Consider the following 114,564-nt stretch of genomic DNA (forward strand, 5'->3'; position numbering starts at 1 on the left):
TCGGTGACGAGCTGCTCAGCGCCGTTGACGAAACCTGGCAGAGCCTGAAAGACACCATCAGCCTGAGCGTACTGGCAAACCCTATCGAAGCCAGCAAAGGTGACGGCGAAATGGCCACCGGTGCGATGGGTGTGATGAGCCAGAAATTTGGCAGCCCTTCAGCGGCGTACAGCTATCTGATTTTCGTCCTGCTCTACATTCCGTGCATTTCGGTAATGGGGGCCATTGCCCGCGAATCCAGCCGCGGCTGGATGGGCTTCTCGGTCCTGTGGGGGCTGAACATCGCTTACTCGCTGGCAACCGTCTTCTACCAGGCGGCTAACTTCAGCCAGCATCCGCGCTATAGTCTGGTGTGCATTCTGGCGGTGGTGCTGTTCAACGTCGTGCTGATTGGCCTGTTGCGCCGCGCCCGTAGCCGCGTGAACGTCAACCTGCTGGCCACGAATAAAACCGCGGCGAACTGCTGTAACAGCCCTGCGGGCGACTGCCACTAAGAGGTGAGATGATGGCATCGATGATTCAGGTTCGGGATTTACTGGCTCTTCAGGGGCGAATGGAGGCCAGACAGTTGAGCCTTTCCCTGCATACGCCGCAGCCGATGATCGATGCTATGCTCGAACGAATGGAAGCGATGGGTAAAGCCGTGCGGATTCAGGAAGATGCGGAGGGTTGTTTAACAGGTAGCTGCAAAAGCTGTCCGGAAGGCAAAGCCTGCTTAAGGGAGTGGTGGGCGCTGCGCTAACACGATTTGCCGGGCAGCGTATGCCGCCCGGCAATACTGTTATTTATAGACTTCCGCCGTTGCATGAACGGTTTTCTCGCCTTTGTTCGCGCTGGTCACTACATAATACGTACCGCCCAGCTCATCAGCTTTTTTCGATAATTCTTTACGTGCATCCATTGGCGCAGTCGTTTTTGAGGTCGTAATCTCGCCAATTTTGGTCAGATTCATCTCTTTAACTTTGTCTTTTTCCAGCTCTTTCGCTGCAAATACGCCAAATGACAGAGACCCAATAACCAGTGATGTAACAATTCCCGTAACAAGTTTCATAACCATTACTCTCCATAGGTTTGTAGTTTTGATTATCGTAGGCTCAACTTCCGCAACGATATTTGAAGTATTGTTGCGGTATGAAACTTTTTCCAGGTGGATCAGTAAATAATCAGTTTAAACGCTGACTTAACGCCGTTAGCGCGTCGCAAAACGCCTCGGGATGCGAGACGAAAGGCGCATGTGCGGCTTTGGCAATGACCTTCGATTCGCTGTTCGGCCATAACGCATCCAGCATCGGCACCACTTTGCGCGGCACCAGGCCATCCAGATAACCGTAGATTCGCAGATGCGGCACTGAAAGCGCGGCCAGCGGTTCGCGCAGGTCGACGGTTTTCAAAATTTCCAGCCCACCGTTGAGCACCTCAACCTCCGGCATGGGGAGTGCCAGCACCGCATTTTTGAGCATTCGCGCATCCTGACGCGCCGTTTCGGTTCCCAGAGTTTGCAGCGCCAGAAAGCGCTCAACCGTCCGCTTGAAATCTTCGCTCAGCTGCTGCTGGAAACCGGCCAACACCTCCGGCTTGATACCCGGCCACTCATCCCGCGCCGCAAAGCAAGGCGATGATGCGACCGTCACCAGCGCCTGAACGCGCTCCGGGTGCGTCAGGGCTATCTGGCTCGCCACCAGCCCGCCCAGGCTCCAGCCGAGCCAGATCGCTTTTTGCGGCGCGCGTTCCAGAACATGCCGGGCCATCTCATCGAGGGGCATCGCGCCAAACCCGTGGCTGCGGCCAAATCCCGGCAGTTCCACCAGATGCAGCGTAAATTGCGAGGCCAGTTCCTCCTGAATGCAATGCCAGACTTCAGCGTTCAGCCCCCATCCGTGCAGCAGCACAAGATCAACATTTCCCGTGCCCGTGGTCTGCCACCAAAGATTGTTCATCGGTTAGGATTCTCTTTTTTAACAAGGAAGTTGCCCATGCTATCAGTGCCCGGCTTGTGCTGGCTATGCCGAATGCCGCTCAGGATGAGCCGCTGGGGGATCTGCTCCGTCTGCACGCGCGCCTTCGAGCGCCGACCTCCCTGCTGCCCCCAGTGCGGTTTATCCGCAACGCGCGTCGATATCCCCTGCGGGCGATGCCTGCAAAAACCGCCGCCGTGGGGCGATCTGGTGGCGGTCGATAATTACGTTCAGCCCCTGAGCAGCCTGATCCACCAGTTTAAGTTTTCTCGTCAGACACAGCTGGCGGGGCCGCTGGCGCGCCTGCTGATACTCGCCGTTTTGCAGGCCCGGCGCTCGCGGGGGTTACCTGCCGTGGATCTTCTTATCAGCGTGCCGTTGCACCGTCGACGCCACTGGCGTCGCGGCTACAATCAGAGCGACCTGTTGTGTCGCCCTATTGCCCGTTGGTTACGCTGTGATTGGCAACCGGACGCGATAAAACGCACACACGCAACGGCCGTTCAGCACCGGTTAAGCGCGCGGTTGCGCAAAAGAAATCTAAAAAATGCCTTTCGCCTTGATTTAGCGGTCAAGGGGCGCCATATCGCGATTGTGGATGATGTCGTCACAACCGGCAGCACCGTGGCGGAGCTTTCCCGACTGCTTTTGCAAAGCGGCGCAGCGACGGTTCAGGTATGGTGTTTGTGTCGTACCTTGTAGCCCTTTTCCGATGGGCGTATTATTATACCCAGGTAATTTAGTCAACTATTAGGCCAAAGCTATGATCCGTATTTCCGATTCTGCACAATCACACTTTGCCAAACTGCTGGCAAATCAGGAAGAAGGGACGCAGATCCGCGTGTTTGTGATTAATCCAGGCACTCCGAATGCAGAATGCGGTGTCTCTTATTGTCCTCCGGACGCTGTGGAAGCATCTGACACTGCCCTTAAATTTGAGCAGCTCACCGCCTATGTCGATGAGTTAAGCGCGCCATACCTTGATGACGCCGAGATCGATTTCGTCACCGATCAGCTGGGTTCTCAGCTGACGCTGAAAGCACCGAACGCCAAAATGCGTAAAGTGTCTGATGATGCGCCGCTGATGGAGCGCGTAGAGTATCTGCTGCAATCCCAGATCAACCCGCAGCTGGCGGGCCACGGCGGTAAAGTCACGCTGATGGAGATCACCGAAGACGGTCTGGCGATCCTGCAGTTCGGCGGCGGCTGTAACGGCTGTTCCATGGTCGACGTGACCCTGAAAGAAGGGATCGAGAAGCAGATGCTGAACGAGTTCCCGGAACTGAAAGGCGTGCGCGATCTCACCGAACACCAGCGCGGCGAGCACTCTTACTACTAAGTTCCCGTCTCTCTTTGCCCGGTGCCGCGCAGCGATCCGGGCCGTTAAATCAGATCCCAGGCCGGGTAAGGCGATTTCGCCCCCCGGCTTTTGTTTGCCCGTCGCTCCCCGCCCCATATGTTGACCTGCGTCTCATAATTCAAATTTTGCCTGCCTGGGTGATTCTCAATCTGCACATGTTACCCGTATCATTCGCGTGGGCACTAAGCATCCTCATAACAGCCGACTAAACTTATTAGTTTCGCAGGCAATCAGTATTAGTGCCGTTAATTCTCTGTTCCCGGTTGGGACAATCGGAAATTGTCGTTGAAACAATGACGTTACCCATAACAATTGAAAGGCCAGGTTAATCATGCCATTAGTTATTGTCGCTATCGGTGTTGTCTTATTACTGCTCTTGATGATCCGTTTCAAACTGAACGGCTTCATCGCTCTGGTTCTGGTGGCACTTGCAGTGGGTCTGATGCAAGGGATGCCGCTGGTGAAAGTCATTAGCTCAATTAAAGCAGGTGTGGGCGGAACGCTCGGTAGCCTGGCGCTGATCATGGGGTTCGGTGCCATGCTCGGTAAAATGCTGGCAGACTGCGGTGGTGCACAGCGCATCGCGACCACGCTGATTGCCAAATTTGGTAAACAACACATTCAGTGGGCGGTGGTGTTAACCGGTTTTACCGTCGGTTTCGCGCTGTTCTATGAAGTCGGCTTCGTACTGATGCTGCCGCTGGTCTTCACCATCGCAGCTGCCGCCAACATTCCGCTGCTGTTCGTCGGTGTGCCGATGGCGGCTGCCCTGTCCGTGACGCACGGCTTCCTGCCGCCGCACCCGGGTCCAACTGCTATCGCGACCATCTTCCACGCGGATATGGGTAAAACCCTGCTGTTCGGTACGATTCTGGCGATCCCAACCGTTATTCTGGCAGGCCCGGTGTTTGCACGCTGCCTGAAAGGTATCGACAAGCCAATTCCGGAAGGTCTGTATAGCGCAAAAACCTTCACCGAAGCGGAAATGCCAAGCTTTGGCGTCAGCGTCTGGACCTCTCTGGTGCCGGTTGTGCTGATGGCGATGCGCGCAGTTGCTGAAATGGTGCTGCCAAAAGGTCACGCGTTCCTCTCCGTCGCAGAGTTCCTCGGTGACCCGGTGATGGCGACGCTGATTGCGGTTCTGATTGCCCTCTTCACCTTCGGTCTGAACCGTGGTCGTAGCATGGATCAGATCAACGAGACGCTTGGCTCTTCCATCAAAATCATCGCCATGATGCTGCTGATTATCGGCGGTGGCGGTGCGTTCAAACAGGTTCTGGTCGACAGCGGCGTGGACAAATACATCGCCTCGATGATGCATGAAACTAACATTTCGCCAATCCTGATGGCCTGGTCGATTGCTGCGGTGCTGCGTATCGCGCTGGGTTCTGCAACCGTTGCGGCGATCACTGCCGGCGGTATTGTTGCGCCACTGATTGCCACCACGGGCGTTAGCCCTGAGCTGATGGTTATCGCGGTGGGTTCAGGTAGCGTCATCTTCTCCCACGTGAACGATCCAGGCTTCTGGCTGTTCAAGGAGTACTTCAACCTGACGATCGGCGAGACCATCAAGTCCTGGTCGATGCTGGAAACGATTATCTCAGTGTGCGGCCTGATTGGGTGTCTGCTGCTGGCGATGGTGGTTTAAGCACAAAAAAGCCGGGTGGTGGTTGCGCCTGACCCGGTCTAAAACGTTAAAAGCCCGGCAAACTAATGATGTTTGCCGGGCTTTTTTTATCACTTCTTCGCTTTTCTGCGCTTATCCAAATCCTTAATCAGCTTGTTCACACCGTCATCGGCAAACATCTTTTCAAGGGTGGTGGAGAGCTTGCGCCGCCAGTTTTTGTACTGATAGCTGGTGCCCGGAATGTTCACCGGCTCCGCCATTCCCAGCCAGTCCTCGGGTTGCAGGCCCAGCAGGGCGCTATTGCTGTCGGCTATGTAGCGCTGCATGCCGCGATTCAGGGTTGCCGTCATCGCCATCAGCGAGGCTTTATGCCCGGCGCGTTTTGGCAGGCAGCCGTGCTTGTGCAGCGCATCCAGCAGCCCCTGTTTGGCCAGTTCGCGGTCCTGATACAGCCCGCGCAGCACCACTTCGTCTGGATATAACCCTAACGTTTTGCCGAGCGTGAGATCACCGCTCTCCCAGTAGCCTCGCAGCGTAGGAAGATCATGCGTTGTCGCGACAGCCATTGATTGTTGAGGGTACGCTTGCGGCGAACGGAACGTCTTCTCATGGTCACTTTCGAAATAGAGTACTTTGTATGAATAAACGCCACTCTCGCGTAATTTACTGACGATTTCAACCGGCACGGTGCCGAGATCTTCGCCAATGACCATGCAGTTGTGACGCTGACTTTCCAGCGCGAGGATCGACAGCAGATCGTCCACCGGGTAATGCACATAAGCACCGTGATCCGCCGTTTCACCGTAAGGGATCCACCACAGGCGCAGCACGGACATCACGTGGTCGATACGCAGCGCGCCGCAGTTTTGCATATTGGCGCGCAGCAGATCGATAAACGGCTCGTACCCGCGCGCGACCATCACATGCGGGTCCATCGGCGGCAATCCCCAGTTCTGTCCCAGCGGGCCGAGGATATCCGGCGGGGCGCCGACGGAGGCTTTCAGGCAGTAAAGCTCGCGGTCGCACCAGGTTTCGGCTCCGCCTTCCGCCACGCCAACGGCCAGATCGCGATACAGACCAATCGGCATGTCGTAGCCCTGGCTCTCCTGCCAGCAGGCGGCAAACTGACTGTACGCCAGCCATTGCAGCCACAGGAAAAAGTCCACTTCATCGGCGTGTTGCTTGCAGAAGGCTTTCACCTCCGGCGAGTCCACCGACTGATAGGCTTCCGGCCACACCGGCCAGCCCCAGCGCATTTCGTCCTCTTTCACCTGATACGCATGCAGCGCGTCAAACGCCGCCTGCCAGTAGAGGCTTTCGCCTTCCTGGGCGACGAACTGACGGAACGCTTTCATCTGGTCGTCCGTGCGCTTTGCAAAGCCTTTCCAGGTCATACGCAGGGCAGCCATTTTCAGGGCCGTTACCGTCGCATAGTCGACCCAGTCGGCTTCCCGCACCTGTTTCAGCGTCTGCTGGGTGGTGGTGAGATTCCACCACGCCTGGGCCTCTTTGCTTTTCCTGAAATCCTCCAGCGCGTTGACGTCGATGTAAATCACATTCAGCCAACGGCGGGACGACGGGCTATACGGGCTGGCGCTTTCCGGGTTCGCCGGATAGAGGGCGTGGATTGGGTTGAGACCGATAAAGGCCCCGCCGCGCTTGCCCACCTCCGCCAGCATATTTTTCAGATCGCCGAAATCGCCGATCCCCCAGTTCTCATTCGAACGTAGCGTGTAAAGCTGCACGCAGGCGCCCCACAGCTTTTTCCCGTCGAGCAGCGCCTGCGGCTCGTAGCAGCGTTTCGGCGCGATGATCACCCGGCAGTGATAGCGCTTATCATCCTGCGTCAGCGTCAGGGTGTGGTAGCCGAGCGGCAGTTTTGCCGGAAGGGTGAGATTTTTCCCGCCCGTCGCATGGCCCTTATGCTGCTGGCCCTCTTCGGTGGTTAACAGCCAGCTGAATTCGCCGCGGCCTTCCACCAGCAACGCCATCTTCTTACCGGCTGTGAACATCTTCACCACCGGCACCGGCGCTACCGCCGCTTTCGCGGCGGGCGTTGTTTTGTGCATGGCGTCCAGCAAACGTCGTTTGGTTTCAGCGCCAATTGACTGTGGTTTGCCGTGAGCATTGATGTAACTGGGGCTGATCCCCGCCGCCAGGGCGGCATTATCCAGACGTTTGCTGTCCATCGCGCTTCCTTAGCGTTTTGCCTGCCAGATACGGGCCTGATAATCACGGATTGAACGGTCAGAGCTGAACATCCCGCAGCGCGCGGTATTCAGAATACATGCGCGCGTCCAGGCATCCTGATCGCGGTACAGCACATCCACCTGCTTCTGCGCTTCAACGTAGGCCGCGAAATCAGCCATTACCAGATACGGATCGCCGCCCTGTTTGCCGATGCTGTGCAGCATCTGGTCGAAGGCGTGTTTGTCACCGTCGCTGTATTTGCCGCTTTCCAGCTCCTTCAGCACCGCATCCAGTACCTTATCCTTCTTGCGCCATTTCACCGGATCGTAGCCTTTGGCTTTAAGGGCTTTCACCTCCTCGACCGTGTGACCGAAGATAAAGATATTTTCTTCACCTACCTGCTCGGCGATTTCGACGTTCGCGCCGTCCAGCGTGCCGACGGTTAAGGCACCGTTCAGGGCCAGCTTCATGTTACCGGTGCCGGACGCCTCTTTGCCCGCAGTCGAAATCTGCTCGGAGATATCCGCCGCCGGGATCAGCATTTCCGCTGCGGACACGCAGTAATCTGGCAGGAATACCACTTTCAACTTGTCGCCCACCAGCGGATCGTTGTTCACCGCTTCAGCCACTTTGTTAATGGCGAGGATAATGTTCTTCGCCAGGTAGTAGCCCGGCGCCGCTTTGGCACCGAAGAGGAACACGCGCGGCACACGGTTCGCGTTCGGGTTTTCGCGGATCTCTTTGTACAGCGCCAGAATGTGCAGCAGGTTCAGGTGCTGACGTTTGTACTCGTGCAGGCGTTTGATCTGGATATCAAAAATCGCGTTCGGGTTGATTTCAATCCCCGTGCGCACTTTCACGAACGCCGCGAGGCGCACTTTGTTCTCTTGTTTGATGGCCTGGTATTTCTGGCGGAACTTGGCATCGTCAGCCTGTTTTTCCAGGTTGATCAGCTGGTCAAGATCGTTGGCCCACTCTTTCTTCAGCGTTTTATCCAGCAGCGCGGCGAGAGCCGGGTTGCACTGTTTGATCCAGCGACGCGGCGTGATGCCGTTGGTGACGTTATGGAATTTGTTCGGCCAAAGCTGGTGATATTCCGGGAACAGATCTTTAACCACCAGATCCGAGTGCAGCGCTGCCACGCCGTTCACCGCAAAACCGCTGACCACGCACATGTTCGCCATGCGGACCTGTTTGTCGTGCACCACCGCCAGTTTCGCCCAGACCGCTTTATCGCCTGGCCAGGTTTTCGTCACCAGCACTTTGAACCGATCGTTGATCTGATTGATGATCTGCATATGGCGCGGCAGCAGTGCTTTCACCAGTTTCTCATCCCAGCACTCCAGCGCCTCTGGCATCAGGGTGTGGTTGGTGTAGGCGAAGGTTTTGCTGGTGATTGCCCAGGCCGCGTCCCAGCTCAGCTGGTGCTCATCCAGCAGCACGCGCAGCAGTTCTGGAATGGCGATGGTTGGGTGGGTATCGTTGAGCTGAATCACTTCGTAATCCGCCAGCTCTGACAGCTTACGCCCCGCCAGATGATGGCGACGCAGGATATCCGCCACGGAACAGGCGCACTGGAAATACTGTTGCATCAGGCGCAGCTTTTTGCCCGCCAGATGGTTGTCGTTCGGGTAGAGCACTTTAGTCAGTTTTTCGGCGTCGATACCCTGCTGCTCGGCACGCAGGAAATCGCCGTCGTTAAATTTGGTCAGGTTGAACGGATGGGCGTGCTTCGCCTGCCACAGACGTAGCGGCTGCGCCACGCCGTTGCGATACCCCAGCACCGGCAGATCCCAGGCTTCACCGGTGATCACAAAACCCGGCTCCCAGTGGCCCTGTTTAGACACTTTCCCGCCGATACCTACATGCACATCGAGCTGTGCGTTGTGGCGGAACCACGGATAGCTGCCGCGATGCCAGTCGTCCGGCGCTTCAATCTGATTCCCGTCGTTAAAGGACTGACGGAACAGGCCGTACTGGTAGTTCAGACCATACCCGATAGCGGATTGCCCCACGGTTGCCATGGAATCCAGGAAACAGGCCGCCAGACGCCCTAACCCGCCGTTACCTAAACCGGGGTCGGTCTCTTCTTCCAGCAGATCGGTCAGGTTAACGCTGTGCTCGCTGAGCACGTCGCTCACCTCCTGATACCAGCCGAGGTTCAGCAGGTTGTTGCCGGTCAGACGACCGATCAGGAACTCCATCGAGATGTAGTTCACATGACGCTGGTTTTTCACCGGCTTCGCCGCAGGCTGAGCACTGAGCAGTTCGGCCAGCGCACCGCTCACGGCCTGCCACCACTGATGAGACGTCATGTCTTCGGCTGCAGACAAACCAAATCGCTGCCACTGACGCGTCAGGGCAGCCTGAAATTGAGCTTTGTTGAAGGTAGGCTGAGACATAGGGAATCGGCATCCTGTAGAGAAAGAAAAGATAATGGCGCTAGTGTGCCAGGCTCATTCCGGCTCTTCCTCCTCCTGCCAGGGATTAGACAGGGAGGAGTAACGGGGATGAGCGCAAAAGTGTGATCAAGGCCACTCTGTGAGCATAGAACGAGTGTGCCAATACGGCGCGAGGATAAACGGGAAGAGTGTCAAAAAAATGAAATGCAGTTTCGGATGAAATTAATAACAGCAGAAATGATTGCTTACCAGGAATAATATTTCTTGCTTTTAGGCCTTTCTCAGAGGGTTATTTTCCAGGAATAACTATACCGGTTATTTATTAACTTCGTGATGAGAATCGCCTAATGAAACCAGTTTCAGGATAAGCGCACTAAATGCATACAAGCCAGCATCCATGCGGGATATAGGGCATCTAAGAAAGTTCCCGGTCAATGAGAAATAATTTTGTGACAGAGTGCAAATTAAGGGATAGAAAAGACGGACATAACTTGCAATAGTTCCTTTTCTGGCCGACCTTATATCTATTAATTACGAAGCGCAAAAAAAATCGATTTTCCTCGTTTCCCCACAGTGAAGTGAAAAACTTATGTTGATTCCGTCCAAATTAAGTCGCCCGGTTCGTCTTGACCATACTGTGGTCCGCGAACGTCTGCTGGCGAAACTTTCCGGCGCGAATAATTTCCGACTGGCGCTGGTTACGAGTCCTGCAGGTTATGGAAAAACAACGCTCATCTCACAGTGGGCCGCAGGCAAAAGCGATTTAGGCTGGTACTCCCTTGATGAGGGCGATAACCAGCAGGAGCGCTTTGCCAGCTACTTGATCGCCGCCATACAGCAGGCGACTAACGGGCATTGCGTCACCAGCGAAGTGATGGTGCAAAAACGCCAGTACGCCAGCCTCTCCTCCCTGTTCGCCCAGCTGTTCATTGAGCTGGCCGAATGGCATCGCCCGCTGTTCCTGGTGATTGACGATTACCACCTGATCACCAATCCGGTGATCCATGAATCCATGCGTTTCTTCCTGCGCCATCAGCCGGAGAACCTGACCCTGGTGGTACTGTCACGTAATCTGCCGCAGTTGGGAATTGCCAACCTGCGCGTGCGCGATCAGCTGCTCGAAGTGGGCAGCCAACAGCTGGCCTTTAACCATCAGGAAGCGAAACAGTTCTTTGACTGCCGCCTCAGCTCGCCGATTGAAGCCTCTGAAAGCAGCCGCCTGTGCGACGACGTAGCCGGCTGGGCAACCGCGTTGCAGCTTATTGCCCTCTCAGCGCGTCAGAATAACAGCCCGACGCATCAGTCTGCGCGCCGTCTGGCGGGCATTAATGCCAGCCACCTGTCCGATTATCTGGTCGACGAAGTGCTGAACAGCGTTGACCCGGCGACCCGCCAGTTCCTGCTGAAAAGCTCGCTGCTGCGCTCCATGAACGATGCGCTGATTGTGCGCGTCACTGGCGAAGACAACGGCCAGATGCGCCTCGAAGAGATTGAACGTCAGGGGCTGTTCCTGCAACGCATGGACGACTCCGGCGAATGGTTCAGCTTCCACCCGCTGTTTGGCAATTTCCTGCGCCAGCGCTGTCAGTGGGAAATGGCCACCGAATTACCCGACGTCCACCGCTCCGCGGCGGAGAGCTGGATGGCGCAAGGCTTCCCGAGCGAAGCGATCCACCACGCGCTTGCCGCCGGTGACGCCAACATGCTGCGCGATATCCTGCTCAACCACGCCTGGGGCCTGTTCAACCACAGCGAGCTGACCCTGCTCGAAGAGTCACTCCGCGCCCTGCCGTGGGAAAGCCTGCTGGAAAATCCGCGTCTTGTCCTGTTGCAGGCGTGGCTAATGCAGAGTCAGCACCGCTACAGCGAAGTGAATACCCTGCTGGCCCGCGCCGAACAAGAGATGAAAGGCGAGATGGACGGTACGCTGCACGGCGAATTTAACGCCCTGCGCGCGCAGGTGGCCATCAACGATGGTGACCAGGAAGAGGCCGAACGTCTGGCGATGATCGCCCTCGACGAGCTGCCGCTGGCGAACTATTACAGCCGCATTGTCGCCACCTCGGTCCACGGGGAAGTGCTGCACTGCAAAGGGGATCTCACCCGTTCTCTGTCGTTGATGCAGCAGACGGAGCAGATGTCCCGCCGCCATGACGTCTGGCATTACGCTCTGTGGAGCATGATCCAGCAGAGCGAAATCTTATTTGCTCAGGGGTTCTTGCAAGCCGCCTGGGAGACACAGGAAAAAGCGTTCCAGCTGATTCAGGATCAACATCTGGAACAGCTGCCGATGCACGAGTTCCTGCTGCGCATTCGCGCGCAGCTGCTGTGGGCCTGGGCGCGTCTCGATGAGGCCGAAGCCTCTGCCCGTCATGGTGTTGACGTCCTTTCCACCTTCCAGCCGCAGCAGCAGCTGCAATGTCTGGCGCTGCTGGTGCAGTGCTCGCTGGCGCGCGGCGATCTGGATAACGCCCGCAACCATCTGAACCGTCTGGAAAACCTGCTGGGCAATGGCCAGTACCATAGCGACTGGGTTTCCAACGCCGATAAAGTCCGGGTGATTTACTGGCAAATGATCGGCGATAAGAAATCAGCCGCCAACTGGCTGCGCCAGACGCCGAAACCGGAATTTGCCAATAACCACTTCCTGCAAAGCCAGTGGCGCAACATCGCCCGCGCGCAGATCCTGCTCGGTGAGTTTGAGCCTGCGGAAATTGTGCTCGAAGAGCTGAACGAAAACGCCCGCAGTCTGCGTCTGATGAGCGATCTGAACCGCAACCTGCTGCTGCTCAATCAGCTTTACTGGCAGGCAGGGCGGAAAAATGACGCACAGCGCGTCTTGCTGGAAGCACTACAGCTGGCGAACCGCACCGGGTTTATCAGCCACTTTGTGATTGAAGGCGAAACGATGGCGCAGCAACTGCGTCAGTTGATTCAACTCAACACCCTGCCGGAGCTGGATCAGCACCGCGCCCAGCGTATTCTGCGGGAGATTAACCAGCATCATCGCCACAAGTTCGCGCATTTTGATGAGAACTTTGTCGAACGTCTGCTGAACCACCCGGAAGTACCGGAGCTTATTCGCACCAGCCCGCTCACCCAGCGTGAATGGCAGGTTCTGGGGCTGATTTATTCGGGTTACAGCAACGAACAGATTGCGGGCGAGCTGGCGGTCGCGGCGACCACCATCAAAACGCATATTCGCAATTTGTATCAGAAACTCGGCGTGGCGCATCGTCAGGATGCGGTGCAACATGCGCAGCAATTGTTGAAAATGATGGGTTACGGCGTGTAATGCAATGCCCGGCGGCGGGACGTTTGCCGGGCCTGCGATTAAGTCAGTCGGGAAGCGCCGCCGCCCGGACCGGGATTAGCACAGCTCTAACTGAACGTTATTGTCCTTAATCACCTGCAACACCCCCGCTGGCGGCATTACGTCGGTGTACACAGCATTGACCATGCTGATGCTGCCCATATTTACCATCGCGTTACGACCAAATTTCGAGTGATCCACCACCAGCATTACGTGGCGCGAGTTGTCGATAATCGCCCGTTTAGTGCGCACTTCATGGTAATCAAACTCCAGCAGAGAACCATCGCTGTCGATGCCGCTGATCCCAAGGATGCCGAAATCGAGGCGGAACTGGGAGATAAAATCGAGCGTCGCTTCACCAATGATCCCGCCATCGCGGCTGCGCAGTTCGCCGCCCGCCAGGATGATGCGAAAATCTTCTTTCTGCATCAGGGTATTGGCGACGTTGAGGTTGTTGGTGACCACACGCAGATTTTCATGGTTGAGCAACGCATGGGCCACCGCTTCTGGCGTCGTTCCGATATCAATAAACAGCGTCGCGCCGTTGGGGATCTGGCTCGCGACTTTGGCGGCAATACGCTCTTTCTCTGCGGTTTGCGTCGCCTTACGGTCATGCCATGAGGTATTCACCGAGCTGGACGGCAGGGCCGCGCCGCCGTGATGGCGCAGAATACGGTTCTGATCGGCCAGGTCGTTTAAATCACGACGAATTGTTTGCGGGCTGACGGCGAATTGCTCCACCAGCTCTTCGGTGCTGACGTATCCCTGCTTTTTAACCAGTTCGATAATGGCGTCATGACGTTGCGTTTGTTTCATGAAATATCCCTGGGAATTATGTTCGTTTTCGCGCATTCAGCGTATCAGCAAAGGCCATCACCAGCCCCACGCCCAGCCCGGCAACATGTGCGCCATTGGCGATAGACATACCAAACAGATCAAACCATCCGGCAATGAGCCATATTAATGCAAAGGTGATTAACCCGCGTTGCAGATAGATGCCGCTTTTTGGGTCGCGCTCGCCGCGCAGCCAGACATAGCCCATTAACGCATATACCACGCCGGACAAACCGCCGAACCACGGGCCGCTAAACTTGTGCTGCACATAGCCGCTCAGCAGGGCGCTGATCACGGTGATGACGACGAGTTTACCGGTGCCGAGGCGCTTTTCGACGGCGCCACCGAGATACCACCACCACAGCAGGTTAAAGAGGATATGCAGCACCGAGAAGTGCATCAGGGCATGGCTGAAGTAGCGCCAGACGTCAAACTGCACCGAAGCGTCATACGGCCAGGCCAGAGCAATCATCACCTGCTGATCGCCCACCACGTTCATGATGATAAACACCAGAATACAGGCCGCCATCAGCAGCAGGGTAAACGGCCCGGCGCGCTCGCGCACGGTGGCTAAGAAAGGGAAACGCTGATAGTGCAGCCCGCTGTCCGTGTGGCCGGAGGTCCAGCTGGCCGCCAGGTAGCGCGGGTCCGCAGGGTTTTCAAGAAAGCGCGCCAGCTCGGTGTTAACAAAATTCGCCTGGCTTTCATCAGCAAGCCAGACATCGGTTTGCGTATGCTGTTGAATCGTCAGGATCACACCCTGCGTCGCCATATAATCGACAAACGCCTGAGCGACGCGCGGGTTCGTAAAAGAGGTAATCATCAACATGGGCGGCAGTCGCTTATTTCCGTACAAAAGAGGACAGTATAACTGCGTCAGCCGCCAAAGGCGTGTTCTACTTCCGCCGGAAAATGACGATGCCAGGCGTCGAAGCCGCCATCGACGCTGTATACCGCGTCATAACCCTGCTGGAGCAGGTATTGCGCGGCACCTTTACTGCTGTTGCCGTGGTAGCACATCACCATCACTGGCGTTTCAAAGTCGTTATCGCGCATAAACGCGCCCAGGCTGTCGTTCGTCAGATGAAACGCGCCCGGCGTGTGGCCCATCGCAAAACTTTGCGGATCGCGGATATCCACCAGCACCGCCTTTCCCTGGTGCATCTTCTGATGGGCTTCTTCTACATTAATGCATTCAAACTGTTCCATTCGATTCTCTTCGTTTTTCAGGTTTGGTGCGCTCTCCCGCAGGAAGAGGGGAAAACTATTTTACCCCGTAGTGTACGTCCTGGCGGCGGCGAAACGCCATTATGTTATCTCTATCACTCAAAATTGTTTTTTTGATGTTACCAAAAGAGCGTTCTTTTGCTATTATGAGCGATATCGAACATTTCTGAGCTTTAACGAAAGTGCGTGAGGGTGATATGGAAACCAAAGATCTGATTGTGATAGGCGGTGGCATTAACGGTGCCGGTATTGCGGCGGATGCTGCAGGACGCGGATTATCTGTACTGATGCTGGAAGCCAACGATCTCGCCTGCGCGACGTCGTCCGCCAGCTCCAAACTGATCCACGGTGGCCTGCGCTACCTGGAGCACTACGAGTTCCGCCTGGTCAGCGAAGCGCTGGCGGAACGTGAAGTGCTGCTGAAAATGGCCCCTCACCTGGCGATCCCGATGCGTTTCCGTCTGCCTCATCGCCCGCATCTTCGTCCGGCATGGATGATCCGAATTGGTCTGTTTATGTACGATCATCTGGGTAAACGTACCAGTCTGCCGGGATCGACCGGTTTGCGTTTTGGCTCAGAATCGGTTCTTAAACCGGAAATCGTGCGCGGATTCGAATATTCCGACTGCTGGGTAGACGATGCGCGTCTGGTGCTGGCGAACGCCCAGATGGTCGTGAAGAAAGACGGCGAGGTCAAAACCCGCACTCGCGCCACCGCTGCACGCCGTGAAAACGGGCTGTGGATTGTGGAAGCTGAAGATATCGATACCGGCGAGAAATTCAGCTGGCAGGCGCGCGGCCTGGTGAACGCCACTGGCCCGTGGGTGAAACAGTTCTTTGACGACGGCATGAAATTGCCCTCGCCGTACGGCATCCGCCTGATCAAGGGCAGCCATATCGTTGTTCCGCGCGTACACACCCAGAAGCAGGCCTACATCCTGCAAAACGAAGATAAGCGTATCGTGTTTGTGATCCCGTGGATGGACGAGTTTTCAATCATCGGCACCACCGACGTGGAGTACAAAGGCGATCCGAAGAACGTTGAAATCGACGAGAGCGAAATCGGCTACCTGCTGAAAGTCTATAACGCCCACTTTAAGAAACAGCTGGGCCGCGATGACGTGGTCTGGACTTACTCCGGCGTGCGTCCGCTGTGCGATGACGAATCTGATTCCCCGCAGGCGATCACCCGTGACTATACGCTCGATATTCATGACGTTGACGGCCAGGCGCCGCTGCTGTCGGTCTTTGGCGGCAAGCTGACGACCTACCGTAAGCTGGCGGAACATGCGCTGGAAAAACTGACGCCGTACTACAAAGGTATCGGCCCGGCGTGGACCAAAGGCGCGACGCTGCCTGGCGGTGATATCGGCAGCGACCGCGATGACTTTGCGGCAAAACTGCGCCGCCGTTATCCGTTTATTACTGAATCCATGGCACGCCATTACGCGCGCACTTACGGTAGCAATACCGAGTGGATTCTGGGGGAAGCGAAAACGCTCGCCGATCTCGGTGAACATTTTGGTCATGAATTGTATGAAGCGGAGCTGCGTTACCTGGTGGAGCACGAGTGGGTGCGCCGTCTGGACGATGCCATCTGGCGTCGTACCAAAGAGGGGATGTGGCTGGATGCAGAGCAGCAATCGCGCGTGGCGCAGTGGCTGGCCCAACATGCGGGAAAGCGTAAATTGTCACTGGCATCTTAATGCCCCGCCCTCCCACACAGTGTGAGGGCGAAGACATAAAAAACGGCAACTTACGTTGCCGTTTTGCGTTTACAACCGCACCGGATCGATATGCCAAATGGTCTCGGCATACTCTTTGATGGTCCTGTCGGATGAGAAATAGCCCATGTTGGCGATATTGAGCATCGCTTTAGTAGCCCACTCCTCCTGATGGCGATACAGCTCGTCCACCTTGTCCTGACAATCCACATAGCTGCGATAATCCGCCAGCACCTGATAGTGATCGCCGAAGTTAATCAGGGAATCCACCAGATCGCGATAGCGGCCAGGCTCTTCCGGGTTAAACAGGCCGGTGGCAATCTGCGTCAGCACTTCGCGCAGCTCTTCATCCTGCTCGTAATACTCGCGTGGTTTGTAGCCCTGCTTGCGCAGCTCCTCCACCTCTTCCGCCGTATTTCCGAAGATAAAGATATTGTCCGCACCGACGTGCTCCAGCATCTCGACGTTAGCACCGTCCAGCGTGCCGATGGTCAGCGCACCGTTCAGGGCAAACTTCATGTTACTGGTCCCGGATGCCTCGGTCCCCGCGAGCGAAATCTGCTCGGAGAGATCCGCCGCCGGAATGATCAGCTGCGCCAGACTCACGCTGTAGTTGGGGATGAAGACGATCTTCAGTTTGTCGCCAATCTGCGGATCGTTGTTGATCACCTTCGCCACGTCATTGATGAGGTGAATGATGTGCTTCGCCATGTAGTACGCCGAGGCGGCCTTACCAGCAAAAATGTTCACGCGCGGCACCCACTCCGCCGTCGGATCGGCTTTAATGCGGTTGTAGCGGGTGATCACATGCAGCACGTTCATCAGCTGACGTTTGTACTCGTGAATACGTTTAATCTGCACGTCAAACAGCGCTTTCGGATTCGCGATGACGTTCAGGTGCTGAGCCATGTACACCGCGAGGCGTTTTTTGTTCAGCAGCTTGGCGTCGCGTACCGCTTTGTTCACCGTCGGGAAATCGGCGTGCTGTTCCAGTTCACTCAGCTGACTGAGATCGGTACGCCAGGTGCGACCGATGTTTTCATCCAGCACCTCCGAGAGCGGCTGGTTCGCCAGCGCCAGCCAACGGCGAGGCGTGACGCCGTTAGTGACGTTGCAGAAGCGCATCGGGAAGATTTTTGCGAAATCCGCAAACAGCGACTGCACCATCAGGTTCGAGTGCAGCTCGGACACCCCGTTCACCTTGTGGCTGATCACCACCGCCAGCCACGCCATACGCACGCGACGACCGTTGGACTCATCGATAATCGACGTGCGGCTCAACAGCCCGGTGTCGTTCGGATATTGTTCCTGGAGCGTTTTCAGGAAGTAGTCGTTAATTTCAAAGATGATCTGCAGATGGCGCGGCAGGATCTTGCCGAGCATGTCGACCGGCCAGGTCTCCAGCGCTTCGCTCATCAGCGTATGGTTGGTGTAAGAGAACACCTGACAGGTCACTTCGAACGCCTCGTCCCAGCTGAACTTGTGCTCATCCATCAGCAGGCGCATCAGTTCGGGAATCGACAGCACCGGGTGGGTGTCGTTGAGGTGAATTGCGGTCTTTTCGGCCAGGTTGTTGTAGGTTTTGTGCAGCTGATAGTGGCGGCTCAAAATGTCCTGGATGGTCGACGACACCAGGAAATACTCCTGACGCAGACGCAGTTCGCGCCCGGAGTAGGTGGAGTCATCCGGATACAACACGCGCGACACGTTTTCGGAGTGGTTTTTGTCTTCCACCGCCGCGAAGTAGTCGCCCTGGTTGAATTTACCGAGGTTGATTTCGCTACTGGCCTGGGCGTTCCACAGACGCAATGTATTGGTGGCATCTGTGTCATAGCCGGGGATAATCTGATCGTAAGCGACCGCCAGGATCTCTTCGGTCTCCAGCCAGCGGCTCTTTTTGCCTTCGAGCTGCACGCGGCCACCAAAGCGCACTTTGTAGCGCGTATTGTGGCGTTTAAATTCCCACGGATTGCCGTACTCCAGCCAGTAATCCGGCGACTCTTTCTGCCGCCCGTCGACGATGTTCTGCTTGAACATGCCGTAATCGTAGCGAATCCCGTAGCCGCGTCCCGGCAGGGCCAGCGTCGCCAGCGAATCGAGGAAACACGCCGCCAGACGGCCCAGACCACCGTTGCCTAAACCGGGGTCGTTCTCTTCATCAATCAGCTCTTCTAAATCTAACCCCATCTCTTCCAGTGCGTTTTTGACATCGTCGTAAATCCCGAGCGATAACAGCGCGTTGGAAAGGGTGCGGCCAATCAAAAACTCCATCGACAGGTAGTAGACCTGACGGGTTTCCTGCGAGAGCTGGGCGCGGTTCGAGCGCAGCCAGCGTTCGACCAGACGGTCACGCACGGCAAACAGCGTGGCGTTCAGCCACTCGTGCTTGTTGGCGATCACCGGATCTTTCCCGATGGTAAACATCAGCTTATAGGCGATGGAATGCTTTAACGCCTCTACGCTAAGTGTCGGGGATGCATAACTAAAAGGTGCATTCATATCAGTGACTCCGCCTTATGACATCAAGCGTTGATAAAGATCGCGGTACGACTGCGCCGCAACGTGCCAGCTAAAGTCCATCGCCATCGCCTGGCGTTGCACGAAACGCCACAAAGAGGGACGCGACCACAGAACAAATGCCCGCCGAATCGCCCGCAGCAGCGACCAGGCATTGCTGTCTTCAAAGGCAAAACCGGTGGCGATGCCGTCCGCCAGATTCTCCAGCGACGTATCCGATACGGTATCGGCCAGCCCACCGGTGCGGCGCACCAGCGGCAGCGTGCCGTACTTGAGTCCATACAGTTGGGTTAAGCCGCACGGCTCAAAGCGGCTTGGCACCAGGATGACATCCGCGCCGCCCATAATGCGGTGCGAGAACGCCTCGTGATAACCAATCTGCACGCCAACCTGCCCCGGATGTTCGGCGGCAGCGGCAAGGAAACCTTCCTGCAACACCGGATCGCCTGCCCCCAGCAGCGCCAGTTGACCGCCCTGCTCCAGCAGCCCCGGCAGCGCTTCCAGCACCAAATCCAGCCCTTTCTGGCTGGTCAGGCGGCTGACCACGGCGAACAGCGGCACTTTGTCGTTCACCTTCAGCCCCATCGCAATCTGCAGCTGGCGCTTGTTTTCCGCTTTGTCTTCCACCGAATCACGGTTGTAGCGCGAGGCCAGCAAAAGGTCCGTTTCCGGACTCCAGATTTTTTCATCGACGCCGTTGAGGATCCCCGACAGGCGTCCTTCACGATGTCGCTGGCGCAACAGCCCTTCCATGCCGTAGCCAAACTCCGGCTCGGTGATTTCGCGTGCGTAAGTCGGGCTGACCGCCGTAATGTGGTCGGCGTAGTACAGCCCCGCTTTCAGGAACGAAATCTGACCGTTAAACTCCAGCCCGTGCATGTTATAGAACGACCATGGCAGATCGATGTCATTCATATGATGGGCGTAGTACATGCCCTGATACGCCAGGTTGTGCACCGTAAAGACCGACTTTGCCGGGTGGCCGCGCGCCGCCAGATAGGCGGGAGCCAGCCCTGCGTGCCAGTCGTGCGCGTGGACGATCTCCGGGCGCCAGAAGGGATCGAGTCCGACCGCCATTTCAGCGCCCACCCATCCGAGCAATGCAAAACGCAGCACGTTGTCCGTATAAGCGAATAAGTTCGTATCGTGGTACGGGCTCCCTGGACGATCGTACAAATGCGGCGCATCAATCAGATAAATGCCGACGCCATTGTAATGGCCAAACAGCAGGGTGATGCGCCCGGCGAACGTGTCGCGACGGCTCACCACCTGCGCGTCGGGAATGCCACGGCGGAGATCAGGAAAAGCCGGCAGCAGCACGCGGGTGTCGATACCTTCCGCAATTTGCGCCGCCGGGAGTGCGCCCAGTACATCCGCCAGCCCGCCCGTTTTCAGCAGCGGGAACATCTCAGAACATACATGTAAAACCTGCATTATCGCTCCTGTTTGACCTGCAGTTTGCGCAGCATTTCGCGCGTGACCAGCACGATGCCTTCTTCTGAGCGGTAGAAGCGGCGAGCGTCTTCCTCCGCATTCTCTCCAATCACCATCCCTTCCGGGATCACACAGGCACGGTCGATAACACAGCGACGCAAACGACACGAGCGCCCCACCCATACATCTGGCAGCAGTACCGACGAATCGATATTGCAGAAGGAGTTCACCCGCACGCGCGGGAAGAGCACCGACTGCACCACCACTGAGCCAGAAATAATGCACCCGCCCGACACCAGCGAGTTCAGCGTCATGCCGTGGCTACCGGAACGGTCCTGCACAAATTTGGCCGGCGGCAGCGATTCCATGTGCGTGCGAATCGGCCAGTTCTGGTCGTACATATCCAGTTCCGGGGTGACGGAGGCTAAATCGAGATTCGCCTTCCAGTACGCTTCAAGCGTACCCACGTCGCGCCAGTACGGTTCGGCTTCCGGGTCAGACTGCACGCAGGACAGCGGGAAGGGATGTGCATAAGCCATGCCAGCTTTGGTGATTTTCGGGATGATATCTTTGCCGAAGTCGTGGCTCGAATTCTCGTCCTTGTCGTCCTCTTCCAGCAGTTCATAAAGGTAATCGGCATCAAAGATATAGATGCCCATACTGGCGAGGGATTTAGTGGCGTCCGTCGGCATGGTCGGCGGGTTGGCCGGTTTCTCGACGAAATCGATAATCTTGTCATTCTCGTCCACGTCCATGACGCCGAACGCCGTCGCTTCAGCAACGGGCACCGGCAGACACGCCACGGTGCAACGCGCCCCTTTTTCGACGTGGTCGATGAGCATGTGCGAGTAGTCTTGCTTATAAATATGGTCGCCCGCGAGGATCACGATGTATTCCGCGCCGTAGCGGCGAATGATGTCGAGGTTTTGCGTCACCGCATCGGCCGTGCCGCGATACCAGTTTTCACCGTGTACGCGCTGCTGCGCCGGAAGCAGATCGACAAACTCGTTCATCTCTTCGCTGAAAAATGACCAGCCGCGCTGGATGTGCTGCACAAGGGTGTGCGACTGATACTGAGTAATCACGCCGATACGGCGAATACCGGAGTTCAGGCAGTTGGATAATGCAAAATCGATAATACGGAACTTACCACCAAAGTGAACGGCAGGCTTAGCACGCTTGATTGTCAAATCTTTCAGACGGGTACCACGTCCACCAGCAAGTATCAGCGCGACCGTTTTTAAGGGTAACTGGCGCGCCAACATCAAGGGATCGTTCTTCTCTAATCTCACCATGACTAACTCCTTTTTTATCATCTTTGGAATACGCACACTCCGTGTGCAGGCCCGTGCCAGACAGCCATTACCACCGGATTATCCACTCCGGCAAAGGGGGAAATGGCGCGCCATTCCCCGTGAGGTAAAACAATCTCTGCGACATCGTTCGTCGCGTTTAACGTGATTAGCCAGTTATCCGAAAGCAGGATTTGCAGGCAGGGAATACCGTACTGCCACTCGTGCGCACTCAGCGGTTGTGCCTCTTTATTCAGCCAGCTGACGTTGCCGTCTCCCTCTTCCCACCAGCGATCCGCCGTGAGCGCCGGGATCTGTTGCCGAAGGTGGATCAAGGCCGCTGCAAAGTGCGTTAACCCCGTGTTTGCCTGTTCCCAGTCGAGCCAGGTCAGCGCGTTATCCTGGCAATAAGCATTGTTATTGCCGTGCTGGCTATGACCGAACTCATCACCCGCCAGCAGCATTGGCGTCCCTTGCGAAAGCAACAGCGAAGTCAGCAGCGCATGCACGCTGGCGCGACGCCGCTCGATAACATCCTGACTGCCGCCTAACCCTTCTATACCATGATTAAAGCTATGGTTATTGTTAGTCCCATCGCGGTTTTCTTCGCCGTTTGCCTCATTGTGTTTCTGATTGAAACAAACACAGTCGCGAAGGGTAAACCCGTCGTGCGCCGTTACCAGATTGACGCTGGCCGACGGTGCTCTGCCACTCTTCCTGAACACATCACTGGACGCCGCAAACCGCCCGGCGAAGTCGCCAAGAGAGAGATTTTTTTCCAGCCAAAAACGGCGCGTGGCATCGCGGAAACGATCGTTCCACTCGGCAAACAGCGGCGGGAAGTTCCCCACCTGATAACCGCCGTCACCAATATCCCACGGCTCAGCAATCAGTTTGACGCGCGACAGCACCGGACAGTTTTTAATGGCTTCAAACAAGGGAGCCTGCTGGCTGAACGCAGGCGTTCGGCCCATCACAGACGCCAGATCGAAGCGGAAACCGTCGATATGGAAGGTCTCGACCCAGGATTTCAGGCAGTGATAAGCAAAGTCTGCCACCGCCGGATGACTGAGGTTGAGCGTGTTACCGCAACCGGTCCAGTTGTGATAATCACCATCCTCCCTAATCCAATAATAGCTACGGTTATCGATTCCGCGCATTGAGAGCGTCGGTCCGTCGAGATCCAGCTCCGCGCTGTGGTTCAACACCACATCCAAAATCACTTCGATACCGGCCTGGTGCAGCGCTTTTACCGCATCGCGAAACTCATCTCTGGCGCGTTCCGGATGTGAGGCGTAGCGCGGATCGAGGGCAAACATCGCCAGCGGGTTGTAGCCCCAGTAGTTGGTCAGCCCCAGGCGCAGCAGGCGCGGCTCGGAGGCAAAATGGGCCACCGGCAGCAGCTCCAGCGCGGTGACGCCCAGGTGTTTGAGATAGGCAATCATCACCGGATGAGCGAGCGCCTTGTAGGTGCCGCGGATCTCCTGCGGGATCGCCGGATGCAGATACGTCAGCCCTTTGACGTGGGCTTCGTAGATAACCGTTCTCCCCCACGGCGTCGCGAGCGGGGCGTCATCTTCCCAGTCGTAAGCATCGCTCACCACCACGCTTTTTGGCGCAATCGCCGCGCTGTCGCGAGGCTCAGGTTCGTGGTCGCCATCAAAGTAGAGTGGGTTATCGGTGACCTCTCCCTCGACGCGCAGGGCGCAAGGGTCGACGAGTAATTTGGCCGGATTAAATCGTAGCCCCTGCCCCGGCTCCCACGGGCCGTGCACGCGAAAACCGTAGCGCAGTCCGGGCCGCCCGTCGGCCATATAGCCATGCCAGATGTCCCCGCTGCGTTCCGGCAGATCGTAGCGGTACTCATTACCCTCACCGTCAAACACACAGAGTTCCACCCGTTCTGCGTGGGCGGTAAAGAGGGTGAAATTCACCCCTTTGCCGTCAAACGTTGCCCCAAGCGGAGCGGGTTTGCCTGCCGTGAGTTGCGTCATTCGCCCTCCCGAACCAGCCAGATTGTGGACAGCGGTGGCAGCGTGAGGCTCAGAGAGTTCGGACGCCCGTGGCTTTCCCACTCATCGCTATGAACGCTGCCGCCGTTACCGGCGTTACTGCCGTGGTAGTGGCTGGAGTCGGTGTTGAGAATTTCGCGCCATCTGCCCGGCTGGTTGATGCCGAAGCGATAGTTCTGGCGCGGCACCGGCGTAAAGTTGCTGGCGACGATGATTTCATTCCCTTCCCGATCGCGGCGCACGAAGATAAACACCGAGCGCTCGTGGTCATCCACCACCAGCCACTCAAAGCCGTAGGAGTCAAAGTCCAGCTCGTGCAGGGCTTTGTGATGGCGATAGGTCAGGTTGAGGTCGCGCACCAGGCGCTGAACGCCGTGATGCCAGTTGTCACCGCCTTCCAGCAGATGCCAGTCGAGGCTCGCATCATGGTTCCACTCGCGACCCTGGGCGAATTCGTTGCCCATAAACAGCAGCTTTTTGCCCGGGAAGGCAAACAACCAGCCGTAGTAGGCGCGCAGGTTGGCAAAGCGCTGCCACGCGTCGCCGGGCATGCGGTCGAGAATCGATTTTTTGCCGTGCACCACTTCGTCATGAGAGAGCGGCAGAACAAAGTTTTCGGTGTTGTTGTAGAGCATCCCGAAGGTCAGTTTGTCGTGGTGATACTGACGATAGACCGGATCGAGTTTGAAATAGTCGAGGGTGTCGTGCATCCAGCCCAGGTTCCACTTGTACCAGAAGCCCAGCCCGCCCATGGCAGGCGGACGCGATACGCCGGGGAAGTCGGTCGACTCTTCGGCCATCGTCACCGCGCCTTCGACCTGCTCGCCGAGAATGCGGTTAGTGCTGCGCAGGAATTCAATGGCTTCGAGGTTTTCGCGGCCCCCGTATTCGTTCGGGATCCACTCGCCCTCTTTGCGGCTGTAGTCGCGATAGATCATCGATGCCACGGCGTCCACGCGCAGAGCGTCAATACCGAAACGTTCAATCCAGTACAGGGCGTTGCCCACCAGATAGTTCGCCACTTCGCGACGACCATAGTTGTAAATCAGGGTGTTCCAGTCCTGATGGAAGCCTTCGCGCGGATCGCTGTGCTCGTAGAGATTGGTGCCATCAAACTGAGAGAGACCAAAATCATCCGTCGGGAAATGGCCTGGCACCCAGTCGAGAATCACGCTGAGTCCGGCGGCATGGGCGGCGTTGATGAAATAGCGGAAGTCATCGCGGGTGCCGAAGCGGCGCGTCGGTGCGTAAAGGCCGGTCGGCTGATAGCCCCAGCTGCCGTCGAACGGGTGCTCGTTAATTGGCAGCAGCTCCAGATGGGTAAAGCCCATCCATTTGGCGTAGGGCACCAGCTGGTCCGCCAGTTCGCGATAGCTCAGCCAGAAATTGTTGTCCGTGTGGCGACGCCACGAGCCGAGGTGCACTTCATAAATAGAGATTGGCGCATCGAAGCGGTTAGCCTGTTTGCGCTCTTCGGTCTGTACGATTTTCTCCGGCAGACCGCAAATCAGCGACGCGGTATCCGGGCGCATTTGCGCTTCGAAGGCGTAAGGATCGGCTTTGACCCGCAGCTGACCGTGGGCATCGATCATTTCGAATTTGTAGAGCTGGCCGTTGTGCGCGCCGGGGATAAACAGCTCCCAGATCCCCGATTCACGCCGCAGGCGCATCGGGTGGCGGCGACCGTCCCAGTAGTTGAACTGGCCAACCACCGACACGCGCTGCGCATTCGGTGCCCAGACGGAAAAACGGGTGCCGGTGATGCCATCCATCGTATCGGCATGCGCGCCCAGCGTTTCGTACGGGCGAAGGTGCGTGCCTTCGGAGAGCAGCCAGGCGTCCATCTCTTGTAACAGCGGGCCAAAACTGTAGGGATCGTCAATCAGGTTTTCATGACCATGCCAGAGCACGGCGAGCTGATAACGGAACAGGTTTTTGCGACGCGGGATCGCGCCTGAGAAGAAACCGCGCGAATCAAGGCACTCCAGCTTGCCTACCTTGCGGCCAGTTTTAGGTTCAATGACCCACACTTCGGTGGCGTCGGGCAACAGTGCGCGGACCTCCAGTCCATCCTCCGTCCTGTGCATACCCAGCACAGAAAATGGGTCCGCAAAATGACCCGCAATTAGCGCATTTATCACGTCTCTATCAATACGATCGGACATGGTATTCATCCTGTTTTTTCTAATGTCGCCCTATTTAAGCGCTCCGGTGCGACTTTTAATGTGACCTGAACGACGCAGATATTGTTCATCCTCTCTGCGCCATCCCACCCTCAGGTAAGAAATGACTCTTCCTTAAAGCATAGCCAACGACGAAATGACTCCTGATAAAAATTGAAGCTCTGCGCATGACTCCGTGTTACGCGCAAAAAAAAGGGGGTGAATATCACCCCCGGTATTAGCAAATTATTAGGCCAGTTGTCGCAACATACGGCGAAGCGGCTCGGCGGCACCCCACAGGAGCTGGTCTCCGACGGTGAAGGCCGAGAGATACTCCGGCCCCATGTTCAGCTTACGCAGACGACCGACCGGCGTGGTCAGCGTGCCGGTAACGGCGGCTGGGGTCAGTTCACGCATGGTGATATCGCGATCGTTTGGCACCACTTTCGCCCACGGGTTGTGCGCAGCCAGCAGCTCTTCCACGGTCGGAATAGACACATCTTTTTTCAGTTTAAGGGTGAAGGCCTGGCTGTGGCAGCGCAGCGCGCCGACGCGCACGCACAGACCGTCAACCGGGATCACGGAAGATGTGCTGAGAATTTTGTTGGTCTCGGCCTGACCTTTCCACTCTTCGCGGCTCTGGCCGTTATCGAGCTGTTTGTCGATCCACGGGATCAGGCTGCCTGCCAGCGGAACGCCGAAGTTATCGACCGGCAGTTCGCCGGAGCGGGAAAGCTGGGTGACTTTGCGTTCGATATCCAGAATCGCCGAGGCCGGGTTCGCCAGCTCGTCAGCGACGTGACTGTGCAGTTGCCCCATCTGTGCCAGCAGTTCGCGCATATGACGCGCGCCGCCGCCGGATGCGGCCTGATAGGTGGCAACGGAGACCCACTCCACCAGATCCTGCGCAAACAGGCCGCCCAGGGACATCAGCATCAGGCTGACGGTACAGTTACCGCCGACAAAGGTTTTCACGCCGTTGTTCAGGCCATCGGTGATCACGCCCTGGTTCACCGGGTCGAGAATAATGATCGCGTCATCTTTCATACGCAGAGAAGACGCGGCGTCAATCCAGTAACCCTGCCAGCCGCTTTCACGAAGCTTTGGATAGATTTCGTTGGTATAATCGCCGCCCTGGCAGGTCACTATAATATCAAGTGCCTTCAGCGCTTCCAGATTAAAGGCGTCCTGAAGCGTGCCCGTAGAGGCACCGCCGAACGCGGGCGCTGCTTGCCCGAACTGGGAAGTGGAGAAGAAGACCGGGCGGATGGCGTCAAAATCGCGCTCTTCGATCATGCGTTGCATGAGGACAGAGCCGACCATACCGCGCCAGCCGATAAAACCAACGTTTTTCATAGCGTATGTTCCTGCAGAGGTGTGTGCTGTGTGTGTCCACCCGTATCCAACGGGCATAGCCTTCACATTACAAAATGCTGCCAAAGTCGCAAGTGAAATTAATCAATGATTGCGCTGCGATCAGTAATACCACTAATTACAATAGAAACCACAGGGTTTATCAGGGATAAATAACAATGACTGAAATCATTTCCGCAGCGGTGCTTTTGATCCTGATTATGGATCCGCTTGGGAACCTGCCCATTTTTATGTCGGTGCTGAAACACACCGAGCCGAAGCGCCGCCGGGCGATCATGATCCGCGAGCTGCTCATCGCGCTGCTGGTGATGTTTATCTTCCTGTTCGCGGGTGAAAAGATCCTCGCGTTCCTCAATTTGCGCGCTGAGACGGTTTCGATCTCTGGCGGCATTATTCTGTTCCTGATCGCCATTAAAATGATTTTCCCGAGCGCCGAAGGCAGCAGCAGCGGCCTGCCTGCGGGTGAAGAGCCGTTTATCGTACCGCTCGCGATCCCGCTGGTCGCCGGACCGACCATTCTGGCGACGCTGATGCTGCTCTCCCATCAGTATCCGAATCAGATGAGCCATCTGGTGATTGCTCTGCTGATCGCCTGGGGCGGGACCTTCATCATCCTGCTGCAGTCGTCGCTGTTCCTGCGCCTGCTGGGCGAAAAAGGGGTGAACGCGCTGGAACGCCTGATGGGGTTGATTCTGGTGATGATGGCGACGCAGATGTTCCTGGATGGAATTCGAGCGTGGATGAAGGGGTGAGGTTGAGAAGTATATCGGGTAAAGGCGTTGTTCCGTTGACCTTACGGACTGAAGAAGGTGTAGAGCCGCTGTAAAAAAGCCGGGTAGTGTTTGCGCTTACCCGGCCTTCATATCGCCATTTTATCGGTCGGGTAAGGCGTCGCCGCCTTCCCGACAAACATCGCACTTAACTCAGCAGCGAAAACGCAATCATCCCAACAATCGCCCCTGTCGTGCCGAGGATGGTTTCCATCAGCGTCCAGGTTTTCAGGGTTTGCGCTTCGGTCGCGCCGGTAAATTTACCGAACAGCCAGAAGCCTGCGTCGTTTACATGAGAGACGACGATAGAGCCACCCGCGATACAGATAGACAGGGCCGCCATTTGCGCACCGGAGTAGTTCAGCTGTTCAATCACCGGCATCACCAGGCCAACCGCAGTCAGACAGGCTACCGTGGCAGAACCCTGGATAATACGCACCGCCGCTGCCAGCACGAAGCAGGTCACGGCAATCGGTAAGCCCATCCCGGTCAGCGCTTCGCCCAGAGCCGGGCCCACGCCGGAATCAACCAGCACCTGCTTGAACACACCGCCTGCGCCAATCACCAGCAGAATAATCCCCGCCGGTTGCAGCGCCGCGCCGCAGATCTCCATCACGCGGTCTTTCGGCATCCCCTGACGCATCGCCAGGCCGTAAATCGCCACCAGACACGCCACCAGAATCGCGGTGAACGGATGACCGATAAACTCGAACCATTCGTAAGCACTGGAACCCACCGGCACAAAGCGCGCGGCGATGGTTTTGAGACCAACCAGCACCAGCGGCAGCAGAATCAGCGACAGGCTGAAGCCGAAGGACGGCATTTTGCCTTCGCCAAGGTGCGGCTCGGTGATGTCATCAGGAATGTGCAGCTCAACGTAGCGGCTGATAAAGTTGCCCCACAGCGGCCCGGCAATAATCATCCCCGGGATCGCGGCGCACAGGCCAATCAGAATCATCCAGCCAAAATCGGCGTGCATCTGAGACGCCAGCAGCATCGGCGCAGGCCCAGGCAGCAGGAACGCTGCGGCCGCCGCGACGCCCGCAAACAGCGGAATGACCAGCTTAACAAGGTTGGTGCCCGTGTGACGCGCCATGGAGAATGCGACGCTAATCAGCAGCACCACGGCCACTTCAAAGAACAGCGGCAGCGCGCAAATCAGACCTGCCAGACCAATCGCGTAGTGCGCGCGGCTGTGGCCGAAGGATTTGAGCATCTTGACGGCAATCTGATCGACTGCGCCCGTCTCATGCAAAATCTTGCCAAACATCGCGCCGAGCGCGACCACAATCGCCAGGAAGCCCAGCGTGCCTCCCATCCCTTTTTCCATTGTCGCTGCGATTTTATCGAGCGGCATACCGGAAAAGAGACCTGCACCAATAGAAACCACCATCAAAGCAACGAAGGCATGCATACGCGCCTTCATCACTAAAAACAGCAGCAGCAAAACGGAGCCGACTGCTGTCAAAACTAGCGTTAATGTACTCAAAACTTACTGCCTTTTTTTAATGACCTCAATGGTGCTGGCAACAACACCGTCCAGCGGCTGATCGATATCGACGATCAGAACATCGCTTTCGTCTGCACCCGGTTCCTGCAGTGCTTCGAACTGCGTGACCAGCATCTGAGTTTTGAAGAAGTGGCCTTTACGGGCTTTCAGACGGCTTTCGATCACGTCGAAATCGCCTTTCAGATAGATAAAGGAGAGGTTTGGGTTACCGTCACGCAGCAGATCGCGATAGGTCTTTTTCAGCGCGGAGCAGACAATCAGCGACACTTTGTTGGTGCGCTGCATCGCAAACGCGGCATCGTTCAGCGCCTGCAACCAGGGCTTACGATCGTCGTCGTTCAGCGGTTCGCCAGCGGCCATTTTAGTGATGTTGCTGCGCGGGTGGAGGAAGTCGCCATCAAGAAACGCTGCCTGAAGTTGATGCGCCACTTCGCTGGCGACGGCAGATTTACCGCTACCGGAAACGCCCATCAGGACGTAAACGTGGTGATCGAGATTTGTCGTGCTCAAAGGGTGCCCCTCAGTCAATTGTTACGGGTAACAGTTATCGGTAACATTGTCCTGCCGGGGCTATGGAGAAGCAATATCCATTCGTGCGAGAAGTGAATAAGTGTGAGCTACTTCAAATTTGTCAGACTAAATTGATCCACCCGGTGACAAGGTGAAACCTAAATCTAACATTTTAGGCGTGACCACTTCACCACGAATGCGCGCCAGCAGGCGTTCCGCACCGATGCGGCCCATGCGTTCGCGCGGCGTCAGAACGCTCGCCAGACGTGGCTCCATCACCTGTCCGATATCGTGGCCGTGGAAACCAGCAATCGCCATATCGTCAGGGATTTTCAGGCCAAGACGCTGACATTCAAAGGCTGCGCCGACCGCAAGGTCATCGTTGGTACAGAATATACCATCAAGCTGCGGATACTCACGGCGGGCCTGGCGCATCAGCTCAATACCGGACGAATAGGAAGAGGATTGCTCCACCATCACGCTGTACGGCGTTAAGTTTGCGTCGAGCATCGCCTGCTCGTATCCCTTCTGTTTGATGATAGTACGTTCGTCGAGACGTGCGCCCAGATAGGCCACGTGGCGGTGACCGCGGGCGAGAATGGCGGCGGTCATCTGACGCGCGGCTTCGAAGTTATCGAACCCGACGGCAATATCCAGACAAGGGGACTGACTGTCCATCAGCTCCACTACCGGAATGCCGGCAACTTCAATCATCTTGAGCGTACGCGGCGTGTGAGTACGTTCCGTTAGGATCAGGCCGTCGATGTTCCAGGAAAGCATCGATTCAAGACGTTCCTCTTCCAGTTCCGGTTTGTACCCGTAGTGCGCGAGCATGGTTTGATAACCGTAGGCGTCAGTAACGCTTTCGATTCCGCGCAGCACTTCGGCGAAAACCTGGTTGGTTAAGGAAGGAAGCAGAACACCGACCGCACGGCTGGTGGCATTGGAGAGAATATCGGGCGCGCGGTTGGGGATATAACCCAGTTCATCGAGAGCAGCGGCAATCTTGCCACGCAACGCCAGGGAAACCTGTTCCGGGTTACGCAAAAAGCGGCTGACCGTCATTTTGGTCACACCGACGCGATCGGCCACATCCTGAAGTACGGGTCGTTTCTTTTTCATCGTCCTGAGAGAAACCTGTAATGAGACATTCTCTCAGTTTATCACGGACAAAGGCCAACCTTCCCCTGTCAAATGGGGAAGGTTGGCCTTTTATTTACGATTAATCACACGGGCGGCAGATCGAAGAGCAGAATTTCGCTCGCGCTGTCAGCATGGATGGACAGCGCCTGCTCATCCCAAACCGCCAGACCGTCAGCGGTGGTGGCTTTGGTGCCGTTGATTGTCACGTCACCTTTGACCACCTGGATCCACACGCGGCGGTTCGCGGCAATCTGATGCACAGACTGTTCGTCTTTCGCCAGTGCCCAACGGTACAGTTCCATATCCTGATGCACTTTCAGGGAGCCATCACGCGCATCCGGGGAAAGCACCAGCTGTTTGCCCTGCAGGGCATCGAAGCGGCGCTGCTCGTAGCGCGGCGTGATGCCAGTTTCTTCTGGAATGATCCAGATTTGGTACAGGTGCAGTTTTTCCGTGTTGCTCGGGTTGTACTCCGAGTGACGAACCCCGATACCGGCGCTCATAATCTGGAACTCACCGGCCGGAACCTGCTCTTCGTTACCCATGCTGTCTTTGTGCGCTACGGCGCCTTCCAGCACATAGGTCAGGATTTCCATGTCTTTGTGCGGATGGGTGCCGAAGCCCTGGCCCGCGTCAATCACGTCATCGTTAATCACACGCAGTGCCGAGAAGCCCATGAAGTTCGGGTCGTAATAGTCCGCGAACGAGAAGGTATGCCATGAGTCCAGCCAGCCATGATTTGCGTGACCACGATCGCCTGCTTTACGTAAAAAGATCATTGTTTTTCACCCCAGTTCGTTTCGATGAAGTCAGTGTGGACGCAAATGGCCTGGGATCATAGAGGGTGAAAATTGACTCCTCTGTTCAAAAATTATGAATAAGCACAGAGGAGTCGACAGAGCTTACTTCGCGAGGGTAATCGTGGCAGGAGAAGCCTGCTCGAACCCGCGCTCGAGGATCTCCAGATTAGTGAGAACTTCAGATTCCTTGACGTAATTCGGCGCGCCTTTAGTGAGGGTGTCATACAGCGCATCGTAGACGCGGCCATAATCGCCGGTTTCTGGGGTGAGCTGTTCTTTTACCGTCACGCCTTCGTCATTGACATACTCCAGCACGCCGACCGATTCATCCGCCGCGAATCCCGGCTCGCCCGGCATGATATTGGCCTTCAGACTGGTCTCCTGCTGGTCGATACCGTATTTGATAAACGAGCCGCGGGTGCCGTGAACGATAAATTTCGGATAGTCCGTTTTCACCAGATGACTGGTTTTGACGATCGCCTTCAAATCGCCGTAAAACAGCTGTGCTTCAAAGGTATCGTCCGGATTGGCTTTGTTGCGCAGGCTGCGGATATCGTAGGTCACGTGATCCGGGCGGCCCAACAGAGAGATTATCTGGTCCATGGTATGCACGCCCAGACCATAAAACGCGCCGTCCTGCGGCAGGCCGGGTTTGGTTTCCGCCACCGGACGATAGAGATCGAAATGGCTTTCGATTTCAACGATATCGCCCAGTTTGCCGCTCTCCATGGCCTGTTTCGCCATCAGGAAGCAGGTATCAAAGCGACGGTTCTGGTACGGCGTGACGGTCAGCCCTTTGCTTTTTGCCAGCGCGAAGAGCTCTTTGGCCTCCGCAAGCGTCGGGGTGAAGGGTTTTTCCACCAGCACGTTTTTGCCCGCTTCCAGCGCGCGTTTCGCGTAGTCAAAGTGGCTGTCGGCATGGGTACAGACGATCACCAGTTTGACCTGCGGATCGCTTAACACCTCATCCAGATCGCTGGTGAAATGAATATGGGAATACTGTGGGGACTGCTCTTCAGGTTTCGCGTGACGGCGGAAGATATGCGCCACGTGCCAGCTGTCTTTACGGTTGAGAACATACGGAAGGTGATAGCGAGTGGTGCTTTTACCAAATCCAATAAATGCGCAATGTAATGTCATGGCTCAGTCCTTATTAAGGTTGTTGGGACAACCATAGCGCAAGTTAAATGCGCGCGCATCCGCCGCTGTGAGCTTCACGTATGTGGGATGGCGAACGCTTCACGAGGGGAACGGGCAGGTCTGCCTGGCTGAAACAGGATAAAAAAAAGCCAGCGCGAGGCTGGCTAAAGTAATACTGGAAGCAATGTGAGCAATGTCGTGCTTTCAGGTTTCCGTAGAGGTCTTCCTGAACGCGAGACAATAATAATCATTCTCATTCGCACTTGTCCAATACTTTTTGCAAAAAAAAAGGGAGTTGACTCGAATTTCAAAGTCAATGATGTTGAAAGGGATATCAACCCACCGAGGACAAAAGAATGAGTGAGATAGTGATACGCCACGCTGAACCGAAAGATGCCGAAGCCCTGCGCCAAAATTATATGCATCCAGAGGTGTATCACGACACGCTACAACTCCCTCATCCTTCCCTTGAGATGTGGCAGGAACGCCTTAATCCTAAAGCTGGGCAAAAACGTCTTGTCGCCTGCATGGATGAGATTATTGTCGGTGATCTGGCGCTGCAGGTCGAAGCCAGCCCGCGACGCAGCCATGTGGCAACCTTTGGTATCAGCGTTGCGGCGCATGCTCAGGGGCGAGGCGTTGGAAGTGCGCTCATGCGTGAGATGATCAACCTGTGTGACAACTGGATGCGCATCGAACGTATCGAACTCACGGTTTTTGCCGATAATCCTCCTGCACTGGCGCTGTACAAGAAGTTTGGCTTTGAAATCGAAGGAACCGGAAAGAAATTCGCCCTGCGTAATGGCGAGTTTGTGGATGCCTATTATATGGCGCGGATGAAGTGAAAAATTGCCCGGTAGCGCTGCGCTGCCGGGCGACAACGTATCAGTACCCTGCCGTCAAATCATCCACCGACCGTGGATCGGATGCCCCGGAAAGGGAACCGTCGGGCGCCACCACAATGCTCTGCGTGCTCCCCATCGCCTCTTTCACCACCACTTTCTGCCCGCGCTGTTCCAGCAGTTTGATAGTGTCCGGGCTAAAGCCTTTTTCCACGCGCAGTTCGTCCGGCAGCCACTGATGGTGGAAGCGCGGCGCGTTGGTCGCTTCGGCTACGTTCATTCCGAAATCGATACTGTTGACCACCATTTGCAGCACGGTGGTAATAATTCTGCTTCCGCCAGGGCTACCTGTCACCAGCCAGGTTTTGCCGTCTTTCACCACGATGGTCGGAGACATGGACGACAGCGGGCGCTTCTTCGGCCCAACGGCGTTGGCATCGCCGCCCACCAGCCCGTAAACGTTCGGCACGCCCGGTTTGGCGGAGAAGTCATCCATTTCGTTGTTCAGCAGAATGCCGCTGTTACCCGCCACAATCCCGGTGCCAAACACCGTGTTCAGCGTGTACGTCACCGCCACTGCATTGCCGTCCTTATCCACCACCGAGAAATGGGTGGTCTGATTACTCTCGTACGGCGCCAGTTTGCCGGGGCGGATCTGGCTGGACGGTTTCGCTTTGTTGATATCAATCTGATCCGCCAGCGATTTCGCATAGGCTTTGTTGGTTAGCGCCTGCCAGGGCACTTTGACAAAATCCGGATCGCCGAGATACTCCGAGCGGTCGGCATAGGCAAATTTTTCTGCCTCCGCCATCACCTGCATCGCATCGGCGCTACCGAAGCCAAATTTGTGCATATCGAAGTTTTCAAGAATATTGAGGATCTGCACAATGTGGATCCCGCCGGAGGACGGTGGCGGCATTGAGAACACTTGATACCCGCGATACTCACCGCTTATCGGTGTGCGCTCAATCGCTTTGTACTCCGCCAAATCTGCCTTGGTAATCAGCCCGCCATTCTTTTGCATCTCGTCGGCAATCTGATCGGCAATCGCCCCTTTGTAGAAGGCATCCGGGCCGTTTTCCGCAATCAGCTCCAGGCTTTTCGCAAGATTTGTCTGCACCAGCTTGTCGCCCTTTTTCAGCGGCTCGCCGTCCTTCCAGAAGATCGCTTTACTGTTCTCATGGTTCGGAATCACTTCGCTGCCGTAGGTTTTGAGATCGTCCGCCAGCGCGTCATTGACCACAAACCCGTCGCGCGCCAGCTTGATGGCTGGCTGCACCACTTTGTTCAGCGGTAAGGTCCCGTATTTTTTCAGCGCCAGAGAGAACCCGGCGACGGTGCCCGGCGTGCCACTTGCCAGATGAGATGTGAGGGATTTTTTACTGTCCGGATTCCCCTGATCGTCGAGGAACATATCGCGCGATGCCTGATTTGGCGCCATTTCGCGGAAGTCGATGGCCGTGGTATTGCCGTCTTTGGTGCGAAGCAGCATAAAGCCCCCGCCGCCGAGATTCCCCGCCTGCGGATGGGTCACCGCCAGGGCATAACCCACGGCCACCGCCGCATCAACTGCATTACCGCCCTGCTTGAGGATATCCACGCCGACCTGGGTGGCCATCGCGTCCACGGACGCCACCATCCCCTGCTTCGCCCTGACGGGATGGAAGACATCCTCTTCCACGCCGTAGGAGACTGGCGGTGCGGCTGGCGGGTTCGCCGCCACGGTAAATGTCCCGCCGGCCATCAGCGCAGCGATCGCTACCCAGCGCAAAAACGTTGGTTTTATCATTGTTGTTCTCCAGGTGAGGGATCCAGATTCCCGTTTAAGCCTGGTTCACAACTCCTAAAAAATCATCGTTGTGGCAGATTCGGGGTAAACTTAAGAGAGGCCTCAGAAGGAGGAAATGAGAATGAAACGACTACTGATCTTAACGGCACTGCTCCCGTTCGCCGTGCTCGCACAGCCACTGAATACCCTGAATAACCCGAACCAGCCGGGCTATGAAATCCCCAGCCAGCAGCGCATGCAGACCCAGATGATGGGCCAACAGCAGCAGCAAAAAGGGATGCTCAATCAACAGCTGCATACCCAGACGCAGATTCAGCAGCAGCACCTGCAAACGCAGATGAACAACAATACACAGATGATTCAGCAGGGCCAGGTGCGGGAGCAGCCGCTGCCGAATACCAGCGGCGGCATGTTAAGCGGGGGAACAAGCCCGAGCAGCGGTCAGCAGCATATGCTGCCGCCGCGTTCGAATGGCGATATGCTTAATAATCCGCAGAATTAAAGTTCGGGCCAATCACGTCAATCGCATCAGTACAGATGCAGTCCACGCCCCAGCGCAGTAGCTCTGCCGCTCGCTGGGGTTTGTTGACCGTATAAACCAGGATGTGCAGCCCGGCGTCTTTGAGCATCCTCACGCGCGCCTCATCCAGCAGGCGATGATTGAGATGGATCGACACACACCCTAAGCGAGTGGTCAGCTCGCGCCAGTCGTCACGCCATTCGTCCAGCAATAATCCCCGAGGCAGTTCCGGTGCGGCGCCTTGTGCGGCTTCCAGCGCGTCAATTTCAAACGACGACAGCAGCGGAGCGGTCATTCCTTCCCACAGTTCACGCGCGGCGAGGGCAATCACTTTACCGGTGAGCGGCCCGGTGCCGGTCGTCGGTTTGATTTCGATATTGGCCATCATCCCGTGCTGACGACAGCGATCGGCCACTTCCGCCAGCAGCGGCAACGGCTCGCCCTTGAATTCGCTGCTAAACCAGCTTCCGGCGTCCACGTTCAGCAGATCGCGCCACGGCAAGTCGCCCGCCACGCCCCAGCCGTTGCTGGTGCGCTCGAGGTTATCGTCATGCAGCAGGAAAATTTCGCCATCTTTCGACAGTTTGGCGTCGAATTCGATCATTGAATGACCGTAATACGCGCCCTTATCAATGGCCGCCAGGGTGTTTTCCGGTGCTCGTTTCCCGCCGCCACGGTGGGCGACGATGTGAGGATATGGCCAGTTACTCATACGCGTTGTCCTGTTTCACCATCAAATAAGTGCAGATGATTTTCTGGCAGATGCAGCCACAGCGTGCTGCCCGCCTTTGGGCGTTCCTGATGCGCCAGACGCACCACCAGCTTTTGATCGCCCCAGCGTCCGTGCGCCAGGTTGTCCGCGCCCAGCATCTCCAGCGTGTCCATCACCAGCGGCACGCCGCCTTCCTCCTGCGAGCTTAGCGCAATATGTTCCGGGCGGATACCGAGCGTCATTCTACGCCCGGCGTAGCCGCGATAAAACCAGTTCACCGGCAGCGCCATGCCGCTCTCCAGCTCAAAATGCGTGCCCGCGTTGCTGATGCGCCCTTCCAGCAGGTTCATCGCCGGGCTGCCGATAAAGCTGGCGACAAAGCGGCTGGCGGGTTTTTCATACACCTCTACCGGCGTGCCGATCTGCTCGGCGATACCTTTGTTCATCACCATCACGCGTTGCGCCAGGGTCATGGCTTCCACCTGATCGTGGGTGACGTACAGGGAGGTGGTTTTCAGGCGGCGATGCAGATGTTGCAGCTCAAGGCGCATCTGCACGCGCAGTTTGGCGTCGAGGTTAGAGAGCGGTTCGTCGAACAGGAACACCGCCGGATCGCGCACGATGGCGCGGCCCATCGCCACGCGCTGACGCTGGCCGCCGGAAAGCTCACGCGGACGGCGTTTTAACAGACCGTCCAGCTCCAGAATGCGCGCCGCCTCTTTCACCCGTTCGTCGATATGGCCTTTCCCCATCCCGCGAATTTTCAGGCCCCAGGCCATGTTCTCTTCCACGCTCATGTGCGGATAGAGGGCGTAGTTCTGGAACACCATCGCGATGCCGCGATCTTTCGGCTCCATCTCGGTAACGCGCTGGCGGTCAATCCAGATGTCGCCGCTGGTCACGCGCTCAAGCCCCGCCACCATGCGCAGCAGCGTCGATTTCCCGCAGCCGGACGGGCCGACCATCACGATAAATTCGCCGTCTGCCACGTCGAGGGTCAGGGGTTGAATCACCTGGGTTTTGCCGTCCCAGCTTTTGGTTACTGCCTGTAATTTTAATCCAGCCATCTTATTTCTCACTGTCTACTAAACCACGCACGAACGCGCGCTGCATGGCTAAAACGATAACGACCGGAGGGATCAGCGTGAGCAGCATCGCCGCCATCACCTGATTCCAGAGGGTGGTGCCTTCGCCGGTGGCGATCATCCCTTTGATGCCCGCCACGGCGGTGCCGAGATTCACGTCCTGCACAATCAGCAGCGGCCACAGATACTGGTTCCAGCCGTAGATAAAGGTGATCACGAACAGCGCGGCGAGGTTGGTTCTGGAGAGCGGCAGCACGATGTCGCGGAAAAAACGCATCGGCGATGCGCCGTCGATGCGCGCCGCTTCAATCAGTTCGTCCGGCAAGGTCATAAAGAACTGGCGGAACAGGAACGTAGCGGTGGCCGATGCCATCAGCGGCAGCGTCAGGCCCGCGTAGCTGTCGAGCATCCCGAGATTGGCGATCACCTCGACGGTCGGGAAAATACGCACTTCGACGGGCAGCATCAGGGTGATAAAGATCATCCAGAAGAAGAGGTTACGTAGGGGGAAACGGAACCAGACGATAGCGAAGGCCGAAAGCATCGACACCACGATCTTCCCCACCGTAATGCCAAAGGCCATGATGAAACTGTTGAGCATCATCAGCCAGAACGGCGCGCTGTTGGCCCCTACGCCCTGGGTCCAGATAGTCGCCATGTTTTCGAAAAGATGGCCGCCAGGCACCAGCGTCATCGGCGTGTCGAACACGGCTTTGGTATCCAGCGTGGCGGCAACAAAGGCCACGTACAGCGGGAACAGGATGACGATGATCCCGAGTATTAACAGGGTGTGGCTGAAAATCGTCAGCCCCGGACGGTTCTCAATCATTGGTAGCGCACCTTACTTTCGACATAGCGGAACTGAACCACCGTCAGCACAATCACCAGCCCCATCAGCACCACGGACTGCGCGGCAGAGGCCGACAGATCCAGCCCCGCAAAGCCTTCGCGGTAGATTTTGTAGATAAGCGTGGTGGTCGCCTGCACCGGCCCACCGGCGGTGGCGGCGTCGATCACCGGGAAGGTGTCGAAGAAGGCGTAGACCAGGTTTACCACCAGCAGGAAGAAACTCACCGGCGCAATCAGCGGCAGCGCCAGTTTGAAGAAGCGGCGAATCGGCCCTGCGCCGTCAATCGCGGCGGCTTCGACCAGCGAGCGCGGAATGGATTGCAGCGCGGCGAAGAAGAAAAGGAAGTTGTAGCTGATCTGCTTCCAGACCGAGGCAAACACCACCAGGAACATCGCCTGGCCGCTGTTTTGCGCGTGGTTCCAGTCGTAGCCGAATTCGCCGAGGAAATGGGTAATCAGCCCGCGCCCTGGGTTAAACAGGAAGATCCACAGCACGGCGGCGACGGCAGGTGCGACGGCGTAGGGCAGCAGCATCAGCGTCTGATAGAGACGGCTGCCGCGCACCACGTAATCCACCAGCGCCGCAAAAAACAGCGACACGACGAGGCCGCTGACCGTCACCATGGCGCTGAATTTGATCGTCGTCCAGAAGGAGTCGAGGTAATAGCTGTCGTGGAACAGCGCGGTAAAGTTATCCAGGCCGACAAACTGGCTGGAAAGCCCGAACGGATCGACGCTTTGTACCGAGTACCAGAGCGCTTCGCCCGCAGGCCAGATAAAAAAGATGACGGTGATAATCAGCTGCGGGGCGACCAGCAAATAGGGCAGCCAGCGCGAACGGAATACCGGACGGGAGGAAGACATTGAGATTGGATTCCTGAACAGTGCCGGATGACCCGGCCAACGAAGAGAATGTCCCCCTCGCAGGCCGGGTAATCCGGCATAAAAACATTAAGACTTCGTCGACTGCTCAAAGCGGCGCAGCAGCTGATTTCCGCGCTCTACCGCCGAATCCAGCGCCTGCTGTGGCGTTTTCTTACCGGTCCATACGCTTTCCAGCTCTTCATCCACGATGGTCCTAATCTGCGGCATGTTGCCCAGACGCAGACCTTTGGTGAACGGTAACGGCGGCTTGTTCAGCATCTGGCGCGTCGCGATATCCGCCCCTGGGTTTTTGTCATAGAAGCCCTGCTCGCGCGTCAGGTCGTAAGCGGCTTTGGTGATCGGCAGGTAGCCGGTCTTCTGGTGCCACTCAGCGGCGTTTTCAGGTTTCGCGAGGAAGTCGAGGAACTCCGCCACGCCTTTGTAGGTGCCGTTGTCTTTGCCCTGCATTACCCACAGGCTCGCTCCGCCGATGATGGCGTTCTGTGGCGCGCCTTTGGCATCGGCGTCATAAGGCATCATGCCCACGCCGTAGTTGAATTTGGCGTAGTGACGGATATCCGCCAGCGAACCGGAAGAGGCGGTGGTGATCGCACAGTCGCCGTTGTAAAACTTCTCGGTAGATTCGTCTTTACGGCCGAAGTAGCTGAAATCGCCCTTCTTATTCAGCGCTTCCAGCAGCGCGATGTGTTTCACCTGCTCGGGTTTGTTGAACTCCAGCACGGCGTCGGTGCCGTCAAAGCCGTTGTTCTTCGTGGCGACCGGCAGACCGTGCCAGGCGCTGAAGTTTTCAATCTGAATCCAGCCCTGCCAGCCGCTCGCGTAGCCACACTTCATGCCTGCCGCTTTCAGTTTGGCGGTGTACTCCGCCAGGTCCTGCCAGGTTTTCGGCGGCTGATCCGGGTTTAAACCGGCTTTTTTGAAGGCGTCTTTGTTGTAATAGAGCACCGGCGTGGAGCTGTTAAACGGCTGAGACAGCAGATGCCCGGTTTTGGAATCGGTGTAGTAACCGGAAACCGTCGGCACAAACTGGGATTCATCGAAGTTAATGCCCGCGTCTTTAAACACTTCATAGACCGGTTTGATCGCTTTCGAGGCCATCATGGTCGCGGTGCCGACTTCATACACCTGCAGCAGCGCCGGTGCATTCCCGGTGCGGAACGCGGCGATGCCCGCGCTCAGGCTCTGCTCGTAGTTACCTTTGTACACCGGCACAATTTTGTAATCGGGATGGGTGTCGTTGAAACGCTGCGCCAGAGAATCAACCTCTTTGCCCAACTCCCCTTCCATGGAATGCCAGAACGGAATGGTCGTGACAGCCATTGCGTTCGTCGCAAAAGCCAGACCGATTGCCAGACCCAAAGCTGTGTGTCGTAACGATGTCATTGTCATCTCTCTTTTTTGTGCCGGATGCGCGATATCACGCGTTTTATGCTCGCGAGGTAACATGACATGCTCGAATGACAGAAAAATAACTGTTTATTTACAGAATGATGACAGACCGGGGTCAGGGGGATGATGGAATGGTGACGATAGCATGGCAAAAAAAAGCCGGGAGGCGTCGCCCTACCCGGCCTGTGATTCAGGTTTTTCAGGCCCGGTAAGCGCAGCGCCACCGGGCAACAGACAGCTTAACCGCCTAAATATGCACTTCGCACCGCTTCGTTCGCCAGCAACGCTTCGCCGGTATCGGACAGCACGACGTGACCGTTCTCCAGCACGTAGCCGCGATCCGCAAGTTTCAGCGCCTGGTTGGCGTTTTGCTCCACGAGGAAGATGGTCATCCCCTCTTTACGCAGTTGCTCAATGGTGTCGAAAATCTGCTGAATGATGATCGGCGCAAGGCCGAGGGACGGCTCATCGAGCAGCAGCAGACGCGGCTGGCTCATCAGCGCACGACCAATCGCCAGCATCTGCTGTTCACCGCCTGACATGGTGCCCGCACGCTGAATACGGCGCTCATACAGGCGCGGGAAGAGTTCATACACGCGCTTAATGCGGGTCTGATACTGTTCGCGCTCGGCAAAGAAGCCGCCCATCGCCAGGTTCTCTTCCACCGTCATACGGGAAAACACGCGGCGGCCTTCCGGCACTATCGCCACGGCTTCGCGCATGATTTTCGCGGTCTGCCAGTCGGTAATGTCTTTACCGTCAAAGATGATTCGCCCGCTGGAAGCACGCGGATCGCCACACAGGGTGCCGAGCAGCGTGGTTTTCCCCGCGCCGTTGGCCCCGATGAGCGTCACGATCTCACCCTGATTGATATGCAGGCTGACATCGTGCAACGCCTGAATCTTGCCGTAGTGGGCATTCACCTTGTCAAAAGATAACATCGCTTTTTCCATATTATGACTCGCCCCCATCATGCTTCACCTAAGTAGGCGCGGATCACGTCCGGGTTATGTCGAATTTCTTCAGGCGTGCCGTTCGCCAGCGGCGTCCCCTGGTTGACGACGTAGATCCGATCCGAGATGCCCATCACCAGCTTCATATCGTGCTCAATCAGCAAAATGGTGGTGTCATGATGGTTACGCAGCTCGACGATCAGCTCGTCCAGCTCTTTGGTCTCTTTCGGGTTCAGACCGGCTGCAGGCTCATCGAGCATCAGGATTTCCGGCTGTGTGACCATGCAGCGGACAATTTCCAGACGACGCTGGTCGCCATAGGCCAGATTGCTGGCCTGACGGTTAGCGTGCTGCAACAGCCCAATACGATCCAGCCAGGTTGCGGCGCGGTCCAGGGCTTCGCTCTGCGCGCGGCGGAAGGCCGGGGTTTTCAGCAGGCCGGAGAACACCCCGCTCTTCAGCTGTTGATGTTGCGCCACCAGCAGGTTTTCAATCACCGTCATTTCACGGAACAGGCGCACGTGCTGGAAAGTACGCACCACGCCCATACGGGCGATCTGCTGGCCCGGCAGCCCTTCGAGATGCTGATCGCGCAGCATGATGGTCCCGCCCGTCGGCTTGTAAAAACCGGTCAGGCAGTTGAACACCGTGGTTTTCCCTGCGCCGTTCGGGCCGATCAGGGAGACAATCTCTTTCGGGAACAGGTCCAGCGAGACGTTATTGACCGCCAGCAGGCCGCCAAAACGCATCATCAGGCCGTTCACGGATAATAATGGCTGACTCATGCCTGCTCTCCTTTCGCTTGCCCGTTCTTCAGCTTCAACTGTGGACGGGTCATCGGCAGCAAGCCCTGCGGACGCCAGATCATCATCAGTACCATCAAACCACCCAGCATCAACATGCTGTATTCGTTAAAGTCGCGCATCAGCTCGCGGGAGACCACCAGCAGAATCGCCGCGAGGATCACCGCAAACTGGGAACCCATCCCGCCGAGTACCACGATGGCCAGTACGAAGGCCGATTCGGCAAAGGTGAAGGATTCCGGGCTGACGAAGCCCTGACGCGCGGCAAACAGCGTTCCGGCAAAACCGGCAAACGCGGCGCTGATGGTGAACGCGGTCAGTTTGATGCGCGTCGGGTTCAGCCCCAGGGAGCGGCAGGCGATTTCGTCTTCACGCAGCGCTTCCCACGCGCGGCCCAGCGGCATACGCAGCAAACGGTTGATCACGAACAGGGTGATCACCACCAGCAGCAGCGCCACCAGATAGAGCCAGATAACGCGGTCGGAGGGGTCGTACTTCACGCCGAAGAAATTGCTGAAAGTATCCCAGCCGCCTTCGCGCGCCGTGCGGCTGAACTCCAGGCCGAAGAAGGTCGGTTTCGGGATCTGGCTGATGCCGTTCGGACCGCCGGTCACTTCGGTGTTGTTGAGCAGCAGGATACGGACGATCTCGCCAAAGCCTAAGGTCACAATCGCCAGATAGTCACCGCGCAGACGCAGCACCGGGAAGCCGAGCAGGAAACCTGCGGCGGCAGACACCAGGCCCGCCAGCGGCAGACAGGTCCAGAAGCCCAGCCCGTAATAGTGGTTCAGCAACGCAAAGGTGTAGGCACCGATGGCGTAAAATCCGCCATAGCCCAGCACCAGCAGGCCAGACAGACCGACCACCACGTTCAAGCCCAGACCCAGAATCACGTAGATCATGGTCAGCGTGGCAATATCCACCGTCCCGCGCGACACCATGAACGGCCACGCAACAGCGGCCACCAGCAGCGCCAACAGGAACAGTTTCTGCTTAACGGTCGAGCCATCAATGGCTGGAAGCACGAATTTCGGGCCAGAGACATTTTTCATCGTCTTCTGGAACACCGGGCGCAGCAGCTGGAACAGGAACACTACTGCCGTACCGACAAACACCCACTGCCAGCGGATATCCGCGGCGGTATCGACCACCAGTCGGGTGCCATCCAGTTCTAACTGCACACCCATAAAGACGCCCGCGAGGACGAAGAACATGGCGGCAGAGAGCAGCGCCATCGCAAAATGCATCGGTTTCATACTTTCTCTACCTCCGGACGACCCAGAATCCCGGTAGGCATCACCAGCAGCACCAGAATCAGCAGTGCAAAGGAGACGACGTCTTTATATTCCGTACTCAGATACGCCGAGGAGAGCGCTTCGGCAACGCCCAGAATCAGGCCGCCGATCATCGCACCAGGAATACTGCCGATCCCGCCGAGCACCGCAGCGGTAAAGGCTTTCATCCCGGCCATAAAGCCGATGTAGGGGTTGATAACGCCGTAGAACTGACCGAGCAGCACACCCGCCACCGCCGCCATCGCGGCACCAATCACAAAGGTCAGGGCGATCACGCGGTCGGTGTTAATACCCAGCAGGCTGGCCATTTTCAGGTCTTCTGCACAGGCGCGGCAAGCGCGGCCCATGCGGGAGTAACGGATGAAAATGGTCAACGCCAGCATCGCGAGGAAGGTCACAACCCAGATCACCAGCTGCATGGTCGTGATAGAGGCCGAGAAGTTTTCGCTGGCCCCGATAATCCACTGGCCGTTAAACAGGCTTGGCAGCGCCACATCGCGCGAGCCTTCCGTCAGGCTGACGTAGTTTTGCAGGAAGATGGACATCCCGATGGCGGAGATGAGCGCAATCAGACGTTTGGAGCTGCGCACAGGCCGATAGGCCACGCGCTCGATGCTCCAGCCGTAGGCGCTGGCAATCACAATTGCACCGACAAAACCGGCCCCCACCAGCAGCCAGCTGCTGTCGATACCCATCATCATCAGTGCGGCAATGATCATAAAGGAGACATAGCTGCCGATCATATAGACCTCGCCGTGGGCGAAGTTGATCATGCCGATAATGCCGTAAACCATCGTGTAACCGATGGCGATCAGCGCATAGGTGCTTCCCAGCGTGACGCCGTTAAACATCTGCTGCAAGAAATAGAGAAACTGCTCGGACATAAGAAAACCTTTTTATAACCGCCCGTTTTGCGCGGGCGGCGGGATGATTATTTGGCTACCGAAGAAGAACCATCGGCGTGCCATTGGAAGACACCAAATTCAAATCCCTTTAGATCGCCTTTCTCATCCCAGTTCAGCGGCCCAATCACGGTGTTTGCTCCGTGTGCTTTTAAATCTTTCACTAAGTCCAGCGGCTCTTTGCTGCCGGTGCGCTCCATAGCAGTCGCCAGAGACTGCACCGCCGCGTAGGTGATCCAGACGTACGGACCGCTCGGATCTTTCTTCTGCGCTTTGAGCGCCTCTACGATAGCCTTGTTCGCCGGTTCCTGGTCATAGCGTTTTGGCATTGTCACCAGCATGCCTTCGCCCGCATCGCCTGCGATGTTGGACAGGGACGCGTTACCCACGCCTTCCGGGCCCATGAACTGCGTTTTCAGACCAGTCGCGCGCGCCTGGCGCAGCATCTGGCCCATCTCCGGGTAGTAACCGCCGTAGTACACGAAGTCGATGTTCTCTTTTTGCAGGCGTGCCAGCAGGGCAGAGAAATCTTTCTCACCTGCGGTGATACCGTCGAAGAAGACCACATTCGCGCCGCCTTTTTTCAGGCCATCCTGTACGGAACGCGCGAGGCCTTCACCGTATTGCTGTTTATCGTGAATGATCGCGATGCGCTGCGGCTTCACTTTCTCGAGGATGTACTTCGCGGCAGTCGGCCCCTGAGAAGAGTCCAGACCGGCGGTACGCATGATGTGCTGATAGCCACGCTGCGTCAGCTCCGGGTTGGTAGCGCCTGGCGTGATCATCAGAATGCCTTCGTCTTCATAGATATCTGAAGCGGGCTGCGTGGAAGAGGAGCACAGGTGGCCGATAACGTACTGAATACCGTCGTTAACGATTTTGTTCGCCACGGCGACGGCTTGTTTCGGATCGCAGGCGTCGTCATATTCCACGCCAACCAGCTTATCCCCTTTGATCCCGCCTTTGGCGTTGATGTCTTTGATCGCCTGACGCGCGCCGTTGAACTCCATATCACCCCACTGGGCAACCGGACCGGACATCGCACCGACGACGGCAACTTTAATCTCTTCCGCCATGGCTGCCTGCGAAATCGCTAATGCAACCATTCCCGCGATCAATGCTTTCGCGTTCCTTTTCATCTGTGAATCCCCATTCGTGACGTGATGTATATATTTTGTTTTATTATGGTTAAAAAGCATTCTGTACTTTTAATGAACAACGCTATTTTTACCAGTGCCTTTAATGGTTTAGCGCAGTTTTTTGATAAAAACCAGACTAAAATCTCTATTTTTCAGGCGATTAAGCAAAGATAATATTCTGAAATCAGACAGAGATAAACAAATAAAAGTGCAGTTAGCAGCATAAAATAACGGTACAAAGCGCCGAATAAAACACTGCCTTTTAGAGTAAAATTCTGCTTAATTTTCGATCCCTGCTCTTTCTCGCTACACATCGCGTTGCTAAAAAAGTAATCAGCTAGAGAATGGTTCAAAAAAGGGGAAGCCGCTGAAGAGATAAATTGAGTACACTGCCTTTACTCTTTTTGATTTGGACAAGCAGCTAATGAAACTGACCATCCTTCGTCTGGTGTCCTTTAGCGACCAGGATCATATCGACCTGGGCAAGATCTGGCCGGAATATTCTCCTTCCTCCCTGACCGTGGATGAAACCCATCGAATTTATGCCGCCCGCTTTAACGAGCGTCTGCTGGGCGCAGTGCGCGTGACCCTGAGCGGAACCGATGGCGCGCTGGACTCCCTGCGCGTGCGGGAAATCACCCGCCGTCGCGGCGTGGGGCAGTATTTGATTGAAGAGGTGATTCGCGATAATCCGGACGTGTCAGCCTGGTGGATGTCCGATATCGGTGTGGAAGACCGCAGCGTAATGTCCGCCTTTATGCAGGCGACAGGGTTTTCAGAGCGGGAAAATGGGTGGGAGCGGCGGTAAAAAAAAGCCGGGTGGCGACTGCGCCTTACCCGGCCTGGAACTCAGGTTTTGTAGGCCCGGAGAGCATAGCGCCACCGGGCATTTTTTTTACTTAGCGTCGGTCGCTGAACCGTCTGCATGCCAGGTAAAGACACCGAACTCAAAACCTTTCAGATCGCCCTTTTCGTCCCAGGACAGCGGCCCCATGACAGTATCGACGGAGTTCGCTTTCAGCCAGGTCGCAATCTCAGCCGGATCGGCTGACTGGTTCAGGCCTGCCTGCAGGGATTGCAGCGCAGCGTAGGTGGTCCACACGAACGCGCCGCTTGGATCTTGTTTCTTGGCCTTGATGGCATCCACAATCGGTTTGTTCGCCGGAACCTGATCGTAGTTCTTCGGCTTGGTGACCAGCATCCCTTCAGCCGAGTCGCCCGCGATGTTAGACAGGGAAACGTTCGCCACACCCTCTGGTCCCATGAACTGTGTTTTCAGACCGGCCGCGCGCGCCTGGCGCAGGATCTGGCCCATTTCCGGGTGATAACCGCCGTAGTACACGAAGTCGATGTTCTCTTTCTTCAGGCGCGCCACCAGCGTGGAGAAGTCTTTTTCACCGGCGGTGATGCCGTCGAAGAACACCACTTTCGCATTGGCTTTCTTCAGGCTGTCCTGTACGGAGCGCGCCAGGCCTTCGCCGTACTGCTGTTTATCGTGAACAATCGCGATGCGCTGCGGCTTCACTTTCTCAAGAATGTATTTCGCGGCCGTTGGGCCCTGGTCGGAGTCCAGACCGGTGGTACGCAGAATCAGTTTATAACCACGCGCGGTCAGCTCTGGTGCAGTCGCGGCCGGGGTGATCATCAGAATGCCTTCGTCTTCGTAGATATCAGACGCAGGCTGGGTGGATGAGGAGCACAGGTGACCGATAACGTATTTGATCCCGTCGTTTACCACTTTGTTCGCCACTGCTACCGCTTGTTTCGGGTCGCAGGCATCGTCATATTTTACGATCTGCAGTTTTTCGCCTTTGATGCCGCCCTTGGCATTAATGTCTGCAACCGCTTGTTCTGCGCCGGTAAATTCCTGGTCGCCGTATTGCGCTACCGGACCGGACATCGCACCGACAACAGCCACTTTAATATCCGCCTGAGCCATAGTGCTGAATGCCAACGCGATACATCCTGCCAGTAACGCTTTACCCTTCATATTCATCCTGAGATTCCCCATTATTATGGTTATTACGATTGTTGTGATGTTGTTGTGTAGCGCTTTATTTCAATTATAGGTCTGCCGTCCGCGCTTTTTCAGCACACTCTGCTAAAACATACCCCATTTTTATGATTTTGGAATAGCTAATTTGAAATGTAACTATGCCAGCCCGGTGCAGTTTTGCGACCGGGCTCGGGCTTTATCGAGTCAGCGAGGCAGAGATGATATCCAGCGCTTTGCGGAACTGCGCATCGGGAATGGTGAGTGGATAGAGAAAACGAATGACGTTGCCGTATACGCCGCAGCTGAGCAGCAACAGCCCTTCCGCCAGCGCGCGCTCCTGAACCTGGCGGGTAAATTCCGGTGAGGGCTGCCCGGTCTCGGGATCGTTGAACTCCACCGCCACCATCGAGCCTTGCGCGCGGATATCGGCGATATATGGGCAACCAGATTTGGCCTTGCTCAGCACTTCCACCAGATGATGGCCCAGGTGAGAGGCGCGAGCGCACAGATCCTCTTCGTCGATCACCTCCAGCACCGCCAGTGCCGCCGCAATCGCCAGCGGGTTCCCGGCGTAGGTGCCGCCCAGCCCGCCCGGTGCGGGGGCGTCCATCACCTCCGCGCGGCCCGACACCGCCGAGAGCGGCATCCCGCCCGCCAGGCTTTTCGCCATGGTGATCAGATCCGGTTTAACGCAGTGATGCTCCATCGAGAACAGTTTCCCGGTACGGGCAAAGCCGGTCTGCACTTCGTCAGCGATCAGCAAAATTCCGTGGGTGTCGCACAGGGCGCGCAGCCCTTGCATGAAATCGGGCGGCGCGACGTTGAATCCGCCTTCACCCTGAACCGGTTCGAGGATAATCGCTGCCACCTGATCCGGGGCGATATCGGCTTTGAAGATACGCTCCAGGCTTTTCAGGGCGTCCTGAGAACTCACGCCGTGCAGCGTGTTTGGATATTGCGCGTGAAAGACCGAGCCAGGGAACGGGCCGAAGCCGAGTTTGTACGGTGCCACTTTGCCGGTGAGGGCCATGGTCATAAAGGTACGCCCGTGGAAGGCGCCGCCGAACGTGATAAGACCGGGTCGTTTGGTGTAGGCGCGGGCGATTTTGACCGCGTTTTCGACGGCTTCTGCGCCCGTCGAGAAGAAGGCGGTTTTGGCTGGCCCTTCAATCGGCACACGGGCATTGATGCGCTCTGCGAGGGCGATATAGCCTTCGTACGGCACAATCTGGTACGCCGTGTGGGTAAACGACTGAAGCTGCTTTTCGATGGCGGCGATCACTTTGGGATGGCGATGGCCCGTGTTCAGCACCGCAATCCCGGCGGCGAAGTCGATCACTTCGTTGCCTTCGATATCCCACAGCGTGGCGTTTTCCGCTTTATCGGCGTAAAAACCGCACATCACCCCGATGCCGCGCGGCGTTGCCTGCAAACGCCGTTCATTTAACTCGTGATTGTTCACCCTGTCCCCCTAAGATTCGCATGCGTAGCGCATCTGTAAGTGTTTGCCAGGGGGGAGGAATTCGCCAGAGCGGTCGTTAAAAAAACAAAACCCCCAGATTTTCATCCAGGGGTTATCGGGGAACTTCGCGGGAATTACGCTTCGATAGCGGCGCGAAGTTTTTTCATGGCGTTCTTTTCAAGCTGACGCACACGCTCTGCTGAGACGCCGTAGCGGTCGGCCAGCTCCTGCAGGGTGGACTTGTTGTCTTCGTCCAGCCAGCGGGCGCGGATAATCGCCTGGCTACGCTCGTCGAGACCTTCCATCGCGTGGGTGAGTTTGTTCGCGGCCTGATCTTCCCAGTTATCCTCTTCGATGCCGTCGGCAAAGTTAGAGGTTTTATCCTGCAGATACAGAACCGGTGCCATCGGCTGGCTATCCTGCGCATCGTCGTCAGAAGACATATCGAATGTCATGTCCTGAGCGGCCATACGGGATTCCATCTCACGCACATCTTTGCTGGAAACGCCCAGCTCACGCGCCACCATTTCGACTTCATCCTGATTGAACCAGCCCAGACGCTGCTTGGCTTTACGCAGGTTGAAGAACAGTTTGCGCTGTGCTTTGGTCGTAGCGACTTTCACAATACGCCAGTTACGCAGCACGTATTCGTGAATTTCCGCTTTGATCCAGTGAACGGCGAAGGAGACCAGTCGCACACCCACTTCCGGGTTGAAGCGACGTACAGCCTTCATCAGACCGATGTTACCTTCCTGAATCAAGTCCGCCTGCGGCAGACCGTAACCCGAGTAATTACGAGCAACGTGAACAACAAAGCGCAGGTGAGACAGGATCAGCGTCTTAGCTGCTTCCAGATCGCCCTGGTAATGCAGCTTTTCAGCAAGCTCCTTTTCTTCCTCAGCCGTCAACATCGGCCAGGTGTTCGCAGCCCGGATATAAGATTCCAGGTTACCAACAGGGGCTAAAGCTAAAGTTTGCATTTCTTTGGTCATTCATTCCTCTCAATTTAGTGTCTTCTGGCGTTTGTTTGTCCCCATCAGGCAACAAGCATGCCAAAGCATTTGAGCAGTGAGACTAACATTCACATTTTTATCAGACCGTGATTTTATCCACAAGTTCCATGTAATGCTGTGAATAAATTACGCACAAATTGTGACATGGACAACTGATTGCGGGGGAGAGCCAACAGGGACTCTTTCCCTGCAGAGTGAAGTACTCATTGCAGGGAAAGATTATACCAGAGATTTTTTACTGCGGGGTAAAGTGACGTAAATGTTGTACGGTGGCAAGCCAGGCGGCCACCCAGCCAATCATCGAGCACACCAGCAGTAATAACAGGCACTCATCGAAGGATAAGCCACTGATATCAAACTTAGTTCCGAAAACCTGCGCCACTTCGGTGACGGCAGAAGAGAGCCGCATCACCAAAATTTCTGACAGAATCAGTGAAAGAAATGCGCCGGAAAAACCGAGCAATGCGCCGCCATACAGGAACGGGCGCAGGATGAATCCATCCGTCGCACCTATCAGTTTCTGCACGTTAATCGTATCGCGACGGGCGAAGATGCTCAGACGCACGCTGTTACCGATGACGAGGAAGACCGCCGCCACCATCAGCACGCCAATCATTGCCGCCACGCGCCCTACCAGCCCCGTCAGGGAGGCCAAACGCGCAAACCAGCTGTCGTCCATACGCACTTCATCAATGCCGTTGATACGGGTGATGCGATCGCGCAGGGTGTTCAGCGAATCCGTGCCCTGGAAGTCCAGTTTCGGAATAACCACTGCCACGGCGGGCAGCGGGTTCTCTTCGAGCATATCCAGCGCGCCGCCAAATCCGGACCAGTTGCGGAACTCGCCCAGCGCTTCGTCGCGCGACAGGTAGTTCACCTTTTCGACGCCCTGCTCCGCCTGGAGTTGCCCCACCACCTGTGCGGCGGCGCTGTCATCCAGCGCCTTATCCAGATACACCGTGATCTGCGGAGACGGATAGTACTGCGAAGCCGCCTCATTGACGTTTTTGTAGACCATATAGCAGACGCTCGGCAGCGTCAGGGAGATGGCGATTACCATCACCGTCAGGAACGTCGCCAGCGGTTTGCTTTTCAGATCCTGCACCGCGCCGTGGAAGGCGTAGCGCACCTGTTCGTTAAAGACGTTGGTCTTGCGAGAGTTTGGCTTCGGCGCCGCTTTCGCACGCTTTGGCGTGTTACGGTTACCCTCTCCGCCGCCCTGCGGCTTGCGGAAGCGGTCGAATCGGTTACCAAACTGCCGAATCTGGTTTATTGCGTCGCGCTTATTCAACGTGGCCTCCGTGCAAATGACCTTCGCTCAGGGTCAGCATGCGGTACGAACGACGGGAAATCAGCCCAATGTCGTGCGTCGCCATCAGGACTGTTACCCCAACGCGGTTAAATTCCTCAAACAGCCGCAGGATCCCTTCCGAGAGCGCATCGTCCAGGTTACCGGTCGGTTCATCCGCCAGCAGGACGGCGGGTTTGTTCACCACCGCACGGGCAATACCCACGCGCTGCTGTTCACCGCCGGAAAGCTGAATCGGGAAGTTCTTCGCTTTGTCCAGCAGCCCGACTTTATCCAGCGCCGCCGAAACGCGACGGCGGATATCGTCATAGCTGGCACCCGCAATGATCAGCGGGATCGCCACGTTATCAAAAACGGTGCGATCCATCAGCAGGTGGTGATCCTGGAAAATCATGCCGATCTGACGACGCAGAAACGGCACCTCACGGTTTTTCAGGCGGCTGATATCATGCCCGCTAAAAAAGATGTTCCCGGCGCTTGGCCGCTCGATCCCACAGATAAGCTTGAGCAGGGTACTTTTCCCCGCGCCGGAGTGGCCGGTCAGGAATGCCATCTCGCCCGGTTGCAGGTGGAATGTCACCCCCTGCAACGCTTGTCTCCCACCGAGATAGGCCTTGCTGACGTGTTCAAAGCGAATCATTGTTAATCCTCTCGGGCAAATAGTGCCTCAATAAAGTCGTCCGATTTAAACGGACGCAAATCCTCGATACGTTCGCCGACACCGATGTAACGGATTGGGATGCCGAACTGATCCGCCACGGAGAAGATCACTCCCCCCTTGGCGGTGCCGTCCAGTTTGGTCAGCGTAATCCCGGTCAGCCCGACCGCTTCATCAAACAGCTTCGCCTGGCTGATGGCGTTCTGTCCGGTGCTGGCATCAATGGTCAGCATAATTTCATGCGGCGCGTCTTCGTCCAGCTTCTTCATCACGCGAACGATTTTCTTCAGCTCTTCCATCAGGTGCGATTTATTCTGCAAACGCCCTGCGGTATCCGCAATCAGTACATCGATATTTCGCGCTTTCGCCGCCTGGATGGCATCGAAAATCACGGACGCAGAATCTGCGCCAGTGTGCTGCGCAACCACCGGAATGTTGTTGCGCTGACCCCAGACCTGCAGCTGCTCGACGGCCGCTGCACGGAAGGTATCGCCCGCCGCCAGCATCACCGATTTGCCCTGCTGCTCAAACTGACGCGCCAGCTTACCGATGGTGGTGGTTTTCCCGACGCCGTTAACGCCCACCATCAGAATAACAAAGGGCGTTTTGCCTTCAATATTAAGCGGTTCGTCAACTTTTGCGAGAATTTCGCCCATCTCGTCTTTCAGCAGGCCGTACAGCGCCTCGGCATCACGCAGCTGTTTACGGCTCGCGCTTTCCGTCAGTTTCGCGATAATTTTGCGCGTGGTTTCCACGCCAACATCGGCAATCAGCAGCTGCTCTTCCAGCTCTTCAAACAGATCATCGTCGATTTTTTTGCCACGGAACAGACTGATAAATCCGGAACCGAGGTTTTCTTTGGTTCTGACCAGGCTGCGTTTCAGACGCGCGAAGAAACCTTCTTTGGTCGGTTTTTCCTGCTCCTGAACGATCTCTTCCGCCGGGGCCTCTTCTTCCGTCTCTTCGACCGGCACCACGATCACCGCTTCTTCTGCGGCTTCGGCGGCCAGCGCCTGGGCTTCCAGCTCTTCATCGGTGATTTCAGGCTCGTTTTCCGCCTCTTCTTCAACGGCTTCAACGATCTCTACGGTTTCCGCTTCCGCCTGCCACTCTTCTGGCGCGATCGCTTCGGCTTTGACCTCTTCCGGCAGCGGCAGCTCTTCGTGCTCAATCACGGCCTGAGGCGCTTCTTCGACAACCGGCTCAACGACAACCTCGACCGCCTGAGGAACAATTACCGGCTCCGGTTTCTCGATCTCCTGAATCTGTTCGGTCACCTCAACCACGTCTTCAGCGAAGGAGTCGATCTCTTCTTTGCTGTGCGCGGGCTCTTCCGCTTCTACAACCGCAGCGGTTTCAACAGGCGTTTCGGGCTGTGACTGCTCTTCAACCGCTTGCTGTTCTTCGATTTTCTGTTCTGTTTCTTGCTCTTTTTCGCCGAAGCCCAGCCAGGAAAAGAAGCCACGTTTTTTTTGTTTTGCCATCTGCGACGACACTCCTCGCGGTGCTATATACATGGAAGCTATAAAAATGATGAAATAGTCTAACACTTTACCTAATTAACATCACCGCCTGGAATCGCAGGCCAATTGTTAGCAGAGCTTTCCTGAAATGAAGAAAACGAACCGCCCGGCCGGACAAATTCGCATTATTGGCGGCCAGTGGCGAGGCCGCAAACTGCCTGTGCCCGACAGCCCTGGGCTGCGCCCGACAACCGATCGCGTCCGCGAGACGCTATTTAACTGGCTGGCTCCGTCGATGGTTGACGCCCGCTGCCTGGACTGTTTTGCCGGAAGCGGCGCGCTCGGCCTTGAAGCGCTGTCGCGTTATGCCGCAAGCGCTACCCTGCTGGAGATGGAGCGCGGCGTTGCGCAGCAGTTGCAGCAAAATCTGGCGACCCTCAAAGCAACCAACGGCAACGTGGTGAATACCAATACTCTGTCGTTCCTCGCGCAAAAGGGCACGCCGCACGACGTGGTATTTATCGACCCGCCGTTCCGCAAGGGGCTACTGGAAGAGACGCTGACGCTGCTGGAAAACAACGGCTGGCTGGCGGATGACGCGCTTATTTATGTCGAAAGTGAAGTGGAAAATGGCCTTCCGCCGGTTCCCGTTCACTGGGATCTGCACCGCGAACAGGTCGCAGGGCAGGTCGCCTATCGTTTGTATCACCGTGAAGTAGAAGGAGAGCCTGATGCCAGTTCTGATTAATCTTGGCCGTTTGCTGATGTTGGGCGTCTGGGCGTTTCTGCTCCTGAACCTCGTCCACCCGTTCCCACGTCCGATGAACATTTTCGTCAACGTGGCGCTGATTTTCACCGCCTTTATGCACGCCCTGCAGATGGTGATGCTGAAAAACGGTCTGCCGAAAGACGGGCCGCCGATGACCGGCTGGCAGCAACTGCGCGTCTTTATTTTCGGCGTGTTCGAGCTGCTGGTGTGGATGAAAAAGTTTAAAGCACAGGCGAAGAAATAAGTCATATGCAGCCCGGTGTACAGCTTTTGTAGACCGGGCCACTCGGCGAGTTACGGCTCGACCGCAAACCCTTCAAACCGCGATCCCTTATAGCTCAACAGCCCGCGATCCCCCACCGTCAGCTGATGGTACTGCTTCTCGTCGAGACGAAACGTCATCTCCAGCCCACCGCTCTGCGGTTTAAAGCTCGCCTCATAGCGCATTAATGCCCCTGCTGGCGTCACCTGTTGCTGCCGGGAACGGCGCTCATTAAGCGCTTTCTCGCGCTTATTGCTCACCACCACCCGTTTTTGTAAGAGCGGCGCGGCGTCATTATCGGCTTTTTCGCGGCGCTGCTGCACAAAGCGAAACGAAGCGGCGATGACGATGATGGCCACCACCACCACGAAGAAAAGCGGCATTTTGCTCATTGTTGAATCCCATCAGATTATGCGGAAATCAGGATACCGCGGCTTATCCGGCATTGCCAAACGCCTGCTCGCGTCACTACACTGAATCAGAATGTATGATTCAAAAATAACAGATACAGGGAGTTAATATGCTTTGGTCATTTATCGCTGTCTGTTTTTCCGCATGGCTTTATGTCGATGCGTCGTATCGCGGTCCAACGTGGCAGCGCTGGCTGTTTAAACCGGTGACCCTGCTGCTCCTGCTGCTGCTCGCCTGGCAGGCGCCGATGTTCAACGCCGTGAGCTATCTGGTACTCGCGGGTCTGTGCGCCTCGCTGATTGGTGACGCGCTTACCCTGCTGCCGCGCCAGCGTTTGCTGTATGCCATCGGGGCATTTTTCCTTTCCCATCTGCTCTATACCATCTACTTCGCCAGCCAGATGACCCTCTCCTTCTTCTGGCCGCTGCCGCTGATCTTACTGGTCATGGGCGCGCTGCTGGTGGCGGTGATCTGGACACGGCTGGAAGAGATGCGCTGGCCGGTCTGTACCTTTATCGCCATGACGCTGGTGATGGTCTGGCTGGCCGGTGAACTGTGGTTCTTCCGCCCAACGTCACCTGCAATGTCGGCGTTCTTCGGTGCCGCCCTGCTGCTGATTGGGAATATTGTCTGGCTGGGAAGTCACTACCGCCGTCGCTTCCGCGCGGATAACGCTATCGCCGCCGCCTGCTACTTCGCCGGGCATTTCCTGATAGTCCGCTCGCTGTATATTTAATAGTGCTTGACTCTGGAGTCGACTCCAGAGTGTATGCTGCGGTTAATGAGAAAATTATCATTACCGGAGAGTGCCATGTCGACTCCAGAAACACCGAAAAAAGTGCCGCAATTCTCGGCGCTGAAACTCAGCCCCGCGCCTGCGAAAGACGACTGCTGCTGCGACAGCGGATGCGAAACCCAGACGGCACCCGTGCTGCCTGAAAACGGCGAGCGCTACACCTGGATCGTCAACGGGATGGACTGCGCCGCCTGCGCGCGCAAAGTCGAAAACGCCGTCAAACAGGTGGCTGGCGTTAACCACGTTCAGGTGCTGTTCGCGACCGAAAAGCTGCTCATCAGCGCTGAAAAAGATGTCAGTGCGCAAGTCGAAGCGGCCGTCACCCGCGCGGGCTATTCCCTGCGCAGCGAGCAGACGCCTGCCGAAAAAACCTCTCCCCTGCGGGAAAATCTGCCGCTCATCACGCTGATCATCATGATGGCGCTGAGCTGGACGCTGGAACACTTTAATCATCCGTTCGGCAATCTGGCGTTTATCGCAACGACCCTGGTCGGCCTGTTCCCGATTGCCCGTCAGGCCCTGCGCCTGATGAAAAGCGGCAGCTGGTTCGCCATTGAAACACTGATGAGCGTCGCGGCGATTGGCGCGCTGTTTATTGGTGCGACGGCAGAAGCGGCGATGGTCCTGCTGCTGTTCCTGATTGGCGAACGCCTTGAAGGCTGGGCGGCGAGCCGCGCACGCAAAGGGGTCAGCGCGTTAATGGCGTTGAAACCGGAAACGGCAATGGTCGTGGTCGACGGAGAACGAAAAACTGTCGCCATCACTGCACTTCGCCCCGGCGATGTAATGGAAGTGGCTGCCGGTGGCCGTCTGCCTGCGGACGGTACGCTCATCACCGCAAACGCCAGTTTCGATGAAAGCGCCCTGACCGGGGAATCAATTCCTGTCGAACGTGAGACGGGCGAGAAAGTCCCTGCCGGGGCCACCAGCGTGGACCGTCTGGTGCAGCTCACGGTACTGTCCGAACCGGGCGACAGCGCCATTGACCGGATTCTGAAGCTTATCGAAGAAGCCGAAGAGCGCCGCGCGCCCGTCGAGCGCTTTATCGATCGCTTCAGCCGCATTTACACACCGGTGATTATGCTGATTGCCCTGCTGGTGGCGGTGGTTCCGCCGCTGCTGTTCAGCGCCCCGTGGGAGGCCTGGATTTATAAAGGGCTGACGCTGCTGCTGATCGGCTGTCCGTGTGCGCTGGTGATCTCAACACCTGCGGCCATTACCTCAGGGCTGGCGGCAGCCGCGCGACGTGGAGCGCTGATTAAAGGCGGTGCCGCGCTGGAGCAGCTCAGCCAGGTTCAGCAGATCGCCTTCGATAAAACCGGAACCCTGACGGTTGGCAAACCGCAGGTTACCGGAATTTATCCTGCCGACGACGCACTGCTGTCACTGGCCGCCGCCGTCGAGCAGGGATCGACCCATCCACTGGCGCAGGCGATTGTGCGTGAGGCCCAGTCGCGCGGGCTGACTATCCCCGCAGCCAGTGCGCAGCGCGCGCTAATGGGGTCAGGGATCGAAGCGGTGGTCGAAGGGCGCCAGGTGCTGATCTGTGCCGCCGATAAATTCCCCGCTGACGCATTTAGCCCGCAGATCCGCGAGCTGGAACAGGCCGGGCAGACGGTGGTGATCGTCGTTGTCGACGGCGTGGCGAAAGGGGTTCTGGCCCTGCGCGATACCCTGCGTGACGATGCCAAAGAGGCCGTGGCGGCACTGCATAAGCTCGGTATTCAGGGTGTGATTTTGACCGGCGATAACCCACGTGCAGCGGCAGCGATTGCCAGTGAGCTTGATCTGGAATACCGGGCAGGATTGTTGCCAGCAGATAAAGTGCAGGCTGTTACCGGGCTGAACGCTCAGGCACCGCTGGCAATGGTCGGCGACGGGATTAACGACGCCCCGGCGATGAAAGCCGCAACGATTGGGATTGCGATGGGCAGCGGCACCGACGTGGCGCTGGAAACCGCCGATGCGGCGCTTACCCATAACCGTCTGACCGGGCTTGCGCAGATGATATCCCTGGCGCGCGCCACCCGCGCCAATATTCGTCAGAACATTACGATTGCGCTGGGGCTGAAGGGGATCTTCCTGGTGACAACGCTGCTGGGGATAACAGGTCTGTGGCTGGCGGTGCTGGCGGATACGGGGGCGACGGTGCTGGTGACAGCCAACGCCCTGCGGTTGTTACGGCGGAAGTCATAACCGCCGGGCAAAGGCGATAATGTTGTAGGCCTGGTAAAGCGTCGTCGCCACCCGGCAACCGCGATTATCCTTTGCGCAGCAGATACCGGTACGGCAGCGATTGCGTCTCTTGCGCCACCAGCTCGTGTTCCATAAAGGTACAAAAGCCCGGAATATCGCGGGTGGTGGCAGGATCGTCAGCAATGATCAGCAGCGTCTCGCCGGTCTGCATGTTGCGCACGGTTTTGCGCACCATCATTACCGGCTCCGGGCAACGGAGGCCTTGTGCATCAAGCGTATGGTCAGGGCTGGAAAACAGGTTGGTCATCATCTTCTCGTTCACATCAAAAACGGCTGTAGTTTACGCCGCGTTTTCGGCAAAGCAAACCAGGTTAACGATTGCGCGAAAATTAGCCATTGCAATACCCTCCAAAAGCAGTATTATGCGGCGGCTTTAAACCCTACCCCGGTAGGTTTTTATTGGGTTCCCTCACCCCAAATCATAAAAAGGTCACAATATGACGCAGTTCTCTCAATCGCAGCGCGTAAAAGCGTTGTTCTGGCTATCGCTATTTCATCTGCTGGTGATCACCTCCAGTAACTATCTGGTGCAGCTGCCCATCTCCATTTTTGGTTTCCATACCACCTGGGGCGCGTTCAGTTTCCCGTTTATCTTCCTTGCGACAGATTTGACCGTGCGCATCTTCGGCGCGCCGCTGGCCCGACGCATTATTTTTGCGGTGATGCTGCCCGCGCTGTTCATCTCCTACGTCATCTCATCCCTGTTCTATATGGGAAGCTGGCAGGGCTTTGAAGCGCTGACGCACTTCAATCTGTTTGTCGCCCGTATCGCCGCCGCCAGCTTTATGGCCTATGCGCTGGGGCAGATCCTCGACGTCCACGTCTTTAACCGCCTGCGACAAAACCACCGCTGGTGGATGGCACCGACGGCGTCCACGCTGTTTGGCAACGTCAGCGATACCCTCGCCTTCTTCTTTATCGCCTTCTGGCGCAGCCCGGATGCCTTTATGGCCGCCCACTGGATGGAAATCGCGCTGGTGGACTACTGCTTCAAAGTGCTGATCAGCATTGTGTTCTTCCTGCCGATGTACGGCGTGCTGCTGAATATGCTGCTGAAAAGGCTGGCGGATAAATCCGAAATGTCTGCATTACAGGCTGGTTAAAGGTTCGCTTTATCAGTTGTGATAAGATGGACAAATGAGCCGTTATGGCCGTTTATCGAAAGGAAGAAGTCAATGCGCAATCTGGTTAAATATGTCGGGATTGGCCTGCTGGTTGTGGGTCTTGCGGCCTGTGATAACAGCGATACGAAGACCCCTGCTCAGGGCGCGTCTGCTGAAAGTAACGCCACCGGACAACCGGTGAATTTGATGGATGGCAAACTCAGTTTCTCTCTGCCGGCGGATATGACCGATCAGAGCGGCAAGCTGGGTACCCAGGCGAACAACATGCACGTCTATTCAGACGCCACCGGGCAGAAAGCGGTGATCGTGATTGTCGGTGACGACACCAGCGAAGACCTGGCCGTGCTGACCAAGCGTCTGGAAGATCAACAGCGTAGCCGCGATCCGCAGCTGCAGGTCGTGACCAATAAGTCCATCGAACTGAAAGGCCACACCCTGCAACAGCTGGACAGCATTATCTCTGCCAAAGGCCAGACCGCTTACTCCTCCGTGGTGCTGGGTAAAGTGGACGGCAAACTGCTGACCATGCAAATCACCCTGCCTGCTGACGATCAGCAGAAAGCACAAACCGCTGCGGAAAACATCATTAATACCGTCGTGATCAAATAATTTTCATCACGATTCAACGGCCTCCGTCGCTTGCGCCGGGGGCCGTTTTTTTAGGCGCCAGGTCAACAATAGCGCCACGCCCACCAGCCCCGCCGCCGCCAGATAGATCATCGGAACGCCCGCCCATGCCATCAGCAGCCCGGCCAGTGGCCCGGTCACGCCCAAGGACATATCCATAAATACCGTATAGGTCGCCAGTGCAGAGCCCTGGTTTTGCTGTGGCACGGCTTTCACCGCCACCACGCCCAGCGCCGGGAAGACCAGCGAGAAGCCCGCGCCCGCAAGGAACACGCCGATTTTCGCCACCCACGGCTCGCTGGCAATGCCTGTCAGCAGCAGGCCAACAATCTCCACGGCAAAGCAGATCATGGCCACGTTCAGCCCGCCGAGGCGGTTGATGCCGTTCGGGAAGAGTAACCGCGTGCCAACGAAGGCACAGCTAAACAACGTCAGGGCGAACGCTGCGCCGTCCCAGCCTTTGGCATCGTAAAAGAGGGTGATGAAGGTGGCGATCACACCGAAACCGGCGGAGGCCAGCGCCAGCGCCATGCCGTAAGGCCAGACGCGTCCGAGCACCGCGCGAAACGGCAGCGGTTTACCTTTGTTGGCTTTCACTTTCGGACGCGGCAGCGCCAGTAAAATCGCAATCATCGCCACCACCATAATGGTGATGGCCAGCCCGTGCAGCCCGCCCCACGCGTAACACACCACGCCAAGCGGCGCACCGAGAGCCATCGCGCCGTAGGTGACAATCCCGTTCCATGAAATCACGCGCCCGATATGCGGCGTGCCGACAACGCCTACGCCCCACAGGGTCGAGCCGGTGCCCGCCAGACTTTGCCCGATGCCCAGAATCACACGCCCAAGACACAGCAGCGCCAGGCTAACCATCGGCCAGCCGCTGGTGGTCGCCGCCAGCAGATAGCTCAGACCACTGAGGAAACAGCCGCACAACCCCACCACGACAATACTTTTCGGGCCAAACAGATCCGCGTAGCGCCCCGACTGCGGGCGACTTAACAGCGTGGCGAAATACTGGAGGCTAATCACCAGCCCCGCCCAGAAGGCGCTAAATCCCATCACGTCATGGACGTAACCGGGCAAAACCGCCAGCGGCAGCCCAATGGTGAGATAACTGGCGAAGTTAAACATGACAACAGAAACAATGCGCAGATTGAGGCGTAATCCGCTCAGCGCCGGTTCGGCGGCAGGTACGGGCATGAGGTTCTACCTGGAATTTTGCAACAGTGTTTCACTATTACCACGTCAGGGGGCGAAAAGCAGCAGTGACTTTCAGATTAACGGCGTCAAACGCAGCGGTCTCCAGGCGCTACACTTAACGGGCACACAACAAAAGGAATCAGCATGACAACCCCCCAGCCCGACAAGACGGGCCTCCACATTTTATTAAAACTCGCCTGTCTGGTGGTAATTCTCGCTGGCATTCACGCGGCGGCGGATATTATCGTCCAGCTGTTGCTGGCGCTTTTTTTTGCCATTGTTCTTAATCCGTTAGTTACCTGGTTTATTCGACGTGGCGTGCGGCGCCCGCTTGCCATCACCATCGTAGTCATTGTGATGCTCATCGTGCTGACCGCGCTGTTTGGCGTGCTGGCGGCGTCGCTGAGTGAGTTCTCCACCCTGCTGCCGAAATACAATAAAGAGCTGACGCGCAAGATTGTCGATCTGCAGCAGATGCTGCCGTTCCTCAATTTGCACATCTCCCCTGAACGCATGCTGAGACGCATGGACTCCGAAAAAGTCATGACCTTCGCCACCACCCTGATGACCGGGCTTTCTGGCGCGATGGCCAGCATTTTACTGCTGGTGATGACAGTGGTATTTATGCTGTTCGAAGTGCGCCACGTACCGTACAAACTGCGCTTCGCCCTGAACAATCCGCAAATCCACATCGCCGGGCTGCACCGCGCGCTGAAGGGTGTTTCACACTATCTGGCGCTGAAAACGCTGCTGAGCCTGTGGACCGGGGCGATAGTCTGGCTGGGGCTGGCGCTGATGGGCGTGCAGTTCGCGCTTATGTGGGGCGTGCTGGCGTTTCTGCTCAACTACGTGCCTAACATCGGCGCGGTGCTCTCTGCCGTGCCGCCGATGATTCAGGCGTTTCTGTTCAACGGCTTTTACGAATGTATGCTGGTGGGCGCGCTATTTCTGGCGGTGCATATGGTGCTCGGGAATATCGTCGAGCCGCGCATGATGGGCCATCGTCTGGGCATGTCGACAATGGTGGTCTTTTTGTCATTATTAATATGGGGATGGCTACTTGGCCCCGTGGGAATGCTCCTTTCGGTGCCGCTGACCAGCGTCTGTAAAATATGGATGGAGACCACGAAAGGCGGCGGGAAACTGGCGATTCTTCTCGGACCAGGACGTCCGAAAAGCCGACTCCCCGGATAACGTTTTTAGCGTAAACCTACCAACCGGGGTAGGTTTACGTTTCTCATCAGGTCTATACACTCTATGCCGATTTTTTTAAATCGGCATAATTGTTATATTTAAGTGAATATTCTCTTAGCAAAGCCGATAACAAAATCGATGTCTACATTGCTATCGCGTTAATTAAAGTTAAATTGGCAATGAAAAAAAATAAATAACGCAAGAATGATATTTATCGCAATGGTTTCAATTTATCTTAAGGATTATATTGCGTGAATATCGCGGACGAAATCACTATTATTGATACGGAGTTGTTGATGAAGAAGATTGTGAAATGGTGTGCTGCGTTTGCCATTATGGGTGCGCTGGCAGGCTGTGCGCGTACTGCCCCGGTTGATCAGGTTCATTCTACTGTCAGCGCGGGCCATTCTGCGGAGCAGGTTAAGTCGGCGATTCTGAAAGCCGGTCTTCAGCGCGACTGGATTATGACCGAAGTCAGCCCGGGTGTGATCAAAGGCCGCCTGCAGGCACGCGACCATAGCGCCGAAGTGCGCATCCCGTACACGGCCACAAGCTATTCAATTAATTACGAAAATAGCCTGAACCTGAAAGCCAGCGACGGTAAGATTCATAAAAATTACAACCGTTGGGTTCGCAATCTCGACAAAGATATTCAGCTGAATCTCGCCAGAAGCGCCGCGCAGTAAATTTGTTTAAAGTCGGGCCGCTATCGGCCCGATAACGTATTTCTCTGACCAGTTAAAGGTTACGCAATAATGTACGAAACGGATTCGCTCAGTGCGCTGGATGCCATTACAGAAGCACAACGTATCGCTTTTGCTCCGATGTTGTTTCAAACCGCGCTCTGTCTGCGTAACTCTGGCGTTTTAGCCTGGCTGGATAAACAGGGAAAACAGGGTGCATGCCTGGATGAGATTGTTGAAAACAGCACACTGAATGAATATGCAGTGAGCGTCCTGCTGGATATGGGATTAAGCGGACGGATCGTTACCCATAAAGAAGGTCTGTACTACCTGGCAAAAATAGGCCATTTTCTTCTGCATGACACCATGACCCGCGTAAATATGGATTTTACCCAGGACGTTTGTTATCAGGGTTTATTCCACCTCTCCGATTCCCTTAAACAGGAAAAACCCGCGGGATTATCGGTATTTGGCGAATGGCCGACTATCTATCCTGCATTGTCGCAATTACCGGCGCAGGCGAAAGAGAGTTGGTTTGCGTTTGATCATTACTATTCTGACGCCGCTTTTGATGCCGCTTTGCCATATATATTCGCAAGCAAGCCGACAAAATTGTACGATGTAGGCGGAAATACCGGTAAATGGGCTTTACGCTGTTGCCGCTATGATGAAAATGTCGCCATTACGATCCTCGACCTCCCGCAGCAAATAGCGCTGGCGCAGGAAAATATCGCAATTGCAGGATTATCTCATCGCATTGGGTTCCATGCTGTCGATATGCTTAGCAACGCGGCACTGCCGGGCGAAGCTGACGTGTGGTGGATGAGCCAGTTCCTCGACTGCTTCTCTCCCGATCAGATTGTCACCATGCTGGGAAACGTGGCTCAGGTCATGAAGCCGGGCGCACGGTTATGCATTATGGAGCTGTTCTGGGATGCCCAGAAATTCGAAGCGGCCTCGTTCAGCCTGAACGCGACCTCGCTCTATTTCACCTGCATGGCGAATGGCAATAGTCGCTTTTATAGCGCCGAGAAATTTTATCACTACCTGGAGCAGGCGGGTTTCCACGTAGAGCAACGACTGGACAATTTAGGGTTAGGGCATACCTTACTGATTTGTCAGCAAAACGAACAATAAATTCAGTGAAATACCTGACGGCTGACGCCGTTATTTAATGACGATAGATCGCGGACGCGCGTAGATGAAATTTGCACTTAACATTATCGACTGGCAGGCCAGAGCGCCGGGTCTCAGTGATGCCGAACAATGGCAGGCGTGGTCACGCGATTCGCTCGCCATTGATCCCACTGCGCCACAGGCAAAACTCACTGATTTGCCGATGATGACCGCGCGTCGCCTCAACTCTGGCAGCAAGCTGGCCGTCGATTGCGGGCTGTCGATGCTGCGCAAGCACGCCATCGACGCCGTGGTCTACACCAGCCGTCACGGCGAGCTGGAGCGCAACTACCGCATTCTACATGCCCTGGCGACGGATCAGGCCGTGTCGCCCACCGATTTCGCCATGTCTGTGCACAACTCTTCCGTGGGTAATCTCACTATCGCCGCGCGCCAGCCGATTGTCTCCTCTTCCCTCTCCGCCGGGCTGGACACCTTCCAGCAGGGCTTATGTGAAGTGCTGTGCATGCTGCAGGCGGGTTACGCCCGCGTTCTGCTGGTCGATTTCGACGGTTCACTGCCGGTGTTTTACCACCCTCATTTACCCGCGCACATGCCCACCTGGCCGTATGCGATGGCGTTAGTCATCGAAGCCGGTGATGCGCTGCGCTGCGAAACCCGTTCTGGCAGCCTCGGCGAAGAGCCGCCGTTGCCGCAAAGCCTGATGTTCCTGCAACGTTATCTTACTGGCGAGCCGCAGTTTGTGGTTTCCGGTGAACGCCTGCTGTGGCAGTGGTCCCGCGCATGAACGCGTTAGCCAGCACTCTTAATCGGCTATGGCGTCTGATCATGACCGGATTCTGCTTCGCGCTGTTTGGCGTGGGCGGGCTGCTGCTGTCGCTGGTCTGGTTTAATCTCCTGCTGATTGTTCAGCGCGATCGCGTCAAACGCCGTCGGCTGGCACGCCGCAGTATCGCCGCCAGCTTTCGTTTCTTCATGAACGTCATGCGCCTGACGGGCGTGCTGGATTACCGCATTGATAACCTTGAGACCCTGCGCAGCGAGCGCGGTTGCCTTGTCATCGCCAACCATCCGACGCTGATTGATTACGTAATCCTCGCCTCAGTCATGCCAGAAACCGACTGCCTGGTGAAAAGCGCCCTGCTGCGTAACCCCTTCGTCAGCGGCGTGATTCGGGCAGCGGATTATCTGATCAACAGTGAAGCAGATACCCTGCTCGCCGCCAGCCAGCGACGTCTGGCACAGGGCGATACCTTACTGATTTTCCCCGAAGGCACACGCACCCGCGTCGGGGAAGCGATGACGCTGCAACGCGGTGCGGCCAATATCGCCGTGCGCTGCGGCAGCGATCTGCGGGTGGTGGTGATCCACTGCAGCGAGCACCTGCTCGATAAAAACAGCCGCTGGTACGACGTACCGCCGCGCAAGCCCTTCTTCACGGTTGATGTCCGTGAACGGGTCAATATTCATGATTTTTACGATGCAACAGAACAAGAACCGGCTCTGGCAGCGCGCCAGCTGAACCGGCATCTGCAGCATCGCTTAACATCAGGCCTTCAATCTTTGTCAGGAATTAATGATGCAAGCGCTTTATCTTGAAATTAAAAATCTTATTATCTCTACGCTGAATCTGGACGAACTTACCGCCGACGATATCGAAACGGATGCGGCGCTGTTTGGTGATGGCCTGGGCCTCGATTCCATCGACGCGCTGGAGCTTGGCCTGGCAGTGAAAAACCAGTACGGGGTTGTGCTCTCTGCGGAAAGCGAAGAGATGCGTCAGCACTTCTATTCCGTCGCCACGCTGGCATCATTTATCCATGCCCAACGCGCCTGAGAACGAATTTGCTATGACAGAACAAAATGCCATTTATCAGGAAGTCTGCGGACTCCTGACCAAACTGTTTGAAATCGAACCGGACGCGATCTCTCCCGAGGCGCGCCTGTACGAAGATCTGGAGCTGGACAGCATCGACGCCGTCGACATGATTGTTCATCTGCAGAAGAAAACAGGCAAAAAAATCAAACCTGAAACCTTCAAATCGGTGCGTACCGTTCAGGACGTGGTGGACGCTGTAGAACAGCTTCTGCGCGAAGAGTAAGACGCCATGCGTGGCGGACGATCTTTTCCGGCCATCCCGCTGCTGACGGGGCTGATGCTGCTCGCCTGGCCATTTCTGATTGGCTTTGGGCTGACGCACAACAGCCTGCACTGGCTGCTGCCGCTGATGGCGATGCTGCTGGTCTGTCGCCTGCGTCAGGCGCGGCATAACGCCGGGCCGATGCGCTTTGTGGTGCAAAGCGTGGCGCTGGCGGGCATCGCCCTCTGCACGGCGAGCTATCTGCTGCAAGCGCACCAGTGGCTGCTGCTCTATCCCGTGGTGGTGAATCTCGTGATGCTGGCCGTGTTTGGCGGTTCTCTGTGGACGGCAATTCCGCTGGTCGAACGGCTGGCGCGTTTGCGCGATCCCCAACTGCCGCCGGAAGGCGTTCGCTACACCCGCAATGTCACCCGCGTGTGGTGCGGGTTTTTCATTGTGAACGGTTCGGTGGCGCTGTTTACCGTCATCCACGGCGATATGCAGCTCTGGACGCTGTGGAACGGCATGATCGCGTACATCCTGATGGGGACGCTCATGGCGACGGAGTGGCTGGTGCGTCAACGGGTGATTAAAAAAAGTGAAGCACATGACTAAACCCCTTCCTCTGGGGCAGTGGCTGAACGCGCCGCGCCCGGATGATACGCCGATCGCCTGGCTTGACGATCACACCTGGACACTCGGGCAGCTCCGCCACGACGTCTCCTCCCTGACCAACATGCTCCGTCAGCAGGAGGGCGAGCGCTGGGCGCTGTGCTTTGAAAACAGCTACCTGTTTATCGTCGCCCTGCTCTCGACGCTGCATGCGGGAAAAACGCCGGTGATCCCCGGTCACAGCCGCGTGTCGCTGCTCGAAGAGCAGCGCGCACTGTTCAGCGGCGTGCTGAGCGATCAAACCCTGAGCTATCAGGGCCGCCTGATCGTAGTGAATTCAGCCCGTCGCAGCGCAGACGCCTTCACGCCGCTGCCGCCGATTAACGAAGACAGTTTTGTTGAGCTGTTCACCTCCGGCTCGACCGGCGCACCGCGGCGCATCATAAAACCTGTCGCCCGCCTCGATCGCGAAGCCAGCCTGCTGGCCGACCGTTTTGGCGAGAGGCTGACGGGGTGCAGTATTGTCGCCTCCGTTGTGCCGCAGCACTTGTACGGCCTGACGTTCCGCATCTTTTTACCCCTGTCCCAGGGACTGCCGCTGCACGCGGCAATGCTCTACTACGCCGAACAGCTGGCGGCGCTGCCCCATGACCGGCGCTACGTATTTATCAGCAGTCCGGCGTTTCTGAAGCGTCTCGACACTCAGCTTGCGCCGCCGCCCGTGGCGATGCTGCTCTCTGCGGGCGGTATGCTGCCGTGGGATGATGTCACCGCCACGCATCGCTGGATGAACGTCTGGCCGGATGAAATTTACGGCAGCACTGAGACCGGCATTCTGGCCTGGCGGCATCGTCAGGAGGCGTCGATTCCGTGGCTTCCGTTCCCCGGCGTGCATTTCCGTCACGAAGGGGAGACCTGCCATGTCACCTCTCCGCTGATACACGAGGCCGAAGGCCTACCGCTCGACGATATCCTGCACTTTGAGGATAACGGGACGTTCAGCATCGCCGGTCGCCGTGGCCGGGTGGTCAAAATCGAAGAGAAGCGCGTTTCGCTCAATGAAATTGAGCAGCGTCTGCTGACGCTGGACGGCATTCGCGAAGTCGCCGCCCTGCCCGTCACACGCGGGGGTCGCCAGGGTATCGGCGTACTGCTGGTGCTCAACGACGACGCGCGTCAGCGTCTGCATCAGCAGGGCAATAAAGCGCAGGAGTTTGCCTGGCGCCGCGCCCTGCTGCCGTGGCTTGAGCCGGTCGCCGTGCCGCGCTACTGGCGGATCATCGATGAGATGCCCGTCAACAGCATGAATAAGCGTGTCTATGCGCAGTTACAGGAGTTATTTCATGAAAATCCATGAAATCGAGCGCCACCAGTCGCAGCCACAGAATCTTGAGATTGTCCTGCATCTCGACCCGATGCTGTTCTGGTTCCAGGGCCATTTTGCCGTACAGCCGCTGCTGCCGGGCGTCGCACAGCTCGACTGGGTGATGCACTACGCCACCACGCTGCTGGCTCCGGAATACCGTTTTCACAGCATTCAGAATGTGAAGTTTCAGGCGCCGCTGCTGCCGGATGCCACCATCACGCTGACGCTCAACTGGAATGCCGAACGCCAGATCCTCACCTTTAGCTATCAGCGTCACGACGGCGACGCGCGCCACACCGCCAGCAGCGGGAAGATCCGGTTATGTCGCTGACGTTCCGCCCCTGCGTGCTGATCCCCTGCTACAACCACGGCGCGATGATGGCGAGCGTGCTGTCGCGGCTGGAATCGTGCGCGCTGCCATGCCTGATCGTCGATGACGGCAGTGACGATCAGACACGCCTGGAGCTGGAACGCCTGGCGGGTGCCTATCCGCAGGTCACACTTATCCGGCTGCCGGAAAATGCCGGCAAAGGCACGGCGGTCATCCGTGGGCTGGAGGCGGCTTCCCGCGCAGGGTTTACCCACGCGGTGCAGGTGGATGCCGACGGACAGCACGCCATTGAAGATATTCCGCAGCTGTTAGCGCTGGCCGAAAGCCACCCGGATGCGCTGATCTCCGGCCAGCCCATTTATGATGATTCGATCCCCCGCTCGCGCCTCTATGGCCGCTGGATCACCCACATCTGGGTGTGGATCGAAACCCTGTCGCTGCAGCTGAAAGACAGCATGTGCGGGTTCCGCGTCTATCCCGTGGCCCCCACGCTGAAACTGGCAGAACACGCCACCCTCGGCAAGCGGATGGATTTTGATACGGAAGTGATGGTCCGCCTCTACTGGCAGGGCAACACCAGCTATTTTGTGCCGACGCGGGTGACCTATCCCCACGATGGCCTGTCCCATTTCGATGCCCTGAAAGACAACGTCCGCATATCCCTGATGCACACCCGCCTGTTCTTCGGCATGCTGCCGCGTATTCCTTCGCTTCTGCTGCGTCGCCGTCGCGAGCACTGGGCCGAGCAGCAGGAAGTAAAAGGGCTGTGGGGCATGCGCCTGATGCTGCGCGTCTGGCAGCTTTTTGGACGCCGCGCCTTCAGTCTGCTGCTGTGGCCGGTGATCGGCGTTTACTGGCTGATCGCTCGCCCGGCGCGACAGGCGTCGCAGCAGTGGCTGGCGCGCGTGGCTGACGTGCTTCACGCACAAAACCGCCCGCTGCCGCCGCGCTGTAATAGCTTTTTCCACTTTATGCGCTTCGGCAATTCGATGCTGGATAAAGTCGCGGGCTGGCGCGGCGAGCTGAAGATCAACCGGGATGTGGTCTTTGCGCCCGGCGCGCGCGAAGCGCTGAACGTTGACGCCCCGCAGGGCAAGCTGCTGCTGGCCTCGCATCTCGGCGATGTCGAAGCCTGCCGCGCGCTGGCGCAACTCGACGGCAGCAAAACCATCAACGCGCTGGTATTCAGCGATAACGCCCAACGCTTTAAACAGATCATGCAGGAGATGGCCCCGCAGGCCGGGCTGAACCTGATGCCCGTCACCGATATCGGGCCGGAGACCGCCATCGCCCTGAAAGAGAAGCTCGATCGCGGTGAATGGGTGGCGATCGTCGGCGATCGTATCGCCGTCAATCCTCAGCGCGGCGGCGAGTGGCGCGTGATCTGGAGCGAATTTATGGGAAAACAGGCTCCGTTCCCGCAGGGGCCGTTTATTCTCGCCTCTATTCTGCGCTGCCCGGTGGAGCTGATTTTCGCGCTGCGCCAGCAGGAGAAGCTGCACATTCACTGCGAAACCTTTGCCGATCCGCTGCTACTGCCGCGCGGCGAGCGCCAACAGGCGTTGCAGCAGACCGTTGATCGCTATGCACAACGCCTCGAGCATTACGCGCTCATGTCGCCGCTCGACTGGTTTAATTTTTTCGATTTCTGGCATCTGCCGGATGCCAAAGAGAAGGAGTAAAGGGTGCTGACCGATCCCCGTTTTACGACTGACGTCGAGCTGACCGTCCCTTTCCACGACGTGGATATGATGGGCGTGGTCTGGCACGGTAACTATTTCCGCTACTTTGAGATCGCCCGCGAGGCGCTACTCAACCAGTTTAATTATGGCTATCGGCAGATGAAAGAATCCGGCTACGTCTGGCCGGTGGTCGATACGCGGGTGAAGTACCGCGATGCGGTGAAATTCGAACAGCGCATCCGCGTCCGGGCGCAGATCGAAGAGTTTGAAAACCGCCTGCGTATCGCCTACCAGATTTTCGACGCCGAAACCGGAAAGCGAACCACCACCGGGTACACCATCCAGGTGGCCGTGGAAGAGAGCAGCCAGGAGTTGTGTTTTGTCAGCCCGGCGATTTTGTTTGAACGAATGGGAGTTACGCCATGAAATGGTTGCCCCTGCTGGCGCTGCTGGTCAGCCCGCTGGTCAGCGCGGTTACGCTCGATGAACTGCAGCAGCGCTTTACCGAGCAGCCCGTGGTGCGTGCGCATTTCGAGCAGACCCGCACCATCAAAGACCTGCCGCAGCCGTTGCGCTCGCAGGGCGAAATGCTGATCGCCCGCGACGACGGTCTGCTGTGGGATCAGAAAGCCCCGTTCCCGATGACCCTGCTGCTGGACGACAAACGCATGGTGCAGGCGATCAACGGCCAGCCGCCGCAGACGATCACCGCCGAGAACAACCCGCAGATGTTCCAGTTTAACCATCTGCTACGCGCCCTGTTCCAGGCCGACCGCCACGTGCTGGAAGAGAACTTCCGCATAGATTTTAAGGATCTCGGCGCGGGCCGCTGGTCGCTGGTGCTCACACCGATCACCACGCCGCTGGACAAGATTTTCGCCACTATGAATCTGGGTGGCGCGACCTATCTGGAGTCGATCCAGCTCAACGACAAGCAGGGCGACCGCACGGATATCGTCCTTTCCCGCCATCAACTGACGCCCGCCAGCCTGACTCATGACGAACGCCAACGCTTTGCCGCACCGTAACCCCCTGCGTCCGGCGCTGCTCTGGGGTGTGGTATGCCTGGTTCTGCTGGGCGTCCTGCTGTCGCTCCTGCCCGGCGCGCGACTCAACAGCAGCGTGCTGGCGATGCTGCCCAAGCAGACGCTCGGGGGGATCCCGCCTGCGCTCAACGACGGATTTATGCAGCGTCTGGACCGTCAGCTGGTGTGGCTGGTCAGCCCCGGTAAAACGCCGGACCCGCGCGTGGCTCAACGGTGGTTAACCCTGCTGCAAAAATCGGACGCTCTCAGCCAGGTCAAAGGCCCGATGGATGCCAACAGCCAAAAAGCCTGGGGCGAATTTTTCTGGCAGCACCGTAACGGCCTGCTCGACAGCGCCACCCGCGCCCGCCTGCAAAACGGCGGTGAGGCACAGGCCCAGTGGATCTTATCTCAGCTGTACTCGGCCTTCTCCGGCGTCAGCGGCAAAGAGCTGCAAAACGACCCGCTGATGCTGATGCGCGGTTCGCAGCTGGCGCTGGCGCAAAACAGCCAAAAACTGCGGCTGATGGACGGCTGGCTGGTGACCCAGGACGCCGCCGGAAACTACTGGTATCTGCTGCACGGCGAGCTGGCGGGGGAGTCGTTTGATATGCAGCAAACGCACCGTCTGTTGACAACGCTGCAGGGTCTGGAAACTGAGCTTAAAACGGCTTTCCCGCAGGCTCAGCTGTTATCGCGCGGCACCGTGTTTTACAGCGACTACGCCAGCCAGCAGGCAAAACAGGATATTTCGACTCTCGGCGTCGCCACCCTTCTGGGGGTGATTTTGCTGATTGTGGCGGTGTTCCGCTCCCTGCGCCCGCTGCTGTTATGCCTGATTTCCATCGGCATCGGCGCGCTGGCCGGAACCGTCGCCACGCTGACAATCTTTGGCGAATTGCATCTGATGACGCTGGTGATGAGCATGAGCATCATCGGGATTTCAGCGGATTACACGCTCTATTACCTGACCGAACGGATGGTCCACGGCGCGCAGGATTCGCCGTGGCAAAGCCTGGCGAAAGTGCGTAACGCCCTGCTGCTGGCCCTGCTGACCACCGTGGCGGCTTACTTCATCATGATGCTTGCCCCATTCCCTGGCATTCGTCAGATGGCGGTGTTTGCCGCCGTGGGGCTGAGCGCCTCCTGCCTGACAGTGATTTTCTGGCATCCGTGGCTGTGCCGTGGGCTGCCTGTTCGCCCGGTGCCAGCGATGGTGCTGATGCTGCGCTGGCTGGCCGCCTGGCGGCGCAACAAGGCGCTCTCCGTTGGGCTGCCAGTCGTGCTGGCCGTGCTCTCCGTGGTCGGGATCGCCAGCCTGCGGGTGGATGACGATATCGCCCAGCTCCAGGCTCTGCCGAAAGCGATTCTGGCGCAGGAAAAAACCATTACCGCCCTCACCGGGCAGAGCGTCGATCAGAAATGGTTTGTGGTCTACGGTGATTCCGCCCAGCAAACGCTGGAGCGGCTGGAAGCCTTCACCCCTGCGCTGGCGCAGGTGCAAAAAGCCGGTGAAATAAAAGCGTTCCGCACCCTTCCCCTGAACTCGCTGACGCGACAGAAAAGCGATTTGGCCTTGCTGCACAAGGCCGCGCCGGCAGTGACGAAAGTCTTACAAGACGCGGGGCTGACGAGCGTATCACCCGATCTGAACGCCATGCCTGTGACCACAGACGCCTGGCTCGCCAGCCCGGCGAGTGAAGGCTGGCGTCTGCTGTGGCTGACGCTGCCCGACGGCCACAGCGGCGTGCTGGTGCCGGTCGACGGCGTGAAAAACAGCGCGGCGCTGAGTCAACTGGCGGCAGCGCATCCGGGTGTGGCGTGGGTGGATCGCAAAGCGAGCTTCGACAGCCTGTTTTCCTTGTACCGCAACGTGCTGACGGGCCTGCTGCTGGTCGCGCTGGCGGTGATCGCCTGCGGGGCGATGGTGCGTCTCGGCTGGCGCAAGGGGCTGATAAGCCTGGAGCCATCGGTGCTGTCGCTGGGCTGTGGTCTGGCAGCGCTGGCGGTAACCGGCCATCCGGTGAATCTGTTTTCGCTGCTGGCCCTCGTGCTGGTGCTGGGGATTGGCATTAATTACACCCTCTTCTTCAGCAATCCGCGCGGTACACCGCTTACTTCCATGCTGGCGATTACGCTGGCGATGATGACCACGTTACTGACCCTCGGCATGTTGGTCTTTAGCGCCACGCAGGCGATCAGCAGCTTCGGCATTGTGCTGGTCAGCGGTATTTTCACCGCCTTCCTGCTGGCTCCGCTGGCGATGCCAGCTAAAAGAGAGAGAAAACGATGATGATCCCGTTTGGCCGCGCGCTCGCCCTGATGGCGACTCTGCTGCTGGCAGGCTGTAGCCACTCCACGCAAAACAGTGACGGCACGCGCCCGCAGGCCTGGCTGCAGCCGGGTACCAAAGTGACGCTGCCTGCGCCGGGGATTTCTCCGGCGGTCAATTCTCAGCAATTGCTGACCGGCAGCTTCAACGGCCAGACGCAATCGCTGCTGGTGATGCTCAACGCCGACGCGGATAAAATCACGCTGGCCGGGCTGTCGTCGGTGGGGATCCGCCTGTTTCTCGCCACCTATGACAAGACCGGTATTCACACCGAGCAGTCGATTATCGTGCCGCAACTGCCGCCCGCCAGTCAGGTACTGGCCGACGTGATGCTCAGCCACTGGCCGATCGGCGCCTGGCTGCCGCAGCTGCCGAAGGGCTGGACGCTTGCGGATAAAGGCGATCGCCGCGAGCTGCGCAACGCCAGCGGCACGCTGGTGACCGAGATTGTCTATCTGCAGCGCAAAGGCAAACGCGAGCCGATCAGCATCCAACAGCATGTCTTTAACTACCACATCACCATTCAATATCTGGGTGACTAAGATGATCTATATTTCTGCCGTGGGCATGGTGAATGCGCTGGGTAATTCGGCCAACGAGATCGCCGAAAACCTGGCGCGTGGCGTCGCACCGGGCATGCACAGCCGCACAGGCTGGCTTCAGGGCGGTGAGGAGATCGTGCTCGGCGGCGTCGAGGGCGAACTGCCGCCGATTCCGGACCACGCCGCCGCTCACCGCACGCGCAACAATCAGCTGCTGCTGGCTGCCCTGACGCAGATCCAGCCCGCCATTGACGAGGCGATTGCCCGTTTCGGCCACGACCGCGTGGCCGTGGTACTCGGCACCAGCACCTCGGGGCTGGATGAGGGCGATGAGCACGTGCGTCTGTCCCTGAACGGCGAAGCGAGCATGCGCTGGCAGTACCCGCAGCAGGAGCTGGGCGATCCGTCGCGCTTTCTCGCCAACTGGCTGAAGCTCGAAGGCCCGGCGTTTACGCTCTCTACAGCCTGTTCCTCAAGCGCGCGCGCAATCATCAGCGGCCGCCGTCTGATTGACGCGGGGCTGGCGGATATCGCCATCGTCGGTGGTGCGGATACGCTGAGCCGGATGCCGGTCAACGGATTCCACAGCCTCGAATCCCTCTCCACCACGTTGTGCGAGCCGTTTGGCCGCGACCGTCGCGGGATCACCATCGGCGAAGGCGCAGCGCTGATGATTCTGACCCGTGAACCGCAGCCTGTCGCGCTGCTGGGCACCGGCGAATCAAGCGATGCTTACCACATTTCCGCGCCACATCCGCAGGGCGAAGGGGCGATTCGCGCCATCACCCAGGCGCTTAACGAAGCGGGCCTGAAGCCGCATGAGATTGGCTACATCAACCTGCACGGCACGGCGACGCCGCTGAACGACCAGATTGAGTCGCAGGTGGTACATGACCTCTTCGGCGAGGCGGTTCCGTGCAGTTCAACCAAACATTTGACCGGCCACACGCTGGGCGCGGCGGGGATTACGGAAGCCGCACTCAGCTGGCTGCTCCTGACCCGCGATCTGCCGCTGCCGGCGCAGGATTTTACCCGCTATGCACCCGATCCGAGCCTGCCGCCCTGCGGCGTGCTGCATCAGCCCGTCGCGCTGGAAAAACCGGTGATTTTGTCTAATTCGTTCGCGTTTGGCGGCAACAATGCGAGCATTTTGCTGGGTAGAGTGTCATGAGTTATTTATCACCCGTGGAGTATTTGCCCCACGATGCACCGATGCTGCTGCTGGAAACGGTGGAAAACGTCACGGACGAGAGCGCCGCGTGTGGCGTGCGTGTCAGCCCTCAGAGCGTGCTGGCACCCTTTCTCACTGTCGATGGGGATCTGCCCGGCTGGTATGCCCTTGAGCTGATGGCGCAGACCGTCGGCGTCTGGTCCGGCTGGCATCGCCACCATCAGGGGCAAAGCAGTATCGCACTGGGTATGGTGCTGGGCGCGCGTGAGCTGGTGTGCGCCGAAGGGCGCTTCCCGGCGGGTTCCGCGCTGACAATCAGCGTGAAGCTGCTGATGCAGGACGAACGTTTTGGCAGCTTCGAATGCACCATTGCCGCAGACGGCACCACGCTGGCAACAGGCCGCGTCAATACCTTCCAGCCGAGCGCGGAAGAGTTAACTTCGCTTTTTAATCAGGAATCATCCACATGAATCGTTCCGTTCTGGTCACCGGAGCCAGCAAAGGCATCGGACGCGCTATCGCCCGACAACTCGCCGCTGACGGGTTTATCGTGGGCGTGCATTATCACCGCGACGCCGAGGGCGCGCAGCAGACGCTGGAGTCTATCCAGCAGGCAGGCGGCCAGGGCCGTTTACTCTCTTTTGACGTCGGCAATCGCGAGCAGTGCCGCGAGGTGCTGGAGCAGGAGATCGAGACCCACGGCGCGTGGTATGGCGTGGTCAGTAACGCCGGTATCACCCGCGACGGCGCGTTCCCGGCCCTCAGCGAGGATGACTGGGACAGCGTGATCCACACCAATCTCGACAGTTTTTACAACGTCATTCACCCGTGCATCATGCCGATGATTGGCCTGCGCAAAGGCGGGCGGATAATCACGCTCTCCTCCGTATCAGGCGTGATGGGTAACCGTGGACAGGTGAACTACAGCGCGGCAAAAGCCGGAATCATCGGCGCCACCAAAGCGCTGGCGATTGAGCTGGCGAAGCGCAAAATCACCGTCAACTGTATTGCACCAGGGTTGATTGACACCGGAATGATCGAAATGGAAGAGACCGCCCTGAAAGAGGCGATGTCCATTATCCCAATGAAACGTATGGGGCAGGCTGACGAAGTGGCTGGCCTGGCCAGTTACCTGATGTCAGATATTGCGGGCTATGTGACCCGCCAGGTCATTTCCATTAACGGAGGAATGCTATGACACGTCGCGTGGTCATTACAGGCATGGGCGGCGTCACCGCCTTTGGAGAGGACTGGCAGTCGGTTTCGGCGGGACTTCTTGCCGGTGAAAATGCGGTGCGCAAAATGCCCGAGTGGCAGGTCTATGACGGGCTACACACCCTGCTTGGCGCACCGATTGATGATTTCACCCTGCCGGAGCACTACACCCGCAAACGCATCCGCGCGATGGGGCGTGTGTCGCTGTTGTCGACGCGCGCCACCGAAAAAGCGCTGGAGCAGGCCGGGCTGATTGGCGAAGCGGTACTGACTAACGGCGAGACCGGAATCGCCTACGGCTCGTCCACCGGCAGTACCGGCCCGGTAAGCGAATTCGCCACCATGCTGACGGAAAAGCATACCAACAACATCACCGGCACGACCTATGTGCAGATGATGCCGCACACCACGGCGGTCAACACCGGTCTGTTCTTCGGCCTGCGCGGGCGCGTGATTCCGACCTCCAGCGCCTGCACTTCCGGCAGCCAGGCGATTGGCTATGCGTGGGAAGCCATTCGCCACGGTTATCAGACGGTGATGGTCGCGGGGGGCGCGGAAGAGCTTTGCCCGTCAGAAGCGGCGGTGTTTGATACCCTGTTTGCCACCAGCCAGCGCAACGACGCGCCGAAAACCACCCCGTCACCCTTCGATAAACAGCGTGACGGTCTGGTGATTGGCGAAGGCGCAGGCACGCTGATTCTGGAAGAGCTGGAGCACGCCAAAGCACGCGGCGCGACCATTTACGGGGAGATCGTCGGCTTCGCCACCAACTGCGACGCCGCCCACATCACCCAGCCGCAGCGTGAAACCATGCAAATTTGCATGGAAAAGTCGCTGAAAATGGCGGGACTGAGCGCGATGGATATGGGGTACATCTCCGCCCACGGTACGGCGACGGATCGCGGTGATATGGCTGAAAGCCTGGCGACGGCGGCGATCTATGGCGATAACGTGCCGATTTCGTCGTTAAAGAGCTATTTCGGTCATACGCTCGGCGCCTGCGGCGCGCTGGAGGCGTGGATGAGCCTGCAAATGATGCGCGAAGGCTGGTTCGCACCGACCCTCAATTTAAGACAACCGGATGAGCAATGCGGTGCTTTAGATTATATTATGGGGGAAGCCCGCCGGATTGATTGTGAATATCTGCAAAGCAATAACTTCGCATTTGGCGGCATCAATACTTCGATCATCATCAAACGCTGGGCGTGACTATGTACCAGTTTGTACTGGGAAAAATTTCCACTCTTAACGCTGATCCCTATGCATCAGCGCTGGCAGACAGGGCGCCCGAAGGTGCCCGACGTGCCCGCTGGTTAGCGGGCCGGACGCTGCTCACCCGCGCGTTGTCGCCCGCCCCGTTGCCAGAAATCGTCTTTGGCGAACAGGGAAAACCGGCGTTTGTGGGCGATCGTCCCCTGTGGTTTAACCTGAGCCACAGCGGCGATGATATTGCCCTGCTGCTGAGCGATGAAGGCGAAGTGGGGTGCGATATCGAAGTGATTCGCCCGCGTGATAACTGGCAGGCGCTGGCCAACGCCGTGTTCAGCGTGGCCGAACATCATGAGCTGGAGCGCGAAACGCCCGAGGAAAAACTGCAGGCATTCTGGCGCATCTGGACGCGCAAAGAAGCGATCGTTAAACAACGCGGCGGCAGCGCCTGGCAAATCGTCAGCATCGACAGCGCGGCAAAGCAGCCGCACTCCGTGAGTCAGCTTCAGTTTGGGTCCCTGAGTCTGGCGGTCTGTACGCCAACGCCTTTTACGCTGACACCTGAATCTATTTCGCCTTTTGCACTGCTGGCCGAAAAATAACCAACACCCCTGCGATAATCAGCCCAACACCCGCCAGCCCGGTCCAGGAGAACGTGTCATTCCAGCCGGGTAGCACGATAGCGGCAATCCACACCAGAATGTAGCTCAGACTGAGCAGCGCATAGGCCTTGCTCAGCGCCATGCGGTGCAGCGCCAGATACCAACAGCCCATCGACGCAACATAACCGCTTAAGCCCAGCAGCAACATGCCGCTGCCGGGGGCAAAGTGCTGCAATGCCGCAAGCAATGCGATCGGCTCAGCGACCGGCGGCAAAGCCATCATCGCCGAGCGCAGCAGGAGTTGCGCCCCGCTCACCAGCACGACGCTGCACAGCGCCCAGAATGCCCCCTTCACAGGCTACCTCCCAGCAGCACAATGCCGGCCATGATCAGCCCCACGCCCAGCCAGTGATGGAATGCGATCTTCTCGCGCCAGAACGCTTTCGCTGCCAGCGTCACCCAGACAAAATTCAGGCTCAGCATTGGGTAGGCAATCCCTACCGGCAAACGCTGGAGCACCATCAGCCACAGCACCATGCCGACGCCCAGCGCCAGCAGCGCCAGGCCGAGCCAGAAGACGATATGCCTCCCTCGCCCGCCGTCTTTTGCCGGGCGCGTGGCCTGTTTCTGGCAGAGTTGGCCCGCGCAGCTCAGCAGGCTTGCCAGTCCCAGCCAGATCCAGACCGTCATTGCGGGAGATACTGCAGGTAAGCCAGACGTCCCTGAATATAGAGACTGTCCGGTTTCGGCAGATCGGCGCGCGCGAGGTCATCGTTTTTCGACAGCAGAATCACCAGCGAAATTTTCCCCTGCGCGCGATGTTCCGCCAGCCAGCGACGGAAATCATCTTTGCCTACGTAGCGTCCTTGCACGTCAGGATAATCCAGGCCGTATTTCAGCTCGCCACTCTGACCAAACATGATGATATCGCTGCGTTTCAGGTCCCACGCCAGCCCGGAGGCAATGCCGACGTTGTTCGCCAGCACAAAGCGGCTCTCCGTTAACGGTTGTCGCACGGTCTCCACCAGCGACTGCGGCTGTTTGGAGTCCACCACCCGATTCGGCACCACAAACCCGAGCAACAGTCCCAGCCCCAGCGGACAGAGCGCCGCCAGCCACCAGCGCTGCTGCGCCCGGCGTAGCGTCCACAAACCGACCAGCGCCCAGACCAGAAACGCCACTACCGCGCAGAAGACTTTGTACAGCTCGACGGAAGTCCAGACCGGATGTCTGGTCGGTCCCCACGGCGAAACGATCAGCGCCGCGACGACGCCCAGCACGCCAAACGCCAGATTGATGATCGCGTTGACGCGCAGGACCTTGACCCCATTTCCGACAAGCGACCAGGCATAGCGCGCCATCAGCATCGCCAGCGGCGCGAAGCACGGCAGAATGTAGGTCGGCAGTTTGCCTTTCGCGATACTGAAAAACAGCAGCGGCATCACCACCCAGCCTAACAAGTAGAACCCACCGCGCGCCTCTTTCACATCACGCCAGCCGAGGCGCAATGCGCCAGGCAACAGCGCCAGCCACGGTAAACTCCCGGCCATCAGGAACGGCAGGTAGTACCAGAACGGGGCTTTATGTTGGGCGTCGCTGCTGGCGAAACGCTGGACATGCTCGACCCAGAAAAAGTAGCGCCAGAAATCCGGCTCGCGATGGGCAATCGCCAGCGCCCACGGCAGGACGATCGCTACGCAGCTCAGAACCGCCAGCCAACCGTACAACAGCACCTCTTTCCAGCGTTTCTGCACGATGACCCACGGCAGCACGGCGACAACCGGCACCGCCAGCGCCAGAAAACCTTTGGTCATCACCCCCATGCCGCAGGCCAGCCCTAGGAGCAGGTAACCGCCGATTTTGCCTGCGCGGGTATTCGCCTGCGCCGCCATCCAGAAGCTGCACATCGCGGCGACCAGCCAAAGGGTGATCATCGGGTCCAGCACCGCGTACGAGCCTACGCCGTAGACCAGCAGCAGAGTCAGGAAGATCACGCCCGATGTCAGCGCCACGCGTTTATCACGCCAGATCCGCCAGGCCAGCCAGATAACCAGAAGCGCGGTCAGCCCGGTAGAGAAGATCGCCCCGGCGCGCACGGCAAAGTTCGAGTCGCCAAACAGCATCTGACCGAGACTGTTGATCCAGTACCCGGCAATCGGTTTTTCAAAATAACGCAGCCCAAGGAAATGCGGCACCACCCAGTTTCCAGTGGCCAGCATTTCACGGCTGATCTCCGCATAGCGCGTCTCATCCGGCTGCCAGAGCAGACGAATATCGACGGGCAGCAGATAGTAAAGCGCAAACAGAACGAAAAGAGCGCCACTAAAACGCGCAGATTTCATGGCGCTGGGCTCACGGTTTGTTGATAACCAAGCCAGCCTTCGCGGCCAGCCAATTCATCACGGACGATTTTCCCGACGGGCAAGGTGCTGAGATCGTCGGGTAACATCTCGCTTAACGGGCAAAACTGAATGCCTTCCTGGGCGGCCAGTTCCAGCAGCGCGGCGAAATCCTGCTGATACGCAATCCCTTCCACTTCGGCGTGAATGGTATAGACCGGCGTGCCGGTATCGCGATGGATGCAGTCGAGAATATAGCGGTTAAAATTCTCCGCCGTGACTTCCCGTCCGACCACTTCATCCCAGGTCGGAAGTGTCACCGGGATTTGCACGGTGCCGAGCCGGGTCTCGCCGAGCTGCGGTAAAAACGGCCCACTGCCCCGGCAGTCGCTGTTATAGCGAAATGAAAACGGCTCTTTGGCACGCACCACGCGCTGATCTGCGCGCCAGCCCGCCACCGCAGAGCAGTGAACCGGCTGGCCGAGGATCGCTTCCAGCTCCATCAGACCACGCTCCACTTCGCGGGTCAGACGGGGAATTTTCCACACGCCACTCCAGGCCTGCCAGGCGTGATGATCCCAGGCGTGTAACCCCACCTCATGGCTCAGGGCAGCGGCGCGGATCACCTCTTCGTTACCCGCACCAATGCGCTTGCCAGGCCAGGCGGTGCCCGCCAGCAGGATATCCCAGCCGTAGAGGGAAGCAGCGCGTGAACGCAGCATTTTCATCAGAAAGGTCGGTTTAAACAGGCGCCACAGATGACGCCCCATGTTGTCAGGCCCGACGCTGAAGAAAAAGCTGGCGCGCACCTGGTGCTCGCTCAGCAGTTCCAGCAGTCGTGGCACACCGTCGCGGGTGCCACGAAAGGTATCGACATCAATGCGTAAACCGACTTTTTTCATGATGCCTGTTCCGACAGCTCCACGGTGCGCAGGAAGAAATCGAGGGTTTCATCAATGGTCTGAACCATATCCACCGTCGGGGTCCAGTTCAGGCAGCGTTTCGCATTGCGGATGCTCGGCTTGCGGTGCTCAACGTCCTGATACCCTTTGCCATAATAGCTGCTGCTTTCCACTTCGCTGAAACCGGCGAACGGCGGGAAGCGGTCGCGCAGCGGGTGGCGTTCGAAGCTTGCAAGCAGCATTTCGGCCAGTTCGCGGATGCTCGCTTCGTTCTCCGGGTTGCCAATATTGATAATTTCCCCATCGCAGAGTCCGTCTTTGTTCTCGATGATGCGGAACAGCGCTTCGATGCCATCGCTGATATCGGTGAAGCAACGTTTCTGTTTGCCACCTTCGATCAGCTTAATCGGCGAACCTTCCACCAGATTGAGGATCAGCTGGGTGATGGCGCGAGAGCTGCCAATGCGCGCCGCGTTCAGGTTATCAAGGCGCGGCCCCATCCAGTTAAACGGACGGAACAGGGTGAAGCGCAGATTCTCTTTTTCGCCATAGGCCCAGATCACACGGTCCAGCAGCTGTTTTGAGACGGAGTAAATCCAGCGCTGTTTGTTGATCGGCCCCACCACCAGGTTCGAGGTATCTTCGTCGAACACGCTATCGGTGCACATGCCGTACACCTCCGAGGTGGACGGGAAGATGATGCGCTTGTTGTACTTCACGCAGTCGCGGATGATCTTCAGGTTCTCTTCAAAATCGAGTTCAAAGACACGCAGCGGATTACGGGTATATTCGATTGGCGTAGCGATGGCCACCAGCGGCAGTACCACGTCGCATTTCTTGATGTGGTATTCGATCCACTCGGAGTGAATGCTGATATCCCCTTCCACGAAATGGAAGCGCGGGCAGTCGAGGAAACGACTGATCGCATCCGAGCCAATATCGAGACCATAGATTTCGTAGTTGTCGTCTTTCAGCAGACGTTCGGTCAGATGGTTACCGATAAAACCGTTCACGCCGAGGATCAGCACGCGGGTACGACGCTTCACGGCAACATACGGCGCGCTGGTCACCAGTGCGCCATTCACCAGCCCTAAGGACTGCGCCAGCTGTGTGCCCGGCATATATACGCCGTTTTCCGTCTGGCCGGTGACAATCTCCAGCGCCTGTTCACCGCAGGCGATAATCAGCGGGGAAGCCGAAATGACCGTCCCCGGTCTGGCCGCCGGAATGTCCGCGCGCACGCGGGATTTCCAGACGATAAATTTACTCGCCCCCACATAAGCCACGGCACCCGGCCACGGGTCAGTCACCGCGCGCACCAGGTTGTGCAGCTGTGCTGCCGGTCTGGTCCAGTCGAGACGCCCGTCTTCCGGGGTACGACGGCCATAACAGGTGGCTTCACTGTGATTCTGTTCGGTCTCTTTGAGAATGCCCTGACGCAGCGCAGGCAGTGCATCATTCAACAGCGTCTGTGCCGCCCTACAGAGTTTATGATGCAGGGTCAGCGCCGTGTCATCCGCTTCAATGCTCACGCGCTGCTGGGCGGCAATCGCCCCGGCATCCGCGCGCTTCACCATGCGGTGCAGCGTCACGCCCGTTTCCGTTTCGCCGTTCACCAGCACCCAGTTCAGCGGCGCACGACCGCGATATTTTGGCAGCAGGGAACCGTGCAGATTGTATGCCCCGACGGTCGCGGCGCTGAGGATCTCATCGCACAGCAGGTTGCGGTAGTAGAAAGAGAAAATCACATCAGGCGCGAGCTTCTGAATACGGTCCACCCACAGCGGATGGTTTACGTCATCGGGAGCATACACCGGGATTTCGCGTTCGGCGGCGATACGTGCCACAGAGCTAAAGAAGTGGTTCTCGCCTGCGGTATCCGGGTGAGTGAAAATCGCGGCGATGTCATAACCCGCTTCCAGAAGGGCTAATGTCCCCGTACATCCCATATCGTGATAGGCAAAAACAACGGCTTTCATGGGTGATTTCCTTCCTGAGAGGAGGTGTGTTCCTGACGAACAACACGTTGAATAAAGTAGCGCGGACGTGCGCGCACATCGTTATAGATTCGGCCGATGTACTCACCGAGTAACCCCATGCCGACAAACTGCGCGCCGATAAACATGAACAGTACGGCGAAGAGCATAAAGACCCCTTCCGCGGCCCACTGCGGCCCATAGGCCAGACGCAGCACAACCAGCAGAACGGAGAGCGCAAAGCCCATCAGCGCAATGATGCTGCCGAAGACGCTGAGCAGACGCAGCGGCGTGGTGGTCAGGCAGGTGATCAGGTCGTACATCAGATTGATCAGGCGCATAAAGCTGTATTTGGATTCCCCGTGCTCGCGCTCGGCGTGCAGCACCGGGATCTCCGTGGCTTTGCGCGCAAAGGTATTAGCGAGAATCGGAATGAACGTGCTGCGCTCGTGGCAGTGCAGCATTGCATCGACAATGTGGCGACGGTAGGCGCGAAGCATGCAGCCGTAATCGCCCATCGCTTTGCCCGTGGTGCGCTGGATCAGGCGGTTGATGGTGCGTGAGGCCAGCTTGCGGAATACGCTGTCCTGGCGGTTCTGGCGCACAGTCCCGACCACGTCATAACCTTCGTCAGCGGTCGCCACCAGACGCGGGATCTCCTCCGGTGGGTTCTGCAGATCGGCGTCGAGGGTGATGATCAGATCGCCCGTCACATGGCTGAAACCGGCCATGATCGCCGAATGTTGCCCGTAGTTGCGGTTCAGTAGCACCGCGACGATAGGGCTGCCGTCAGCCTGCGCGGCGTCGGTGAGCATCATCGCGGAGTCGTCGCTGCTGCCGTCATCGACCAGCAGGATTTCATACTCCTTGCCCAGGGTGTCGCAGGCGGCTGTGGTCCGGCGAATCAGCTCCGGCAGACTCTCCTGCTCGTTATAAACCGGGATCACCACCGAGACTTTTTTTACAGGCGGTGTGCTAAATATGTCCATGTCCTGCAAGCTGATGGAGCGCGGCAATGACGCGGGTTGTGTCGTCATGAGTCATATCCGGGAAAAGAGGGAGTGAACAGATGCGCGCGCTGTTCCATTCAGTGTTCGGTAAGGACACATCCGGGAAGCGCTCGCGGTAGTATTTTTGCGTGTGGGCGGCGCGAAAATGGAGACCAGTGCCGATGCCCTGAGCTTTCAGGGCTTCCATCAGCGCGTCGCGGGTAATGCCACATTGGGCTTCGTCCACGCGAATGATGAACAGATGCCAGGCGTGCAGATGCGGCCAGGCGGGTACGCTCAGAGGCATAAACGGCGTGTAGGCAAGTTCCAGCAAATAGCGGCTGGCGATCTCCGCGCGACGGTGGTTGGCATTGCCCAGTTTACCGAGCTGCACCAGGGCCAGCGCGGCGTTGATATCCGCGAGGTTGTATTTAAACCCCGGAGAGATCACTTCCGCCTGCGGCGCGCGGCCAAGCGTCTGACGGTCGAACGCATCGACGCCAAGACCGTGGAATTTGAGGCTGCGAATGCGCTGCGCCAGCTGTTCGTCATCCGTCACCACTAACCCGCCTTCTGCGCAGGTCATATTTTTGATGGCGTGGAAGGAGAAGATCGCCGTCCCCTGCCAGCCGACGTGATGGCCTTTGTAGTAAGTTCCGGCGGCGTGGGCGGCATCTTCGATCACCGGAATCCCGTAGCGCTCGCCAAGGGTGTGGATGGCGTCAATGTCCGCCGGGGCGCCGGCATAATGCACCGGGATAATGGCTTTGGTGCGCGGCGTGATGGCTGCTTCGATCGCATCTGGCGTGACCATCAGGTTATCGCGATCGACGTCGATCATCACGGGCGTGGCGCCCAACAGCACGATCATATTCAGCGTCGACACCCAGGTCATGGACGGGGTGATCACTTCATCGCCGGGACCAATACCCAGCGCCATCAGCGTGACGTGCATTCCGCCCGTGGCTGAGCTAACGGCAATCGCATGACGGTTTCCTGTCAGGGTGCAAAATACCTCTTCCAGCGCCTGGTTTTTTGGCCCGGTGGTGATCCAGCCCGACGCCAGAACATCCTGCAGGGCTGCTATTTCTTCCGCACCCATCGACGGGCGTGAAAAAGGCAGAAAATCACTCATTATTAATTTCCTTGCGGTATTAAAGGCATCATCAACTGACTGTCTTTACAGGCAACTCACCGAAATAGTGCGGGATGTTTTTTAAATAAAGTTGAAATAAAATCCAGTCGGAACTTCATTAATGTCAACAAAGCCTCAACTAACCCCAAAGTAACGTTCTTTTATTAGGAAAAAATTAAGAGAGGAATAATAAAAAACGGATTACAAGCGCAGAGATCACATAAAATAACTTCAATAACATAACGTTACACGACATGTCATTGAGGATTAATTATGTGAACCTGCTCACGACATGTTAAAGATATATTTCAGTACGCGACGAAGAGAAATAGTAAACGAATGCTTAACCAAAGCGAAAAAGGGCGTTTTCTTTAATTAAAAGGATAAATTCTGGGGAACTTTTCTTTGCAGCGCATTGTCGCTTCTATTTAATATTAACGGCCAAAACTGCGCGTGTTTGAAATCCCCCTTCTCTCTGAACTGCTACGCTTTATGGTCTGAACTTTTATCATCATAAGGAACAGACCATGAAAATCGATCTGACGGGGAAAGTCGCACTGGTCACCGCTTCAACGGGCGGGATTGGGCTTGCCATCGCTCGCGGACTGGCGGAAAGCGGTGCCGAAGTGATCATTAACGGGCGCAGCGCGGAATCGGTCAATAACGGTATTCAGCAGCTTCAGCAGGCGGTGCCTGGCGTGCAGGTGCGGGCGACAATCGCCGATCTCAGCACATCTGAAGGCGTGGAATCGGTGCTGAAGGTGGCGTCGAACGTCGATATCCTGGTGAACAACGCCGGGGTTTACGGGCCGGAAGATTTTTACGCCACCGACGATGACACCTGGAATCGCTACTGGCAGACTAACGTGATGTCCGGCGTGCGTCTGTCGCGCGCCCTGCTGCCGGGCATGGTGCAAAAAGGCTGGGGTCGGGTGGTGTTTATCTCGTCCGAATCGGCCTGCAACATTCCTGCGGATATGATCCACTACGGCGTGACGAAGACCGCGCAGCTGTCGCTGGCGCGCGGCCTGGCGAAATTCGTGGCGGGTAGCGGCGTGACCGTGAACAGCGTCCTGCCGGGGCCGACGATGTCGGATGGGTTTGCGGCGATGATGAAAGATGAAATGGAGAAAACCGGCAAACCGCTTGAGCAGCTGGCGAAAGAGTTTGTCATGGCCAATCGCCCAACGTCGGTGATTCAGCGCGCATCGACTGTGGAAGAGGTCGCCAATATGGTGGTTTATGTCTGTTCCACTCAGGCGTCCGCCACCTCCGGCGCTGCACTGCGCGTGGATGGCGGCGTCGTGGACGATATTATTTAAGCATCACTGCCCGTCACCCGGCGGGCGGTAATAAAGTGCGTCTGCCAGTAGCGATTCGCCAGCGTTGAGACCGTTACCCCCTCGCTGGTTGAGGCATGGATAAATTGCTGATCGCCGATATATACACCGACGTGACGGCGGTGTGGCCCCGTCTGGAAGAAAATCAGATCCCCGGCTTTGAGGCGATATTCCGCCACCTGCACGCCACGGTTGATCTGTTCGCCTGTGGTACGCGGCAGCGAGAGGTCAGCGGCATCGCTAAACAGATGTTGCATCAGCGCCGAGCAGTCAACGCCGTGATGCGTAGACCCACCCCAGAGGTAGCGCGTCCCTTTCCATTTTTGGTATTGCGTCAACATACGGCCACGCAGCAGGTCAGTATCCTGATGCTCAAGCGACGTTTTTGCCGGTGAAAACGACAGCTCATGTTGTTGCGATAGCATCGAGGCAGGCAGTTCAAAACTCATTGCGGAAAACGAAGCAACACTTAACAGCAGGGTTGAAATTAGCAGTCTAAACATCATAAAGGTTCTAAGAAGTGAGTGAATTCTTCCTTACGCGTGAGGGGGCAATATTCCCTCGAATCAGCTTTCGAGGTGGCGATAATATAGGCAGCTCACTTTTCATCCAATCACAGCGAGGTCCAAAAACGGACTTTGCCGCCGGGTCGCAACTTTGTGAAAAAAAAGTACGTGATTGCGGGACTGTGAAGGTAAAGCAGGTAAACTAATGTGCAGAATGTGTATTTCAGCAAAGACCTATTTATGACCAATATGATTGCCGATGAGGCAGTGGCAAAATCCAGCGTGCTTTCCGTTTTCGACTTTGACGGAACGCTGACGCATCACGACAGCTTTATCCCCTTTCTGCGCTTTGCCTTTGGTAAACGCTACTTTGCCGGGCGTCTGGTGCGTATGGCGTTGCCCACCATCAACTGCGTACGCCGCAAACTGACGCGCGACGAGCTGAAAGAGGTGCTGGTGAGGACGTTCCTGACGGGCGTGGACGAGCACTGGCTGCGCCAGCAGGCCGAGCTGTTTTGCGAGAAATACTGGAGCAAGCTGATGCGCCCGGCAGGCGTGATGGCCGTGGCGGCGGAGGTCAACTCCGGCGCGGAAGTGACGATCTGTTCAGCCTCTCCGGCGCTGGTATTGCAGCCGTGGGCCGATAAGCTCGGCATTAAACTGATTGGTACGCAGCTGGAAGTGGTGGACGGGAAACTGACCGGCCGCATCACCGGGCATAACTGTCGCTGCGCGCAGAAAGTGGCGCGGCTGGAGCGGGTTTACGGCAATCTTAACGATTACCACCTGCGCGCCTGGGGCGATACGCGTGGCGATCATGAACTGCTGGCCGCAGCGCAGGACCCGCACTGGCGGCATTTCCATCCGCCAAGAGCGCGACGTCATTCGCCTATTAAATAAATGCAAAACGGCAACCCTGGGTTGCCGTTTTAGTTTTTGTCCCCTCTCACTGTGGAGAGAGCCGGGATAAGGGCGTCAGGCCGCTCGTTTCCCGGGGAACACCACGCTGGCAATGATCCCTAACGCCAGCACGCCCAACACCACAAACAGGCTCATGTTCGCGGTGATGTTATAGCCGTGATGCCAGAAGTGGTCGGTCGCATTTAGCCCCAGCTTGAACGCCACGAAGAACAGCAGCAGTACCACCGATTTCTCCAGATGGACCAGATACTGCTTCATCGCTTCCAGCACGAAATAGAGCGTACGCAGGCCGAGGATCGCAAACATCATGGCGCTGTAAATAATCAGCGGTTCACGGCTGACGGCGATAATCGCGGGCACGGAGTCGAAGGCAAACATCACGTCCGACAGCTCCACCACCGCCACACACAGCAGCAGCGGCGTGGCGTAGCGCTTGGCTTTCTTCACGCGGCCTACCATCACATCCTGGTTTTCCGGTTTTTCCAGCTCGGCGTCCACCTCTTTCTGGGTCAGCAGAAACGCGTTGCTGCTGATCTTCGGCCAGACCGGATAAAAGCGTTTCACCAGCCGATAAGCCAGATGGTGAGAATAGTCCTCGACCTCGTCGCTCTCTTCGTTACGACGGAGCATCATCAGCGCGGTCCAGCCTACCACCAGCGCAAAAATCACTTCGACGTACGGCCCAAGGCTCAACAGGCTGGTGCCGATCGCCACGAAAATCCCACGGAAGACAATCGCCCCAAGCACGCCCCAGTAGAGCACGCGGTGACGGTATTTATCCGGTACGCCAAACCAGGCAAAAATCGCCATCATCACGAACAGGTTATCGACGGACAGCACCTCTTCCAGCGCATAACCCGTGAGGAACAGGCTCGCCATTTCGGCGCCGTGGTGAACGTACAGGAACCCGGCAAACGCCATCGCTAACATGAGCCAGAAAATGGACCACATCACAGCGCTTTTCAGCGAGACCGGTTTGTCGTGACGATGCATGAAGAGATCGATAAACATCGCCCCCACCGCCATCACCACGAATACAACAACGGTTTCCGTCGGGAAACCGAGATGAGCAGATGTCATTACAAAACCCTTTTTAAGAACAAAACACACACCATGCAGAATTCAAAAACAGACAAGATGAAAAGTGGGCCGTTGCCAGCCCTGAAGAAGTTTATCACCGTCAGGCTGCGACGGGATAAACGAGAGTTTACGCCTCTTCCACTGGCGTGATTTTATGCGGCTGCTCCAGCACCATCGTTTGAGTCTGGCTCAGACTAATGCCCGCCGCACGCAGCATTTTGAGGATCTCATACAGCAAATCGCTGCGCGTGGAGCTGACCATACGCGGGCTGTTTACATACCCGGTCACGCTGAGCACAATCCCGTTCGGCCCCAGCTCCTTGAAACTGACCGACGGCGCAGGCGCTTCCAGAATCGACTCATGCAGGGTATAGGCATCCAGCAGCAAATTACGCACCTGCTCCGGATCGATATCCAGCGGGAAGGTCAGCGTGATGGTCGCCACGCCCTGCGCATTGCCCATGGTAGCGTTACGCACGTTCTGGGAAATCAGCTGCGAGTTCGGCACGATCACCGTTGATTTATCGCCGAGCTGAATCTCTGTCGCACGAACGTTGATGCGGCGAATATCCCCTTCGACGCCGCTGATACTCACCAGATCCCCCACTTTTACCGGACGTTCCGTCAGCAGAATCAGACCGGAGATAAAGTTCTTCACAATCTCCTGCAGGCCAAAACCGATACCGACCGACAGGGCGCTGACGATCCACGCCAGACGGTTCCACTCAATGCCGAGCATCGACAGGGTGAGCATAATGAGGAGCACGTAGCCGACGTTGGTAAAGAGCGTCACCAGCGAGGCGCGAAGCCCTCTGTCCATCGTGGTTTTCGGCAGGAAATCGTGATCCAGCCAGCGGCGCGAGGAGCGAAGGATATACCACCCGACCACCAGGCACACCACGGCATTCACCGCGTGCGCCGGGATAATATTCATACTCTCGAGGCCCTTACCGCCCCAGATATCCGCGATTTTGCTGACTAATTCGAGCGGCGTGGTGGTGCCAAAGGTGCCGTTCAGCAGCGCCACCACGGCCATCAGCAGCAGCGTGGTTTTACCCAGCGCAGAAAACAGCGTGGAGGCCAGCGACAGATGGCGCTCATTGAGGCTGAGGGTGCTTTGTAAAATCTTGCCGCTGTGGGTCGTGGGCGAGAACACCGCCTCGCACAAATCCACCACGAAATGAATCAGCAGGTACAGGCAGCTGACCACCAGGCCAATCCACAGCAGTTCGAAGGTAACAAATCGCGCCAGCGGGATGTAGCCAATCAGCAGAGCAATCAGAATGACAAACGCCGTCAGGCTGATCACCAGATGGATCAGCCCCGCCATCGTCGAGCGCGCCTCGGTTTGCTCGCCTTCGGCGCGCATTTTACGGCGCATACGGTTAACGCGGATGGGGGCGATCAGGCAGTTGAGCGCCACCAGCAGCGCTGACAAGCCGTTGCCAAACAGCGTTGCATCAATGCTCGACCCGACCAGCCCGTTGAGCTGCTCGATAATGCCGAAGATAAAGATAAACGCCGCCAGCAGGATCGGGAACGAGGCGAGCGTTTTCGCCAGCGAGTCGGCGATACCCGGCAGACGCCACGACGGATGGCTGTTCGACAGCAGCGCGATACCCAGCCCGGCAATCACCGCCGAGAAATAGGTCAGCTCAACTAACTGATCGGCAAAATCCAGCACCAGACGGGACGTGTCTGGCAAACGTGTGAAGATATAGCACAGCAGTTGCATGCTGATGCCGAGCGTCACCGTGGTGCTCAGCGTCGTGAAACAGGCCAGGAAGCTGCGGCGAAAACGTCCCTGCGGCAGCCAGCGCGGCAAGATCCAGTTCATCGGTTTGTCCAGCGCCTTGCGCCCGAACAGGCCGATCACCAGCGCTAACAGCAGATAGAAGCCGGAACCGATATACCAGTCTTCGCTCCAGGCCTGATCCCAGGCATCGCCGATCTGCGAGCCGAATTCGTCAAACCGCTGCGTGTCTTTCTCGTTAGGGGAAATCAAAGGCGACCAGAATTTCTCACCCAAAATGCTGCCGGTATTCAGGGCAATCTGCGTTTTCAGCGCATCACGGCGCAGCCCGTAGATTTGGCTGGAGAGATTCTGGGCGTTAACGGCGATGGCTTTGATCTGTTCAATCTGCGTCGTTAGCAGCGTTTTACTGTTATTGAGCTGCTTACGCTGGCCAACCACCTGCGCCGTTTCGGTAACGGTGCCCGGAGCGGGCGCCGGGCCGAGTACGTCGAGCTGCGCCTGAATCTGCGTCAGCTGCGGCGCAAGGATAACGGCCAGTTTGTTCGCGTCTTCGGCAAGCTTAAGGGCATCGTCATTCAGGGCGGTGAATTTCTTGTCGGTTTTGACCGCAGAGACCTGCTGCTTGAGGGTATCCAGGCGTTTTTGCAGCGCAGGCAGCGCCGTGCTGACGTTGACCTTTACAGGCTGCTCCGCCTCGGTTTGCGTTGGCGCGTCATCTGCATGAGAGAAAAAGGGCGTCAGTATCAGACACGACAACAATGCCAGTAGCAGCGGCATTCTTAACATTTTTTGCATAGTGTGGTGAGATCCGCGAAATCGAAAAATGAACGACCAACAACAGATCCCTAAGGATACCTGCTAATTGCAGGAAGAGTAGCGGGAAAGTCCGTATTCTCACGATATCAGCCCGAATGGCTTCGGGCTTTTTCAGTGCCGCTTATTCCGCCAGCGCCTGCGCACAGGCCCAGGCGCTCGCCCAGGCCCACTGGAAGTTATATCCGCCCAGCCAGCCCGTCACGTCCATCACTTCACCAATAAAATAGAGCCCAGGGACGTTACGGGCCTCCATCGTACGGGACGAGAGTTCATCCGTGTCCACGCCGCCAAGCGTCACTTCCGCCGTGCGATAGCCTTCGGTGCCGTTTGGCTGAACGCGCCAGTGGGTCAGCGTCTCGACCAGCGCCTGCTGATCGCGCACGTTGAGCTGCTTGAGGGTGACGTCCGGGATCTGTCCCAGCAGTTGCAGGCACTCAATCAGACGCTTCGGCAGCTGCATCGCCAGCGTGTTTTTCAGGCTTTGATTCGGATGCGCGGCCCTTTGTTCATCGAGGAACGCCGCCAGATCGCAGTCCGGGACTAAATTCACCGTCACAAATTCCCCCGGCTGCCAGTAGCTGGAGATTTGCAGCACGGCCGGGCCTGACAGGCCACGGTGCGTGAACAGCAGGTTTTCGCGGAAAAGGGTGCCGTCTTCGGCGGTAATGGTCGATGCCACCGACACGCCGGAAAGGGTCTGAAGCTGCTCCAGCAGCGGTTTGTGCAGGGTGAACGGCACCAGACCGGCGCGGGTCGGCAGGACTTTCAGGCCAAACTGTTCGGCGATTTTATAGCCGAACGGCGTTGCGCCCAGCCCCGGCATCGACAGACCACCGCTGGCGATCACCAGTTTGTCCGCGCTGACCGTGTCACCGTTCAGCTCCAGCGTGTAGCCGCTGTCGTCACGCGAGACGCTCAGCACCTCGGTACGCAGGCGTGTGGTCACACCGCCCTTCTCGCATTCGGCCACCAGCATATCGACAATCTGCTGCGCGGAGTCATCGCAGAACAGCTGACCGAGCGTCTTTTCGTGCCACGCAATGCCGTGTTTACCCACCAGATCGATAAAGTCCCACTGGGTATAGCGCGCCAGAGCAGATTTGCAAAAATGACGGTTTTGACTCAAATACGCGGCGGGTTCGACATATAAATTAGTAAAGTTACAGCGACCCCCGCCAGACATCAGGATCTTTCGGCCGGGTTTCTTGCCATTATCCAGCAACAGCACACGACGACCCGCCTGTCCGGCCATGGCCGCACAGAACATTCCCGCCGCACCGGCGCCAATAATTACGGCATCAAACCTTTCCACGTCGAAATCCTCTTGTTTAACAGGCTCGAATTGTAAAGTTTCCTATGTGGTCGCACCAGCGCAAAAAACCGATATGTCAGTCATTTAATTGAAATATAAAATATATTTCTTTACCAGACGCAAACAAAGCAGAAGGTATATCAAAAAAAAGCTATATTTCACTTTGCCCGTTGCGCATTTGTCCTGGATAATGCGCCGCGTTCATGTCCTCCAAAATGGCGTAACGTCCTATGCTACATTTGTTTGCTGGTCTGGATTTACATACCGGGCTTTTACTATTGCTTGCTCTGGCATTTGTACTGTTTTACGAAGCTATCAATGGCTTCCACGACACTGCGAACGCAGTCGCAACGGTTATCTACACTCGCGCAATGCGATCGCAAGTAGCGGTTGTTATGGCGGCTGTATTTAACTTCTTTGGTGTTCTCCTCGGAGGTCTCAGCGTAGCCTATGCCATTGTGCACATGCTACCAACGGACCTGTTACTGAACGTGAGTTCAGGCCATGGTCTCGCCATGGTGTTTTCAATGCTGCTTGCCGCCATTATCTGGAACCTCGGTACCTGGTATTTCGGCCTGCCTGCATCCAGTTCTCATACGCTGATTGGCGCGATTATCGGTATCGGTTTAACCAATGCCCTCATGACCGGTACGTCTGTGGTTGATGCGCTGAACATTCCTAAAGTTGTCGGGATCTTCGGCTCCCTGATTATCTCCCCTATTGTGGGTCTGGTCGTGGCAGGTGGATTGATTTTCATCCTGCGTCGTTACTGGAGCGGTACCAAAAAACGCGCCCGTATTCACCTGACACCCGCAGAGCGTGAAAAGAAAGATGGCAAGAAGAAGCCACCGTTCTGGACCCGTATTGCACTGATTATTTCCGCTATCGGCGTCGCCTTCTCTCACGGCGCAAACGACGGTCAGAAAGGCATCGGCCTGGTCATGCTGGTTTTGATTGGCGTGGCTCCGGCAGGTTTCGTGGTTAACATGAATGCCACCGGATACGAAATCACCCGTACCCGTGACGCCGTCAACAACGTCGAAGTTTACTTCCAGCAGCACCCTGATCTGCTGAAGAAAGCCACCGGCGTTGACCAGCTGATTCCTTCTCCAGAGCCAGGCGCTGCAACCGCACCGGGCGAGTTCCACTGCCACCCGGCCAACGCGATTAACGCGCTGGAACGTGCGAAAGGGATGCTGGGCGATATCGAAAGCTATGACAAACTGACCGTAGAACAACGTGGTCAGATGCGTCGCATTATGCTGTGCATCTCTGATGTGACCGATAAAGTGGCGAAGCTGCCGGAAGTGAACGCTGATGACCAGCGTCTGCTGAAGAAACTGAAAAGCGATATGCTCAATACCATCGAGTACGCGCCTATCTGGATCATCATGGCGGTCGCGCTGGCACTGGGTATCGGCACCATGATTGGCTGGCGTCGTGTGGCGACCACCATCGGCGAGAAGATTGGTAAGAAAGGCATGACGTATGCGCAGGGTATGTCCGCGCAGATGACAGCGGCTGTGTCTATCGGTCTGGCGAGCTACACCGGTATGCCGGTTTCAACGACCCACGTTCTGTCTTCTTCGGTTGCCGGTACTATGATTGTTGATGGCGGCGGTTTGCAGCGTAAAACCGTGACCAACATCCTGATGGCCTGGGTGTTCACCCTCCCGGCGTCCATTCTGCTTTCAGGCGGTCTGTACTGGATCTCGCTGAAACTGATTTAACGCAGGATAAGCAATGAAAAAGCGGGTCAGGAAACTGACCCGCTTTTTTTTGGCTTAATGCCAGATGACCAGCGCCACCATACTCACCACCACCAGCCCGCACAGGGCGCTGGTTAAAATGAACTGACGACGCAAGCGCTCACAGCGACGGATAAATTCGTCGTCATGATGATCGCGATAGCGCTGGGCGTAGATGTACCACACCAGACGCATCTGTTTGCTGGGCTGTCCATGCGACGTGAAGAAGCCTCCACCATCCACATACTGATAAAGCAACGGATCGCAACCACGAAGTACCACTAACAGCGCGCGTAACGATGAGAAATAACGCGCCATATTCACTATGCAAACCACACATAACGCCCAAAACAATGCGACGGTGCTAATCATACTTCCTCCCCGGCGCCCGCCCACGAAGCAAGGCCTCTGGACAACCGCACCCCAATGCCCTGACAGACAGATCAGTGAAAGAATGACGAAAGTCGATCGGGTTCACGTTTTAATATCCGAACGGCTCATTAAATAGTGTAGGAGATCCGTTAATTTTTTTGCCACAAGGTTAATCGTTATCAACACCAAAGCTTGAAAAATTTGTTGAACTGGGCCGTAATGAAGACATAAAGGCGACGGCTTACCTGATAGTCATCGATAACTTAAGGAAGGAGTAACACTATGGCTTACAAACACATTCTCATCGCGGTAGACCTCTCCCCGGAGAGCAAAGTGCTGGTTGATAAAGCGGTATCCATGGCACGCCCATACAACGCGAAAGTTTCTTTGATTCACGTTGATGTGAATTACTCCGATCTCTACACCGGTCTTATCGACGTCAATCTTGGCGATATGCAAAAACGCATCTCCGAAGAGACTCACCACGCGCTGTCTGAGCTCTCCACCAACGCAGGCTATCCGATCACCGAAACCCTCAGCGGCAGCGGCGATCTGGGTCAGGTGCTGGTTGATGCGATTAAGAAATACGATATGGACCTGGTCGTTTGCGGCCATCACCAGGATTTCTGGAGCAAACTGATGTCCTCCGCGCGCCAGCTGATCAACACCGTCCACGTGGATATGCTGATTGTTCCGCTGCGAGATGAAGAAGACGAGTAAGTTTGACATTGCCGGGCAGCGCTAGCGTTTGCCCGGCCGATGATCAGATGTGTAGGCCCGGTGCGCGTAAACGTCACCGGGCTTTGTTATTCTGGCGTGCCTGAATAAATATCAAACCGATGCCCTTTCGTGACCACCGCGTTTGTTGTTGCCACATCCGCCAGCGGCGGTGCGTAGTCCGGGCGCTTCACCACCACCCGTTTGGTCGCCAGCAGGCGTGCGGGTTCAAGCAATCCATCCGCATCCAGATCCGGTCCCACCAGCGACTGAAACACGCGCATCTCTTTCTTTACCAGCGCACTCTTCTGCTTATGCGGGAACATCGGGTCGAGATAGACCACCTGCGGGCGCGGCGTGATATCTGTGAGCGCCGTCAGGCTGGAGGCGTGGATCAGCTGCAGGCGTTCCTGCAACCACGGGCCTATCTCCGGGTCGGCATAGCCACGCGCCAGACCATCGTCAAGGAGTGCAGCGACCACCGGGTTACGCTCAAGCATCCGCACACGGCAGCCTACAGACGCCAGCACAAAGGCATCCCGCCCCAGCCCTGCCGTCGCGTCCACCACGTCCGGCAGATAGCTGCCCTTCACGCCGACCGCCTTCGCCACAGCTTCACCGCGACCGCCGCCAAACTTGCGGCGATGCGCCATCGCACCGCCAACAAAATCGACAAAGATCCCGCCAAGCTTTGGCTCATCGCATTTGCGCAGTTCCAGATGTTCCGGCGTCATCACCAGCGCCATCAGATTATCGGCATCGTGCTCAAGCCCCCAGCGGGCAGCCAGAACAGATAAGGCGCCGTCTCCGGCGCCTGTTTCATCTATCAAACAAATTTTCACGAACGCGATTAGCCTTTGATTCCGTAATGTTCCAGCATCGCATCCAGCTGCGGCTCGCGGCCACGGAAGCGTTTGAACAGCTCCATCGGCTCTTCGGAACCGCCGCGCGTCAGGATGTTATCCAGGAACGACTGACCGGTATCACGGTTGAAAATCCCCTCTTCTTCGAAGCGAGAGAACGCATCGGCTGCCAGAACGTCGGCCCACAGGTAGCTGTAGTAACCCGCCGCATAACCGCCCGCGAAGATATGGCTGAAGGCATGCGGGAAACGGCCCCATGATGGACCCGGAATGAGCGCCACCTGCTTCTTGATTTCGCCGAGGGTTTCGAGGATTTTCGCGCCCTGCTCCGGGCTGAACTCGGCGTGCAGACGGAAATCGAACAGACCGAACTCCAGCTGACGCAGGATAAACATCGCTGCCTGGTAGTTTTTCGCCGCCAGCATTTTATCCAGCAACGCTTTCGGCAGCGGTTCGCCGGTTTCGTAGTGACCGGAGATAAACGCCAGTGCGTCCGGCTCCCAGCACCAGTTTTCCATAAACTGGCTCGGCAGCTCGACGGCATCCCACGGCACACCGCTGATGCCAGAAACGCCCGCCGCTTCGATACGGGTCAGCATATGGTGCAGGCCGTGACCGAATTCATGGAACAGGGTGATCACTTCGTCATGCGTGAACAGCGCCGGTTTACCGTTTACCGGACGGTTAAAGTTACAGGTCAGGTAGGCGACCGGTTTTTGCAGCGAGCCGTCCGCTTTACGCATCTGGCCGACGCAGTCGTCCATCCACGCGCCGCCACGTTTGTTTTCTCGCGCATACAGATCCAGATAGAAACTGCCGCGCAATTCGTTTTTCTCATCGTACAGCTCGAAGAATCGCACTTCCGGGTGCCACACTTCCACGTCGTGACGCTCTTTTGCGGTAATGCCGTAAATGCGTTTCACCACTTCGAACAGGCCATTCACGGCTTTGCTTTCCGGGAAGTACGGGCGCAGCTGCTCGTCGCTGATGCTGTAGAGATGCTGTTTCTGTTTTTCGCTGTAGTAGGCGATATCCCACGGCTGCAGCTCATCAACGCCGCACTCCGCTTTAGCGAATGCACGCAGCTGGGCCAGCTCTTTTTCACCCTGTGGACGCGCGCGTTTTGCCAGATCGGTTAAGAAATCAAGCACCTGCTGTGGGTTTTCCGCCATTTTGGTGGCGAGGGATTTTTCGGCGTAGCTGTCGAAGCCCAGCAGTTGCGCCAGCTCGTGGCGCAGGGCGAGGATTTCGGCCATTACCGGGCTGTTATCCCATTTACCGGCGTTCGGCCCCTGGTCAGAGGCGCGGGTGCTGTACGCGCGGTAGAGTTCTTCACGCAGCGCCTGGTTGTCGCAGTACGTCATCACTGGCAGATAGCTCGGGATATCCAGCGTCAGCAGATAGCCTTCCTGCTCTTTCGCTTCGGCCTGCGCTTTGGCGGCGGCCAGCGCGCTTTCCGGCATACCTGCCAGCTCGGCTTCATCGGTGATCAGTTTTGACCAGCCCATGGTGGCGTCAAGTACATTGTTGCTGTACTGGTTGCCTAGCTCAGACAGACGCGCAGCGATTTCGCCGTAGCGCTGCTGTTTCTCTTTTGGCAGGCCAATGCCTGACAGCTCAAAATCACGCAGCGCGTTATCGACCGCTTTCTTCTGGGCAGTATCCAGTTTTGCGTAGTTTTCGCCATCGCGCAGATCGCGATAGGCGTTATACAACCCTTCGTGCTGGCCGACCCAGGTGCTGTACTCAGAGAGCAGCGGCAGGGTTTGTTCATAGGCTTCGCGCAGTTCCGGGCTATTTTTCACCGAATTAAGATGGCTCACCGGCGAGAAAATGCGACCCAGTACGTCATCCACTTCCGCCAGGCGCTGGCACAGGTTATCCCAGGTGTACGGCGCGCCCTGCGCGACCACTCGCTCTACCGCCTCGCGACAATTATCCAGCGACTGAGTTACAGCCGGGACAACGTGTTCAGGGAGGATTTTAGAAAAGGGCGGCAACGAAAAAGGCGTGAGTAATGGATTGGTCATAAGCGCTGTCCTGTTGAATGAGGTGAATGAAGCGCGCATCCGGCGCTGGGCATATTGTTTCTGTAATGGGGATAAGTGTAGTGAATTTCAATGCCAGGCGCTGCACTTACCGGGCCTACGGGTAATCTGCAGCGTTCTGCTGTAAACTGTGGCAAATCGTTTATTACCTGGAACACCTTTACCCATGCTCAGTTATCGCCACAGCTTCCACGCGGGCAACCACGCCGATGTCCTCAAGCACACCGTTCAGAGTCTGATTATTGAATCTCTGAAAGAGAAAGATAAGCCGTTTCTCTATCTGGACACCCACGCGGGCGCGGGCCGCTATCAGCTCAGCAGCCAGCACGCAGAGCGCACCGGTGAATATCTGGAAGGTATCGCCCGCATCTGGCAGCAGGACGATCTTCCTGCTGAGCTGGAGCCGTACATCAGCGTGGTGAACCATTTCAACCGCAGCGGCCAGCTGCGCTACTACCCTGGCTCGCCGCTGATTGCGCGCCAGCTGCTGCGCGAGCAGGACAGCCTCCAGCTGACTGAGCTGCATCCGAGCGATTTCCCGCTGCTGCGTTCCGAGTTCCAGAAGGATGACCGCGCACGCGTGGAAAAAGCCGACGGCTACCAGCAGCTGAAATCCAAACTGCCGCCGATCTCCCGTCGCGGTCTGGTGCTCATCGACCCGCCGTATGAAATTAAAACCGACTATCAGGCCGTTGTGACCGGCATCAACGAAGGCTACAAACGCTTCGCGACCGGCACCTATGCCCTGTGGTATCCGGTGGTCCTGCGCGCGCAAATCAAACGTATGATCAAAGAGCTGGAAGCGACCGGTATCCGCAAAATCATGCAGATCGAACTGGCGGTGCGTCCGGACAGCGATCAGCGCGGCATGACCGCGTCCGGGATGATCGTCATCAACCCACCGTGGAAGCTCGAAACGCAAATGAACAACGTGCTGCCGTGGCTGCACAAAACGCTGGTGCCGAGTGGTCATGGCCACGCGACCGTCAGCTGGATCGTGCCTGAGTAATCGCAGTCATCGGTGGAACCTATTGATTTCAGGTATACAATCGCGGCAATCAGAAATTAAGGATATGACCCATGAGCAAGCATTATGACTACATCGCCATTGGCGGCGGCAGTGGCGGTATCGCCTCTATTAACCGTGCAGCCATGTACGGCCAAAAATGTGCGCTGATTGAAGCCAAAGAGCTGGGCGGCACCTGCGTGAACGTCGGTTGTGTACCGAAAAAAGTGATGTGGCACGCCGCACAAATCCGCGAGGCCATCCATATGTACGGCCCGGATTACGGTTTCGACACCACCATTAATCACTTCGACTGGGACAAGCTGATTGCCAGCCGTACCGCTTACATTGACCGCATCCATACTTCGTATGACAACGTGCTGGGCAAAAACAATGTCGATGTGATCCGTGGCTTTGCGCGCTTCGTCGATGCGAAAACGATCGAAGTGAACGGCGAGACGATCACTGCCGATCATATCCTGATCGCCACCGGCGGCCGTCCGAGCCACCCGGACATTCCGGGCGTGGAGTACGGCATCGACTCCGACGGTTTCTTCGAACTGCCTGCGCTGCCAAAACGCGTTGCAGTAGTGGGTGCGGGTTACATCGCCGTTGAGCTGGCAGGCGTGATTAACGGCCTGGGCGCCGAAGCGCACCTGTTCGTGCGTAAACACGCGCCGCTGCGCAGCTTTGATCCGCTGATCGTAGAGACGCTGGTTGAAGTGATGAACGCCGAAGGGCCAAAACTGCACACCAACGCCGTGCCAAAAGCGGTGGTGAAAAACGCCGACGGCAGCCTGACGCTGGAGCTGGAAGATGGCCGCAGCCAGACCGTCGACTGCCTGATCTGGGCGATTGGCCGCGAACCGGCGAATGACAATTTCAACCTGGCCGTAACCGGCGTGAAAACCAACGACAAAGGCTACATCGTTGTCGATAAGTTCCAGAACACCAGTGTTCCAGGAATTTATGCGGTCGGTGATAACACCGGTGCGGTCGAGCTGACGCCGGTTGCCGTCGCCGCTGGCCGTCGCCTGTCCGAGCGTCTGTTCAACAACAAGCCGGACGACCATCTGGATTACAGCAATATCCCGACCGTGGTCTTCAGCCACCCGCCAATCGGCACCGTCGGTTTAACCGAGCCGCAGGCGCGCGAGCTGCACGGCGACGACCAGGTGAAAGTGTATAAATCGTCCTTTACGGCGATGTACACCGCAGTCACCTCTCACCGCCAGCCGTGCCGCATGAAACTGGTGTGCGTCGGCCCGGAAGAGAAAATCGTCGGTATTCACGGCATCGGCTTCGGCATGGATGAAATCCTGCAGGGCTTTGCGGTGGCGCTGAAAATGGGTGCCACCAAGAAAGACTTTGACAATACCGTGGCGATCCACCCGACCGCGGCGGAAGAGTTTGTCACCATGCGTTAATCCCCAATGCCCCTCTCCCGAGGGGCATTTTGTTTGATCATTCATAAATCGTTGCAAAACGAATGCTCTGAATTTCTCTGGCGCCTCTCGCGATTATCACTGCGATTAAAAACCGAAAAATCAAACAGATATCCCTGATTTACTCCAACCAGGCGATAAACCAAAACGTGATCCACCGCACACTTCGTCCTTCACACACCGAAGCGAGTGTCTAAGCTTAGAAGATGCCCGGGAAACACCCGTATGTGTGACGACGCAAACCGGAGGTCCTAACCACCATGTTCAACCAGAAATTACACGCTGCAGATATCGTCGAGTTCGAGATTGCGGAAGAGATTCGCTACGAAACCGATCCCTGCGAGTTGAAACTGGATGAGATGATCGAGGCGGAACCGGAACCCGAAATGATCGAAGGGCTGCCCGCGTCTGACGCGCTCACGCCTGCCGATCGCTATCTAGAACTTTTTGAACACGTTCAGTCGACGCGTCTGTTTGCTGATAGCAAAACCTTCCCCGACTGCGCGCCAAAAATGGATCCGCTCGATATCCTTATTCGCTACCGTAAGGTGCGACGCCACCGGGATTTCGACCTGAAGCGCTTTGTCGAAAACCACTTCTGGATGCCCGAGTCGCTGACCACTGAGTATGTCTCCGACCCGAGTCTTTCGCTGAAAGAGCACATTGATAATCTGTGGCCAGTGTTGACGCGCGAGCCGCAGGACCATATTCCGTGGTCATCCCTGCTGGCGCTGCCACAGGCGTACATCGTGCCCGGCGGGCGTTTTAGCGAGACCTACTACTGGGACTCCTATTTCACCATGCTCGGGCTGGCGGAGAGTGGGCGCAACGACCTGCTCAAATGTATGGCCGACAACTTTGCGTGGATGATTGAACGTTACGGCCATATTCCTAACGGGAATCGCACCTATTATCTCAGCCGCTCGCAGCCGCCGGTCTTTGCCCTGATGGTTGAGCTGTTCGAAGAGGACGGCGTGCGCGGCGCGAAACGTTATCTGGACCACCTGCTGATGGAGTACGCCTTCTGGATGGATGGTGCGGAATCGCTGGTGCTGAATCAGGCCTATCGCCACGTGGTGCGCATGCCGGACGGCTCGCTGCTCAACCGCTACTGGGACGACCGCGACACGCCGCGTGACGAGTCCTGGATAGAAGACGTGGAAACGGCCAAACATTCGGGGCGACCACCAAACGAAGTCTATCGGGATCTGCGCGCGGGCGCGGCGTCGGGCTGGGACTACTCCTCCCGCTGGCTGCGCGATGCCGGGCGTCTCGCCAGCATTCGCACCACGCAGTTTATCCCGATCGATCTGAATGCGTTCCTGTTTAAGCTGGAAAGCGCCATCGCCAACATCTCCGCCGCAAAAGGCGATAAAGAGACCGAAACCGCCTTCCGCCAGAAAGCGAATGACCGCCGCGCGGCCGTGAACCGCTTCCTGTGGGACGACGAAAACGGCTGTTATCGCGATTATGACTGGCGTCGGGAAGAGATGGGGCTATTCTCTGCCGCCAGCATTGTGCCGTTGTACGTTGGGATGTCTACCCACGAACAGGCCGACCGGCTGGCCGATACGGTGAAAGCGCGCCTGCTGACCCCAGGCGGGATACTCGCCACCGAACACGAAACGGGCGAGCAGTGGGATAAACCGAACGGCTGGGCGCCGCTACAGTGGATGGCGATTCAGGGATTTAAGCAGTACGGCAATGATTCGCTCGGCGATGAGATCGCCTGGAGCTGGCTGCAAACGGTGAATCACTTCTACAAAACGCACCACAAGCTGATCGAGAAATATCACATCGCCAGCAGCACCCCGCGCGAAGGGGGCGGGGGCGAATATCCGTTGCAGGATGGTTTTGGCTGGACCAACGGCGTAGTGAGACGGTTGATTGGATTGTACGGCGAACCGTGATTTCCCCTCCCCCTTTCGGGAGAGGGCCGCAGGAGCCGGTTTACCGAATCACATCATAAATGGCGGTCTGAATAGACTGCCATTTTTTGCTGCTGGCATCCGGCTGCGCCTGAGCACGTCGCTTAGCCTGGTCGGCTTCATATTTCTGACGCTGCACGACGGCGGGCACCGTACAGAACGCCTGGAGATATTGCTTGCGCATGGAGGTCATCGCCTCCCCGTTCGACATCGCATGGCTCAGAGTGGCGATAAACCGACGGCATGGTTTCTGCTCTACCATTTGCAGGCGATAGCGCAGCAATACCTCCAGCACGTCATCGTACCCGGCGGACATCGCCTGCTCGGTCCAGGCCAATTTCCAGTCCATCCCGCCCTGCAGGAACAGCAGCGCCGCACGCGTGTCGTTGCGATCGATGGCCGAGCGGAAATTGTTCTCATCCCAGGTCACGCCCATACGGGTCAGTTTTTCCCGTGAGGACGGCGCTTCGCGCATCTCTTTCGCCACCTGCTGCGGCTCGGGGCTGACATTCGCCGCCGCCGACGAAGGCGTGCCGCTGGTCACCAGCCACACTCCGCCAGCAATAATCGCGAGCACCATCACCCCCACGGCGCCCCAGAGCGCGCTGGAGATCAGCTGATCGCGCTGTTCAGGCGTGCGCGGCGTGCGTTGCGTCGGTTTTTCAATGCTGTCGCGAATTTCAAACAGATCGCCGCCGGTCTGCCGATCCATTTTCTGCGCATTTTCCCAGAAGCTGTGCAGTTCGCTGGCATCGACCGCCATCAGCCCTGTCGGGTTGATGCGCGTGCGTCCCTCTTCAAACGCCCGCTGAATCGGCCCCGCTATCTGGGCGTAGTAATTATCGAGCAGCAGAAGTTGCGCCGAGCTGAGCGCCTGCTGCACCGTCAGCATGTTGCGGATCTGGCGGATATCATCGAGGAAAGTCTGCAGGGTTTTACGCGGCTCAACGAGCAACGTCAGATTCGTTCGGTCATTAAACAGCGACGAGTAGTAGCGGCTAAATTCTTTCTTATCCACCAGCATCTGCGCCATTTCGCTGAACAACATGCCGCTCAGCACATCGTTGCGTTCGCTGTTCTTCAGCCAGCGCCGGACTCGATCGGCATTGAAGAGGGTTTTCAGATGGTTATTGAGCCGCACCGGATCGGGCCACGCCTGCATGATCAAGGATTTAATCATCAGCTCAAGGGCGCGCACCTGCTTATGGGCCTGCAATTGCAGGGATTCATTGCCTGGCGCCAGGTCGGTGTTGTAGCCCAGCAGCGGCTGCTGCAACCGCAGATGCTCCAGCGCCGTGACGAAACGCACGGCGGCAATCAGCTGGTTCTGGCTGACGTCCTGGCCGCTTTCATATTGCGGAACGCGCTGCTGCAAAAGGCGTAACTGGAGCGTGAATTCCGACATTTCGGCGTCATTCAGATTCAGCCGTTTTGCTACCGGTCCCCAACCGCCCAGACCCAGGCGGGCATTATCGAGCTGTTCCAGGAACCAGCGTGGATCTTTCCCTTCAGAGACGTGAACATCCAGCAGCAGCAAGATCTCCACGGAGGCGTGGCGGATAATGCCAATACACTGTTCAAATTGTTCACGGATGTGGTGTGAAGTACCCGATGTCATCATTTTCCTTAACGTACTACAAAGCAGAATAAGCTGGCCTTAAAGGCAATTTTTTCTTTTATTTATGTGCTGTTAAACCATAACTGAGATTATGGAGAAATAAAGTGACAGCTCTATAATCATTGAAAATAGTTATGGGAGAATTCGAATGCCGGTACTCACCACTTCGCGTCTGACATGCTCGCCCGTTGAGGAGCAGGACTGGCCGTTTTACCTGTCGCTGCAACAAAACCCCGATGTGATGCGATTTATCGCCGAAAAGCGCCCTATTGCGGTGATCCGTGAGGCTTTTGAGCCACGCCTCCAGCCGTGGGAACCAGGTAGCGCGCACTGGATGTGTCTTATCGTGCGCGACACCGCCAGCCAAACGCCGCTGGGTGCCACCGGATATATTCACAGAGATAATGATTGTGCCGAAGTGGGATTTATTTTCGACCCACACGCACAGGGGAAAGGCTACGGATATGAGTCGCTGCGCGCCGTGTGTGATTACGCGTTTAATGAGGGGGGAATTCGCCGTCTCACCGCCACGGTGACGGTGGGCAACCTCGCCTCCCGCGCCCTGCTGGAAAAAACGGGCTTTGTGCTGGAAGGCGAGCTGCGTGAAAACTACTGGCTTGCTGAGCGCTGGCAAAACGACTGGATATTCAGCCTGTTAAAACATGAATATACCGCTCAGCGCCGTTAACGATTTACAGGAACATCCCGCCTGAAACTTCGATGCGCTGCGCATTCATCCAGCCCAGCTCATCGCTCAGCAGCGCGGCGATAGCATCACCAATGTCATCCGGCAACCCGACGCGCCCAAGGGCGGTGTTCGACGCCACCATCTGATTGATCTGGACATTATCGCGCACCCGCCCGCCGCCAAAATCGGTTTCAATCGCACCCGGCGCGATAATATTGGCCGTGATTTTACGCGCGCCTAACTCTTTGGCCTGATAGCGCGTCAGCACTTCCATCGCCCCTTTCATTGCCGCATAAGTACTGGAGCCAGGCTGCGCAAAGCGCGCCAGCCCGCTGGAGACGTTCAGGATACGCCCGCCGTCTTTAATCAGCGGCAGCAGGCGCTGGGTCAGGAAGAACGGGCCTTTGAAATGGACGTTCAGGGCGTCATCAAACTGCGCTTCGGTGGTCTCTGCAAACGGGGCATATAAACCGGTTCCGGCGTTGTTTAATAAATAATCGAAGGTATCGCGCTGCCACACATGTTTAAGCTGGGAGCGGACTTCAGTGACAAAACGTTCGAAGGTCGAGGTATCCCCGACGTTCAGCTGCAATGCCACCGCTTTCACCCCTTTTAATTCAATTTCGCGCACAACATCCTGCGCCTCTTTCTGGCTGCTCTGGTAAGTCAGGATGATTCCGGTTCCCTTCGCAGCCAGCTTCAGCGCCGCGTTTTTCCCCAGCCCACGGCTGCCACCTGTCACTAATGCAATACGTTCACTCATGAGAAACCTCGTTTCGTTTGATATGGCGATTGAGAAAGAGCTTATTAGGTGATAGAAAATCAATAAAGAGGGTCAAAAACGCTTCACTGTTTCATTAATAACAATAATGAGCGCAGCCTATGGATAAAATTCACGCAATGCAGCTCTTCATCCGCGTGGCGGAACTGGAGAGTTTTTCTCGCGCCGCGGACACGCTGGGTCTTCCTAAAGGTAGCGTATCGCGCCAGATTCAGGCACTGGAGAACCTGCTCGGTACTCAGCTTTTGCACCGCACGACGCGTCGCGTCAGCCTTACGCAGGACGGCATGGTCTATTACGAGCGGGCAAAAGATCTGCTGGCAAACCTCGACGAACTGGACGGTCTTTTCCAGCATGATCCCACCAGCATCAGCGGACGATTGCGCGTCGATATGCCCGTTGGCGTTGCGCGAAATTTAGTCATCCCAAAACTGCCCGCTTTTTTACAGCAGTACCCCGGCATTGAGCTGGAATTAAGCAGCAGCGATCGGATGGTCGATGTCATCCGTGAAGGATTTGACTGCGTGGTACGCGTCGGCACGCTGAAGGATTCGGGCTTAATCGCCCGCTCGCTGGGTAAACTGTCGATCATTAACTGCGCCAGCCCGGACTATCTGGCGCGTTTTGGCTATCCGGAGACGCTGGACGATCTGGCTTCCCACGCGGTGATTCATTACGCGCTGAATCTGGGTACCCGCCCGCAGGGTTTCGAGTTTTATAACGGCGATGCCACCCAATGGGTGAAGACCGGCGGCATTTTAACGGTTAACAGCACCGAGACCTACCACGCGGCGTGTCTCGCCGGACTGGGGATTATTCAGGTACCGCGCGTCGGCGTGCGCGAAGCGCTAAAGGCCAAAAAAATGGTCGAGATCCTGCCGCAATACCGCGCCGAACCGATGCCGGTTTCGCTGATTTACCCGCATCGTCGCAATCTCTCGCGGCGGGTTCATCTGTTCATGGAATGGCTGACGACGATAATGAAAGCTTACGTTGATTAGTCGCGAGCTATAATTCAATAAATTCCCGCCAAACGAAAAAAGGAAAATGCGCGTGACGCCGGAAAACAACCCGCAACGACCCACTCAAGAACTGGAATACGAACCCATCAAAAAGATGGAATCTGAGCCGCAAAAAAGCCCCTCAGCCGCTAAAGCCACCAAAGCGCTGGAGACCGTCACCGGAACCGCGCAAAAGATTCAGCGCCGTCCGATGGTTGCGCACCTGATCCGCGCCGCAGAGCGCTTCAACGACCGCATGGGCAACCAGTTTGGTGCGGCCATTACCTACTTCTCCTTCCTGTCGATGATTCCAATTATGATGGTGTCATTTGCGGCGGCGGGTTTTGTCCTCGCCTCGCACCCGACGCTCTTGCAGGACATCTTCAACAAGATTCTGGTTAACGTGAGCGACCCGACGCTGGCCGGCACCCTGAAAAGCACCATCAACACTGCGGTGCAGCAGCGTACCACCGTGGGGATTGTCGGGCTGCTGATTGCCCTCTATTCCGGTATCAACTGGATGGGGAACCTGCGCGAGGCGATTCGCGCTCAGTCGCGCGACGTCTGGGAGCGCAAGCCGCAGGATCAGGAGAAAATCTGGATTAAGTATTTCCGCGATTTCGTGTCGCTGATTGGCCTGCTGGTTGCCCTGGTTGTGACGCTGTCGATCACCTCTGTCGCCGGTTCCGCTCAGCAGATGATCATTTCAGCGCTCTATCTGGATTACATCGACTGGCTGAAACCCGCCTGGCGGCTGATTGGTCTGGCGATCTCCATTTTTGCCAACTATCTGCTGTTCTTCTGGATCTTCTGGCGATTACCGCGCCACCGTCCGCGCAAGAAAGCGCTGATCCGTGGGACCTTTATCGCCGCGATTGGCTTTGAAGTGATTAAGATCGTGATGACGTACACCCTGCCGTCGCTGGTGAAATCCCCGTCTGGCGCGGCGTTTGGCTCGGTCCTCGGTCTGATGGCGTTCTTCTACTTCTTCGCCCGTCTGACGCTGTTCTGCGCCGCGTGGATTGCCACCGCCGAATACAAAGACGACCCGCGAATGCCGGGCAAAACCCACCGCTAAACGGCGTATCGGGCTGAATAAGAATGCAAAGTTTCAGCCCGATTCACCATTTCAGCATATAAATCCAGCCTGTAACTTTTATTTAACCAAAAACCAGTTTTATCAACTGATATTTGAATTCTGTGAAGCATTTCATGGAAGGTATTTCGTCAGCCTGAATATTATCCGCTTTTTGCTGCTTTTCTCACCGCTTCGCGCCCTTGTTACAGATTGAAATGTCGCTTTTGCTATGCGTAATATGGCCTTTCGTCAGACCAAACAATAAGAAAATTTTATGCAAGCCACAGCCACAACTCTCGATTCAGAACCGGAAAGCACGCCGGTAAACTCGCGTAATAAAGTCGTCGTTGCCTCCCTGATTGGCACCGCTATCGAATTCTTCGATTTCTATATTTACGCAACCGCCGCGGTCATCGTTTTTCCGCATATCTTCTTCCCGCAGGGTGATCCGACGGCTGCCACGCTGCAATCGCTGGCTACGTTCGCCATCGCCTTTATTGCCCGCCCGATTGGTTCGGCGGTCTTCGGACACTTTGGCGACCGCGTCGGGCGTAAAGTGACGCTGGTAGCGTCGCTGCTGACGATGGGGATTTCTACTGTAGCGATTGGCCTGCTGCCGACCTACGAAACGATCGGTATTCTGGCACCGATGCTGCTGGCGCTGGCGCGTTTTGGTCAGGGCCTGGGGCTTGGGGGTGAGTGGGGCGGCGCGGCGCTGCTGGCGACAGAAAATGCGCCACCGCGTAAACGCGCGCTGTACGGCTCTTTCCCGCAATTGGGCGCGCCGATTGGCTTCTTCTTCGCGAACGGCACCTTCCTGCTGCTCTCCTGGCTGCTGACCGACGAGCAGTTCATGAGCTGGGGCTGGCGTATTCCGTTTATCTTCTCGGCAGTGCTGGTGCTGATCGGCCTGTATGTGCGCGTTTCCCTGCATGAGACGCCGGTGTTCGCCAAAGTCGCGGCGGCGAAAAAGCAGGTGAAAATCCCGCTGGGCACGCTGCTGACCAAACACCTTCGCGTGACGGTACTCGGCACCTTCATCATGCTGGCGACCTATACGCTGTTTTATATTATGACGGTCTACTCCATGACCTTCAGTACCGCAGCAGCACCTGTGGGCCTTGGTCTGCCGCGCAATGAAGTGCTGTGGATGCTGATGATGGCGGTGATCGGCTTTGGCGTGATGGTGCCGATCGCCGGGCTGCTGGCGGATAAATTTGGCCGTCGCTCAAGCATGATCGTGATTACGTCGCTGATTATTCTCTTCGCACTGTTTGTCTTCCCACCGCTGCTGGGTTCCGGTAGTCCGGCGCTGGTGATGGCTTACTTACTGATTGGTTTGAGCCTGATGGGGCTGACCTTTGGCCCGATGGGTGCGCTGCTGCCGGAGCTGTTCCCGACCGAAGTGCGTTACACCGGCGCGTCGTTCTCCTATAACGTGTCATCGATTCTGGGTGCCTCTGTCGCGCCGTATATCGCCACCTGGCTGCAGGCAAACTATGGGCTGTTCTACGTGGGCGTATATCTGGCGGCGATGGCAGGACTGACGCTGATTGCGCTGCTGTTGACGCACGAAACGCGGCATCAGTCGTTATAAATAAAAACGGCAACCTAAGGTTGCCGTTTTTTTCTGTTCACCCTCTCTTATTCGGGAGAGGGCTGGTTGAGAACATCACCCGCCTCGTTACTTTTTCATCTGCGACAAAATCGTCCGACACTGATTGGTGTCACCTTCTGACGGTGAAATCAGTGCCAGCAGAGCCGCCGCTGGCGTGACAAGCGTTGCCAGCGCTGCCGCGACAGCGCCGCGCGCAATCAACGGCCCGGCTTTGACACCCGCCTGTGGATTTTTGAACGAACCGCGCACATAAAGCGGTGAACGCAGGGTAATAATACGGAAGCCTTTACTCTCCGGATCGATGGTTAAATCCAGCTGCTCCGAGGCCATGCTCGCCGTCCCCGTTACGTTGATCACCGCATTTTCCGTATCGAAGGCAAATATCTGCGGACGCGCCACGCCGTTGACCAGATCCAGATTGGCCGCCGCGCAGTTCACCCGCACTTCATCATCACCAAAAATCTGCCCGATGATAAAGTTACCGACGTTCAGCCCGAGGATCTCCATCAGGTTGCGGCTCACCAGGCCGTCATTCATCAGCAGTTTGAGATTCCCGTTGCTGCTGCCAAGCAGCGCTGCGATGGAGTTCCCCACCCCACGAATATCCGCATCACCGTTCATTTCACCGAGGGTTTTCTGCATCAGCTCCACGTTCGGCATCAGCTGTTTCAGCTTCAGCCTGCGCGCCTGAATATCGGCCCGCCCCTGCATCGGCTTTTTATCGCCTTCGAGGTGAATATTGGAGGAGATGGTCCCGCCCGCCAGTCCGAATTTCAGCGGCTGCAGGCGCAGATCGGCGTTTTTCAGGATGATATGGGTCGAGAGGTCGCTTATCGGCAGCGTGCTGCCGTGCTCGATTTTGCGCCCCTTGAAGCGCACATCGGCGTCCATCACGTCCCATTTGTCGGTTTCAAAGCGGTCGTACGGCAGCACTTTGTCCGACGGCTGAATGTCTTTCTCGCCTTTCTTCTGCTCAGAGCGTTTGGATTGCTGAGCGCCTTTACCCGAATCGACGCCAATCAGCGGCCCGAGATCGGCGAGGCGAAGCTGGCGCGATTCCACATCACCTTCCAGTTTCGGGCGCGGTTTGCCGGTGGTATAAGCGAGCGAGCCGTGAATGTCGCTGTCACCGATGCGGCCATTAAAATTGCGGTAATCAAAGACCGACGATTTTTCCGTATCGATTTTGGCGACCAGCCGCCCGTCCGTCTCAAACGGTGGCGTATCCGGGAGCAGGACGCCGGTTAAGTCGTACAGCTCGCCGAGCGAATCGCCGGAGAATTTGAGCTGCAAATCGACGCCGCCCATTTTCATCGGGTCATGTACCGTGCCGACAAACGCCACACGGGTGTTGCCCGAGCGGAAATCCGCCTGCACCGGGAACGGTGTGCCTTCACTGCGCAGCGCCAGTACGCCACCAATTTTGCCGGTCCCGGTGAGAGGTTGCTCGTTGTAGCGCCCTTTCGCCTTCAGGCCAAAGACGTAATCGCCCACGCGGGTTTTCTCGTCTTTGCCTTTAGTGCCGGTGACTTCGCTGAACGGCAGCGGTTTGCCCAGCGGATCGACCAGGATCTCAATATCCGCTTTGCTGACTTTGTCATCGATAGCGATCCGCCCGCGATCGAACAGAATATTATCCAGCCGGAAAGACCAGGCCGACGGCGGCGCATTGGGATCTTTCTCACCGCTGCTGGCCAGATTAAAGGTCCAGTTGTTGTTCTTCTCTGACAGGCGAATCAGCCGCGCGTCGGGCTGTTGCAGTTTGATCCACGGGAGATAGACGGTTTTCGTCAGCAGCGCTAACGGTGCCAGCGTCGCTTCCACGCGCGGCAGGTGGACCATGGTGACTTCCGGAATATCGGGCGGATTGCCGAGAATAATATCGTTGGCATGAACGTGCGGCCAGGGCACCCAGCTGCGCCAGCCTGTTTCGTCTTTCTGACGCTCCCAGACCACACCGAGATCGCCGCGAATGGCGAAAGGCCGGTTCAGTTCAGTGGAGACTTTCTGGTTGATGGTCGGTTTGAGGCGGTTCCAGTCGAACGTCGCGATGATGATGATGGCGACCACAATCAACAACAAGAAGATCCCTGCTACCCAGGTGACGATCCTGGTGGTTTTGGACATCGTTATCCCCTTTTTTATTACCTTGCCTTTCATGAATATAGCTCAGGCCTGGGAAAAAAGGGGGACGCTGCTTCCGGGAATAGCGCGTGTTCGCCACGCGCTATTCTGGGAAACAGCAGAGGTTACAACGTGATAATGACGTTATCGAGCGTATCCATCGGTACCGGACGTGAGAGGAAATACCCCTGTGCGGCCGCTGCGGGGGAGTTCTGCACATCCCGCCACTCTTCGAGCGTTTCAACGCCTTCGACAATCACGCCCTGGCAATAGCGATTCATCAGCTGCAATAGCAGCGTGAATAAATTGCGGCCTTCCTGGGTCTGGCGCAGCATGATGAACAGGTCACGGGCCACTTTGATGTAGTCGTAGCGTACTTCGCTTAACGCGGAGAAGTTCGCCATGCCCGTGCCGAAATCATCCAGCCACAGGGGGCCAAATTCGCACATCGAGGCAAAGGAGGAGTCCTGCGGCAGGCGCACGTGCTCGACCAGCTCAAAGCGCATCCATGGCAGCGAGGCGACCAGTTTCTGCAGCTGCGGGTTCTGGCGCAGCGCGATCAGCGTCGGGCCGTCGACGTTCACCGACGCCAGAATGTCGTGGCGGGCGAAAAAGTCCCGTTTCGTCCCCAGCATTTCGAGCTGCTCTTCCAGCACATCCAGACGCTGACGTACGCTCACCTCGGCGAAATAGCGATCCGGAGCGATGCGCTGCGTGGGATTCGACGGGTGGGTCACGACAGTCAAGATTTCAATTGCCATGAGTCTGCCGTCAATGCGGTAAATCGGCTGATAAGTATAAGCACGCTCACATTGCAGCCAATAGCGATGCTCCTGCAAGCTTTCAATACTTGCTTCCGGAGTGGTGCATAGCCGCTGGATAACCTGCTCTGACTTCATTTCAGATGTCCTGTTGAAAAGAGATGACGTGTCTGGACTCGTCAAAAGGTTATCGGCCCGGGATGTGAGAACTTTATGTTCAGCTGGCGGGGAAAATGAAATTAAGATGACAGAATCTGCCCGGAACGCGCGCTGGCTCAAAAAAAAATTTGGAACGACGTTTTAATATAGTTGACCATAAAATCCCCACAGCGCACACTTACATTAATTTATCGGTTCAGGTTCACGACTATGTCTAAAAAAATTGCCGTGATTGGCGAATGCATGATTGAGCTGTCACAAAAAGGTGCGGACGTTAGCCGCGGTTTTGGTGGCGATACGTTGAATACTTCGGTCTATATTGCCCGTCAGGTCGCGCCTGACGCGCTGACAGTCAACTATGTGACCGCACTCGGTACCGACAGCTTCAGCCAGCAGATGCTGGAAGCCTGGCAGAGTGAAAACGTCCAGACGTCGCTGATTCAGCGTATGGAAAATCGTCTTCCGGGGCTGTACTACATCGAGACCGACAGCACCGGCGAGCGCACGTTCTACTACTGGCGCAACGAAGCCGCAGCCAAATTCTGGC

105 protein-coding genes (2 of these 105 cut by a window edge) are annotated in these 114,564 nt (G+C 57.0%); 49 read left to right on the forward strand and 56 right to left on the reverse strand.

The features are described 5' to 3' along the window. Positions 1-494, forward strand: partial view of a Fe(2+) transporter permease subunit FeoB gene (gene feoB / locus ACB496_RS20675; protein WP_129034781.1) — the 3' end only. Its footprint begins 1,825 nt before the window's first position; the window shows 494 of its 2,319 coding nt (coding positions 1,826-2,319); its start codon lies off the left edge, out of view; it ends in the stop codon at positions 492-494. An 11-nt stretch (positions 495-505) separates the two neighbouring features. Further along, on the forward strand, positions 506-742 hold the full coding sequence (gene feoC, locus ACB496_RS20680) for a [Fe-S]-dependent transcriptional repressor FeoC (protein WP_100778591.1): 237 nt from the start codon (positions 506-508) through the stop codon (positions 740-742). Positions 743-781: 39 nt separating this feature from the next. On the opposite strand, the gene ACB496_RS20685 is transcribed toward feoC, so the two are convergent. Further along, positions 782-1,051: a YdgH/BhsA/McbA-like domain containing protein gene (locus ACB496_RS20685; protein WP_100780800.1), complete on the reverse strand. Its 270-nt coding sequence runs from the start codon at positions 1,049-1,051 to the stop codon at positions 782-784. 112 nt (positions 1,052-1,163) lie between these two features. Then, a complete protein-coding gene (bioH, locus tag ACB496_RS20690; RefSeq protein ID WP_371973577.1) occupies positions 1,164-1,937 on the reverse strand; it encodes a pimeloyl-ACP methyl ester esterase BioH in 774 nt (257 codons plus the stop codon). A gap of 36 nt (positions 1,938-1,973) precedes the next feature. Between bioH and gntX the strand changes: the two genes are divergently transcribed. From gntX to gntT, 3 genes are all read left to right on the forward strand, one after another. After that, entirely contained in the window at positions 1,974-2,657 is a 684-nt protein-coding gene (gene gntX / locus ACB496_RS20695; protein WP_371973579.1) for a DNA utilization protein GntX, read from the forward strand. 61 nt (positions 2,658-2,718) lie between these two features. Continuing rightward, positions 2,719-3,294, forward strand: a complete 576-nt coding sequence (gene nfuA, locus ACB496_RS20700) for a Fe-S biogenesis protein NfuA (RefSeq protein WP_100778588.1) — start codon at positions 2,719-2,721, stop codon at positions 3,292-3,294. 352 nt (positions 3,295-3,646) lie between these two features. After that, a complete protein-coding gene (gene gntT, locus ACB496_RS20705) occupies positions 3,647-4,963 on the forward strand; it encodes a gluconate transporter (protein WP_100778587.1) in 1,317 nt (438 codons plus the stop codon). 89 nt (positions 4,964-5,052) lie between these two features. Here gntT and malQ read toward each other — a convergent pair whose 3' ends face one another. Next, complete coding sequence (gene malQ, locus ACB496_RS20710; RefSeq protein ID WP_371973581.1) at positions 5,053-7,131, reverse strand: 4-alpha-glucanotransferase; 2,079 nt, start codon at positions 7,129-7,131, stop codon at positions 5,053-5,055. Between the two features lie 9 nt (positions 7,132-7,140). Next, positions 7,141-9,534 (reverse strand): maltodextrin phosphorylase, encoded by a 2,394-nt coding sequence (gene malP / locus ACB496_RS20715; RefSeq protein ID WP_371973583.1) that lies wholly within the window; start codon positions 9,532-9,534, stop codon positions 7,141-7,143. 589 nt (positions 9,535-10,123) lie between these two features. Between malP and malT the strand changes: the two genes are divergently transcribed. Beyond that, entirely contained in the window at positions 10,124-12,829 is a 2,706-nt protein-coding gene (malT, locus tag ACB496_RS20720) for an HTH-type transcriptional regulator MalT (protein ID WP_100778584.1), read from the forward strand. Between the two features lie 75 nt (positions 12,830-12,904). Here malT and ACB496_RS20725 read toward each other — a convergent pair whose 3' ends face one another. The 3 genes from ACB496_RS20725 to glpE are packed head-to-tail and all read right to left on the reverse strand — an operon-like array spanning position 12,905 to position 14,890. Further along, on the reverse strand, positions 12,905-13,663 hold the full coding sequence (locus ACB496_RS20725) for a DeoR/GlpR family transcriptional regulator (RefSeq protein WP_100778583.1): 759 nt from the start codon (positions 13,661-13,663) through the stop codon (positions 12,905-12,907). A gap of 16 nt (positions 13,664-13,679) precedes the next feature. Then, positions 13,680-14,510 carry a rhomboid family intramembrane serine protease GlpG gene (glpG, locus tag ACB496_RS20730; protein WP_371973586.1) on the reverse strand — a complete coding sequence of 277 codons (831 nt, stop codon included), beginning with the start codon at positions 14,508-14,510 and terminating at the stop codon, positions 13,680-13,682. 47 nt (positions 14,511-14,557) lie between these two features. Next, positions 14,558-14,890 (reverse strand): thiosulfate sulfurtransferase GlpE, encoded by a 333-nt coding sequence (gene glpE / locus ACB496_RS20735; protein WP_100778581.1) that lies wholly within the window; start codon positions 14,888-14,890, stop codon positions 14,558-14,560. A 215-nt stretch (positions 14,891-15,105) separates the two neighbouring features. Between glpE and glpD the strand changes: the two genes are divergently transcribed. Beyond that, the gene (gene glpD, locus ACB496_RS20740; RefSeq protein WP_100778580.1) at positions 15,106-16,614 is read left to right on the forward strand and encodes a glycerol-3-phosphate dehydrogenase; all 1,509 of its coding nucleotides are present in this window, start codon (positions 15,106-15,108) and stop codon (positions 16,612-16,614) included. Between the two features lie 69 nt (positions 16,615-16,683). Here glpD and glgP read toward each other — a convergent pair whose 3' ends face one another. The 6 genes from glgP to asd form a co-directional block, all read right to left on the reverse strand. Continuing rightward, on the reverse strand, positions 16,684-19,131 hold the full coding sequence (gene glgP, locus ACB496_RS20745) for a glycogen phosphorylase (RefSeq protein ID WP_100778579.1): 2,448 nt from the start codon (positions 19,129-19,131) through the stop codon (positions 16,684-16,686). A 15-nt stretch (positions 19,132-19,146) separates the two neighbouring features. Continuing rightward, positions 19,147-20,583 carry a glycogen synthase GlgA gene (glgA, locus tag ACB496_RS20750; RefSeq protein WP_100778578.1) on the reverse strand — a complete coding sequence of 479 codons (1,437 nt, stop codon included), beginning with the start codon at positions 20,581-20,583 and terminating at the stop codon, positions 19,147-19,149. Further along, positions 20,583-21,878, reverse strand: coding sequence for a glucose-1-phosphate adenylyltransferase (gene glgC, locus ACB496_RS20755; RefSeq protein WP_371973589.1), 1,296 nt, complete (start codon positions 21,876-21,878; stop codon positions 20,583-20,585). The genes glgA and glgC overlap by 1 nt, the downstream gene beginning before the upstream one ends. A 17-nt stretch (positions 21,879-21,895) precedes the next feature. Then, the gene (glgX, locus tag ACB496_RS20760) at positions 21,896-23,869 is read right to left on the reverse strand and encodes a glycogen debranching protein GlgX (RefSeq protein ID WP_371973591.1); all 1,974 of its coding nucleotides are present in this window, start codon (positions 23,867-23,869) and stop codon (positions 21,896-21,898) included. Beyond that, a complete protein-coding gene (glgB, locus tag ACB496_RS20765; RefSeq protein ID WP_100778575.1) occupies positions 23,866-26,052 on the reverse strand; it encodes a 1,4-alpha-glucan branching enzyme in 2,187 nt (728 codons plus the stop codon). Before glgB ends, glgX begins: the two co-directional genes overlap by 4 nt. A gap of 246 nt (positions 26,053-26,298) precedes the next feature. Then, positions 26,299-27,405, reverse strand: a complete 1,107-nt coding sequence (gene asd, locus ACB496_RS20770) for an aspartate-semialdehyde dehydrogenase (RefSeq protein ID WP_100778574.1) — start codon at positions 27,403-27,405, stop codon at positions 26,299-26,301. Between the two features lie 176 nt (positions 27,406-27,581). Between asd and yhgN the strand changes: the two genes are divergently transcribed. Further along, complete coding sequence (yhgN, locus tag ACB496_RS20775; RefSeq protein ID WP_015960802.1) at positions 27,582-28,175, forward strand: NAAT family transporter YhgN; 594 nt, start codon at positions 27,582-27,584, stop codon at positions 28,173-28,175. A 166-nt stretch (positions 28,176-28,341) separates the two neighbouring features. On the opposite strand, the gene gntU is transcribed toward yhgN, so the two are convergent. The 5 genes from gntU to ACB496_RS20800 form a co-directional block, all read right to left on the reverse strand. Next, on the reverse strand, positions 28,342-29,682 hold the full coding sequence (gene gntU / locus ACB496_RS20780; RefSeq protein ID WP_100778573.1) for a gluconate transporter: 1,341 nt from the start codon (positions 29,680-29,682) through the stop codon (positions 28,342-28,344). A 3-nt stretch (positions 29,683-29,685) separates the two neighbouring features. Then, positions 29,686-30,213: a gluconokinase gene (gene gntK, locus ACB496_RS20785; protein WP_100778572.1), complete on the reverse strand. Its 528-nt coding sequence runs from the start codon at positions 30,211-30,213 to the stop codon at positions 29,686-29,688. A gap of 126 nt (positions 30,214-30,339) precedes the next feature. Next, positions 30,340-31,335 (reverse strand): gluconate operon transcriptional repressor GntR, encoded by a 996-nt coding sequence (gntR, locus tag ACB496_RS20790; protein WP_100778571.1) that lies wholly within the window; start codon positions 31,333-31,335, stop codon positions 30,340-30,342. Positions 31,336-31,439: 104 nt separating this feature from the next. Beyond that, positions 31,440-32,135: a pirin family protein gene (locus tag ACB496_RS20795; RefSeq protein WP_371973595.1), complete on the reverse strand. Its 696-nt coding sequence runs from the start codon at positions 32,133-32,135 to the stop codon at positions 31,440-31,442. A gap of 123 nt (positions 32,136-32,258) precedes the next feature. Continuing rightward, positions 32,259-33,296 (reverse strand): oxidoreductase, encoded by a 1,038-nt coding sequence (locus tag ACB496_RS20800; protein ID WP_371973597.1) that lies wholly within the window; start codon positions 33,294-33,296, stop codon positions 32,259-32,261. A 356-nt stretch (positions 33,297-33,652) separates the two neighbouring features. On the opposite strand from ACB496_RS20800, the gene yhhY reads away from it, so the two are divergent. Beyond that, the gene (gene yhhY / locus ACB496_RS20805; protein ID WP_123429797.1) at positions 33,653-34,141 is read left to right on the forward strand and encodes an N-acetyltransferase; all 489 of its coding nucleotides are present in this window, start codon (positions 33,653-33,655) and stop codon (positions 34,139-34,141) included. A gap of 40 nt (positions 34,142-34,181) precedes the next feature. Here the strand turns inward: yhhY and ggt are convergent, their stop codons facing one another. Continuing rightward, on the reverse strand, positions 34,182-35,927 hold the full coding sequence (gene ggt / locus ACB496_RS20810) for a gamma-glutamyltransferase (RefSeq protein WP_371973599.1): 1,746 nt from the start codon (positions 35,925-35,927) through the stop codon (positions 34,182-34,184). Positions 35,928-36,048: 121 nt separating this feature from the next. Between ggt and ACB496_RS20815 the strand changes: the two genes are divergently transcribed. Next, positions 36,049-36,429 (forward strand): DUF2756 family protein, encoded by a 381-nt coding sequence (locus ACB496_RS20815; RefSeq protein ID WP_102105319.1) that lies wholly within the window; start codon positions 36,049-36,051, stop codon positions 36,427-36,429. On the opposite strand, the gene ugpQ is transcribed toward ACB496_RS20815, so the two are convergent. From ugpQ to livK, 10 genes are all read right to left on the reverse strand, one after another. Continuing rightward, positions 36,410-37,159, reverse strand: a complete 750-nt coding sequence (ugpQ, locus tag ACB496_RS20820; protein WP_371973601.1) for a glycerophosphodiester phosphodiesterase — start codon at positions 37,157-37,159, stop codon at positions 36,410-36,412. The two genes, ACB496_RS20815 and ugpQ, sit on opposite strands and share 20 nt — an antisense overlap. Beyond that, positions 37,156-38,226 carry a sn-glycerol-3-phosphate import ATP-binding protein UgpC gene (locus ACB496_RS20825; RefSeq protein WP_371973603.1) on the reverse strand — a complete coding sequence of 357 codons (1,071 nt, stop codon included), beginning with the start codon at positions 38,224-38,226 and terminating at the stop codon, positions 37,156-37,158. Before ACB496_RS20825 ends, ugpQ begins: the two co-directional genes overlap by 4 nt. Position 38,227: 1 nt before the next feature. Then, positions 38,228-39,073 (reverse strand): sn-glycerol-3-phosphate ABC transporter permease UgpE, encoded by an 846-nt coding sequence (ugpE, locus tag ACB496_RS20830; protein ID WP_107702697.1) that lies wholly within the window; start codon positions 39,071-39,073, stop codon positions 38,228-38,230. Next, entirely contained in the window at positions 39,070-39,957 is an 888-nt protein-coding gene (gene ugpA / locus ACB496_RS20835; protein ID WP_100778563.1) for a sn-glycerol-3-phosphate ABC transporter permease UgpA, read from the reverse strand. The genes ugpE and ugpA overlap by 4 nt, the downstream gene beginning before the upstream one ends. 87 nt (positions 39,958-40,044) lie before the next feature. Continuing rightward, positions 40,045-41,361: a sn-glycerol-3-phosphate ABC transporter substrate-binding protein UgpB gene (gene ugpB / locus ACB496_RS20840; protein WP_100778562.1), complete on the reverse strand. Its 1,317-nt coding sequence runs from the start codon at positions 41,359-41,361 to the stop codon at positions 40,045-40,047. Positions 41,362-41,606: 245 nt separating this feature from the next. Then, positions 41,607-42,320, reverse strand: a complete 714-nt coding sequence (gene livF, locus ACB496_RS20845) for a high-affinity branched-chain amino acid ABC transporter ATP-binding protein LivF (RefSeq protein ID WP_100780798.1) — start codon at positions 42,318-42,320, stop codon at positions 41,607-41,609. Between the two features lie 17 nt (positions 42,321-42,337). Then, positions 42,338-43,105, reverse strand: a complete 768-nt coding sequence (livG, locus tag ACB496_RS20850; RefSeq protein WP_100778561.1) for a high-affinity branched-chain amino acid ABC transporter ATP-binding protein LivG — start codon at positions 43,103-43,105, stop codon at positions 42,338-42,340. After that, positions 43,102-44,379 (reverse strand): high-affinity branched-chain amino acid ABC transporter permease LivM, encoded by a 1,278-nt coding sequence (locus ACB496_RS20855; protein WP_371973607.1) that lies wholly within the window; start codon positions 44,377-44,379, stop codon positions 43,102-43,104. The genes livG and ACB496_RS20855 overlap by 4 nt, the downstream gene beginning before the upstream one ends. Beyond that, positions 44,376-45,302 (reverse strand): high-affinity branched-chain amino acid ABC transporter permease LivH, encoded by a 927-nt coding sequence (gene livH, locus ACB496_RS20860; RefSeq protein WP_100778559.1) that lies wholly within the window; start codon positions 45,300-45,302, stop codon positions 44,376-44,378. The genes ACB496_RS20855 and livH overlap by 4 nt, the downstream gene beginning before the upstream one ends. A gap of 47 nt (positions 45,303-45,349) precedes the next feature. Then, complete coding sequence (gene livK, locus ACB496_RS20865; RefSeq protein WP_102105315.1) at positions 45,350-46,459, reverse strand: high-affinity branched-chain amino acid ABC transporter substrate-binding protein LivK; 1,110 nt, start codon at positions 46,457-46,459, stop codon at positions 45,350-45,352. Positions 46,460-46,883: 424 nt separating this feature from the next. Between livK and panM the strand changes: the two genes are divergently transcribed. Then, positions 46,884-47,267, forward strand: a complete 384-nt coding sequence (panM, locus tag ACB496_RS20870) for an aspartate 1-decarboxylase autocleavage activator PanM (RefSeq protein WP_371973609.1) — start codon at positions 46,884-46,886, stop codon at positions 47,265-47,267. Positions 47,268-47,354: 87 nt separating this feature from the next. On the opposite strand, the gene livJ is transcribed toward panM, so the two are convergent. From livJ to ftsY, 6 genes are all read right to left on the reverse strand, one after another. Then, positions 47,355-48,455 carry a branched chain amino acid ABC transporter substrate-binding protein LivJ gene (gene livJ, locus ACB496_RS20875; protein ID WP_142503677.1) on the reverse strand — a complete coding sequence of 367 codons (1,101 nt, stop codon included), beginning with the start codon at positions 48,453-48,455 and terminating at the stop codon, positions 47,355-47,357. A 196-nt stretch (positions 48,456-48,651) separates the two neighbouring features. Further along, positions 48,652-49,917 (reverse strand): 4-aminobutyrate--2-oxoglutarate transaminase, encoded by a 1,266-nt coding sequence (locus tag ACB496_RS20880; protein ID WP_371973611.1) that lies wholly within the window; start codon positions 49,915-49,917, stop codon positions 48,652-48,654. A 134-nt stretch (positions 49,918-50,051) separates the two neighbouring features. Then, a complete protein-coding gene (gene rpoH / locus ACB496_RS20885; protein WP_059180334.1) occupies positions 50,052-50,909 on the reverse strand; it encodes an RNA polymerase sigma factor RpoH in 858 nt (285 codons plus the stop codon). Positions 50,910-51,165: 256 nt separating this feature from the next. Beyond that, positions 51,166-52,221 carry a permease-like cell division protein FtsX gene (gene ftsX, locus ACB496_RS20890; protein WP_100778553.1) on the reverse strand — a complete coding sequence of 352 codons (1,056 nt, stop codon included), beginning with the start codon at positions 52,219-52,221 and terminating at the stop codon, positions 51,166-51,168. Further along, entirely contained in the window at positions 52,214-52,879 is a 666-nt protein-coding gene (gene ftsE, locus ACB496_RS20895; protein ID WP_100778552.1) for a cell division ATP-binding protein FtsE, read from the reverse strand. The genes ftsX and ftsE overlap by 8 nt, the downstream gene beginning before the upstream one ends. Before the next feature lie 2 nt (positions 52,880-52,881). Next, the gene (gene ftsY, locus ACB496_RS20900) at positions 52,882-54,381 is read right to left on the reverse strand and encodes a signal recognition particle-docking protein FtsY (protein ID WP_371973614.1); all 1,500 of its coding nucleotides are present in this window, start codon (positions 54,379-54,381) and stop codon (positions 52,882-52,884) included. Positions 54,382-54,508: 127 nt separating this feature from the next. Here ftsY and rsmD point away from each other — a divergent pair, with 127 nt between their 5' ends. Both rsmD and ACB496_RS20910 read left to right on the forward strand, forming a co-directional pair. After that, positions 54,509-55,108 carry a 16S rRNA (guanine(966)-N(2))-methyltransferase gene (gene rsmD / locus ACB496_RS20905; protein WP_100778550.1) on the forward strand — a complete coding sequence of 200 codons (600 nt, stop codon included), beginning with the start codon at positions 54,509-54,511 and terminating at the stop codon, positions 55,106-55,108. Beyond that, positions 55,092-55,373 (forward strand): DUF1145 family protein, encoded by a 282-nt coding sequence (locus ACB496_RS20910; RefSeq protein WP_100778549.1) that lies wholly within the window; start codon positions 55,092-55,094, stop codon positions 55,371-55,373. Before rsmD ends, ACB496_RS20910 begins: the two co-directional genes overlap by 17 nt. A gap of 50 nt (positions 55,374-55,423) precedes the next feature. On the opposite strand, the gene ACB496_RS20915 is transcribed toward ACB496_RS20910, so the two are convergent. Beyond that, a complete protein-coding gene (locus ACB496_RS20915) occupies positions 55,424-55,783 on the reverse strand; it encodes a DUF2500 domain-containing protein (RefSeq protein WP_102105308.1) in 360 nt (119 codons plus the stop codon). Between the two features lie 128 nt (positions 55,784-55,911). On the opposite strand from ACB496_RS20915, the gene ACB496_RS20920 reads away from it, so the two are divergent. Further along, positions 55,912-56,538, forward strand: coding sequence for a lysoplasmalogenase (locus ACB496_RS20920; protein ID WP_100778547.1), 627 nt, complete (start codon positions 55,912-55,914; stop codon positions 56,536-56,538). 75 nt (positions 56,539-56,613) lie between these two features. Beyond that, positions 56,614-58,794, forward strand: a complete 2,181-nt coding sequence (gene zntA / locus ACB496_RS20925; protein ID WP_371973618.1) for a Zn(II)/Cd(II)/Pb(II) translocating P-type ATPase ZntA — start codon at positions 56,614-56,616, stop codon at positions 58,792-58,794. A 64-nt stretch (positions 58,795-58,858) separates the two neighbouring features. Here zntA and tusA read toward each other — a convergent pair whose 3' ends face one another. Continuing rightward, positions 58,859-59,101: a sulfurtransferase TusA gene (gene tusA / locus ACB496_RS20930; RefSeq protein WP_100778545.1), complete on the reverse strand. Its 243-nt coding sequence runs from the start codon at positions 59,099-59,101 to the stop codon at positions 58,859-58,861. A gap of 190 nt (positions 59,102-59,291) precedes the next feature. Here tusA and ACB496_RS20935 point away from each other — a divergent pair, with 190 nt between their 5' ends. Together ACB496_RS20935 and ACB496_RS20940 are read left to right on the forward strand one after the other, a co-directional pair. Next, positions 59,292-59,957, forward strand: coding sequence for a 7-cyano-7-deazaguanine/7-aminomethyl-7-deazaguanine transporter (locus ACB496_RS20935; RefSeq protein ID WP_100778544.1), 666 nt, complete (start codon positions 59,292-59,294; stop codon positions 59,955-59,957). 72 nt (positions 59,958-60,029) lie between these two features. Continuing rightward, positions 60,030-60,587: a DcrB family lipoprotein gene (locus ACB496_RS20940; RefSeq protein WP_100778543.1), complete on the forward strand. Its 558-nt coding sequence runs from the start codon at positions 60,030-60,032 to the stop codon at positions 60,585-60,587. A gap of 6 nt (positions 60,588-60,593) precedes the next feature. On the opposite strand, the gene ACB496_RS20945 is transcribed toward ACB496_RS20940, so the two are convergent. Next, positions 60,594-61,808, reverse strand: coding sequence for an MFS transporter (locus ACB496_RS20945; RefSeq protein WP_371973620.1), 1,215 nt, complete (start codon positions 61,806-61,808; stop codon positions 60,594-60,596). 144 nt (positions 61,809-61,952) lie between these two features. Between ACB496_RS20945 and ACB496_RS20950 the strand changes: the two genes are divergently transcribed. The 20 genes from ACB496_RS20950 to acpT all read left to right on the forward strand — a co-directional run bounded on the left by ACB496_RS20950 (position 61,953) and on the right by acpT (position 78,990). Next, entirely contained in the window at positions 61,953-63,002 is a 1,050-nt protein-coding gene (locus ACB496_RS20950; RefSeq protein ID WP_100778541.1) for an AI-2E family transporter, read from the forward strand. A gap of 296 nt (positions 63,003-63,298) precedes the next feature. Continuing rightward, positions 63,299-63,688 carry a hypothetical protein gene (locus tag ACB496_RS20955; protein ID WP_100780797.1) on the forward strand — a complete coding sequence of 130 codons (390 nt, stop codon included), beginning with the start codon at positions 63,299-63,301 and terminating at the stop codon, positions 63,686-63,688. Positions 63,689-63,757: 69 nt separating this feature from the next. Then, positions 63,758-64,822 carry a methyltransferase gene (locus ACB496_RS20960; protein WP_371973623.1) on the forward strand — a complete coding sequence of 355 codons (1,065 nt, stop codon included), beginning with the start codon at positions 63,758-63,760 and terminating at the stop codon, positions 64,820-64,822. 64 nt (positions 64,823-64,886) lie between these two features. Beyond that, positions 64,887-65,609 (forward strand): beta-ketoacyl synthase chain length factor, encoded by a 723-nt coding sequence (locus ACB496_RS20965; protein WP_102105304.1) that lies wholly within the window; start codon positions 64,887-64,889, stop codon positions 65,607-65,609. Next, positions 65,606-66,421 (forward strand): lysophospholipid acyltransferase family protein, encoded by an 816-nt coding sequence (locus ACB496_RS20970; protein ID WP_371973625.1) that lies wholly within the window; start codon positions 65,606-65,608, stop codon positions 66,419-66,421. Before ACB496_RS20965 ends, ACB496_RS20970 begins: the two co-directional genes overlap by 4 nt. After that, complete coding sequence (locus ACB496_RS20975) at positions 66,402-66,659, forward strand: phosphopantetheine-binding protein (RefSeq protein ID WP_100778537.1); 258 nt, start codon at positions 66,402-66,404, stop codon at positions 66,657-66,659. Before ACB496_RS20970 ends, ACB496_RS20975 begins: the two co-directional genes overlap by 20 nt. Positions 66,660-66,672: 13 nt before the next feature. After that, entirely contained in the window at positions 66,673-66,924 is a 252-nt protein-coding gene (locus tag ACB496_RS20980) for an acyl carrier protein (RefSeq protein ID WP_100780796.1), read from the forward strand. 6 nt (positions 66,925-66,930) lie between these two features. Continuing rightward, positions 66,931-67,518 carry a hypothetical protein gene (locus ACB496_RS20985; protein ID WP_371973627.1) on the forward strand — a complete coding sequence of 196 codons (588 nt, stop codon included), beginning with the start codon at positions 66,931-66,933 and terminating at the stop codon, positions 67,516-67,518. Further along, positions 67,511-68,872, forward strand: coding sequence for an AMP-dependent synthetase (locus ACB496_RS20990; RefSeq protein WP_371973629.1), 1,362 nt, complete (start codon positions 67,511-67,513; stop codon positions 68,870-68,872). Before ACB496_RS20985 ends, ACB496_RS20990 begins: the two co-directional genes overlap by 8 nt. Continuing rightward, the gene (locus tag ACB496_RS20995) at positions 68,859-69,212 is read left to right on the forward strand and encodes a hydroxymyristoyl-ACP dehydratase (RefSeq protein ID WP_371973631.1); all 354 of its coding nucleotides are present in this window, start codon (positions 68,859-68,861) and stop codon (positions 69,210-69,212) included. Before ACB496_RS20990 ends, ACB496_RS20995 begins: the two co-directional genes overlap by 14 nt. After that, positions 69,203-70,894, forward strand: a complete 1,692-nt coding sequence (locus ACB496_RS21000; RefSeq protein ID WP_371973633.1) for a glycosyltransferase — start codon at positions 69,203-69,205, stop codon at positions 70,892-70,894. The genes ACB496_RS20995 and ACB496_RS21000 overlap by 10 nt, the downstream gene beginning before the upstream one ends. A gap of 3 nt (positions 70,895-70,897) precedes the next feature. Further along, entirely contained in the window at positions 70,898-71,320 is a 423-nt protein-coding gene (locus tag ACB496_RS21005; protein ID WP_102105299.1) for an acyl-CoA thioesterase, read from the forward strand. Continuing rightward, positions 71,317-71,922 (forward strand): outer membrane lipoprotein carrier protein LolA, encoded by a 606-nt coding sequence (locus tag ACB496_RS21010; RefSeq protein WP_107702683.1) that lies wholly within the window; start codon positions 71,317-71,319, stop codon positions 71,920-71,922. The genes ACB496_RS21005 and ACB496_RS21010 overlap by 4 nt, the downstream gene beginning before the upstream one ends. Next, positions 71,891-74,212 (forward strand): MMPL family transporter, encoded by a 2,322-nt coding sequence (locus tag ACB496_RS21015; RefSeq protein WP_371973636.1) that lies wholly within the window; start codon positions 71,891-71,893, stop codon positions 74,210-74,212. The genes ACB496_RS21010 and ACB496_RS21015 overlap by 32 nt, the downstream gene beginning before the upstream one ends. Next, positions 74,212-74,793 (forward strand): DUF3261 domain-containing protein, encoded by a 582-nt coding sequence (locus ACB496_RS21020; RefSeq protein ID WP_100778529.1) that lies wholly within the window; start codon positions 74,212-74,214, stop codon positions 74,791-74,793. The genes ACB496_RS21015 and ACB496_RS21020 overlap by 1 nt, the downstream gene beginning before the upstream one ends. Position 74,794: 1 nt before the next feature. Beyond that, the gene (locus ACB496_RS21025) at positions 74,795-75,964 is read left to right on the forward strand and encodes a beta-ketoacyl-[acyl-carrier-protein] synthase family protein (protein ID WP_371973638.1); all 1,170 of its coding nucleotides are present in this window, start codon (positions 74,795-74,797) and stop codon (positions 75,962-75,964) included. After that, positions 75,961-76,434: a 3-hydroxy-fatty acyl-ACP dehydratase gene (locus tag ACB496_RS21030; RefSeq protein ID WP_371973640.1), complete on the forward strand. Its 474-nt coding sequence runs from the start codon at positions 75,961-75,963 to the stop codon at positions 76,432-76,434. Before ACB496_RS21025 ends, ACB496_RS21030 begins: the two co-directional genes overlap by 4 nt. Next, complete coding sequence (locus tag ACB496_RS21035; protein WP_102105293.1) at positions 76,431-77,162, forward strand: 3-ketoacyl-ACP reductase FabG2; 732 nt, start codon at positions 76,431-76,433, stop codon at positions 77,160-77,162. The genes ACB496_RS21030 and ACB496_RS21035 overlap by 4 nt, the downstream gene beginning before the upstream one ends. Next, on the forward strand, positions 77,159-78,388 hold the full coding sequence (locus ACB496_RS21040) for a beta-ketoacyl-ACP synthase (RefSeq protein WP_100778525.1): 1,230 nt from the start codon (positions 77,159-77,161) through the stop codon (positions 78,386-78,388). Before ACB496_RS21035 ends, ACB496_RS21040 begins: the two co-directional genes overlap by 4 nt. A gap of 2 nt (positions 78,389-78,390) precedes the next feature. Then, a complete protein-coding gene (acpT, locus tag ACB496_RS21045) occupies positions 78,391-78,990 on the forward strand; it encodes a 4'-phosphopantetheinyl transferase AcpT (RefSeq protein WP_371973643.1) in 600 nt (199 codons plus the stop codon). On the opposite strand, the gene arnF is transcribed toward acpT, so the two are convergent. Genes arnF through arnB form a run of 7 tightly spaced genes read right to left on the reverse strand, consistent with a single transcriptional unit; the run spans position 78,956 to position 86,331 of the window. Then, positions 78,956-79,345: a 4-amino-4-deoxy-L-arabinose-phosphoundecaprenol flippase subunit ArnF gene (arnF, locus tag ACB496_RS21050; RefSeq protein WP_371973645.1), complete on the reverse strand. Its 390-nt coding sequence runs from the start codon at positions 79,343-79,345 to the stop codon at positions 78,956-78,958. The two genes, acpT and arnF, sit on opposite strands and share 35 nt — an antisense overlap. Continuing rightward, entirely contained in the window at positions 79,342-79,680 is a 339-nt protein-coding gene (gene arnE, locus ACB496_RS21055) for a 4-amino-4-deoxy-L-arabinose-phosphoundecaprenol flippase subunit ArnE (protein ID WP_107702675.1), read from the reverse strand. The genes arnF and arnE overlap by 4 nt, the downstream gene beginning before the upstream one ends. Beyond that, on the reverse strand, positions 79,677-81,332 hold the full coding sequence (gene arnT / locus ACB496_RS21060) for a lipid IV(A) 4-amino-4-deoxy-L-arabinosyltransferase (RefSeq protein ID WP_371973647.1): 1,656 nt from the start codon (positions 81,330-81,332) through the stop codon (positions 79,677-79,679). Before arnT ends, arnE begins: the two co-directional genes overlap by 4 nt. Further along, positions 81,329-82,231: a 4-deoxy-4-formamido-L-arabinose-phosphoundecaprenol deformylase gene (gene arnD / locus ACB496_RS21065; protein WP_371973649.1), complete on the reverse strand. Its 903-nt coding sequence runs from the start codon at positions 82,229-82,231 to the stop codon at positions 81,329-81,331. Before arnD ends, arnT begins: the two co-directional genes overlap by 4 nt. Continuing rightward, on the reverse strand, positions 82,228-84,210 hold the full coding sequence (arnA, locus tag ACB496_RS21070) for a bifunctional UDP-4-amino-4-deoxy-L-arabinose formyltransferase/UDP-glucuronic acid oxidase ArnA (protein ID WP_107702672.1): 1,983 nt from the start codon (positions 84,208-84,210) through the stop codon (positions 82,228-82,230). Before arnA ends, arnD begins: the two co-directional genes overlap by 4 nt. Beyond that, positions 84,207-85,190 carry an undecaprenyl-phosphate 4-deoxy-4-formamido-L-arabinose transferase gene (arnC, locus tag ACB496_RS21075; RefSeq protein WP_100778518.1) on the reverse strand — a complete coding sequence of 328 codons (984 nt, stop codon included), beginning with the start codon at positions 85,188-85,190 and terminating at the stop codon, positions 84,207-84,209. Before arnC ends, arnA begins: the two co-directional genes overlap by 4 nt. Then, positions 85,183-86,331, reverse strand: a complete 1,149-nt coding sequence (arnB, locus tag ACB496_RS21080; RefSeq protein WP_371973651.1) for a UDP-4-amino-4-deoxy-L-arabinose aminotransferase — start codon at positions 86,329-86,331, stop codon at positions 85,183-85,185. The genes arnC and arnB overlap by 8 nt, the downstream gene beginning before the upstream one ends. A gap of 527 nt (positions 86,332-86,858) precedes the next feature. On the opposite strand from arnB, the gene ACB496_RS21085 reads away from it, so the two are divergent. After that, entirely contained in the window at positions 86,859-87,653 is a 795-nt protein-coding gene (locus ACB496_RS21085) for an SDR family NAD(P)-dependent oxidoreductase (RefSeq protein ID WP_100778516.1), read from the forward strand. On the opposite strand, the gene ACB496_RS21090 is transcribed toward ACB496_RS21085, so the two are convergent. Next, positions 87,650-88,177 carry a C40 family peptidase gene (locus ACB496_RS21090; RefSeq protein ID WP_371973653.1) on the reverse strand — a complete coding sequence of 176 codons (528 nt, stop codon included), beginning with the start codon at positions 88,175-88,177 and terminating at the stop codon, positions 87,650-87,652. The two genes, ACB496_RS21085 and ACB496_RS21090, sit on opposite strands and share 4 nt — an antisense overlap. Positions 88,178-88,417: 240 nt before the next feature. Between ACB496_RS21090 and ACB496_RS21095 the strand changes: the two genes are divergently transcribed. Continuing rightward, positions 88,418-89,077 carry an HAD family hydrolase gene (locus ACB496_RS21095; protein ID WP_100780795.1) on the forward strand — a complete coding sequence of 220 codons (660 nt, stop codon included), beginning with the start codon at positions 88,418-88,420 and terminating at the stop codon, positions 89,075-89,077. A gap of 75 nt (positions 89,078-89,152) precedes the next feature. Here the strand turns inward: ACB496_RS21095 and ACB496_RS21100 are convergent, their stop codons facing one another. The 3 genes from ACB496_RS21100 to ACB496_RS21110 form a co-directional block, all read right to left on the reverse strand. Continuing rightward, positions 89,153-90,178, reverse strand: coding sequence for a TerC/Alx family metal homeostasis membrane protein (locus tag ACB496_RS21100; protein ID WP_100778514.1), 1,026 nt, complete (start codon positions 90,176-90,178; stop codon positions 89,153-89,155). Between the two features lie 127 nt (positions 90,179-90,305). Continuing rightward, positions 90,306-92,729 (reverse strand): DUF3772 domain-containing protein, encoded by a 2,424-nt coding sequence (locus ACB496_RS21105; protein WP_371973656.1) that lies wholly within the window; start codon positions 92,727-92,729, stop codon positions 90,306-90,308. A 142-nt stretch (positions 92,730-92,871) separates the two neighbouring features. Beyond that, positions 92,872-94,062, reverse strand: a complete 1,191-nt coding sequence (locus ACB496_RS21110) for an NAD(P)/FAD-dependent oxidoreductase (protein WP_107702669.1) — start codon at positions 94,060-94,062, stop codon at positions 92,872-92,874. 230 nt (positions 94,063-94,292) lie between these two features. Between ACB496_RS21110 and pitA the strand changes: the two genes are divergently transcribed. Continuing rightward, complete coding sequence (gene pitA, locus ACB496_RS21115; RefSeq protein WP_100778511.1) at positions 94,293-95,792, forward strand: inorganic phosphate transporter PitA; 1,500 nt, start codon at positions 94,293-94,295, stop codon at positions 95,790-95,792. A gap of 54 nt (positions 95,793-95,846) precedes the next feature. Here pitA and uspB read toward each other — a convergent pair whose 3' ends face one another. Further along, complete coding sequence (gene uspB, locus ACB496_RS21120) at positions 95,847-96,182, reverse strand: universal stress protein UspB (protein WP_095283811.1); 336 nt, start codon at positions 96,180-96,182, stop codon at positions 95,847-95,849. A gap of 282 nt (positions 96,183-96,464) precedes the next feature. Between uspB and uspA the strand changes: the two genes are divergently transcribed. After that, the gene (gene uspA / locus ACB496_RS21125; protein WP_003861223.1) at positions 96,465-96,902 is read left to right on the forward strand and encodes a universal stress protein UspA; all 438 of its coding nucleotides are present in this window, start codon (positions 96,465-96,467) and stop codon (positions 96,900-96,902) included. 86 nt (positions 96,903-96,988) lie between these two features. Here the strand turns inward: uspA and rsmJ are convergent, their stop codons facing one another. Together rsmJ and prlC are read right to left on the reverse strand one after the other, a co-directional pair. After that, complete coding sequence (gene rsmJ, locus ACB496_RS21130; protein WP_102105281.1) at positions 96,989-97,741, reverse strand: 16S rRNA (guanine(1516)-N(2))-methyltransferase RsmJ; 753 nt, start codon at positions 97,739-97,741, stop codon at positions 96,989-96,991. A gap of 8 nt (positions 97,742-97,749) precedes the next feature. Beyond that, positions 97,750-99,792: an oligopeptidase A gene (gene prlC, locus ACB496_RS21135; RefSeq protein WP_100778509.1), complete on the reverse strand. Its 2,043-nt coding sequence runs from the start codon at positions 99,790-99,792 to the stop codon at positions 97,750-97,752. Positions 99,793-99,976: 184 nt separating this feature from the next. Between prlC and ACB496_RS21140 the strand changes: the two genes are divergently transcribed. The 3 genes from ACB496_RS21140 to ACB496_RS21150 all read left to right on the forward strand — a co-directional run bounded on the left by ACB496_RS21140 (position 99,977) and on the right by ACB496_RS21150 (position 104,171). After that, positions 99,977-100,819, forward strand: coding sequence for a 23S rRNA (adenine(2030)-N(6))-methyltransferase RlmJ (locus ACB496_RS21140; protein ID WP_371973666.1), 843 nt, complete (start codon positions 99,977-99,979; stop codon positions 100,817-100,819). Between the two features lie 71 nt (positions 100,820-100,890). Next, a complete protein-coding gene (gorA, locus tag ACB496_RS21145) occupies positions 100,891-102,243 on the forward strand; it encodes a glutathione-disulfide reductase (RefSeq protein WP_371973668.1) in 1,353 nt (450 codons plus the stop codon). Positions 102,244-102,521: 278 nt separating this feature from the next. Beyond that, positions 102,522-104,171 (forward strand): alpha,alpha-trehalase, encoded by a 1,650-nt coding sequence (locus ACB496_RS21150; protein ID WP_100778506.1) that lies wholly within the window; start codon positions 102,522-102,524, stop codon positions 104,169-104,171. A 40-nt stretch (positions 104,172-104,211) separates the two neighbouring features. On the opposite strand, the gene ACB496_RS21155 is transcribed toward ACB496_RS21150, so the two are convergent. Beyond that, a complete protein-coding gene (locus tag ACB496_RS21155; RefSeq protein WP_102105279.1) occupies positions 104,212-105,807 on the reverse strand; it encodes an STY4199 family HEPN domain-containing protein in 1,596 nt (531 codons plus the stop codon). 148 nt (positions 105,808-105,955) lie between these two features. Between ACB496_RS21155 and ACB496_RS21160 the strand changes: the two genes are divergently transcribed. Beyond that, complete coding sequence (locus ACB496_RS21160; RefSeq protein ID WP_371973670.1) at positions 105,956-106,495, forward strand: GNAT family N-acetyltransferase; 540 nt, start codon at positions 105,956-105,958, stop codon at positions 106,493-106,495. Positions 106,496-106,499: 4 nt separating this feature from the next. On the opposite strand, the gene ACB496_RS21165 is transcribed toward ACB496_RS21160, so the two are convergent. Further along, positions 106,500-107,258, reverse strand: a complete 759-nt coding sequence (locus ACB496_RS21165) for an SDR family NAD(P)-dependent oxidoreductase (protein WP_371973672.1) — start codon at positions 107,256-107,258, stop codon at positions 106,500-106,502. 119 nt (positions 107,259-107,377) lie between these two features. On the opposite strand from ACB496_RS21165, the gene ACB496_RS21170 reads away from it, so the two are divergent. The 3 genes from ACB496_RS21170 (at position 107,378) to ACB496_RS21180 (ending at position 110,952) form a co-directional block, all read left to right on the forward strand. Beyond that, on the forward strand, positions 107,378-108,277 hold the full coding sequence (locus ACB496_RS21170) for a LysR family transcriptional regulator (protein WP_100778502.1): 900 nt from the start codon (positions 107,378-107,380) through the stop codon (positions 108,275-108,277). A gap of 52 nt (positions 108,278-108,329) precedes the next feature. Next, complete coding sequence (gene yhjD / locus ACB496_RS21175; protein WP_107704219.1) at positions 108,330-109,355, forward strand: inner membrane protein YhjD; 1,026 nt, start codon at positions 108,330-108,332, stop codon at positions 109,353-109,355. Between the two features lie 274 nt (positions 109,356-109,629). Further along, the gene (locus ACB496_RS21180) at positions 109,630-110,952 is read left to right on the forward strand and encodes an MFS transporter (protein WP_100778501.1); all 1,323 of its coding nucleotides are present in this window, start codon (positions 109,630-109,632) and stop codon (positions 110,950-110,952) included. An 87-nt stretch (positions 110,953-111,039) separates the two neighbouring features. Here ACB496_RS21180 and ACB496_RS21185 read toward each other — a convergent pair whose 3' ends face one another. Together ACB496_RS21185 and pdeH are read right to left on the reverse strand one after the other, a co-directional pair. Continuing rightward, positions 111,040-113,100 carry an AsmA family protein gene (locus ACB496_RS21185; RefSeq protein WP_123429832.1) on the reverse strand — a complete coding sequence of 687 codons (2,061 nt, stop codon included), beginning with the start codon at positions 113,098-113,100 and terminating at the stop codon, positions 111,040-111,042. A gap of 122 nt (positions 113,101-113,222) precedes the next feature. Continuing rightward, a complete protein-coding gene (pdeH, locus tag ACB496_RS21190) occupies positions 113,223-113,996 on the reverse strand; it encodes a cyclic-guanylate-specific phosphodiesterase (protein ID WP_100778499.1) in 774 nt (257 codons plus the stop codon). A 231-nt stretch (positions 113,997-114,227) separates the two neighbouring features. On the opposite strand from pdeH, the gene ACB496_RS21195 reads away from it, so the two are divergent. Then, positions 114,228-114,564 carry the 5' portion of a sugar kinase gene (locus ACB496_RS21195; RefSeq protein ID WP_123429833.1) on the forward strand. It continues 593 nt past the right edge of the window, so the window shows 337 of its 930 coding nt (coding positions 1-337); the start codon lies at positions 114,228-114,230; its stop codon lies beyond the right edge, outside the window.

Origin of the sequence: Lelliottia nimipressuralis (assembly GCF_041464075.1) — a bacterium.
In the GTDB taxonomy this organism is placed as follows: Bacteria; Pseudomonadota; Gammaproteobacteria; order Enterobacterales; family Enterobacteriaceae; genus Enterobacter; species Enterobacter nimipressuralis.

What these genes read in the sequence shown, in the direction of transcription:
- feoC (WP_100778591.1), top strand. Translation starts at nt 506, where the DNA reads ATGGCATCGATGATTCAGGTTCGGGATTTACTGGCTCTTCAGGGGCGA.
- ACB496_RS20685 (WP_100780800.1), bottom strand. Translation starts at nt 1,051, where the DNA reads ATGAAACTTGTTACGGGAATTGTTACATCACTGGTTATTGGGTCTCTG.
- bioH (WP_371973577.1), bottom strand. Translation starts at nt 1,937, where the DNA reads ATGAACAATCTTTGGTGGCAGACCACGGGCACGGGAAATGTTGATCTT.
- gntX (WP_371973579.1), top strand. Translation starts at nt 1,974, where the DNA reads ATGCTATCAGTGCCCGGCTTGTGCTGGCTATGCCGAATGCCGCTCAGG.
- nfuA (WP_100778588.1), top strand. Translation starts at nt 2,719, where the DNA reads ATGATCCGTATTTCCGATTCTGCACAATCACACTTTGCCAAACTGCTG.
- gntT (WP_100778587.1), top strand. Translation starts at nt 3,647, where the DNA reads ATGCCATTAGTTATTGTCGCTATCGGTGTTGTCTTATTACTGCTCTTG.
- malQ (WP_371973581.1), bottom strand. Translation starts at nt 7,131, where the DNA reads ATGGACAGCAAACGTCTGGATAATGCCGCCCTGGCGGCGGGGATCAGC.
- malP (WP_371973583.1), bottom strand. Translation starts at nt 9,534, where the DNA reads ATGTCTCAGCCTACCTTCAACAAAGCTCAATTTCAGGCTGCCCTGACG.
- malT (WP_100778584.1), top strand. Translation starts at nt 10,124, where the DNA reads ATGTTGATTCCGTCCAAATTAAGTCGCCCGGTTCGTCTTGACCATACT.
- ACB496_RS20725 (WP_100778583.1), bottom strand. Translation starts at nt 13,663, where the DNA reads ATGAAACAAACGCAACGTCATGACGCCATTATCGAACTGGTTAAAAAG.
- glpG (WP_371973586.1), bottom strand. Translation starts at nt 14,510, where the DNA reads ATGTTGATGATTACCTCTTTTACGAACCCGCGCGTCGCTCAGGCGTTT.
- glpE (WP_100778581.1), bottom strand. Translation starts at nt 14,890, where the DNA reads ATGGAACAGTTTGAATGCATTAATGTAGAAGAAGCCCATCAGAAGATG.
- glpD (WP_100778580.1), top strand. Translation starts at nt 15,106, where the DNA reads ATGGAAACCAAAGATCTGATTGTGATAGGCGGTGGCATTAACGGTGCC.
- glgP (WP_100778579.1), bottom strand. Translation starts at nt 19,131, where the DNA reads ATGAATGCACCTTTTAGTTATGCATCCCCGACACTTAGCGTAGAGGCG.
- glgA (WP_100778578.1), bottom strand. Translation starts at nt 20,583, where the DNA reads ATGCAGGTTTTACATGTATGTTCTGAGATGTTCCCGCTGCTGAAAACG.
- glgC (WP_371973589.1), bottom strand. Translation starts at nt 21,878, where the DNA reads ATGGTGAGATTAGAGAAGAACGATCCCTTGATGTTGGCGCGCCAGTTA.
- glgX (WP_371973591.1), bottom strand. Translation starts at nt 23,869, where the DNA reads ATGACGCAACTCACGGCAGGCAAACCCGCTCCGCTTGGGGCAACGTTT.
- glgB (WP_100778575.1), bottom strand. Translation starts at nt 26,052, where the DNA reads ATGTCCGATCGTATTGATAGAGACGTGATAAATGCGCTAATTGCGGGT.
- asd (WP_100778574.1), bottom strand. Translation starts at nt 27,405, where the DNA reads ATGAAAAACGTTGGTTTTATCGGCTGGCGCGGTATGGTCGGCTCTGTC.
- yhgN (WP_015960802.1), top strand. Translation starts at nt 27,582, where the DNA reads ATGACTGAAATCATTTCCGCAGCGGTGCTTTTGATCCTGATTATGGAT.
- gntR (WP_100778571.1), bottom strand. Translation starts at nt 31,335, where the DNA reads ATGAAAAAGAAACGACCCGTACTTCAGGATGTGGCCGATCGCGTCGGT.
- ACB496_RS20795 (WP_371973595.1), bottom strand. Translation starts at nt 32,135, where the DNA reads ATGATCTTTTTACGTAAAGCAGGCGATCGTGGTCACGCAAATCATGGC.
- ACB496_RS20800 (WP_371973597.1), bottom strand. Translation starts at nt 33,296, where the DNA reads ATGACATTACATTGCGCATTTATTGGATTTGGTAAAAGCACCACTCGC.
- yhhY (WP_123429797.1), top strand. Translation starts at nt 33,653, where the DNA reads ATGAGTGAGATAGTGATACGCCACGCTGAACCGAAAGATGCCGAAGCC.
- ggt (WP_371973599.1), bottom strand. Translation starts at nt 35,927, where the DNA reads ATGATAAAACCAACGTTTTTGCGCTGGGTAGCGATCGCTGCGCTGATG.
- ACB496_RS20815 (WP_102105319.1), top strand. Translation starts at nt 36,049, where the DNA reads ATGAAACGACTACTGATCTTAACGGCACTGCTCCCGTTCGCCGTGCTC.
- ugpQ (WP_371973601.1), bottom strand. Translation starts at nt 37,159, where the DNA reads ATGAGTAACTGGCCATATCCTCACATCGTCGCCCACCGTGGCGGCGGG.
- ACB496_RS20825 (WP_371973603.1), bottom strand. Translation starts at nt 38,226, where the DNA reads ATGGCTGGATTAAAATTACAGGCAGTAACCAAAAGCTGGGACGGCAAA.
- ugpE (WP_107702697.1), bottom strand. Translation starts at nt 39,073, where the DNA reads ATGATTGAGAACCGTCCGGGGCTGACGATTTTCAGCCACACCCTGTTA.
- ugpA (WP_100778563.1), bottom strand. Translation starts at nt 39,957, where the DNA reads ATGTCTTCCTCCCGTCCGGTATTCCGTTCGCGCTGGCTGCCCTATTTG.
- ugpB (WP_100778562.1), bottom strand. Translation starts at nt 41,361, where the DNA reads ATGACATCGTTACGACACACAGCTTTGGGTCTGGCAATCGGTCTGGCT.
- livF (WP_100780798.1), bottom strand. Translation starts at nt 42,320, where the DNA reads ATGGAAAAAGCGATGTTATCTTTTGACAAGGTGAATGCCCACTACGGC.
- livG (WP_100778561.1), bottom strand. Translation starts at nt 43,105, where the DNA reads ATGAGTCAGCCATTATTATCCGTGAACGGCCTGATGATGCGTTTTGGC.
- ACB496_RS20855 (WP_371973607.1), bottom strand. Translation starts at nt 44,379, where the DNA reads ATGAAACCGATGCATTTTGCGATGGCGCTGCTCTCTGCCGCCATGTTC.
- livH (WP_100778559.1), bottom strand. Translation starts at nt 45,302, where the DNA reads ATGTCCGAGCAGTTTCTCTATTTCTTGCAGCAGATGTTTAACGGCGTC.
- livK (WP_102105315.1), bottom strand. Translation starts at nt 46,459, where the DNA reads ATGAAAAGGAACGCGAAAGCATTGATCGCGGGAATGGTTGCATTAGCG.
- panM (WP_371973609.1), top strand. Translation starts at nt 46,884, where the DNA reads ATGAAACTGACCATCCTTCGTCTGGTGTCCTTTAGCGACCAGGATCAT.
- livJ (WP_142503677.1), bottom strand. Translation starts at nt 48,455, where the DNA reads ATGAATATGAAGGGTAAAGCGTTACTGGCAGGATGTATCGCGTTGGCA.
- rpoH (WP_059180334.1), bottom strand. Translation starts at nt 50,909, where the DNA reads ATGACCAAAGAAATGCAAACTTTAGCTTTAGCCCCTGTTGGTAACCTG.
- ftsE (WP_100778552.1), bottom strand. Translation starts at nt 52,879, where the DNA reads ATGATTCGCTTTGAACACGTCAGCAAGGCCTATCTCGGTGGGAGACAA.
- ftsY (WP_371973614.1), bottom strand. Translation starts at nt 54,381, where the DNA reads ATGGCAAAACAAAAAAAACGTGGCTTCTTTTCCTGGCTGGGCTTCGGC.
- rsmD (WP_100778550.1), top strand. Translation starts at nt 54,509, where the DNA reads ATGAAGAAAACGAACCGCCCGGCCGGACAAATTCGCATTATTGGCGGC.
- ACB496_RS20910 (WP_100778549.1), top strand. Translation starts at nt 55,092, where the DNA reads ATGCCAGTTCTGATTAATCTTGGCCGTTTGCTGATGTTGGGCGTCTGG.
- ACB496_RS20915 (WP_102105308.1), bottom strand. Translation starts at nt 55,783, where the DNA reads ATGAGCAAAATGCCGCTTTTCTTCGTGGTGGTGGTGGCCATCATCGTC.
- ACB496_RS20920 (WP_100778547.1), top strand. Translation starts at nt 55,912, where the DNA reads ATGCTTTGGTCATTTATCGCTGTCTGTTTTTCCGCATGGCTTTATGTC.
- zntA (WP_371973618.1), top strand. Translation starts at nt 56,614, where the DNA reads ATGTCGACTCCAGAAACACCGAAAAAAGTGCCGCAATTCTCGGCGCTG.
- tusA (WP_100778545.1), bottom strand. Translation starts at nt 59,101, where the DNA reads ATGACCAACCTGTTTTCCAGCCCTGACCATACGCTTGATGCACAAGGC.
- ACB496_RS20935 (WP_100778544.1), top strand. Translation starts at nt 59,292, where the DNA reads ATGACGCAGTTCTCTCAATCGCAGCGCGTAAAAGCGTTGTTCTGGCTA.
- ACB496_RS20940 (WP_100778543.1), top strand. Translation starts at nt 60,030, where the DNA reads ATGCGCAATCTGGTTAAATATGTCGGGATTGGCCTGCTGGTTGTGGGT.
- ACB496_RS20945 (WP_371973620.1), bottom strand. Translation starts at nt 61,808, where the DNA reads ATGCCCGTACCTGCCGCCGAACCGGCGCTGAGCGGATTACGCCTCAAT.
- ACB496_RS20950 (WP_100778541.1), top strand. Translation starts at nt 61,953, where the DNA reads ATGACAACCCCCCAGCCCGACAAGACGGGCCTCCACATTTTATTAAAA.
- ACB496_RS20955 (WP_100780797.1), top strand. Translation starts at nt 63,299, where the DNA reads ATGAAGAAGATTGTGAAATGGTGTGCTGCGTTTGCCATTATGGGTGCG.
- ACB496_RS20960 (WP_371973623.1), top strand. Translation starts at nt 63,758, where the DNA reads ATGTACGAAACGGATTCGCTCAGTGCGCTGGATGCCATTACAGAAGCA.
- ACB496_RS20965 (WP_102105304.1), top strand. Translation starts at nt 64,887, where the DNA reads ATGAAATTTGCACTTAACATTATCGACTGGCAGGCCAGAGCGCCGGGT.
- ACB496_RS20970 (WP_371973625.1), top strand. Translation starts at nt 65,606, where the DNA reads ATGAACGCGTTAGCCAGCACTCTTAATCGGCTATGGCGTCTGATCATG.
- ACB496_RS20975 (WP_100778537.1), top strand. Translation starts at nt 66,402, where the DNA reads ATGCAAGCGCTTTATCTTGAAATTAAAAATCTTATTATCTCTACGCTG.
- ACB496_RS20980 (WP_100780796.1), top strand. Translation starts at nt 66,673, where the DNA reads ATGACAGAACAAAATGCCATTTATCAGGAAGTCTGCGGACTCCTGACC.
- ACB496_RS20985 (WP_371973627.1), top strand. Translation starts at nt 66,931, where the DNA reads ATGCGTGGCGGACGATCTTTTCCGGCCATCCCGCTGCTGACGGGGCTG.
- ACB496_RS20990 (WP_371973629.1), top strand. Translation starts at nt 67,511, where the DNA reads ATGACTAAACCCCTTCCTCTGGGGCAGTGGCTGAACGCGCCGCGCCCG.
- ACB496_RS20995 (WP_371973631.1), top strand. Translation starts at nt 68,859, where the DNA reads ATGAAAATCCATGAAATCGAGCGCCACCAGTCGCAGCCACAGAATCTT.
- ACB496_RS21000 (WP_371973633.1), top strand. Translation starts at nt 69,203, where the DNA reads ATGTCGCTGACGTTCCGCCCCTGCGTGCTGATCCCCTGCTACAACCAC.
- ACB496_RS21010 (WP_107702683.1), top strand. Translation starts at nt 71,317, where the DNA reads ATGAAATGGTTGCCCCTGCTGGCGCTGCTGGTCAGCCCGCTGGTCAGC.
- ACB496_RS21015 (WP_371973636.1), top strand. Translation starts at nt 71,891, where the DNA reads ATGACGAACGCCAACGCTTTGCCGCACCGTAACCCCCTGCGTCCGGCG.
- ACB496_RS21020 (WP_100778529.1), top strand. Translation starts at nt 74,212, where the DNA reads ATGATCCCGTTTGGCCGCGCGCTCGCCCTGATGGCGACTCTGCTGCTG.
- ACB496_RS21025 (WP_371973638.1), top strand. Translation starts at nt 74,795, where the DNA reads ATGATCTATATTTCTGCCGTGGGCATGGTGAATGCGCTGGGTAATTCG.
- ACB496_RS21030 (WP_371973640.1), top strand. Translation starts at nt 75,961, where the DNA reads ATGAGTTATTTATCACCCGTGGAGTATTTGCCCCACGATGCACCGATG.
- ACB496_RS21035 (WP_102105293.1), top strand. Translation starts at nt 76,431, where the DNA reads ATGAATCGTTCCGTTCTGGTCACCGGAGCCAGCAAAGGCATCGGACGC.
- ACB496_RS21040 (WP_100778525.1), top strand. Translation starts at nt 77,159, where the DNA reads ATGACACGTCGCGTGGTCATTACAGGCATGGGCGGCGTCACCGCCTTT.
- acpT (WP_371973643.1), top strand. Translation starts at nt 78,391, where the DNA reads ATGTACCAGTTTGTACTGGGAAAAATTTCCACTCTTAACGCTGATCCC.
- arnE (WP_107702675.1), bottom strand. Translation starts at nt 79,680, where the DNA reads ATGACGGTCTGGATCTGGCTGGGACTGGCAAGCCTGCTGAGCTGCGCG.
- arnT (WP_371973647.1), bottom strand. Translation starts at nt 81,332, where the DNA reads ATGAAATCTGCGCGTTTTAGTGGCGCTCTTTTCGTTCTGTTTGCGCTT.
- arnD (WP_371973649.1), bottom strand. Translation starts at nt 82,231, where the DNA reads ATGAAAAAAGTCGGTTTACGCATTGATGTCGATACCTTTCGTGGCACC.
- arnA (WP_107702672.1), bottom strand. Translation starts at nt 84,210, where the DNA reads ATGAAAGCCGTTGTTTTTGCCTATCACGATATGGGATGTACGGGGACA.
- arnB (WP_371973651.1), bottom strand. Translation starts at nt 86,331, where the DNA reads ATGAGTGATTTTCTGCCTTTTTCACGCCCGTCGATGGGTGCGGAAGAA.
- ACB496_RS21085 (WP_100778516.1), top strand. Translation starts at nt 86,859, where the DNA reads ATGAAAATCGATCTGACGGGGAAAGTCGCACTGGTCACCGCTTCAACG.
- ACB496_RS21090 (WP_371973653.1), bottom strand. Translation starts at nt 88,177, where the DNA reads ATGATGTTTAGACTGCTAATTTCAACCCTGCTGTTAAGTGTTGCTTCG.
- ACB496_RS21095 (WP_100780795.1), top strand. Translation starts at nt 88,418, where the DNA reads ATGACCAATATGATTGCCGATGAGGCAGTGGCAAAATCCAGCGTGCTT.
- ACB496_RS21100 (WP_100778514.1), bottom strand. Translation starts at nt 90,178, where the DNA reads ATGACATCTGCTCATCTCGGTTTCCCGACGGAAACCGTTGTTGTATTC.
- ACB496_RS21105 (WP_371973656.1), bottom strand. Translation starts at nt 92,729, where the DNA reads ATGCAAAAAATGTTAAGAATGCCGCTGCTACTGGCATTGTTGTCGTGT.
- pitA (WP_100778511.1), top strand. Translation starts at nt 94,293, where the DNA reads ATGCTACATTTGTTTGCTGGTCTGGATTTACATACCGGGCTTTTACTA.
- uspB (WP_095283811.1), bottom strand. Translation starts at nt 96,182, where the DNA reads ATGATTAGCACCGTCGCATTGTTTTGGGCGTTATGTGTGGTTTGCATA.
- uspA (WP_003861223.1), top strand. Translation starts at nt 96,465, where the DNA reads ATGGCTTACAAACACATTCTCATCGCGGTAGACCTCTCCCCGGAGAGC.
- prlC (WP_100778509.1), bottom strand. Translation starts at nt 99,792, where the DNA reads ATGACCAATCCATTACTCACGCCTTTTTCGTTGCCGCCCTTTTCTAAA.
- ACB496_RS21140 (WP_371973666.1), top strand. Translation starts at nt 99,977, where the DNA reads ATGCTCAGTTATCGCCACAGCTTCCACGCGGGCAACCACGCCGATGTC.
- gorA (WP_371973668.1), top strand. Translation starts at nt 100,891, where the DNA reads ATGAGCAAGCATTATGACTACATCGCCATTGGCGGCGGCAGTGGCGGT.
- ACB496_RS21150 (WP_100778506.1), top strand. Translation starts at nt 102,522, where the DNA reads ATGTTCAACCAGAAATTACACGCTGCAGATATCGTCGAGTTCGAGATT.
- ACB496_RS21155 (WP_102105279.1), bottom strand. Translation starts at nt 105,807, where the DNA reads ATGACATCGGGTACTTCACACCACATCCGTGAACAATTTGAACAGTGT.
- ACB496_RS21160 (WP_371973670.1), top strand. Translation starts at nt 105,956, where the DNA reads ATGCCGGTACTCACCACTTCGCGTCTGACATGCTCGCCCGTTGAGGAG.
- ACB496_RS21165 (WP_371973672.1), bottom strand. Translation starts at nt 107,258, where the DNA reads ATGAGTGAACGTATTGCATTAGTGACAGGTGGCAGCCGTGGGCTGGGG.
- ACB496_RS21170 (WP_100778502.1), top strand. Translation starts at nt 107,378, where the DNA reads ATGGATAAAATTCACGCAATGCAGCTCTTCATCCGCGTGGCGGAACTG.
- ACB496_RS21180 (WP_100778501.1), top strand. Translation starts at nt 109,630, where the DNA reads ATGCAAGCCACAGCCACAACTCTCGATTCAGAACCGGAAAGCACGCCG.
- ACB496_RS21185 (WP_123429832.1), bottom strand. Translation starts at nt 113,100, where the DNA reads ATGTCCAAAACCACCAGGATCGTCACCTGGGTAGCAGGGATCTTCTTG.
- pdeH (WP_100778499.1), bottom strand. Translation starts at nt 113,996, where the DNA reads ATGAAGTCAGAGCAGGTTATCCAGCGGCTATGCACCACTCCGGAAGCA.